The sequence below is a fragment of the Pseudomonas sp. NPDC078416 genome (assembly GCF_050268485.1).
GTDB lineage: Bacteria > Pseudomonadota > Gammaproteobacteria > Pseudomonadales > Pseudomonadaceae > Aquipseudomonas.
The window spans coordinates 1-115,343 of record NZ_JBNNGV010000007.1 but is presented as its reverse complement, the minus strand read 5'-3'; the positions used below and the strand labels follow the sequence as shown (position 1 = coordinate 115,343).

Sequence of the window (115,343 nt, the reverse complement as noted above, 5' to 3'; positions counted from 1 at the left end):
ACGCCGTTTGCGCAAGGGTCTGCGTGACCAGCACGCGCTCCTCGTCGGCGCCGGAAGCGGGTTGAACGATCCGCATCGAGTGCGTGGCCGGATCTACGTGCAGCGGCGGCGACAACCGGCGCAACTGCAGCGCCAGCGTGTCGGATAACACGTTGAACAGCGTTGGCGTCCGTCTGAGATGCGCTGTGAGCTGTCGAGTCGAGGCGGCCTGAAACTCAACGACAGCCCGCATCTGGGCCAGGAATGCATCACCTTCGACCTTTTCGTATTCAAAGCCCGTCGATGCATTGCCGCCCGCAAATCGTGCGAACAGCGCTGTCAGCAGCGATGGACGATCATCGAACACGGCGAGACCGTCAGCGAGCGTGAACAGATAAATCCTCGAGTCAGCCGTCTGGGAATGGCTGAATAACAATGCCGCCGACACCTCAAGGGAGGTGGGCAAACCATCATTCAGAACCAGACGATCAATCCGCACCGGGTCAGGGTCGGCCGCTGCACCATGGCCGGGCGGCGAGAGCGTCAGCTTTCTCAGCCACGCCACCTCTTCAGGCTTCAGTCGACCGGCGTCGGTCGCCCGATCAAGTTCATGAATGAAACGCTGCCTGAGGGACGCGCTGTGAAAATAAAGGGGGGTAACCGTGGACATTGCCGCTCCTTGAGCAAAACGCCCACGCCCGGCGGTCAGCCGGGCATGGGCAGGAATGCAAGAAGCGTAGGGAATAACCGCGGGGCATCTGCGTTACATAATGCTGTACACGGTGAGGGAAATTCAGGCTTAACTGGCGAAGACGCGGCGCATCGGCGGCGCCTGCCCTCCCCCTTAAACCTTCAGCGTGCGCGCCACATGGGCGGCGAAGGCATCAATGATGTTCTGCAGGAACGGCCGGGTTTTCTCGCTCAGCTTGCCGTGTTCGTCAAAGAAGGTGCCCGCGTTGCCCAGGTACGCTTCCGGTTGCTGCATGCACAGCACGTCAAGGAACACGAAGCACTGGCGCAAATGCTGGTTGGCGCCAAAACCGCCGATCGCCCCTGGCGACGCACTGACCACCGCCGCAGGTTTTGCACTGCCCCACGCGCTTTTGCCGTAGGGGCGCGAGCCAACGTCGATGGCGTTTTTCAGTGCCCCCGGCACCGAGCGGTTGTATTCCGGAGTAACGAATAGAAAGCCGTCTGCGCCCTGCAGGGCCTGACGGAAGGCGGTGTACGCGGCGGGCGGCGAATCGACGTCGATGTCTTCGTTATACAAGGGCAGATCGCCGATTTCGACGATGCTCAGCTTCAGGCTGGACGGCGCCAGCTCGGCCAGTGCGTGGGCCACTTTGCGGTTGATGGAATCTTTCCTCAAGCTGCCGACGATGACTGCGATCGAATGAACCTGGCTCATGAAACGGACCTTCTGCTGTGGGAGGAAACAACAGTTATAGATGAAACATGTGCGACATTCTGTGTTGTTTTTCCGTTGCTGATCATCGAAAGGTTCGATGCTGGAACCTCGGTGGCCAGCGCATCCCTCAGGAGGGCACTGTTACCGTCGGTCGCGACTATTTTTTTAACGCGGCGAAAACTAGCCCTGAAAACGGCGGTCTGACTCCCTTGGGCGAATAAGGTCTCCGTAGAAATTCGGGAATTACCTTACAAGCGGACACGGTTTATCCACTCGCAGTGTTAGGATGCGGGCGAAAACGAGCAGTTATTTCCAGAGGTTACAAAGCAAATGGCTTCAGTTCTAGTTGGGCAATTTCATGCGAGGGATGTAGAGGGTCGCGTCTACCCCGTGCAGGAATTCCGCGAATCACAGCCGGTTGAGGCTGATGGCAAGGAGCCCGTTTCCACCTATCGCCTGGCCATTGGCGATCGCGTCAAACACCTCGGTGGCGAAGAGTTCGAGCTGGTCCAGTCCGGTATCAAGATCACACGCGTGGAATAACGCTGCGTGACGGGCGCTGAACGCAGGTTCAGCGCCGTCCTTATTATCGACCGCTGCAATCTGTTTCAGCTGCCGACCGGCGCATCGAACAGCAGGTACCAGAAAATCGCCGCTTCCCGCGTCAACGGATCTATCGCGCGATAACGCAGATGATCCACCCCGCCGACCACAAATCCGTAGCGCTCATATAACCGGCACGCGTCCAGATTGTTGTTCTGGGTCTCCAGCGTGATGCCCGGCAGACCGCGCTTGCGGCTCCAGAACTGCGCCACGTCCAGCAGCTTTTGCGCCACGCCATTGCGCCGTGCCCCGGTGTCGACCGCCAATTCATCGATGTGAGCGAAACCGTTCCAGTGCTGACTGACCACCACGTGCCCGACCGGCTGCTCATCGAGCCAGGCCACCAGCACAGTGCTGTCGGCGGCGTCCCGATAACTGCAGAACTCTTCGGAATCGATGCCGTAGTTTTTCAGGTAAGGCTCGACCGCATCGAGGTGCCAGTGCGCGACCGGCTCGCCGATCTGCACCCGGGCATAACCGGTGACGGTGAACGTAAACTCGCTGTTGAGGATGTAATCTTCGAAGCACTCGTCAGCGACACGAATGCTGAAAGTCGGGCTGGACGTGTTCACCATGGACCTCCTGCACCATTACCGGGATCGACATCACCTTCTATGAAGGCCGCTGCCGCCTTCAGGCTTCAGCCCGGGCCTGGGCCTGCGCTTCGAGCAGCTGGGTCCACAGGGCCGGGGCACCGGCGGATTTGGCGATCACGGCCAGACGCGCTTCGTGCTCGGCCAGCTCGGACTCGCTGGCGACGATGATACGGCCCGGCGTGCGGTTGGCGATCCGGCGGATCTCGGAAGGACGGTCAGCGCCGCCCTCGCCATCGTTGTTGCCGGCCAGCGACAGGGTCGTCTGGCCACCGGTCATCGCCAGATAGACTTCCGCGAGAATCTCGGAGTCGAGCAAGGCGCCGTGCAGCTCGCGTCCGGAGTTGTCGACGTCGTAGCGTTTGCACAGCGCATCCAGGCTGTTGCGCTGGCCCGGATGCCGCTCGCGGGCCATGGCCAGGGTGTCGAGAATCGTGCAGTAGCTGCTGAGATCGGCGCGATCGTGCTGACCGATCAGGGCGAATTCGTTGTTCAGAAAGCCGACGTCGAACGCCGCGTTGTGGATGATCAGCTGAGCGCCTTTGACGAACTCGAAGAATTCGTCGGCGACTTCCGCAAAACGCGGTTTGCCGATCAGGAACTGGTCGGTGATGCCGTGAACGCCGATGGCGCCCTCGTCACTCTCACGGTCCGGTTGCAGGTAAACGTGGAAATGCCGCCCGGTCAGACGCCGGCCAATCAGCTCGACACAGCCGATTTCGATCACCCGGTGGCCGTCGGTGACGGGCATACCGGTGGTCTCGGTGTCGAGGACAACCCTTCGTTCAGTGATGATGTTTTGTACAGTCATTGCCTACCGCCTCAGCTTCAGGCGCGGATATTAGCATGGGGGTTTTGCGATGTGCGCGCGCGGCTATCGGCTTCTGGCGACGCGCGCACGCTGTTTCTGTAGGAGCCGGCTTGCTGGCGAACGCGTTGTGTCAGGGATGAAGATGTCGGCTCAACGCATGCATTCGCCAGCAAGCCGGCTCCTACAGTCGTCAACATCCAGCGTCACCAGGCCTGTGTACGGATCAGACGTGCTTGATACCGCGCACTTCATCCACGCCACGGTTCGCCAGTTGGTCAGCGCGTTCGTTTCCGGGGTGGCCAATGTGCCCGCGCACCCACTGCCAGCTCACCTTGTGGCGGCTGACCTGCTCGTCCAGCTGCTTCCACAGATCGGCGTTTTTCACCGGTTCCTTGGCCGCTGTCTTCCAGCCGCGCTTCTTCCAGTTGGTCATCCACTCGGTGATGCCTTTCATCACGTACTGCGAGTCGGTCACCAGGATCACTTCACAGGGCCGCTTCAGCTCTTCCAGGCCGCGAATGGCGCCGAGCAGCTCCATGCGGTTGTTGGTGGTATTGGCTTCACCGCCCCAGAGTTCTTTTTCGACGCCTTTGCACACCAGCAACGCGCCCCAGCCGCCGGGACCCGGGTTGCCCTTGCAGGCGCCATCGGTGAAGAGTTCTACGGTATCGCTCATTACGATGTTTCCAGAAATTGAGAAAGCGTGGCGCCAGCCGGTGAATCAAGGCTCGGGCGTGCGCCGATTGACCTTGGCCATCGGCAGCGGCAGCAGTTTGCCCATCGGCTCGCGACGCGGCATGCGCACAGGCCGCAGCCCTACACTCATCTTGCGCGCGATCAATAGATAGAAGCCGCCACCGGGGCTTTGCCAGCCGTCACCGAGACGTTCGAGTCCGGCCAGACGAGCCTGCCACTTGGGCGAAGCGAGCGGCGGACGATAGCACCCGAAGCGGCGTTTCTCCAGCGCAAAGCCCAGCAGGTTCAGCCAGTCGCCGACCCGCGAAGGCGAGATGCAACGCGCCCTGCGCAGGGCGTCGTTGGCAAAGAAATGGCGAATGCCCCAGGTGCTCCAGGGATTGATGCCGACGATCACCAGATGCCCGCCGGGACGCACGCTGCTGGCGGCTTCGCGCAACAGGCCGTGGGGCGACAGACAGAAATCCAGGCCGTGCTGCATGACCACCACATCGGCTGCGTGCTCGCTCAACGGCCAGGCCTGCTCTTCGCAAACAATCTCCACACCCGGTAACGGCGCGCCCAGTCGCACATTGCGCTGCACTTGCTTCGCCGCCGGCGGCGTTTGTGCCGACGGGCCGTAATGCACCAGATAGCCGCCGAAAAAACGCTCGAGCTCTTGTTCCAGCACACGGCTTTCTTCTTCCAGCAACAACTGCCCCAAGGGCCCGGACAGCCAGTCGCGGGCGGCGCTGATCAGCTCAAGCCATTCGGGATCGGCCTGGGCGAACGCTTCATCGGTCATTTCCGGTCTCCATGAGAGGGTCATTGCGATAGAGACTCGCCTCGAGTCTGTTCAGACCCTAAGATGCTTCTCTATGTTTCCAGACAAGCGAACCGCGCCATGATACAGGTCGATGCCCTGCCCGCTTTCAGCGATAACTACATCTGGTTGTTACAAGACAATGCCGTGAAACGCTGCGCCGTGGTTGACCCGGGTGATGCCGCCCCTGTCATTGCCTGGCTTGAACGCAACCCGGACTGGCGCCTCACCGACATTCTCATCACCCATCACCACGCCGACCACACCGGCGGCGTCGCGCAACTTAAAACGCTGACCGGCGCCAAGGTCTACGGCCCGGCCAACGAGAAGATTCCGGCGCGTGACGTCGCCCTGTCCGACAACCATCAGCTCACCGTACTCGGCCTGACATTCAACGTCCATGAAGTCCCCGGCCACACCCTGGGCCACATCGCCTTTTACCATGCCGACGCGCAACAGCCGCTGCTGTTCTGCGGCGACACCCTGTTCGCCGCTGGTTGCGGCCGGCTGTTTGAAGGCACCCCTCAGCAAATGCATCATTCTCTGAGCCGGCTGGCGGAGCTGCCTGACAGCACCCTCGTCTACTGCGCCCACGAATACACCCTGAGCAATCTGCGCTTTGCCGTCGCGGTCGAGCCGGACAACGCCGACGTATTGCAACGCTTCGAGCAAGTGACGCGATGGCGTGCGCAAAATCGCATCAGCGTGCCGTCGACACTGGCACTGGAGCGCAAGACCAATCCGTTTCTGCGAGCCGGTGTCATCTCCGTGAAACAAAAAGCAGACGAACGGAGCGGAACCCTTAATGCAACGCCCACAGAGGTCTTTGCGGTGTTGCGGGCATGGAAAGATAAGTTCTAAACAGGCTGCGAATCAGCACGGAAATTCTGAAAGGTTGACCGTTCAGCAGCCACTTTCTAGAATCGCCCGACATTTTCGCCTGGAACTATCCCCCAGCCAATGTCGTCATCTATACGTAAAACCTTCAATTCCGACACATTGACTCGGTTGGCCCAGGCAATCGCGGTGGTCGCGAGCGCGACACTGGCAGGCTGCCAGAGCACCGGCGGCCTGGAATCCGGGAACGGCGCCAGCGCCGCTCATCCCGTCGCCAGCACCAAACCAAAACCTGTTTATATCGCGCGCAAACCTGTGCCGCTGGCCCCGCCCCACGATGTGTGGGAGCGCATGCGCCAGGGTTTCCAGCTGCAAGACGGCAACGACCTCAACCCGCGCATCGATCAACAACGCCTCTGGTACGCCAACAACCCGTCGTTCCTCGAAACGGCCGGCAACCGCGGCAGCCTGTACATGCACTACATCGTCGAGCGACTGGAAGAGCGCAACATGCCGCTCGAACTGGCGTTGCTGCCGGTGATCGAGAGCGCGTACAACCCGATGGCCTTGTCGCGCAGCGATGCGGCGGGGATCTGGCAGTTCATTCCGTCCACCGGTCGCTACTTCAACCTGCGTCAGACCAATTTCTACGACGGCCGCCGCGACATTACGGCGTCCACCACGGCAGCGCTGGACTACCTGACCAAGCTGCACGACATGTTCAACGGCGACTGGCTGCTGGCCCTGGCGGCCTATAACGCAGGCGAAGGCACCGTCAGCCGCGCCATCGAACGCAACGAAAAGCTCAACCTGCCCACCGATTACTGGAACCTGCCGCTGCCGCAGGAAACCCGCGACTACGTGCCTAAATTGCTGGCGCTGTCCCAGGTGGTCATGTCCCCTGACGCTTACGGCGTGAACCTCAACCCGATCGACAACAAGCCGTACTTCCAGGTGGTCGAGCTGAATCAGCGCATGGACCTGTCGAAGGTCGCCGCCATGGCGAACATCGACGAAGACGAGCTGGTGCAGCTCAACCCGGCGTTCAAGAAGCGCCTGACCATCGACGGGCCGCAGCACCTGCTGGTGCCGACCTCGAAATCCCAGTTGCTGACAGCGAACCTGTCGAACATGAAGCCCGAAGAGCTGGTCGACTGGCAGCAATACCGCGTGCGTCCGGGCGACAGCCTGGCCAGCATCGCCAGCCGCTACAAGGTCTCGACCAGCACACTCAAGGACATCAACAAGCTGTCCGGCAACCAGGTGAAACGCGGCCAGGCGCTGACGATTCCGGTGCAACCGGGCATGCAGACCGCGATGCCGGTGTTCGAAGAAGTCGCCGAAGTGGACGAGAAGCCTGCGCGCACCCGCACTTATCGGGTGAAGAAGGGTGAGAACCTGGGGCAGATCGCGCGCATCAACAAGGTCGACGTCAAGGATTTGCAGCACTGGAACAAGCTGTCGGGCCAGAACCTCAAGGTCGGCCAGACACTGGTCATGCAGGACAACAGCAAACCGGCGAAAGCCAGCTCACGTGCCGTGGCCAAGGCTGACAGCAGCGCCAAGGGCGAGGACGCCGGCAAGAAGTCGATGCAGTACAAAATCCAGAAAGGCGATTCGATGTACCTCGTCGCCAAGCGCTTCAACGTGGAAATGCAGCACCTCAAGCGCTGGAACCCGCGCAGCGGCCAAGCCCTCAAGCCAGGGCAGACCTTGACGGTGTACCTGCCGCACTGATGAGTCGCGGGCAACGCCGTTGCTCCGTTGCTCCGTTGCTCCGTTGCTCCGTGTAGGAGCGTGGCTTGTCCCGCGATCGGCGACAAAGTCGTCGTAAAACCTCTGTTCACGATCTGCCAGGCATACCGCACTCTCAGGATTTACTGCCGGTCCCCGGCAGATCGCGGGACAAGCCACGCTCCTACAGATGTTGCGTCAGCCTGACACCTCCGCCCCGCCCTTTTTCCAGCCGATACAAGCTGTTACTGTGACCGACCGCTGCCTGGATCGACCGCCGACTTGATACGTCAACTGCTGCTGACTTTCAGCCTGGTCTTGAGCACGACAGCCGCCGCGACCATCAGCGAAAGCCATGGTTACGCACAATTCGGCGTCCTCAAGTACCCTGCCAGCTTCACGCATTTCGACTGGGTCAATCCTGAGGCGCCGAAGGCTGGCACCCTGCGAATCATGGCCAACGGCACGTTCGACACCCTCAACCCTTACACCTTCAAGGGCAGCAGCCCGATTTCGACGGCCAATTTCGGCCAGTACGGCGTCAGCGAGCTGAATGAACCGCTCATGGTCGGCACCGGCCAGTACGATCCCTCCGGCGATGAACCCACCTCCAGTTATGGCCTGATCGCCAAGACCGTCGAGTACAGCGACGACCGCAGCTGGGTGGTGTTCAACCTGCGCCCGGAAGCACGCTTTCACGACGGCAAGCCGATCACCGCCTACGACGTAGCGTTTTCCTACAGAACGCTGCTGAAGGACGGTCACCCGCAGTACCGCACCGCGCTACAGGAAGTGCAGCGGGTGGACATCCTCAACCGCCACCGCATTCGTTTCGTGTTCAAGCGCTCCGGCAACCCGTTATTGATTCTGCGCCTGGGCGAATTGCCGGTTCTGCCGCAGCATTACTGGAAAAACCGCGACTTCAAGGCCACCACGTTCGAAGCCCCGTTGGGCAGCGGGCCCTATCGCATCACACAGGTGCGGCCGGGCCGCAGTCTGGTGTTCGAGCGGGTGAAGGATTATTGGGGCAAGGACTTGCCGGTCAACCGCGGCAAGTACAACTTCAACCGTGTCGAGGTGGAGTTCTACCGCGACGCCGACGTGGCGTTCGAAGCGTTCAAGGCGGGCGAGTTCGACATCTACATCGAGCATCAGGCGAAGAACTGGCTCACCGGTTATGACTTCCCGGCGGTGACCGGGGGCAAAGTGATCAAGGCGCAGATCCCGCACCAGATCCCGACGCAGACCCAGGGGCTGTTCATGAACACCCGTCGCGGCACGTTCGCCGACATTCGCGTGCGCGAAGCCCTGGGGCTGATGTTCAACTTCGAGTGGACCAACCGCACGCTGTTCAACGACGCCTACATGCGTTCGACCAGCTACTACCCCAACAGCGAATTCACCTCCAGTGGGCTGCCTGCCGGCCGCGAGTTCCTGATGCTCGCGCCCTACCGCGAACAATTGCCGGCCAGGCTGTTCACCCAGCCTTTCGCGGTGTCGAAAACCGACGGCGGCGGCGTGCCCCGGGATTCCATTCGCAAGGCGCTGGGGCTGCTGGCCGACGCGGGCTGGACGTTCACCGAGCGCGGCCTGACCAACAGCGCCGGGCAGCCGTTGCGTTTCGAAATACTTCTGGTCAACCCCAACCTAGAACGAATCCTGCAGCCCTACATCGAAGACCTCACGCGGATCGGCATAGACGCGCACTTGCGCACCGTTGACCGCGCCCAGTACAAACAGCGGCTGGACCAGTTCGATTTCGACATGATTCTGATGACCCTCAACCAGACCCTCAGTCCGGGGCTGGAGCAATGGCAGTATTTCCATTCCAGCCAGGCCAGCATCAAAGGCAGCAAAAACTACGCCGGCGTCGCCAACCCGGTGGTCGACAACCTGCTCAACCAGCTGTTGGCCGCGAAGACCCGGGACGACCAGGTGGCAGCGACCCGCGCCCTGGATCGCGTGTTGCTGTGGCAGCACTACATGATCCCCAACTGGTACCTCAATAATCATCGTCTGGCGTACCGCAACCGGTTCGCCATGGTCACCACCCCGCCCTATACCCTGGGCCTGCGTGCGTGGTGGCTCAAGCCTTCGGAGAAAACCCAATGACTGCCCTGCGCTCCCTGACCCGCGCCGGCGGCCTGTTTCTGAGCCCGTTTATGCTGGCGCCGCTGCTGTTGGGCGTGAGTTGTGCAACCCAGGCGGCTCCGCAACACGCCATCACCCTGTACAACGAAGCGCCGAAATACCCCGCCGACTTCAAGCATTTCGACTACGTGAACCCGGACGCCCCCAAAGGCGGAATCCTGCGCAGCGCCGGGTTTGGTGGTTTCGACAGCCTCAATCCGTTCATCAGCAAGGGCGTGCCTGCCGATGACATCGGCCTGATCTACGACACCCTCGCCCGCCAAGGCCTGGATGAGCCGTTCACCGAATACGGCCTGATCGCCGGGAAGATCGAAAAGGCTCCGGACAACAGCTGGGTGCGCTTCTACCTGCGCCCCGAAGCAAAATTCAACGACGGCCATCCGGTCCGCGCCGAAGACGTGGTGTTCAGCTTCGAAACGCTGATCAAGGACGGCTCGCCGCTGTACCGCAGCTACTACGCAGACGTGGATCAGGCCGTCGCCGAAAACCCGACCACGGTGCTGTTCAAGTTCAAGCACAACGACAACCGCGAATTGCCGCTGATCCTCGGCCAGTTACCCGTGTTGCCAAAGCATTGGTGGGCCACCCGCGACTTCAGCAAGGGCAACCTGGAAATTCCGCTGGGCAGCGGGCCGTACAAGGTGGTCGAAGTCAAAGCCGGGCGCTCGGTGCGCTACGAGCGGGTCAAGGATTACTGGGGCAAGGACCTGCCAATCAACAAGGGCTTCTACAACTTCGACCGGCTGTCCACCGACTACTACCGCGATAACACGGTCGCCCTCGAAGCATTGAAAGCGGGTGCTTTCGACTTCTGGCAGGAAATGGCGGCGAAGAACTGGGCGACGGCCTATGACGTTCCGGCGGTCAGAGAAGGCCGCCTGATCAAGGAAGAAATCCCCAACGGCAATCCCCAGGGCATGCAGGGCTTTATCTTCAACCTGCGCAAGCCAATGTTCCAGGACGTGCGTGTGCGCCAGGCCCTCAGCCTGTTGCTCGACTTCGAGTGGACCAACAAGCAGCTGTTCTTCGGCACGTACACCCGCACCAAAAGCTACTTCGACAATTCCGACATGGGCGCCAAAGGCCTGCCGACGCCTGCCGAGCTGAAGATCCTCGAGCCCCTGCGCGGCAAGCTGCCGGAATCGGTGTTCTCAGAAGAGTTCAAGCTGCCAGTCACCGATGGCAGCGGCATCATCCGCGAGCAACAGCGCAAGGCATTCCAGCTGCTGAAGGACGCCGGCTGGAAGATCGTCGGCGACAAGATGGTCGACACCGAAGGCAAGCCCGTCACCATCGAATTTCTGCTGGCCCAGACCGAATTCGAGCGCGTGCTGCTGCCGTACAAACGCAATCTGGCCGACATCGGCATCGACTTGGAAATCCGCCGGGTCGACGTCTCCCAGTACATCACCCGCCGACGCTCACGGGACTACGACATGATCGTCGGCAGTTTCCCGCAATCGAGCTCGCCGGGTAACGAGCAGCGCGAATACTGGGATTCCTCGGCCGCCGACAAGCCGGGCAGCTACAACGTGATCGGCCTCAAGGACCCGGCGGTCGACACGCTGGTGAACGGCTTGATCAACGCCGACTCGCGCCAGAGCCTGATCGACCACACCCGCGCCCTCGACCGTGCGCTGCTGTGGGGCTACTACGTCATCCCGAACTGGCACATCAAGACCTGGCGCGTGGCGTACTGGGATCACCTGGGCCACCCGAACAAAACCCCGCTCTACGACATCGGCACCATGACCTGGTGGGTCAAACCCGACGCGACGCCGGCCATTCCCGTGCAGGTCGCGCCAGATCAGATGCCGGCCGACGCCGAGTCAGCCAAAGGCACGGAGCAATAACATGCTGGCCTACATTCTGCGGCGCTTGCTGCTGATCATCCCGACCCTGTTCGGCATCTTGCTGATCAACTTCGTCATCATCCAGGCCGCGCCGGGCGGTCCGGTGGAGCAGATGATCGCCAAGCTCGAAGGCTTCGAAGGCGCCACCAGCCGCATCGCGGGCGGCGGCGCGGAAGTCTCGGTGGCCGGCTCGACCTATCGCGGCGCTCAGGGCCTGGACCCCGGTCTGATCAAAGAAATCGAGCACATGTACGGCTTCGACAAATCGGCGCCGGAACGTTTGTGGATCATGGTCAAGAACTACGCCCATCTGGATTTCGGCGACAGCTTCTTTCGCGACGCCAAGGTCATCGACCTGATCGTCGAGAAGATGCCGGTGTCGATCTCCCTCGGGCTGTGGAGCACGCTGATCATGTACCTGGTGTCGATCCCCCTGGGGATCGCCAAAGCCACGCGACACGGCAGCCATTTCGACGTCTGGACCAGCTCGGCGATCATCGTCGGCTACGCCATCCCGGCGTTCCTGTTCGCCATCCTGCTGATCGTGGTGTTTGCCGGCGGCAGCTACTTCGACTGGTTCCCGTTGCGCGGATTAACGTCGAGCAACTTCGATGAGATGAGCTGGCTGGGCAAAGTGGGCGATTACTTCTGGCACCTGGTGCTGCCGATCACCGCACTGGTCATCGGCAACTTCGCCACCATGACCCTGCTGACGAAAAACAGCTTTCTCGATGAAATCGGCAAGCAATACGTGATTACCGCCAAGGCAAAGGGCCTGACTCAACGGCGAGTCCTTTACGGGCACGTGTTCCGTAACGCGATGCTGCTGGTGATCGCGGGTTTTCCTTCGGCGTTCATTGGCATCTTCTTCACCGGTTCCCTGCTGGTGGAAGTGATCTTCTCCCTCGACGGCCTTGGCCTGATGAGCTTTGAAGCCGCGATCAACCGCGATTACCCGGTGGTGTTCGGCACACTGTTCATCTTCACCCTGCTCGGGCTGGTGGTGAAACTGATCGGCGACCTGACCTACACGCTGGTTGACCCACGCATCGACTTCGACCGCAGGGATCATTGATATGACGTTGTCCCCTCTCAATCGACGCCGTTTCGAACGCTTCAAGGCCAACAAGCGTGGCTGGTGGTCGCTGTGGCTGTTTCTGATCCTGTTCGGCGCAAGCCTTGGCGCCGAACTTATCGCCAACGACAAACCCCTGGCCGTGCGCTACGACGGCGAGTGGTACTTCCCGGTGTTCAAGCGTTACCCGGAAACCACCTTCGGCGGCGAATTCCCGCTGGAGGCCAACTACAAGAGCCCGTACATCAAGGAGCTGCTGGCGGCCAAAGACGGCTGGACGCTGTGGGCGCCGATTCCGTTCAGCTACCAAAGCATCAACTACGACCTGAAAGTCCCGGCCCCTGCCCCGCCCTCGCGGGAAAACCTGCTGGGCACCGACGATCAGGGCCGCGACGTGCTGGCACGGGTGATCTATGGCTTCCGCGTGTCGGTGCTGTTCGCCCTGACGCTGACGATCCTCAGCTCGATCATCGGCGTGATTGCCGGGGCCCTGCAGGGTTTCTACGGCGGCTGGGTGGACCTGATCGGCCAGCGCTTTCTGGAAATCTGGTCCGGGCTGCCGGTGCTGTATTTGCTGATCATCCTTGCCAGCTTCGTGCAGCCCAACTTCTGGTGGCTGCTGGGCATCATGCTGCTGTTTTCGTGGATGAGCCTGGTGGACGTGGTGCGCGCCGAGTTCCTGCGCGGCCGCAACCTGGAGTACGTGCGCGCCGCCCGGGCGCTGGGCATGGAAAACGGCGCGATCATGTTCCGCCATATCCTGCCCAACGCGATGGTGTCGACCATGACTTTCATGCCGTTCATCCTCACCGGCGCGATCGGCACGCTGACTGCGCTGGACTTCCTCGGCTTCGGCCTCCCCGCCGGCTCGCCTTCCTTGGGCGAGCTGGTCGCGCAGGGCAAATCCAACCTGCAGGCGCCGTGGCTGGGCATCAGCGCCTTCGCCGTGCTGGCGATCATGCTGAGCCTGCTGGTGTTCATCGGCGAATCCGCCCGCGACGCATTCGACCCGAGGAAATAAGATGAATCAGGACAATCTGGTCGAGATCCGCGACCTCTCCGTCGAATTCGTGAACGGCACCAACGTGCAGCGGGTAGTCGAAGGCATCAGCTTTGACATCCGCAAGGGCGAAACCCTGGCGCTGGTCGGCGAAAGCGGATCGGGCAAGTCAGTCACCGCCCATTCTATCCTGCGACTGCTGCCCTACCCCCTCGCGCGCCATCCGACGGGGACGATTCGCTACGCCGGTGACGACCTGCTGAAGGTCAGCGAGAAGCGCCTGCGCGGGATTCGCGGCAATCGCATCGCGATGATCTTCCAGGAGCCGATGACCTCGCTGAACCCGCTGCAGTCCATCGAAAAGCAGATCAACGAAGTCCTCGGCCTGCACAAGGGCCTGACCGGCAAAGCCGCGACGCGGCGCACGCTGGAGCTGCTGGAACTGGTGGGCATTCCCGAACCGGTCAAGCGCTTGAAAGCCCTGCCCCATGAACTGTCCGGCGGCCAGCGCCAGCGGGTGATGATTGCCATGGCCCTGGCCAACGAGCCCGAGCTGTTGATCGCCGATGAGCCGACTACCGCGCTGGACGTGACGGTGCAGCTGAAAATTCTTGAGCTGCTCAAGGAGCTGCAGGCCCGTCTGGGCATGGCCTTGCTGCTGATCAGCCACGATTTGAACGTCGTCCGGCAAATTGCCAACCGAGTATGTGTCATGCAGCGCGGTTGCATCGTCGAACAGGCATCGTGCGAAGAGCTGTTCCGCGCGCCGCAGCATCCGTACACCCGTGAACTGCTCAGCGCCGAGCCCAAAGGCGGGCCGGCGAACAACCCGCCGGGCGCGCCGATGCTGGAAGTCGAGGACCTGCGGGTCTGGTTTCCGATCAAGAAAGGCGTGTTCAAGCGCACGGTCGATCACGTCAAGGCCGTCGACGGCATTCACTTCAGTCTGCCCAAGGGCCAGACGCTGGGGATTGTCGGCGAGAGCGGCTCGGGCAAATCGACGCTGGGCCTGGCGATCCTGCGGTTGATTCGCAGCGAAGGCGAGATACGCTTTCACGGGCAATCGCTGGCGGGGATGAATCAGCATCAGGTCAGACCGCTGCGGCGGCAGATGCAGGTGGTGTTTCAGGACCCGTTCGGCAGCCTCAGCCCGCGCATGTCGGTGTGTGACATCGTTGGCGAAGGCCTGCGGATCCACAAGATGGGCACGCCGGTGGAGCAGGAGGCGGCGGTGATCGAAGCGCTCAAGGAAGTGGGTCTGGACCCGGCGACCCGGCACCGCTACCCCCACGAGTTTTCAGGGGGACAGCGGCAAAGGATCGCCATTGCCCGGGCATTAGTGTTAAAACCGGCGCTGATTTTGCTGGACGAGCCGACGTCGGCCCTCGACCGCACCGTTCAGCGTCAAGTGGTGGAGCTGTTACGCTCCCTGCAAACCAAGTACAACCTGACGTATTTGTTCATCAGCCATGATCTGGCGGTGGTCAAGGCGTTAAGCCACCAACTGATGGTGGTCAAGCAAGGCCAAGTGGTCGAACAGGGTGTGGCAGAAGACATCTTCGCCGCACCGCAACATCCTTATACACAGCAGCTGCTGGAGGCCGCCTTCTTGGCGCCGGCAGCTGTCGATTAACCTGAAGAGGAACAAAACAATGGGTTTTCTCGCCGGTAAGCGCGTCCTGATCGTCGGTGTCGCCAGCAAATTGTCCATCGCATCCGGTATCGCTGCCGCCATGCACCGTGAAGGCGCTGAGCTTGCCTTCACGTATCAGAACGAAAAACTCAAGAAGCGCGTCGAGGAATTCGCCGAGGGCTGGGGTTCGAACGCTGAGCTGTGCTTCCCTTGCGACGTCGCCAGCGACGAAGAAATCGCCAAGGTCTTCGAAGAGCTGAGCAAGAAGTGGGACGGTCTGGATTGCATCGTGCACTCCGTGGGCTTCGCGCCGGGCGACCAGTTGGACGGTGACTTCACCCAAGCCACCACCCGTGAAGGTTTCCGTATCGCTCACGACATCAGCGCCTACAGCTTCGTGGCCCTGGCCAAGGCCGGCCGCGACCTGATGAAGGGCCGCAATGGCAGCCTGCTGACGCTGTCGTACCTGGGCGCCGAGCGCACCATGCCGAACTACAACGTGATGGGCATGGCCAAGGCCAGCCTTGAAGCCGGTGTTCGTTACCTGGCCCGCAGCCTTGGCCCGGAAGGTACGCGCGTCAACGCGGTATCGGCTGGCCCGATCCGTACCCTCGCCGCTTCGGGTATTTCGAACTTCCGCAAGATGCTGGCGGCGAACGAGGCGCAGACTCCACTGCGTCGCAACGTGACCATTGAAGAAGTGGGTAACGCTGGGGCGTTCTTGTGTTCTGACCTGGCGTCCGGTGTCAGTGGCGAGATCATGTACGTCGACGGTGGTTTCAACACCACGGCGATGGGTGATCTGGAAGGTTGATGGCTGCCTGCCCGCTTTCAGAGTGATGACGCTCTGAAAACGGGCGCAAGTCCTGCAAGCGCCGGCTAGCTGGCGAAAGCGGTGGATCAGACGGCCCTGAGGGCTGAATGATCTGCCGTTTTTTTTCGTCCTGGGTTCAGCCGATACTCAGGCAGCGTTCATTGGGTTCTGCCTAACGGCAGAACTGTTTCGCCTTCGGCGAGTTACTTTTAAAAAGCACTAAAAGTAACCAAAAGTGCCTGCTCCCGGTTTGGCCCAACTTCGTCGGGTTCCCTCACTCCGACGACGCTCCGTGGGCCCGCGCCGAACGGACATCCATGTCCTGACGGCGCTCTCGCGGCATCCATGCCGCTCGACCCACTCCGCGTCGTCTGCGTTCGGCCTGCACCCAAGTCGCGATAGGTGTCGTCCAGACTTCCTGCGTAGGAAGATCAAAAGCGAATCAAAAGCAGACGAAAGGCTTCCCGGCTGAAACCGGTCCCACTGAGGGCGCGCTGTTTCAACGATCTTTGATCGATCATCGTCATACCTGACAGAACGCATTTTCTGTAGGAGCCGGCTTGCTGGCGAACGCAGTGGGTCAGATATGAATGTATTGACTGACAGAATGCATTCGCCAGCAAGCCGGCTCCCACGGTGAATCGCGGTCACCCAGTGGAACCGGCTCCAGCCGAAAGCTCCTGTTGCTGTTGCTGTTGCTGTTGCTGATCTTGATCTTGATCTTGATCTTGATCTTCTACGCGGAAGCCCAGACACCGCAGAACGCGACTTGGGTGCAGGCTGAACGCAGGTCTCGCGCAGTGGGCCGAGCGGCATGGATGCCGCGAGAGCTGCCCCCCGCCATGGATGGCGGATGGCGGCGGGCCCACGGAGCGAGACCGGAGTGAAGGAACCCCGAGGAACGAGGGGCCAAACCAGGAGCAGGCACCCTTGGTTACTTGGGGTGCTTTTCCAAGTAACTCGCCGAAGGCGAAACAGTCTGCCCCTAGGCAGACGCTCTTGATCTTGCCCCACCCCAGCGAATACAAAAAAGCCCCGACTCTCGCGAGTCGGGGCTTTCTGTTAACAGCGTTCTGCGTCGATCAATACTTCTCGATCTTCGCCGCTGCCTCCAACTGCTTACGGTAGGCCGCGAAATCCTGCTGCCCCTCACGGGATGACAGGAAACGACGGTACTGGCTCTTCTCCTCATCCGACGCCGGCGCCGCCTGATTCACGCCATTCAGACGCACAATCACAAAGCTGCCATCCGCCGCCGTCAGGCTGCCATAGACCGGCTTGTCCTTGCCTTCCGGCTTCGGCATACGGAACGCCGCCTGCAGCACCTGAGGATCAACACCCTCCTGGCTGCGTGAGGCCGCTTCCACCACCTTCCAGCTCTGTCCTTCCTGCTTGGTCGCCGCATACGGCACCTTGCCGTCACGCAGGCCTGCCAGCAGCGCCTCACCCCTGGTCTTCACCGCATCGCTGGCATGTTCTTTCGCGAGCTGCGCACGAATCGGCGCAGACACCGCTTCCAGTGGCAACTGCTCAGGCTGGCGGTGCTCTTTGACATGCACCACCACCACGGTCTCAGGATCCAGCTCCAGCGCAGAACTGTTGGAACCCTCTTCCATCACTTCCGGACTGAAAGCCGCCTGAATCACCGCACGGTTGGCTGCAATGCCTTCGCCACCCTCGCGACCGAACGGCGCAGTCGTCTGCACTTTCAGACCCAGGTCCTGAGCCGGCTGGGACAGATCCGACGCTTCAAACGCGGCGTCTTCGAGCTTCTTGCTCGCATCGACGAACTTCTGCTCGACCTGCTGGGATTTCAGCTCGTGGGTCAGCTTCTCCTTCAGGCTGGCGAACGTCGGCACCGACGGCGCTTCAACGCCCAGCAGCTTGATCAAGTGCCAGCCGAACTGACTGCGAACAGGCGCGGAGACCTGATCCTTGTTCAGCGCGTACAGCGCGTCTTCAAAGGCCGGGTCATAAACGCCCTTGCCGGCGTAGCCAAGATCACCGCCTTTGGTTGACGAGCCAGGATCCTGAGAGAACTCCTTCGCCAGCGCAGCGAAATCTTCGCCTTTGGCCACACGCTGCTGGATTTCTTCAATCTTGGCTTTCGCCTGAGCGTCCGTGGTCTTGTCGTTGACTTCGATCAGGATGTGCGCCGCACGGCGCTGCTCGGCCAGGTTGGCGATTTCTTTCTGATACGCCGCTTGCAGGTCTTCATCCTTTACCGACACCTTGTCGAAGAAGGAGGACTTCTTCAGTTCGATGTAGTCGAGCACCACTTGCTCAGGACTCAGAAACTCTTTGGCGTGCTGATCGTAGTGCGCCTTGATCTCGTCGTCGGTGACTTTCACGCTCGACGGATCGGCCGGCAGGGTCAGCGTTGCGAAATCGCGGGTCTGTTTTTCCAGGCGGGCAAACGCGTCGACTTGCGCGTCAGTGACGAATGCACTGCCGCCGATGCCGGCACGAATCTGCCCGATCAGCATTTCCTGGCCCAGGATCTGGCGGAATTGCAAACGGGTGTAGCCGAGCTGGCGGATGACCTGATCGAAGCGATCGGCACTGAATTTACCGTCGACCTGGAATTCAGGGGTCAACAGCATTTGCTGATCCAGCGCGGCTTCGGAGAAACCGAACTTGGAATCGGCGGCGCCCTGCAACAATAGCTTGCGGTCGATCAAGCCCTTGAGGGCGGAGTCACGCAGCATCTTTTCGTTGAGCATCGCAGGATCGAAATCCTTGCCCAGCTGTTGCATCAGCTGGCGGCGTTGCATTTCAACCGCTTGACCCAGTTCAGCCTGGGTGACTTCCTCGCCATTGACCTTCGCAGCATCCTGCGAGTGGCTGGTGGCCCGGAAAATGGCATCGAACCCGGTCAGGGCCATCAGAGCGATGATGACCCCGATGATGGTTTTGGCAATCCAGCCCTGTGAATTGTCCCTGATATTCTGCAGCATGTATCCCCCAGAGGGTTGTACTCGACTCACCAGGCTGCTGCACACGGTAACGCGGAGCGTGGGTTGAATCCGGATAGAAGAAAGGCGCATCCGAGGATGCGCCTTCTCGTAACTTGCAAAGCGGACGGGGTTCGATGTGCGTTCCCCGAGTGACAGTCCAGCGCTTGACCAACCGCACTTGCCGCTTCACGCCCCGAACAGAAATAACGCTGTCCCGGGCGGGCAAAGTAAAAAGAAACTTAGTTGACGGCTTCTTTCAGAGCTTTACCGGCTTTGAAGCCAGGTTTCTTGGCCGCTGGAATTTCCAGGGTTTTACCGGTCTGAGGGTTACGGCCGGTACGGGCAGGACGATCAGTGACGGAGAAAGTGCCGAAGCCTACCAGTACAACAGAGTCGCCAGCCTTGAGAGCGCCAGTGACGGATTCGATTACAGCGTCCAGCGCACGGCCAGCAGCAGCTTTCGGGATGTCAGCGGATGCGGCGATGGCATCAATCAGTTCCGACTTGTTCACTCTAAGTCCCCTTATATATTTGAGTATTTCTAAGTTTTTTTTGGTGAAACCAAACGAACACGAGCGGCCTGAACAGGCTTGAAGAGCCGCTTTATAGCAAGGGCTCCAAAAACCTGTCAAGGAAGGCCTCCCAGACTAATGCGTGCTGATCCTTCCCTTGGCGTCAGACTCGCGCTTTTCATCCTTGGCAACCATCTCGGGAGCCACATCCGGCAAGGGCTCCGGCGCGTATTGCAGCGCAATTTGGAGGACCTCGTCAATCCATTTAACCGGTTTGATCTGCAGGTCCGCCTTGATGTTGTCCGGGATCTCCTTCAGATCGCGAACGTTCTCTTCGGGGATGATCACTGTCTTGATGCCACCACGGTGAGCAGCCAGCAATTTCTCCTTGAGACCGCCGATGGCCAGCACCTGTCCACGCAGGGTGATTTCACCCGTCATGGCCACGTCGGCGCGGACCGGAATCCCCGTCAGTGCCGACACCAGCGCCGTGCACATGCCCACGCCTGCGCTCGGGCCGTCTTTCGGCGTCGCACCTTCCGGCATATGGATGTGCGTGTCGCGCTTCTCGTGGAAGTCCAGAGGAATGCCCAGGCTCTTGGCTCGGCTGCGTACCACGGTCAGCGCGGCAGTGATCGATTCGACCATGACATCGCCCAGCGAACCGGTTTTGATCAATTGACCCTTGCCCGGAACAACCGCTGCTTCGATGGTCAGCAGCTCGCCGCCGACCTGAGTCCAGGCCAGGCCGGTCACCTGACCGACCTGATCCTGCTGCTCGGCCAGGCCATAACGGAATTTGCGCACGCCGAGGAAGTTCTCGAGCATATCGGCCGTAACGGTCACGGAAAAACGCTTCTCGTGGGCGTGCTCCTTGACCGCCTTGCGGCAGACCTTGGCAATCTGACGCTCAAGGCTACGCACGCCCGCTTCACGGGTGTAGTAGCGGATGATGTCGCGTATCGCCTCGACTTCGAACTCGATCTCGCCTTTCTTCAGGCCGTTGGCAGCGATCTGCTTGGGCGAGAGGTACTTGGTCGCGATGTTGATCTTCTCGTCTTCGGTGTAGCCAGGCAGACGAATCACTTCCATACGGTCAAGGAGCGCCGGCGGAATGTTCATCGAGTTGGCGGTACACAGGAACATCACGTCGGACAGGTCGTAGTCGACTTCCAGGTAATGGTCGTTAAAGTTGTGATTCTGCTCGGGGTCGAGCACTTCCAGCAACGCCGACGCCGGGTCACCGCGCATGTCGCTGCCCATCTTGTCAATTTCATCGAGCAGGAACAGCGGGTTGCGCACACCGACCTTGGTCATTTTCTGGATCAGGCGACCTGGCATCGAACCGATGTAGGTACGACGGTGCCCACGAATCTCAGCTTCATCACGTACACCGCCGAGGGCCATACGGACGAATTTGCGGTTGGTGGCGTGGGCGATCGACTCGGCCAGCGAGGTTTTACCCACACCAGGAGGACCGACCAGGCACAACACCGGGCCACGAATCTTCTTCACGCGCTTTTGAACGGCGAGGTATTCGAGGATCCGCTCTTTGACTTCGTCCAGACCGTAGTGGTCGGCGTCGAGGATGTCCTCGGCGCGGGCGAGGTCCAGACGGACCTTGCTCTGAGCCTTCCACGGCACCTGGACCAGCCAGTCGATGTAGGAGCGAACGACGGTGGCCTCGGCGGACATCGGCGACATCTGCTTGAGCTTGTTGAGCTCGGCGGTCGCTTTGGTCATCGCGTCTTTAGGCAGGCCGGCGGCATCGATGCGCTTTTTCAGCTCTTCGATTTCGTTGTGGCCCTCTTCGCTGTCGCCGAGCTCCTTCTGAATGGCCTTCATCTGCTCATTCAGGTAGTACTCGCGCTGACTGCGCTCCATCTGCTTTTTCACGCGACCGCGGATGCGCTTCTCGACCTGCAGCAGGTCAATTTCGGCATCCAGCAACGCCAGCACGTGTTCAACACGGGCCGACAGGTCAATGATCTCGAGGATTTCCTGCTTCTGCTCGATCTTCAGCGCCATGTGGGCAGCCATGGTGTCGACCAGACGACCCGGCTCATCGATGCTGTTGAGGGAGGACAGCACTTCCGCCGGGACTTTTTTGCCCAGCTGCACGTACTGCTCGAACTGAGCCAGCAGGCTACGAACGAAAACTTCGGATTCACGATCCGGCGCATCGACTTCATCGATCAACGCCACTTCAGCGCGGCAGTGGCCGTCGACCTCAATGAAGCGCTCGACCGAGCCGCGCTGCTCGCCCTCGACCAACACCTTTACGGTGCCGTCCGGCAGCTTCAGCAGCTGCAGCACGGTGGCTACGGTGCCGACGTTGTACAGCGCTTCTTCACCGGGATCATCGTCAGCCGGGTTTCGTTGCGCCAGCAGCAAGATCTGCTTGTCGCCGGTCATCGCCGCTTCAAGGGCCTCGATCGACTTCTCGCGCCCCACGAACAGCGGGATAACCATATGCGGGTAAACCACAACATCGCGCAGTGGCAAGAGAGGCAGTTCAATGGTCGTCTTCATGATTTCGCCTCTACGGCGGCCTTCAGGCCATGGACAGATATAAATAAGCTGAAAATCAAGATGGGGGTTGAACCTTAAAAAAACAAGCGTCGCTTTGAGTTAAAGCAAAAGCTGAAACGCAGCCCAGGCTTGAGGGAAACGCGAAAAGGGCCCGAGGGCCCTTTTCGTTTCCAGTCGCCCGGTGCGTTGCCAGCAGGCTACGCGTCGGGTGCCGCCTTGGCAGGTGGCTCGCTGTTTTCGTAAATCAACAGCGGCTTGGAGGTGCCCTCGATCACGCTCTCGTCGATCACCACCTTGCTCACGTCGGACTGCGACGGGATCTCGTACATGGTGTCGAGCAGAACGCCCTCGAGGATGGAGCGCAGACCGCGAGCACCGGTCTTGCGCTCAAGCGCACGACGGGCAACCGATTTCAGCGCATCCGGGCGGAACTCAAGGTCCACGCCTTCCATCTCGAACAGCTTGCCGTATTGCTTGGTCAGCGCGTTCTTCGGCTCGGTCAGAATCTGCATCAGCGCAGCTTCGTCCAGCTCGTCCAGCGTCGCCAGTACAGGCAGACGACCCACGAATTCCGGGATCAGACCGAACTTGACCAGATCGTCAGGCTCGACTTCACGCAGGGACTCGCCGACCTTCTTGCCCTCTTCCTTGCTGCGTACTTCGGCGTTAAAGCCGATGCCGCCTTTGGTGGAGCGATTCTGGATGACCTTTTCCAGGCCAGAGAACGCACCGCCACAGATGAAGAGGATATTGCGCGTGTCCACCTGCAGGAATTCCTGCTGTGGGTGCTTGCGACCACCTTGAGGCGGAACGGAAGCCACGGTGCCTTCAATCAGCTTCAGCAAGGCTTGCTGCACGCCTTCGCCCGACACATCTCGAGTGATGGAAGGGTTGTCGGACTTGCGCGAAATCTTGTCGATTTCGTCGATGTAGACGATACCCATCTGGGCCTTCTCGACATCGTAATCGCACTTCTGCAACAGCTTTTGAATAATGTTCTCGACGTCCTCACCCACATAACCGGCTTCGGTCAGGGTGGTGGCATCGGCAATGGTGAACGGAACGTTGAGCAAACGAGCGAGCGTCTCCGCCAGCAGGGTCTTGCCGGAGCCCGTCGGGCCGATCAGCAGGATGTTGCTCTTGCCCAGTTCAACGTCGTCGTTTTTCTTGTCGCGCTGGTTCAGCCGCTTGTAGTGGTTGTACACCGCTACTGCGAGAACCTTTTTGGCACGTTCCTGACCAATGACGTACTGGTCAAGGATGCCGCTGATTTCTTTAGGCGATGGCAGTTTATGCGCGCTGCTCTCGGCCTGTGCTTCCTGCACCTCCTCGCGGATGATGTCGTTGCACAGGTCGACGCACTCGTCACAAACAAATACCGAGGGGCCGGCAATCAACTTGCGCACTTCATGCTGGCTTTTGCCGCAGAAGGAGCAATAAAGCAGTTTGCCGTTGTCCTCGCCGTTGCGGGTGTCAGTCATTCGATCGATCCAATCCGGTAGGCTTGCAACACAAGATGAGGGCAATTGCTCGATTTTTCAAGTCCACAGGCGGCACGGATGTATCAGCCGCCCGGGATCATTGCCCGTCACGCAGTCATTTGGTCATTTGACGCCGATCGATGACCGAGTCCACCAGACCGTATTCAGCAGCGCGTTCTGCGCTCATGAAGTTATCGCGGTTGGTGTCGCGTTCGATCGCTTCCAGCGTCTGGCCAGTGTGGTGCGCCAGCAGTTCGTTCAGACGTTGACGGATGAACAGGATTTCTTTCGCGTGGATGTCAATGTCCGACGCCTGCCCCTGAAAACCGCCCAACGGCTGGTGAATCATGACGCGAGAGTTCGGCAGTGCGAAACGCTTGCCCTTGGCACCACCGGCCAACAGGAAGGCCCCCATGCTGCAGGCCTGGCCCATGACGGTCGTGGAAACGTCCGGCTTGATGAACTGCATGGTGTCGTAGATCGCCATGCCTGCAGTCACCGAACCGCCTGGGGAGTTGATGTAAAGATGGATGTCCTTGTCCGGGTTTTCCGCTTCAAGGAACAGCAGCTGCGCCGAGATGAGGTTGGCCATGTAGTCTTCAACCGGACCAACCAGGAAGATGACGCGTTCCTTAAGCAGGCGGGAGTAGATGTCATAGGCGCGCTCGCCACGGGCGGACTGCTCGATAACCATCGGGACCAGGCCGCCAGCGGCCTGGATGTCAGAGTTCTGCTGAATATAAGAATTGCGGGACATGTCTCGCATTCACTCCCAAATAGTCATGTCTTGAATACGCATAAGCCAGCGCGAAGGCTGGCTTATGGTGTTTTCGAACGAGAGAAGGAAATCAGTCGGCTTGTGGAGCTTCAACCGGCTTGACTGCCTCTTCGTACGAGACCGCTTTGTCGGTCACGCTCGCTTTCTGCAAAACAGTATCCACAACTTGTTCTTCCAGCACAACCGAACGAACTTCGTTCATTTGCTGTTCGTTCTTGTAGTACCAGGCCACAACCTGCTCTGGCTCCTGGTAAGCGGAAGCCATTTCCTGAATCAGCTCACGAACGCGGGTGTCTTCAGGCTTGAGGTCGAATTGCTTGACGACTTCAGCCACGATCAGACCCAGCTCGACGCGGCGCTTGGCCTGCTCTTCGAACAGCTCTGCCGGCAGTTGGTCTGGCTTGATGTTGCCGCCGAACTGCTGAACAGCCTGAACGCGCAGACGGTTCACTTCGTTTTCCAGCAGCGCTTTAGGCACTTCGATCGGGTTGGCGGCCAGCAGACCGTCCATTACCTGATTCTTGACCTTGGACTTGATCGCCTGACGCAGCTCGCGCTCCATGTTCTTGCGAACTTCGGTGCGGAAGCCTTCGATGTTGGTTTCCTTGATGCCGAACTGCTTGAAGAACGTTTCGTTCAGCTCAGGCAGGGTCGGTGCCGACACGGTGTTGACCGTGACGGTGAATTCGGCGGTTTTGCCAGCCAGTTCCAGATTCTGATAATCCTCTGGGAAGGTCAGGTTCAGAACGCGCTCTTCGCCGGCTTTGGCGCCAACCAGACCGTCTTCGAAACCCGGGATCATGCGGCCCGAACCCAGCACCAGCTGCGTACCGGTGGCTGAACCGCCAGCGAACGCTTCACCGTCGATCTTGCCGACGAAGTCGATGTTCAGCTGGTCTTCGTTTTGTGCAGCACGGTCGGCTACTTCAAAGCTGACGTTCTGCTTGCGCAGGATTTCCAGCATGTTGTCCAGATCGGAGTCAGCGACGTCAGCCGACAGACGCTCGACGGAAATGGACTCGAAACCGGCAACGGTGAATTCAGGGAATACTTCGAAAGTAGCGATGTACTCGAGGTCCTTGCCCTTTTCGAAGGTTTTAGGCTCGACGGAAGGTGCGCCAGCCGGGTTCAGCTTTTGCTCGACGACAGCTTCGTAGAAGGTCGCCTGGATCAGATCGCCCAGTGCTTCTTGACGAGCACCGTCTTCATAACGCTGGCGGATCACGCTCATAGGCACTTTGCCTGGGCGGAAGCCCGGGATCTTGGCTTTACGTGCGGTCTGCTGCAGACGCTTGTTGACTTCGGTCTCGATGCGCTCAGCGGGCACGCCAATGGTCATGCGGCGCTCGAGAGCGGAAGTGTTTTCAACAGAAACTTGCATTGATATTCCTCGTTGCACAGACGTTAGCCGGCCGTTTCCGACCCCAGAATCAAGGGCAAGCATTCTAGTGGGTCAAACTCAAGAAGTCACCCTACTGAACGAGGGTAAATAAAGTGGCATGCAGCCCGGGAATCACAGACGACTGTTTCAGCCTGCGGGAGGTGTCTGGAACGCACCTGATACGCCCCTATATAAAGGAAGCAAAAGGACGACCGAAACATGATCCAGTCCCTGGAAGCACACCGGACGAGCCCTGTGTCATGGACCCGTCAAGCTCGCACCGCATTAAAATGCAGCACGTTGAAACAAAAAAAGCCGCACAAGGCGGCTTTCTTTCACCCCTCAACACTCGAAGTGTTGCGAGATTTGTAACTGGTGCGGACGGAGAGACTCGAACTCTCACACCTTGCGGCGCTGGAACCTAAATCCAGTGTGTCTACCAATTCCACCACATCCGCGTTTTGAAGCGCTTAAAGCAAAGGCGCCAGATTATGAATCTGGCGCCTTTTCGAATATGGGGTGGACGAAGGGGATCGAACCCTCGACAACGGGAGTCACAATCCCGTGCTCTACCAACTGAGCTACGCCCACCATATTGCGTTGTAACCGACGCATTCAAACTGAATGCTACTTGTGCCAAAGCTGCCTAATGGCGCACCCGGCAGGACTCGAACCTGCGACCATCCGCTTAGAAGGCGGATGCTCTATCCAGCTGAGCTACGGGCACTTATTTCATTTGCCTTCGTGAGACTGCAAATTAAGAGCTTTCAATCACGCTGAGCAGATCTTAACTCTACCTGACCTATTCAACCTTTCGACTTGATTTGCCGCTTCCGGCTAATCCTGTGTGGGGTTGTGCCCGACAAGTGCGACGAATCTTATAGACGGCCTAAAAGGTCGTCAACACTTTTTTCAAAAAAATTCAGTTAATTAAAGGGGTTAGCTTATTAAGCGGACCAACCGTCTTTGCCCTTGCGTCAGGTCATGCGAGAATGCGCGCTCTTTTTCCCTCCCCTTCCGATGGTTAATCACGCGTAATGACTGCAAAACTAATAGACGGCAAAGCGATCGCAGCCAACCTGCGCCAGCAGATCGCTCAACGAGTCGCCCAGCGTCGCGAGCAAGGCCTGCGCACGCCCGGCCTCGCGGTGATTCTGGTCGGCAGCGACCCCGCCTCTCAGGTTTACGTCTCGCACAAACGCAAAGACTGCGAAGAGGTCGGCTTCATCTCCCAGGCCTATGACCTGCCCAGTGAAACCTCCCAGACCGAACTGACCGATCTGATCGATCGCCTCAACGACGACCCGGCGATCGACGGCATCCTGCTGCAACTGCCGCTGCCCGAGCATCTGGAATCCTCCAGCCTGCTGGAGCGCATCCGCCCGGATAAAGACGTCGACGGCTTCCACCCCTACAACGTCGGTCGGCTGGCCCAGCGCATCCCTCTGCTGCGGCCCTGCACCCCCAAGGGCATCATGACCCTGCTGGAAAGCACCGGTGTCGATCTGTACGGCAAGGACGCGGTCGTGGTGGGTGCTTCCAACATTGTCGGTCGCCCGATGGCGATGGAGCTGCTGCTGGCAGGCTGCACCGTGACCGTGACCCATCGTTTCACCCAGGATCTTGCCGGACACGTCGGTCGTGCCGATCTGGTGGTCGTGGCGGCCGGTAAGCCGGGCCTGGTCAAGGGCGAGTGGATCAAGGAGGGCGCCATCGTCATCGACGTCGGCATCAACCGTCAGGATGACGGCAAGCTGGTGGGCGACGTGGTGTACGAAACCGCCCTGCCCCGTGCCGGCTGGATCACGCCGGTGCCAGGCGGCGTCGGCCCGATGACGCGCGCCTGCCTGCTGGAAAACACGCTGTATGCGGCTGAAACGCTGCACGGCTGATTTCCCAAGCCCTGAGCACCAAAGCGCACACATGAAAAACGGCACCCGAGGGTGCCGTTTTTTTATGCGCCGAACGTAGAAGCGTGCAGGTTACTTCTTCGCGGCTTCCCAGCTCTTCAAGAGGTCCGAGTAAGCGATGGTTTCGCCCTTCGGTTTCTCGTTGGCCAGTTTGCGTTGCGGCGCCAGGAATGCACCGTTGCTCTTCTCGGCTTTGGTGTACCACTCTTCGGCCGACGTTTCCGGGTTCATCTTCGGTGCGCAACCACTCGCATCCTGCACCTTGGAGCGCTCGATGCGAGTCATGATAGCGTCCTGGTCCTTGGCCAGACCGTCGAGGGCCGCCTGGGCGGTTTTCTCGCCGGTGACGGCTTCAGCCACGTGACTCCACCACAGCTGTGCCAGCTTCGGATAATCCGGAACGTTGGTGCCGGTTGGCGACCATTGCACGCGGGCCGGGCTGCGATAGAACTCGACCAGACCACCGAGTTTCGGCGCCAGAGCGGTCATCTCTTTGGAGTTGATGTCCGATTCGCGAATCGGCGTCAGGCCCACGATGGTTTTCTTCAGCGAGACGGACTTCGACGTCACGAACTGCGCGTAGAGCCAGGCGGCCAGGCGTTTCTTCTCTTCAGTGGACTTGAGGAAGGTCCAGGAGCCCACGTCCTGATAACCCAGCTTCATGCCCTCTTTCCAGTAAGGACCTTTTGGCGACGGCGCCATCCGCCATTTCGGCGTGCCGTCGGCGTTCATCACAGGCAGGCCTGGCTTCGTCATGTCAGCGGTGAAAGCGGTGTACCAGAAGATCTGCTGAGCGACGTTACCCTGGGACGGCACCGGGCCGGACTCGGAGAACGTCATGCCCGCCGCTTCAGGCGGTGCGTAAGCCTTGAGCCAGTCGATGTATTTCTGAGTGGCGAACACGGCTGCCGGGCCGTTGGTGTCGCCGCCGCGGGTGATGCTCGAACCGACCGGGTGGCAGTCTTCTACACGGATCCCCCACTCGTCGACCGGCAAGCCGTTCGGCAAGCCTTTGTCGCCGCTGCCGGCCATGGAGAACCAGGCATCGGTGAAGCGCCAGCCCAGGGACGGGTCTTTCTTGCCGTAGTCCATGTGGCCGTAGACTTTCTTGCCGTCGAGTTCCTTGACGTCTTCGCTGAAGAACTTGGCGATGTCTTCATAGGCGGACCAGTTCACCGGAACGCCCAGCTCGTAACCGTATTTGGCCTTGAATTTCGCTTTCAGGTCAGGACGCTCGAACCAGTCGGCGCGGAACCAGTACAGGTTGGCGAACTGTTGGTCAGGCAGTTGATACAGCTTGGCCGGCGTGACGACTTTACCGGACGCGTCTTTGACTTCAGGCGACGTGGTGAACGAGGTGCCGATGAAGTCTTTGATGTCGAGCGTCGGAGAGGTGACTTTCGAACCTTCCGGGCTGGCCATCAGGTCGGTCAGAGACATCGCCTTGCCGTAGCGGAAGTGCGTACCGATCAGGTCAGAGTCGTTGACCCAGCCGTCATAGATACTCTGGTTGGACTGCATGGCAGTCTGCAGCTTTTCGATCACGTCGCCTTCCTGCAGCAGGTCGTGAGTGACCTTGATGCCGGTGATTTCGGTGAACGCCTTGGCCAGGGTTTTGGATTCGTATTCATGGGTGGTCAAGGTTTCGGAAACCACCTTGATGTCCATGCCGCGGAACGGCTCGGCCGCCTTGATGAACCACTCCAGCTCCTTGAGCTGATCGGCATCGGACAGCGTGGTCGGCTTGAACTCACTGGAGGCCCACTTCTTGGCGGCATCCTCGTATTGATCGGCCCAGGCCGAAACGCTCAAGCCACTGAGCATCACCATCGTCGCTACCGTCACACTATGTCGCAGCTTGTTTTTCTTATTGAACATAGACACCTCTTGTGTTGATTCTTATGTGATCCCGCGTTTCAACCTTCTTCATTCGTTTGCGGCGCAAGCAAGTCTGCGCTTGCGCCGTCAAAGCCTTCTCAACCCCAACGCATCACCACCAACAGCCAGACCAGAGACAACCCGGAGGCCACCCAGATATTCCAGCTCGTCGCGCCGATCACCATCAGGTGCAGGTAAGCGCTTCCGAGCAGGCCGATGAACAGACGATCGCCGCGCGTGGTGGCAATCGGTAGAAAACCGCGACGTTCAATGCTTGCCGAACGCAGTTCCCAGGCCGTCATCGCAACCAGAATCGCAGCGATGGACGCAAAGAAAATAGCAGTTGGCAGGGTCCAGGACATCCACTCCATTTTTCGACTCCTCAGACACGACCAAGAGCGAAGCCCTTGACCACGTGATTACGAACGAACCAGATAACCAGCATGCCCGGCAGAATGGTCAACACCCCCGCCGCTGCCAGCACCCCCCAATCGATCCCCGACGCCGAAACGGTGCGGGTCATGACCGCCGCGATCGGCTTGGCGTTGACCGAGGTCAGCGTGCGCGCCAGCAGCAATTCGACCCAGGAGAACATGAAGCAGAAGAACGCCGTCACACCGATGCCCGAGCCAATCAGCGGGATGAAAATCTTGCCGAAGAACTTGGGAAAGCTATAGCCGTCAATGTAGGCGGTTTCGTCAATCTCCTTGGGAACGCCGGACATGAAGCCTTCCAGAATCCACACCGCCAGCGGCACGTTGAACAGACAGTGCGCCAACGCTACCGCAATGTGCGTGTCGAACAGGCCGATGGACGAGTACAGCTGGAAGAACGGCAGCAGGAAAACCGCAGGTGGCGCCATCCGGTTGGTCAGGAGCCAGAAGAACAGGTGTTTGTCGCCGAGGAAACGATAGCGTGAAAACGCGTAGGCCGCAGGCAATGCGACGCTCAGCGATATCACCATATTCAGGCAGACGTAGTACAACGAGTTGATGTAGCCGCTGTACCAGCTTTCGTCGGTGAAGATCACCTTGTAGTTCGCCAGCGTGAAGTCCTGTGGGAACAGGGTCAGGCCGCCGAGGATTTCGGTGTTGGTCTTGAACGACATGTTGACCAGCCAGTAGATCGGCACCAGCAGAAACAGCAGGTAGATCCACAGCGGTATGAGCTTTTTGAACGACACTTTCTCGCGCTTGTTCATGGGCGCTCCTCAGTTCTTTTCGCTGTGGGTCATGGCGGTGTAGAACACCCACGACACCAACAGAATGATCAGGAAATACACCAGCGAGAACGCCGCCGCAGGGCCCAGGTCGAACTGGCCGAGGGCCATGGTCGTCAGGGTCTGGCTGAGGAAGGTCGTCGAGTTGCCCGGACCGCCACCGGTGAGCACGAACGGCTCGGTGTAGATCATGAAGCTGTCCATGAAGCGCAGCATCACCGCGATCAGCAACACGCTTTTCATCTTCGGCAGCTGGATGTGTCGGAACACGGCCCAGTTGGACGCCCGATCAATTCGCGCTGCCTGGTAGTACACGTCCGGAATGGCGCGCAGACCCGAGTAGCACAGCAATGCCACCAACGAGGTCCAGTGCCAGACGTCGATGACCAGCACGGTCACCCATGCGTCGGACGCGTTGGCCGCGTAGTTGTAGCTGATGCCCAGCACATCGTTGAGGATCCAGCCCAGCAGGCCGATGTCGCCACGGCCGAAGATCTGCCAGATGGTGCCGACCACGTTGAAGGGGATCAGCAGCGGAATGGTCATCACGATCAGGCACACCGATGACCAGCGCCCCTTGGTCGGCATGGTCAGGGCGATGCCGATGCCCAGCGGGATTTCGATCAGCAGTACACAGGCGGAGTAGATGAACTGGCGCAGCAGCGAGTCATGCAGCCGCGGGTCCTGCAGCACTTGCCGGAACCAGTCGGCGCCGACGAAGTAGCGGCTGGACTGGTCGAAGATGTCCTGCACCGAATAGTTGACCACGGTCATCATCGGAATGATGGCGCTGAACGCCACCAGCAGGAACACCGGCAGCACCAGCCACCAGGCCTTGTTGTTTTGCACTTTAGTCATGGGACACCTCGCTGGCCGGCAGTGTGTTCGCCGCGGCCTCCAGCAGAAATTCATCGGCGTAGAGCATCAGCCATTGCGCCGGGAAACTGATCCAGGCCTGACCCTGGGGCACCGGCTTGTCTTCCTGCACGCGTACTTTCAGCAACTGACCGGCCAGCTTGAGGGTGAGGATCTTGTAGGTCCCCAGGTCCTCGACGTAGGTCACTTCGGCTTGCATGGCGTCATCGTTGGGGCTGTCCCAGACGTGCACGAACTCCGGACGAATCCCGACCTTCAACGTGCTCCACTGAGTGGCGGCCAGACGCTGCTGCAAGGCCTCGGAAAGCGGTAGATGAATGCCGCCGAAACCCACGCCGCCCGCTTCAGGCTTGACCTCGATGAGGTTCATACCGGGGCTGCCGATGAAATAGCCGACGAAGGTGTGGTGCGGTTTTTCGAACAGTTCACGCGGGGTGCCGAACTGAACGATCTGGCCGCCGTACATCACCGCAATCTTGTCGGCGAAGGTCGATGCCTCCAGCTGATCGTGGGTGACGTAGACCATGGTGATGTTGAACTGCTCGTGAATCTGCTTGAGCTTGCGGCGCAGTTTCCACTTCAGGTGCGGGTCGATCACGGTCAGCGGTTCGTCGAACAGAATCGCCGACACGTCATCGCGAACCAGCCCGCGGCCCATGGAGACTTTCTGTTTCTCGTCAGCGGTGAGGCCTTTGGCTTTCTTCTTCAGCAACGGCTGCAAATCCAGCACGTCGGCGATTTCCTGCACCTTGATCTTCACTTTCGCTTCCGGCATGCCCTGATTGCGCAGCGGAAACGCGAGGTTGTCGTACACCGTCATGGTGTCGTAGACCACCGGAAACTGGAAAACCTGAGCGATGTTGCGCTCCTCCGGGGACATGTCGTTGACCACGGTGGTGTCAAACAGGACCTTGCCTTCAGACGGGCTGAGCAGGCCGGAGATGATATTGAGCAGGGTCGATTTGCCGCAGCCTGACGGGCCGAGCAAGGCATACGCGCCGCCCTGCTCCCAGATGTGGGTCATTTCGCGGATGGCATAGTCTTCAGGGCCGGTCGGATTGGCGCTGTAGCTGTGCGCGAGTTGTTGCAAGCGGATCTCGGCCATCAGGCAACCCTCGCCATGCGCAGGCCCGGCGCCTGAATCAGGCCGCCCTGCTGATCGAATACGAACAGTTTGTGAGTCGGGATGTACACGCGAATCGGCGTGTCCACGTCGTACTCGTGGACACCCGGCAGATGCAGCACCAGCGAGAAATGCTCGTTGCGCACGTGCAGGAAGGTTTCCGAACCGCTGATCTCGGCGAGCTCGACGGTCACCGCCAGTTCGAGGTCGTCGTCGTTGGACGGCACCAGGCTCAGGTGGCTCGGGCGCACGCCAAAGCGGTACTCGCCGTCACCGATGGTGCGCAGGTCGACGTTCAGCGGGAAGTGCACGAAGTTGGCGAAGCTGACCTCGTTGCCTTCGATACGACCGGGCATCAGGTTGATCGGCGGCTCGGAGAACAATTCGGCGGCCAGCACGGTTTTCGGCTGGTGATACACCTCGGGCGTGCGGCCGCTCTGGATCACGCGGCCTTCGTGCAAAATCGTGGTGGTCCCGCCCAGCGCCAGCGCTTCGTTCGGCTCGGTGGTGGCGTAGATAGCAATGGTGTTGCGCGTTTCGAACAACTGGCGCATTTCCTGACGCAGCTCTTCGCGCAGCTTGTAGTCGAGGTTGACCAGCGGCTCATCGAACAGAATCAGTTCGGCGTCCTTGACCAGCGCCCGCGCCATGGCCGTGCGCTGCTGCTGGCCGCCGGACAATTCGAGGGGGTGGCGGCTGAGGAACTTTTCGATGCGCAGCATCTTCGCGGTTTCGCGAACGCGGCGGTCGATTTCGTCCTTCGACATCTTGGCCTGGCGCAGTGGCGAGGCGATGTTGTCGTAGACGGTCATGCTCGGATAGTTGATGAACTGTTGATACACCATGGAGACATTGCGATGGCGCACCGCGACCTGGGTGACATCTTTGCCATTCATCAGTACCCGGCCGCTGTCTGGCTTGTCCAGACCGGCCATCAAGCGCATCAGGCTGGTTTTGCCTGATAAGGTGCGCCCCAGCAATACGTTGAATGAGCCGGGTTCAAAGCTCAGCGAAGCATCATCGATCCAGATCTGACCGTCGACGGCGCGGCTGACGTGCTCAAGCGTGAGAGACATGGCGTGCCCTTTTTATTTGTTTTGTTCGGGGTGTTGCGTGTTTGCCGTATGGCAGGTCGTGACATCCGTTGACCGATTGTGCTGACCGATTGTTGGATAGCGACAATCGTGCCAACCGGCCCGCCCAGGCGCTTTCTGGCTGGAATACCCGGACTAGAGCGGTTGCGACAATTTGCCGCACAGACCGGCATTCGTTGATGAACATAAATGAACAGGAAAGGCTGAACACCTGAACAAAATGAACATTGACTTTGAACAATCCTGAACAACAATGGGTGGACGTTTTCGAGCAGGGATGCTCTGCCTAGCGGCATCTCGACAACAATAAATAAAAGTACTCGGACGGAGCCATTTCATGGCCACAGCAGGCACATCCCCCAGCCACGACACCATCATTCAGGACTCGTGGGCCCGTTGCCGCGAGTTCGGCCTCGACCACCAGTCACGGCCGTCCTTCGGTCGCCTGCCCGATCAGCAGGTGTCGCAACTGCTCGAGCGCCACCACTCACTGGTGCAGACCACTCACCAGCAGGTGCTGCCCTTCTACGAGAACATCCTGAGCAACTCCAATTGCCTGATCCTGCTCGCCGATCAGCAGGGCCAGGTGCTGAATTCCTGGGGCAACAAGCGCTTCGTGGAGCCCGATCAACAGCCGGGTTTCGTCGCCGGGGCCAGCTGGCTGGAGCAAAGCGCCGGCACCAACGCCATCGGCACGGCGCTGGCCTGTGAACAGGCTGTACACATCGAACACGATGAACACTTTCTCAAGGCCAACCGTTTCATGACCGGGTCGGCGGCGCCTATTTTCGATGCGTCGCGGCGGATGATCGCGGTGCTCGATGTGTCCAGCGACAGCTTCCTGCCGCCCTCCCACACCCTTGGGATGGTCAAGATGATGAGCCAGACCATCGAAAACCGGCTGATCCTCGACCAGTTCCAGCACAGCCATTTCCAACTGGTGTTCAACACCGGCCTGAACAACCTCGACAGCCAGTGGGCCGGGTTGCTGGTGTTCGATGAAAGCGGCCGTGTGCTCTGCGCCAACCGTCGCGCCGACAACCTGCTGGGTCTCAGCCTGCTCAACGCCAACATCGAAAACCTGTTCAAGGCACCGATCGCCGATCTGCTTGATCAAATGGAAGGCCAGCCCTTCCCGCTTCAGGCCTCTGGCCACAACCGTTTTCATTGCGTGTTGAAGCGGCCGAAGGCGCCGGTGCTCAAGCTCAGGACGGTGCCTGCGCCTGTTCCGATTCAGTCCCGATCAACCACGGTAGGTGCCATTGAGCCCGGCATGGGTGACGAGCGGATCGAGAAAGCCGCGCGTCAGGGGCAGCGACTGCTGGAGAAGAACGTCCCGCTGTTGATCCTTGGCGAGACGGGTGTGGGCAAGGAAGTGTTCGTCAAGGCCTTGCACCGCGCCAGCTCCCGGGCTGATCAGCCGATGATTGCCGTGAACTGCGCGGCGATCCCGTCGGAGCTGGTCGAGGCCGAACTGTTTGGCTATGAAAAAGGCGCGTTCACCGGCGCTCACCATAAAGGCAGCATCGGGCTGATCCGCAAGGCTGACAAAGGTACGCTGTTTCTCGACGAGATCGGCGACATGCCGCTGCCGGTTCAAGCGCGTCTGCTGCGGGTGCTCCAGGAACGATGCGTACAGCCGGTAGGCAGCAGCGAGTTGTACCCGGTGGACATTCGGGTGATTTCCGCCACTCACTGCTCATTGCGCGAACACGTGCAGAACGGACGCTTTCGTCAGGATTTGTACTACCGCATCAGCGGGCTGAACCTGGAGTTGCCCCCGTTGCGGGATCGCAGCGATAAACCCGCGCTGGTGCGTGCCATCTGGGAACAGCACCGCGAACCCCAGCAGACAGCGGGCTTTGAGCCGCAGGTGATGGAGCTGTTCGAACGGCACCCGTGGCCGGGAAACCTGCGGCAGTTGAGCAACGTGATTCAGGTGGCGTTGGCGCTGGCCGATGATCAACCGATTTCCACCGAGCATCTGCCGGAAGACTTTTTTGCGGACCTGGCGATGGGCTGTGAGCGCGTCGAGCCCGAGACAGTGCTCAACCGCAAGGCTGCGCTGGACACGCCGGAAGAGCTGAGCGAATTGTTGCAGGCGGCCGGCGGGAACATCTCGCAGTTGGCGAAACGCCTGGGGGTGAGCCGGAATACGCTGTACAAGCGATTGCGAGAACAGGGGTTTTGATTGGGGATTTTCGCTAGCGCGCAGGGTACGGGAAAACGGACGCGGAGCGTCCGGCGCTGAATTCCCACGCGGAGCGTGGGAACGATCAACACAAATTGCGGCCGTAATTCAGCCCCCTTTGAATGCCGACTTACTGGCGAAACGCAGCGCCCTGTAGGAGCCGGCTTGCTGGCGAAAGCGGTGGGTCAGTAGATCACTCCATGGCTGATTCACCGCATTCGCCAGCAAGCCGGCTCCTACAGTCACGGGCATCTGATCGTTCCCACGCTCCGCGTGGTAATGCCGCCCAAGACGCTCCGCGTCAAAGAAGACGCGGAGCGTCAGAGGATGCATTCCCACGCAGAGCATGGGAACGATCACCGCAGATGCATCTGCCGACACACACTGTAGGAGCGCGCTTGCCCGCGAGAGCGATTGAACACGCGTTGCCGATCAGTCCGCCAAACGCCAGGTGGTGCTGCCTTTGCTGTCTTCCAGCACAACGCCCATGGCGGTGAGTTGATCGCGGATGCGGTCGCCTTCAGCCCAGTTCTTGTCAGCGCGCGCCTGCAAGCGGGCGGCGATCAAGGCTTCGACTTCTGCGGCATCCACACGACCTTCGGCGCCGGCGCGCAGGAAGTCGTCGGCTTCCAGCTGCAACACGCCCAACACGCTCGCCAGCTCCTTCAAGCGCGCCGCCAGACCTGCCGCTGCGTTGACATCGCTGTCGCGCAGGCGGTTGATCTCGCGGACCATCTCGAACAGCACGGCGCACGCTTCCGGCGTACCGAAGTCGTCGTTCATCGCAGCGGAGAAACGCTCGACGTACGCCTCGCCACCCGCAGGCTCCGCGACCGGCAGGCCTTTGAGCGCGTGATAGAACCGCTCCAGCGCGCCTTTGGATTCCTTCAGGCTGTCTTCGGAATAGTTGATCGCGCTGCGGTAGTGGCTCGACACCAGCAGGTAACGCACCACTTCCGGATGGTATTTATCCAGCACGTCGCGAATGGTGAAGAAGTTGTTCAAGGACTTGGACATCTTCTCGCCATTGATGCGGATCATGCCGCAGTGCAGCCAGGCGTTGGCGTAGGTCTTGCCGGTCGCGGCTTCGCTCTGGGCAATCTCGTTTTCGTGGTGCGGGAATTCCAGGTCGCTGCCGCCGCCATGAATGTCGAAGGTCTCACCCAGGCAGCAGGTGGACATCACCGAGCATTCGATGTGCCAGCCCGGACGCCCCGCACCCCACGGCGATTCCCAGCTCGGCTCGCCCGGCTTGACGCCTTTCCACAGCACGAAATCCAGCGGGTCGTCCTTGGCTTCGTCAACTTCGATGCGCGCGCCGATGCGAAGGTCTTCGATCTTCTTGCGCGACAGCTTGCCGTAGCCGAGGAATTTGCCGACGCGGTAGTACACGTCGCCATTGCCCGGGGCGTAGGCATAGCCCTTGTCGATCAGGCGCTGGATCATGTCGTGCATGCCGCCGATGTAATCGGTGGCGCGCGGCTCCATGTCCGGCTTGAGGATATTCAGCCGCGCTTCGTCCTCGTGCATCGCGTCGATCATGCGCGCGGTCAGGGCGTCGAACGCCTCGCCGTTTTCACGGGCGCGGTTAATGATCTTGTCGTCGATGTCGGTGATGTTGCGCACGTAGGTCAGGTCGTAGCCGCTGAAACGCAGCCAGCGGGTGACGACGTCGAACGCCACCATGCTGCGGCCGTGGCCCAGGTGGCAGTAGTCGTACACGGTCATCCCGCAGACGTACATGCGCACCTTGTTGCCATCCAGCGGCTGGAAGATTTCTTTGCTCTTGCTGAGCGTGTTGTAGATAGAAAGCACGTTGCCTACCTTAGCTCCACGAGTCGCGGAGCGTCACAGTCCGGTTAAAGACCGGATGACCGGGTTTCGAGTCCTTCAGATCCGCGCTGAAATAGCCTTCGCGTTCGAACTGGAAACGGTCTTCCGGCTGAGCGTCAGCCAACGACGGTTCAGCGCGACAACCGGTCAAAACCTGCAAGGAGCCCGGGTTGATGTTGTCCAGGAAGGTCTTGCCCTCTTCTGCTTTCTCAGGGTTTGCCGACAGGAACAGACGGTCGTACAGACGCACTTCGCATTCGATGCTTTCGGCTGCCGGCACCCAGTGCACAACGCCTTTGACCTTGCGGCCTTCAGGGTTCTTGCCCAGGGTTTCCGGGTCGTAGGAGCAACGCAGCTCGACGATGTTGCCGTCGGCGTCCTTGATCGCTTCATCGGCGCGAATCACGTAGCTGCCACGCAGGCGCACTTCGCCGTTCGGCTCAAGACGCTTGTAGCCCTTCGGCGGCTCTTCCATGAAGTCGTCGCGGTCGATGTAGATCTCGCGGGAGAACGGCAGCTTGCGCACGCCGAGTTCTTCCTTCTGCGGATGGCGCGGCAGTTCGAGGTGGTCGACCTGGCCTTCCGGGTAATTGGTGATCACGACTTTCAGCGGACGCAGCACGCACATGGCGCGCGGGGCGTTGTGGTCCAGGTCCTGACGGATGCTGAATTCCAGCATGCCGAAATCGACCACGCCGTCGGAACGGTTGGTGCCGATCATTTCGCAGAAATTGCGGATCGACGCCGGGGTGTAGCCGCGACGGCGGAAGCCCGACAGCGTCGACATGCGCGGGTCGTCCCAGCCCTGCACGTGCTTTTCATCGACCAGTTGCTTGAGCTTGCGCTTGCTGGTGATGGTGTAGTTCAGGTTCAGGCGCGAGAACTCGTACTGGCGCGGCTTGCAAGGCACCGGCAGGTTGTCGAGGAACCACTCGTAGAGCGGGCGATGGCTCTCGAATTCCAGGGTGCAGATCGAATGGGTAATGCCTTCGATGGCGTCCGACTGACCGTGGGTGAAATCGTAGATCGGGTAGATGCACCACTTGTCACCGGTCTGGTGGTGGTGGGCGTGACGAATGCGGTAGAGGATCGGATCGCGCAGGTTCATGTTCGGCGACGCCATGTCGATCTTGGCGCGCAGTACGCGGGCGCCGTCTTCGAACTCACCGGCTTTCATGCGGCTGAACAGGTCGAGGTTTTCTTCGACGCTGCGATCGCGGAACGGGCTGTTCTTGCCCGGCTCAGTCAGGGTGCCGCGGTATTCGCGAGCCTGCTCGGGGGTCAGGTCATCGACGTAGGCCTTGCCCGTTTCGATCAGATGCACCGCCCAGGCATACAGCTGGTCGAAGTACTGCGAGGCATAACGCACTTCGCCGGACCACTCGAAGCCCAGCCATTTGACGTCGGCTTCAATGGCGTCGATGTATTCCTGGTCTTCCTTCGCCGGGTTGGTGTCGTCGAAGCGCAGATGCGTGACGCCGCCGAATTCTTGAGCCAGACCAAAGTTGACGCAGATCGACTTGGCATGACCGATGTGCAGGTAGCCGTTGGGCTCCGGCGGGAAGCGGGTCACGATCTGGGTGTGCTTGCCCGAATCCAGGTCTGCCTGCACGATGGGGCGCAGGAAGTTGGTTGGAATGGCAGGGCCTGCCTTGGAATTCGCAGCGGCATCTTGAGTGGGCTTGCTCATAGGATCCTTGTACGGGTCGCGGCCAGGAAGGCCGGTTAAATCAAAGCGCCTATCATAGCCGAAGCTGTCAAGCCCCTGACAGCGCGCTGTGACAAAACTGCCGAGATGGGCGCGTTGTCAGCAGCAACCGCCGGCGCAATCGCAACTACCCGAGCAGCGGCTACCCTCTGTAAACTGCCCGCCTGGTGTGAATCAGCGGCACTGGCCTCGCATCCCGATGGCCGACTGCCGCGATCACTGCCTCTCACCACGACTTCAAAGAGCGAGCTGACCATGTCGAAAGTAAAGCTGACCACCAACCACGGTGAAATCGTTCTGCAATTGAACGCAGAGAAGGCGCCGCTCACCGTCGCCAACTTCATCGAATACGTCAAAGCCGGCCACTACGTAAACACTGTGTTTCACCGCGTGATCGGCAACTTCATGATCCAGGGCGGCGGCTTCGAACCGGGCATGAAAGAGAAGAAAGACAAGCGCCCGAGCATCCAGAACGAAGCCGACAACGGCCTGCCGAACAAGAAGTATTCTGTGTCCATGGCCCGCACCATGGAGCCCCATTCAGCCTCGGCGCAGTTCTTCATCAACGTCGCCGACAACGATTTCCTCAACCACAGCGCCAAGACCGTGCAGGGCTGGGGTTACGCCGTGTTCGCTGAAGTGGTGGAAGGCACTGACGTGGTCGACAAGATCAAAGGCGTCGCCACCACGTCCAAGGCCGGTCATCAAGACGTGCCAACTGACGACGTGATCATCGAGAAAGCCGAGATCGTTGAGTGATATTGCTGATCTCCGATCTGCACCTGGAAGAGGGACGCCCGGACATTACCCGGGCGTTTCTCGGTCTGCTGAATGGGCGCGCGCGCAATGCCGAGTCGCTGTACATCCTTGGGGATTTTTTCGAAGCCTGGATCGGCGATGACGCCATGTCGCCCTTTCAGCGCTCGATCTGCCAGGCGCTGCGCGCGTTGAGCGACAGCGGCACGCGGGTGTTCCTGATGCATGGCAATCGCGACTTCATGATCGGTCAGGCGTTTTGCAAAGCGGCGGGCTGCACGCTGCTCAAGGACCCGAGCGTCGTGAATTTCAACGGCGAACCGGTGCTGCTGATGCACGGCGACAGCCTGTGTACGCGGGACGAAGCCTACATGCGCATGCGCCGTTACCTGCGCCATCCGCTGACGCTGTGGGTGCTGCGGCATCTGCCGTTGAGCACGCGGCACAAGCTGGCGCGCAAGCTACGCAACGAAAGCCGTGCACAAACGCGGATGAAGGCCAACGACATTGTCGATGTCACGCCGGAAGAAGTCCCGCGGGTGATGAACGAGTCTGGCGTGAAGACGCTGATTCATGGCCACACCCACCGTCCTGCGGTTCATCAACTCGATCTGGGTAACACCACGGCGCAGCGCATCGTGCTCGGGGACTGGGATCGCGAGGGCTGGTTGCTGCAGATCGATGAACGCGGATTCCATCTGGAATCGTTTGCGTTCGAGCCTGAGCCGGGTTTGCCGAATGAGCAGGGCGACCGGCAGCCCTAAACGCAGCCTCGTTGCCGGGCACTAAACCTGTAGGAGCGTGGCTTGTCCCGCGATCTGGCGCGCAGCGGCAGTAAACCGGTAAAACGCGATGCTCCTGATACACCGCGCTTGCAGGTTTTACGACCGGTTCCCGGCCGATCGCGGGACACGCCACGCTCCTACCGTATGCGCCCGACAGCGGTGATCAATGCCCTCCCCCAGGCGCCGCCTTCGCGGTAAACGGCGGTTTGGCCAGCCAGATGATCAGGATCAGCGACAGGAACACCCAGCCCATCATGTAGAAGTAGTCCACTGTGGACATCATGTACGCCTGGCTGGTGACCATCGAATCGAGCTGTGCATACGCCTGATTGCTCGCCCCGCCCAGGGTTTCCAGCGCATGCCGCGTTGTCGGCTCGTAGGCGTTCACGCTTTCGCTCAGATAGGCGTGGTGCTGATCGGCGCGGCGTATCCAGATCCAGGTGGTCAAGGACGCTGCGAAGCTGCCGCCCAAGTTGCGCAAAAACGTCGCCAGCCCCGAGCCGTCGGCAATCTGCGATGGCGGCAGGTCGGAGAGCAGAATGCTCAAGGTCGGCATGAAGAACAGCGCAATCCCCGCCCCCATGAACAACTGCACCAGCGCAATATGCTCGAAATCCACCTGACTGGTGAAGCTTGCCCGCATGAAGCAACTCAGGCCAATCCCCAGAAACGCGAGACCGGCGAGCAGGCGCAAGTCGAATTTATGCGCGTAACGTCCCACGAAGGGCGACATCAACACCGGCAGCACGCCGAGTGGCGCCACCGCCAGCCCCGCATAGGTCGCCGTATAACCCATCTGCGTTTGCAGCCACTGGGGCAGAATCAGATTGATCCCGAAGAACCCCGCGTAGCCCGCCACCAGACAGATCGTCCCGTAGCGAAAGTTGCGAAACGCAAACAGCCGCAGGTTGACCACCGGGTGATCATCCGTCATTTCCCAGATGACAAATGCTGCCAGGCCAATCGCTGAAATCGCCGAACCGATAATGATGAAGTTCGACTCGAACCAGTCCAGGTCATTGCCTTTGTCGAGCACGATCTGCAGCGCACCCACGCCGATGATCAGCGTGATAAGCCCCACGTAATCCATGGGCTGGCGACTGGTGCTGACCGGCCGGGTCGCCATCTGCTGACGCACCACGAACGCTGCGAACAGACCGATCGGCACGTTGATGAAGAAGATCCACGGCCAGCTGTAACTGTCGGTGATCCAGCCGCCGAGAATCGGCCCGGCAATCGGCGCCACAACGGTGACCATGGCCAGCAATGCCAGTGCCATCCCCCGTTTCGCCGGGGGATACACAGCGATCAGCAGCGTTTGCGTCATCGGGTACAACGGCCCGGCAACCATGCCTTGCAAAACCCTGAAACCCACCAGCTCAGGCATCGAGGTGGAAATGCCGCAGAGAAAGGAGGCAGTCACGAACAGCAACGTCGCCCACAGAAACAGCTTCACTTCACCGAAGCGTCGGCTGAGCCAGCCGGTCAGCGGCAGCGCGATGGCGTTACTGACAGCGAACGAGGTGATGACCCAGGTGCCCTGCTCCGAACTCACGCCGAGGTTGCCGGAGATGGTCGGCAAGGCCACGTTGGCGATGGTCGTGTCGAGCACTTGCATGAAAGTCGCCAGCGACAGGCCGATGGTGGTCAGCAACAGGCTTGGCGGCGTAAAAGAAGCGGGAGCGTTAGTACTCATCGCGAATCCTTTGACACTCGAAGATCACCCCGGCCGGCAGAAGCGGGCCGGGGCAGATGGATTGGCGAATCAGCGCTGGGCCGTCTTGCCGCCGGTTGACGCGCTGTTCTCGTGGATAACGCGGGCAATCATGGTGTCGGCGTCGGCCAGTTGTTTGGCGTACACATCGGTGGTGAACAGCGGCTGCTTCGGCGGTTGCTGCGCCAGCACCGGACCGCTCTGGTCGTGCAGGTTCACGTCAACGGTGGTCGACAGGCCGATGCGCAGCGGATGCTTGGCCAGTTCGTCGGCGTTGATGTGAATCCGCACCGGTACACGCTGGACGATCTTGATCCAGTTACCCGTAGCGTTCTGCGCGGGCAGCAAGGCAAACGCACTCCCGGTACCGGCGCCGACGCTGTCCACGGTGCCGCTGTATTTGACGTCGCCGCCATAGAGGTCCGCTTCAATGTCCACCGGCTGGCCGATGCGCATCTGGCCGAGCTGGGTTTCCTTGAAGTTGGCGTCGATCCACAGCTGGTCGAGGGGAATCACGGCCATCAGCGCAGTGCCCGGCTGAACCCGCTGGCCCAGTTGCACGGTGCGCTTGGCGACGTAACCGGTCACCGGCGCGATCAGCGTGCTGCGCGCATTGCTCAGGTAGGCCTGACGCAGCTGCGCGGCGGCCGATTTGACGTCAGGATGCGAGGACACCTGGGTGTCGTCCACCAGCGCGGTGCTGGTCGCCAGTTGCTGCTGGATGTTGGCCAACGCATTCTGCGCGCTGGTCAGGTCATCCTTGGCGTGGGACAGCTCTTCCTGGGAAATCGCCCCGCCCGCCGCCAGACTGCGACGACGGTTGTAGTTGTCCTGGGCCTTCTGCACTTCGGCGCGCTGGGCCGCCAGTTGCGCTTTCATGCCGTCGACATTGCTGTACAGACCGCGCACCTGGCGCACGACTTTGGCCAGGTTGGCTTCGGCGCTTTGCAGCGCCACTTCGGCGTCGTTCGGGTCGAACTGGACGAGCACCTGACCTTCACGAACCAGATCGCCGTCATCGGCGCCGATGCTTACCACGGTGCCGGTGACTTGCGGGGTGATCTCCACGACGTTGCCATTGACGTAGGCATCGTCGGTGCTCTCGCTCCAGCGACCGTACATTTCGTACCAGGCCCAGACGCCAATAACGCCAAGCACCACGACCAGCAACAGGCCGAGCAACAGCAGCTTGCGCTTGCGCGGATTCTTGGCCGGTGTGGTCTGCTCGGCGCCTTTGTCAGCAGCCTTGTCAGCGCCCTTGTCAGGCGTCGAGGCGTTGACGTCCTGTTGTTCGTTTGCAGCGTTGTTGTCGGTAGTGGCAGTGGCCATGACAATTACCTTAATGAGTCAGCGAAGCAGTTGACGGGACGACCGGGGCGGCGTTTTCGCCGGGCTTGCTGTCTTCGAAGCCTCCCCCGAGGGCCTGCATCAACTGGATCGAAAGATCGATTTGTTCCGCGTTGAGATCAGCCTGTTGGCGTTGCGATTGCAGCAGTTGTTGCTCGACGCTCAGCACGTCCAGGTAATTACCGATCCCGGATGAGTAGCGCTGAACGACGGTGTCGTAGGATTTCTGAATCACGTCAGTCGCCTGCTGGCGCGCCTCGATCTGACGGCGGATGTCACGCAACTGACCGATGCCATCGCTGACATCGCCCAGCGCCCGGACCAGCGTCTTGTTGTACTGCGCCACGGCAAGGTCGTAGTCGGCGTCCCGCGCATCCAGGTCGGCACGGCGACGGCCACCGTCGAAAATCGGCAGCGACACCGTCGGCGCGACGTTGAAGAAGCGACTGGCCGAGCCGAACATCGCATCACCCAACAGCGACTCCACCCCTGCCGACGCACTCAGGTTGAGGTTCGGATAGAAGTTGGTCTTGCTGACGTCGATGTTTTTGCTCGCCGCTTCAACCCGCCAGCGCGCTGCGACCAGATCCGGACGACGGCCCAGCAATTCCGCTGGCACCACCGAAGGCAGGGCCACGACGGCGGGTTGCAGCAGCGCCGGCCGGCTTAACTGCTCGCCCCGGTCCGGGCCTTTGCCCATCAGCACGGCCAGCTGGATTTTCGCGCTGCGCAGGGTTTTTTCCGCATCCGCCAACGATTCGCGAGAGTTGGCTTCCAGGCTCTGGGTCTGCTCGTACTGGTACTCGCTGTCGATGCCCGACTTGAAGCGTCGCGCGCCCAGGTCCAGCAGTTGCCGCGTGCGCTTGAGGTCTTCGGCCGCCAGGTCGCGGACGTTATAGGCCTGGCCCAAGTCGCTGTAGGCGCGGGCAACGTCGGCGGCAAGGGTCAATTGCGCCGCTTGCTGGTCAACTTCACTGGCACGGGCCTGGCCCAATGCCGCTTCCCAGGCAGCACGCTGGCCGCCCCACAGATCGAAGTTGTAATTGAAGCCGGCGCTCAGGCTGCGCAAGGTGCTGTAGCGATCGCCCGCCCCGGTCGGGTCCTGGTCACGGGCCAGGCGCGAACGGCTGACGCTGGCGTCGGCCTCCACGGTCGGCATGCGTTCGGCGTCGGCGGCGTATGCCTGCGCTGTCGCCTGATGGGTGCGGGCAGCGGCAATCTGCATGTCCGGGCTGTCGCGCAGCGCTTCGGTGATCAGGCTATTGAGCTGCGGATCACCCAGGCTGGTCCACCAGTCACGCTTCGGCCACGCCGCCGGCGACAGGGTGATGCCGTTAAGGCTCTGGGCGGTCTGCAGACTGTTGGCATCGATGCCGACGGCTTCGGTTTTCAGGCCTTTGGAACTGGCGCAACCGGCCAGCACCAGTGCCACGAATATCAGACTCAGAGAAGTGCGCAGGGTCGAGCCCTGCTGAATGTGAGTGTTCATTGTTCGGCGATCCGGGCAATCGTGATGGGGTCGCCCGAGGCAACCAGAATTTTCGTCAGGATTTTTTCCAGCGCCAGCAGTTCGCTGTCTTCCAGTACGCCCACCATCTCGTTCATCGCATGGGCGCCGATTTCCGGCAGCAGGTCGGAGAGCGCTTTGCCTTCATCGGTCAGCACCAGCTGCACCTGACGCCGATCGGATTCCGAGCGCGCGCGGGACAACAGGTTTTTCTGTTCCAGACGGTCGAGCATGCGGGTCATCGAACCGCTGTCGAGGTTCAACATGCGGCAGATGTCGGCCGGGGTCTCGGCGCAGAAACGCGCGATCATCACCAGCACCTTGAACTGCTGTGCGGTGACGCCGTGGGGCTCGAGATGCCGGTCGAGGATGCGGTTTTTCAGCTGCTCAGTCCGGCCCAGCAACATGCCCAGCAGACTGTCGTGAAAGTTTTCAGGAGTGAAATGCGCCATTGATAGCCACCCATTATCTGCTTAGGCAGTGAATGGAGTGGATCTTACTGCCTAGGCAGTAAACACACAATGAAACAATATTTAAGGCGCGCGAATTCGGACGAACGTGGTTCGCCCGGTTAATGAGGTGATCCGGAGGTAGGGCAACTTAGTGAGTTCGCCACCGATCCGTAGGAGCCGGCTTGCTGGCGAACGCGTCGTGACGGCCGATGATTACGTCGAATGTGCGAACCGATTCGCGGGCAAGCGCGCTCCTACAAAACAGCGTTTGCCATTGATGGGCTTAAACCGCCGGCACACCACTGTGAAAGCGGAAGTCTTCGTCCGGGCTCAGGATCAGCTCGCGCTCGGCCAGGCGAATTTCTTCGATCTTGGCGTCGACGTCCGCCTCGGTGCCGTAGGTGTAGGCGAGCTTCAGGTAGTCCTGAAAATGCCGAGCCTCGGACTTGAGCAGGCTGGCGTAGAACTTCGACAGGTCTTCGTCCAGATGCGGCACCAGCGCAGCGAAGCGTTCGCAGGAGCGCGCTTCAACGATGGCGCCGACGACCAGCGCGTCGGTCAGGCGGTAGGGGTTGTGGGTGCGAACGAGTTTGCGCAGCGACCCGGCATAGCGCGCCGAACTGATGTTGGCCATCGGAATGTTGCGCTTCTTGATGATGCCGATCACCTGCTCGAAGTGACGCAGCTCTTCGCGCGCAAGCCGCGACATCTTGGCCAGCAGATCGAACTTGTCGTTGTACTGGAACATGAACTGAAACGCCGCACCGGCGGCCTTCTTTTCATTGTTGGCGTGATCGATCAGCAGGATATCCAGATTCTGCAAGGCGGCCTGAACCCAACTGTCGGGCGTGGGACAAAGCAGGAAGGCGTCGATTTCTGGATAAATCTGCATGGGTTCACGGATGGCTGGCTGGGCAAGGCGCAGCATTATACGGAGCCTGACGGGCAGAGCCAGCCTGCGCAGATGAAAAGCGCAGGATTTACTTCCAGCGCGTGAGGGTCACGCCACTGTCAGACCGTGCCCATCGCATCCTTGAGGAAGCCGGGCGCGATGTAGCGCTCGTAGTGCGCTTCGGAGAGCAGGAAGAACTCCCGATCAATGGCATCGCGCAACTCAGGCAGCGACCAGTCGCGAAATTCCGGCAGCAGCACCATGCCGTAGGCGTCCAGCTGGTTGATCACCCGCGCCCCCCGGGCAATCAACTGGTACGCCCAGCAATATTCGGACTGGTGCGGGACGAAACGGATTTTGCGTTGCTCCAGTTGCGCCCGCAGCTTTGCCGGATCGAAGACCTCGACCTTCCCCGCCATCACCTGCACCAGCAGCTGCTCCAGGCGCAGCCAGACGGCGCGCTTCGCGTCTTCGTCGTAGCCGTTCCAGTGAATCACTTCGTGGTGGAAGCGCTTGCATCCACGGCACACGAGGTCGCCGTAGACGGTGGAGCACAGGCCCACGCAGGGCGTCTTGATGATTTGATTGGGCATGGCAAGGCAACACGACGGCGAACGAAACAAGCCGGCATGTTAGCCCTTTGTCTAACGAGGTACACCCTTCAACCTGTAGGGGCTAACTTACCTTCAGCGGTTTTTTACCGTAGAATCACCGGGCCTTTTAAGGCGCCAATGTCCGTTGGAAGCTGTTTTCAAAGCGTCACGAGCACAGTCAGGGCCTTTTACGAAGGCCCGCCCCGCAGTCCGGTCCGACGTAAGTTCGCTTACGTCCCCTCCCCCGACCGATCATGCAGGCGTAAAACTTTGAAAACAGCTTCTGTTGGAGATCGTCAGCTTCCTGCCAAGAAACTTTAAAAAGTTCGAGCGCGCCGATGCGGACCTTCTCTGGATGAGCGTCCCGGACACCCATTTGGGACCACTGATGAGGGTAATACTGTGCTTGAAGCCTACCGTAAACACATCGAAGAGCGTGCCGCCCTGGGTATCGTGCCCCAGCCGCTTAACGCCGAACAAACCGCAGGCCTGGTCGAGCTGCTGAAAAACCCACCGGCTGGCGAAGAAGCTTTCCTGCTTGATCTGATCACCAATCGCGTTCCACCTGGCGTTGACGAAGCTGCCTACGTCAAAGCCGGTTTCCTGTCCGCTCTGGCCAAGGGCGAAGTCACCTCCCCTCTGCTGGACCGTAAACACGCTGTAGAGCTGCTCGGCACCATGCAGGGCGGTTACAACATCGTGACCATGGTCGAGCTGCTGGACGACGCTGCATTGGGTCAGGTCGCTGCCGACCAGCTCAAGCACACCCTGCTGATGTTCGACGCTTTCCACGACGTCGCTGAAAAAGCCAAAAACGGTAATGCAATCGCCCAAGGCGTTCTGCAGTCCTGGGCTGACGGCGAGTGGTTCCGCAAGCGTCCGACCCTGGCCGAGAAGATCAGCCTGCGTGTCTTCAAGGTCACTGGCGAAACCAACACCGACGATCTGTCGCCTGCACCTGATGCCTGGTCGCGTCCAGACATCCCGCTGCACGCCCTCGCCATGTTGAAGATGGCCCGGGAAGGCATCGTGCCTGACGTTCAGGGTTCCATCGGCCCGATGAAACAGATCGAAGAAATGCGCGGCCAGGGTTTCCCTATCGCCTACGTCGGCGACGTGGTCGGCACCGGTTCTTCGCGCAAGTCGGCAACCAACTCGGTGCTGTGGTTCTTCGGCGACGACGTCCCGAACGTACCGAACAAGCGCGCGGGCGGTTTCTGCTTCGGCACCAAGATTGCCCCGATCTTCTACAACACCATGGAAGACGCCGGCGCTCTGCCAATCGAATTCGATGTCTCGAACATCAACATGGGCGACGTGATCGACGTCTACCCGTACGCTGGCAAAGTCTGCAAGCACGACAGCGAAGAAGTCATCACCACCTTCGAACTGAAGACCCCTGTGCTGCTGGACGAAGTCCGTGCTGGCGGTCGTATCCCGCTGATCATTGGCCGTGGCCTGACCGACAAGGCGCGCGCCGAACTGGGTCTTGGCCCGACCGACCTGTTCAAGCTGCCTGAAGCCCCTGTCGACACCGGCAAAGGTTTCACCCTGGCGCAGAAGATGGTGGGCAAGGCCTGCGGTCTGCCGGAAGGCAAAGGTGTGCGTCCTGGCACCTACTGCGAACCGAAGATGACCACCGTCGGTTCCCAGGACACCACAGGTCCCATGACCCGTGATGAACTGAAAGACCTGGCGTGCCTGGGCTTCTCCACCGATCTGGTGATGCAGTCGTTCTGCCACACCGCGGCGTATCCAAAGCCGATCGACGTGACCACGCACCACACGCTGCCTGACTTCATCATGACCCGCGGCGGCGTTTCCCTGCGTCCGGGCGATGGCATCATCCACAGCTGGCTGAACCGCATGCTGCTGCCGGACACCGTCGGTACCGGTGGTGACTCCCACACCCGTTTCCCGATGGGGATTTCGTTCCCGGCCGGTTCCGGTCTGGTGGCGTTTGCCGCGGCCACTGGCGTGATGCCACTGGACATGCCGGAGTCGATCCTGGTCCGCTTCAAGGGCGAGATGCAACCGGGCATCACCCTGCGCGACCTGGTTCACGCGATTCCTTACTTCGCGATCCAGAAGGGTTTGCTGACCGTCGAGAAGAAAGGCAAGAAAAACGCCTTCTCGGGTCGCATCCTGGAAATTGAAGGCCTGGACAACCTGAGCATCGAGCAGGCATTCGAACTGTCCGACGCCTCGGCCGAGCGTTCTGCCGCAGGTTGCACGATCAAGCTGTCGAAAGAGTCGATCACCGAATACCTGAACTCGAACATCACCCTGCTGCGCTGGATGATCGAACAGGGTTACGGCGATCCGCGCACCCTGGAGCGTCGTGCTCAAGCGATGGAAGCCTGGGTCGCCAATCCGGAGCTCATGGTTGCGGACGCTGACGCTGAATACGAAGAAATCATCGAGATCGATCTGGCCGACATCAAAGAGCCTGTGCTCTGCGCGCCAAACGATCCGGACGACGCGCGTCTGCTGTCCAGCGTTGCTGGCGAGAAGATTGACGAAGTGTTCATCGGTTCGTGCATGACCAACATCGGCCACTTCCGCGCTGCGGGCAAGTTGCTGGATCAGGTCAAGGGTCAGCTTCCAACCCGTCTGTGGCTGTCGCCGCCGACCAAGATGGATGCTCATCAACTGACCGAGGAAGGCTACTACGGCATTTACGGCAAGGCTGGCGCGCGCATGGAAATGCCGGGCTGTTCGCTGTGCATGGGTAACCAGGCACGTGTGGAGCCGAATTCGACCGTAGTCTCGACGTCGACCCGTAACTTCCCGAACCGTTTGGGTGATGGGGCGAACGTGTATCTGGCGTCGGCTGAGTTGGCGTCTGTGGCGTCGATTCTGGGTCGTCTGCCAACGGTTGAGGAGTATATGGAGTATGCGGGCAAGATCGACAGCATGGCTGCCGATGTTTACCGGTACTTGAGCTTCGATCAGATCGCGGAATTCCGTGAGGCTGCAGCGAACGCTAATATCCCGGTTGTTCAGGCTTAATAGCTGAGACCGTGTTGAGAGAACCCCGCTTCGGCGGGGTTTTTTTATGGGCTTTTTGCTGGCGCGGGTATTTGGGTTTATGCGGATTTTTGTGGTGGCGCTGGAGTTGGCCTAACGGCCAACGGTTTCGCCTTCGGCGACTTACTTTTGAAAAGCACCAAAAGTAAGCAAAAGTGCTTGCTCTCGGTTGGGCCCCTCGTTCCTCGGGGTTCCTTCACTCCGGTCCCGCTCCGTGGGCCCGCCGCCATCCGCCATCCATGGCGGGGGGCGGCTCTCGCGGCATCCATGCCGCTCGGCCCACTGCGCGAGACCTCCGTTCAGCCTGCACCCAAGTCGCGTTTGGCGGTGACTGGACTTTTTGTGTAGGAAGATCAAAAGCAGATCAACGGCTTCCCGGCTGAAGCCGGTCCTACGGGCGTACGCGCTGATGTTGGTGGGACCGGCTTTAGCCGGGAAAGCGGTCCCGTTGACTGCATGCGTTGCTTTTAGTGGGACCGGCTTTAGCCGGGAAGGGGCCGGTGTGGGCGACGGTAATTTCACGGCATGACGCTTGATCGTTCCCACGCTCCGCGTGGGCATGCCTCCCGTGACGCTCCGCGTCACAACGCCGGATGTCCATGCTTTTGGGCGCTGACGCCGTAGCCATGTCCGCAATCAGCCGCTTAGACTGTCCCCTCTTTCTGTTTTCAAAGGATGAATCCAGTGAATGTTGCTGTTGATCAGGTGGTGATCCATCGTTTTACCGAGGCCCATATCGAGGGCGTGACTGCGTTGTATAACGACCCCACAGTGTGCCGTCAGGTGCTTCAGATGCCATATCAGTCGGCCGATGTCTGGCGCAAACGGCTGGCGGGGGCGGATGAGCGGTCGGTGAAGCTTGTCGCTTTGCATCAGGGTCAGGTGATCGGCAACATTGGTCTGGAACAATACGCGCGCATTCGCCAGCGCCATGTCGGCGCCATCGGTATGGGCGTGGCGGCGGCGTGGCAGGGCAAAGGGGTGGGGTCGCGACTGATGGCCGCTGTGCTGGAAGTCGCAGACAACTGGATGAACCTGCACCGGGTGGAACTCACCGTGTTTGCCGACAACGAAGCCGCTTTGGCGCTGTACCGCAAATTCGGCTTCGAAACCGAAGGCCGCCTGCGGGACTACGCCATCCGCGACGGCGTCCTCGTCGACGCCATCAGCATGGCGCGATTGAAATAGCCGCTCAGCAAAATAAGCGCGCGATGCCGACCTCGTAGGAGCCGGCTTGCTGGCGAAAACAGTAAGTCTGTCGACATCTTCACAACAGACCCACCGCGTTCGCCAGCAAGCTGGCTCCTACAGAGGAATGCATACAGCCAGTGAAACGGTGCGCTGATCGTTAATGCCCCCCCCGGATGCTCCGCGTCACGCTGCAAAAGCACTTTTCAGGTCGTGCACGAATTGACGCAGAGCGTCTCGGGATGCATGCCCACGCAGACCGTGGGCACGATCAAGCGTTGAACCGCAAAATTGATGGAGCCCAAACTGGCGCTTCCCGGCTAAAGCCGGTCCCACTAAAAGCAACGCATGCAGTCAGTGGAGCTGACTTCTTTCCCAACCAAAACCGGCCCCACAAAATCGCAGCGTCCCCTCCGTGGGACCGGCTTCAGCCGGTAAGCTGTTGATCTGCTTCTGATCTGCTTCTGATCTGCTTCTGATCTGCTTCTGATCTTGATCTTCATACGCAAAAAGCCCAGACACCGCCAAACGCGACTTGGGTGCAGGCTGAACGCAGGTCTCGCGCAGTGGGCCGAGCGGCATGGATGCCGCGAGAGCCGCCCCCCGCCATGGATGGCGGATGGCGGCGGGCCCACGGAGCGGGACCGGAGTGAAGGAACCCTGAGAAACGAAGGGCCAAACCGAGAGCAAGCACCCTTGGTTACTTGGGGTGCTTTTCCAAGTAACTCGCCGAAGGCGAAATGTCTGCCGTTAGGCAGACGCTCTTGACCTTCAGAACGCCGACAGTCTCCAAGAGACCATAAAAAAAGCCCCGCGTCTCTCAACGCGGGGCTTTCTGTTACAGCCGACTAAACCATCAAACCACAGCCGTCTGCCCACTCATCGCCAGATCCAGCAACTCACGGTTAGCGACCGCATACATCGCATAATCGTTACCACTCGCCGCACGCAACTCCACCAACATCGCGCGCCAGCGCTCGACCATCGACACATGCTGCTCCAGCCACAGATTCAAACGCTCCTCAACATCCGCAGGACCATTCGCCATCTGCAACACCGACACCGTAATCGCCCGCTGCTGCCAATCGATATCATCGCGGAACGCCTCACGGGCCAGGGCCTGCCAGTTGTTCTCCACCGGCAGGGCACTGATCTGCTGCAGGTACCAGGTCACGTCCAGCGAGCTGCCCACGGCGAAGTACACCTTCGCCACATCGGCCGCATTCTGGCCAGTGACATCCGATGCCTCGATGATCGGCAACAGCGTGTAGAGGTGACTCGTACCCGCCACCATCCGCGCCAGCAACTCCGGAACGCCGGCCGCAACGTACTCCTGATAACGCGCCTGCCATACCTCACGGGTCGGGCCTTCCAGCAACTCGTCCAGCTTCAGACCCAGCGCCGCAATGTGCGGACCGAAGTGCGCCACATCACGGGCCGCGTCCAGTTCATTGCGACGGCTGCGCAAGAACCAGCGCGTCGCGCGACGGCCCAGACGCATCAACTCATCCATCAACGCCAGCTGAATCTCGGCCGGGACTTTGTAGTCCAGCGCCTCGATCTGACGGAACCAGTGCGGGAGGTGGAAAATGTCACGCACGATCACGTAAGCACCGGCCACGTTGGCCGCGGTCATGCCGGTCGACTCTTTGAGTCGCTGCACGAAGGTGATGCCCATGTGGTTGACCAGATCGTTGGCGATCTGCGTGCTGACGATCTCACGCTTCAGACGGTGACGACGCATCGACTCGGAGAACTTCGCGCCCAGCGATGGCGGGAACGCCGTTTCCATGTCGCGCGCCAGGTAGTCGTCGTCCGGTACGCGGGATTCCAGCAGCGCTTCCTTGAGGTCGATCTTGCTGTAGGAAATCAGCACCGACAGCTCGGCCCGGGTCAGACCCTTCTTCTCGGCGATGCGCTCGGCCAGTTGATCTTCCGCGGGCAGGAACTCGATGGCGCGGTCCAGCTTGCCGCGCGCTTCCAGGTCGCTCATCAGGCGCTTGTACTCGGCGATGCGCTCGTAGGCACGGCGCTCCGCCAGGGACAGGGCCTGGGTCTGCTTGTAGTTGTTGCCGAGCACGAGGTTGCCCACTTCGTCGGTCATGCTTTCGAGCAGCAGGTTGCGCTGCTTCTCGGTCATGTCGCCGGCCTGGACCACTTCGTTCAGCAGGATCTTGATGTTCACTTCGTGGTCGGAGCAGTCCACACCACCGGCGTTGTCGATGAAGTCGGTGTTGGTCGCGCCGCCCATCAGGCCGAATTCGACACGGCCCAGCTGGGTCATGCCCAGGTTGCCGCCCTCGCCCACCACTTTGCAGCGCAGCTGATTGCCGTTGACGCGCAGCGCGTCGTTGGCCTTGTCGCCCACGTCGGCGTGGGTTTCGGTGCTGGCCTTGACGTAGGTGCCGATGCCGCCGTTCCACAGCAGATCCACTGGCGCCTTGAGCAGCGCGTGCATCAGCTCGGTCGGGGTCAGTTTGTCAGCGGTGATGTCGAAACGCGCTTTCATCTGCGGGGTGATGGCGATGCTTTTCGCGCTGCGCGGGAAGATCCCGCCGCCTTCGGACATCAGGCTGGTGTCGTAATCGGTCCACGCCGAACGCGGCAGGTCGAACAGACGCTGACGCTCGACAAAGCTGCTGGCCGGGTCCGGATTCGGGTCGATGAAGATGTGCAGGTGGTTGAAGGCCGCGACCAGTTGCAGCTTGTCAGACATCAACAGGCCGTTACCGAACACGTCGCCGGCCATGTCGCCGACGCCGATCACGCTGATGCTGTCCTGCTGCACGTTGATGCCGCGCTCACGGAAATGGCGCTGCACGCCGACCCACGCACCCTTGGCGGTGATGCCCATTTTCTTGTGGTCGTAACCCGCCGAGCCGCCGGAAGCGAAGGCGTCGCCGAGCCAGAAGCCGTAGTCGATGGCGATACCGTTGGCGATGTCGGAGAAGGTCGCGGTGCCCTTGTCGGCGGCGACGACCAGGTACGGGTCATCGTCGTCGTGGCGCACGACATTGGCCGGCGGCACCAGGGCGCCTTCTTTCAGGTTGTCGGTGATGTCCAGCAGGCCGGAAATGAAGATGCGGTAGCAGGCGATCGCTTCGGCCTGAATCTCGTCGCGGGTGCCGGTGGTCGGCAGACGACGGGGCAGGAAGCCGCCCTTGGCGCCGACCGGCACGATGACCGAGTTCTTCACTTGCTGGGCTTTGACCAGACCCAGCACTTCGGTGCGGAAGTCTTCTTCGCGGTCGGACCAGCGCAGGCCGCCACGGGCCACGTTGCCGAAGCGCAGGTGAACGCCTTCGACGCGCGGCGAGTAGACGAAGATTTCAAACTTCGGCACCGGCTTCGGCAGCTCGGGGATCAGGCGCGGGTTGAACTTGAAGCTGAAGTAGCTCTTGCTCTGGCCGTTGGCGTCGGTCTGGTAGAAGTTGGTGCGCATGGTCGCCTTGATCAGGTCAAGGTAGCGACGCAGGATGCGGTCTTCGTTGAGCACTTGCACGCCGTCCAGCGCAGTCAGAATCGCCTGCTCCAGGCGCTGCTGCATGTCGTCGAGGTCGCCGCCGCTCAGCTTGCGCGCCAGATAGAAGCGGGTCTTGAACAGACGCGTCAGCTCGCGAGCGATGTCGGCGTGGTTGTTCAGCGTGCTGGCGATGTAGCCCAGGTCGAAGCCCAGACGGATCTGCTTCAGGTAACGCGCGTACGCACGCAGCAACGCCACGTCGCGCCACGGCAAACCGGCCGTCAGCACCAGACGGTTGAAGGCATCGTTCTCGGCTTCGCCACGCACGATGTGGACAAAGGCGTCCTGCAGCGTGTCGTTGAGCTGTTGCAGGTCCAGGTTCAGGCCTTCGCCGTACGTGAACGCAAAATCGTGAATCCAGAACTCGCGGCCATTAGTGTGGCGCAGGCGGTACGGGAATTCACCGAGTACGCGCAGGCCGAGGTTTTCCAGAATCGGCAGAACGTCGGACAGCGCCAGCGGCGTATCAGCGTGGTACAGCTTGCAGTGCAGCTGCGCCTTGTCGCCCGACAGCGGCTGATAAAAGCTCATCACCAGCGGATTGGCTTCGGACAGGCTCAGCACGTGTTGCATGTCGACCACGGCGGAGTGCGCGGCGAAACGCTCGCGGTAGCCTGCCGGGAAACCTTTCGGGAAGTCGGCCAGGACATTGGTGCCCTGGGCTTCGCCGAAGCTTTCGATGACCAGACTGGCGTAGTCGTCTTTCCACGAACGGCAGGCCTGGATGACTTCGTTTTCCAGCTGCTGCGGGTCGATGTCGAGGGTGACTTTCGGGTCCACACGCAGGATCAACTGCACCCGCGCCAGCACCGATTCCGAGAAGAAGGTCCAGAATTCACAGTCGGTGGCTTTCAGGCGATCCATCAGCACTTGCTGAATTTTCTGACGGACTTCGGTGGAATAGACGTCGCGCGGCACGTAGGCCAGGCAGTAGCAGAAGCGGCCGTACGGGTCTTTGCGCAGGAACACGCGGATCTTGTTGCGCTCCTGGATCTGCACGATCGACATGACGGTGGTGAACAGCTCGTCGACCGGGGTCTGGAACAGGTCGTCGCGCGGCAGCACTTCGACCACTTGCGCCAGTTCCTTGCCCAGGTGCGCCTTGGCGTCGAACCCGGAACGGCGCTCGACTTCCGCCACCTTGCGACGGATGTAGGGGATGGCGCGCACGCTTTCGCCATACACCGACGAGGTGTACAGGCCCATGAAGCGCGATTCCTTGATGACCTTGCCGTCGGCGTCGATCTGGCGGATCGACACGTAGTCCGGGTACGCCGGGCGATGCACGCGGCTCGGGTGCGCGGCTTTGGCGAACGACAGCAGGGTGGGCTCCTGCAGGTACTTCACTGCATAGCCTTCGATGTGCAGGTCTTCGGCGGTGAGGCCTGCGCGCAGCAGTTTGGTCAGACCGAGGAAGGACGACGGGTCGTAATGGAGCTGACCGCCTTCGTCTTCGTTGCTGACGGTGAATTCTTCATAGCCTAGGAACGTGAAGTGGTTGTTGACCAACCATTCGAGGAACACCTTGACCTCGGATTTCTCCTCGGGGTCAATGTTGTATTCGGTGGCGTCGATGCCGGCCAGCAGCTCGTGGAGCTTGACTTTCATCGGCTCGAAATCTTCAACCGCGACGCGGACTTCACCCAGCACCTGCTCCAGTTCGCGGGCGAGCACGTTCAGCTCCGCGGCATTGGCGCAACGGTCGATCTCCAGGTACATCAACGATTCTTGCAGGACGTCGCCGCCGCTGGTGCCTTTTGGCAGCAGTTCGAGCAACTGGCCTTTCGCATCACGGCGTACGCTCAGCACGGTGGTCTGCAGCGTATGGATGCTGTAGCCGCGGCGGTTCAGTTCAGTACGCACCGAGTCGACCAGGAACGGCAGGTCGTGGTGCAGCACTTCGACGGCGGTGTGGGTGGACTGCCAGCCGTGACGTTCGTAATCGGGGTTGTAGACCCGCACTTCAGGTGTGCCGTGCTCGAAGCGTTCGAGCAGGCGCCAGGCCGAGAGGGTGCAACCGGCCAGGTCAGAGAGTCTGCGCTGGGTGAGTTCGTCGAGGGAGATGATGCCGAAGAATTGGTCGGCGAACAGCGCCACTTGTGGCAGTGCCTGTTCGCTGATGTGCTGAGCCAGTGCCGCTCGCAGTTGGTGCTGGAAGTCGGACTTGCTGGCTGCGGTGAAGAACGCCATCTGTGGTACTCCGATTGGCTTGAGCTTTTATATAGGAGAGATGCGTGTGTCGGGTGGAGCGTGTTCGTTTGTCACGTTTGCGTCTGGTCGATGATAGTCAGCATAACGTGACAGGGGGCGTCGCGTTTCGCGTTGCCTGTTTTACTAACGCTTTTGGTGTGTGTGCCGTCACATTTGTTCGGCTCGGGTGCAGCTTAACGAGTGGTGCCCTGAATCTGCTTGCGATGCTGCGACATATTCGGACATCGGGTTGCAAATGACGTGCTGGCTTAATTTGTAGGAGCGCGCTTGCCCGCGAATACGTCGGCACATCCGACATCGTATTCGGCTGACACCAAGCGTGTGATCTGCCTAACGGCAGACGTTTCGCCTTCGGCGAGTTACTTGGTAAAGCACCCCAAGTAACCAAGGGTGCTTGCTCTCGGTTGGGCCCGACTTCGTCGGGTTCCTTCACTCCGGTCTCGCTCCGTGGGCCCGCCGCCATCCGCCATCCATGGCGGGGGGCGGCTCTCGCCGCATCCATGCGGCTCGGCCCACTGCGCGAAACCTGCGTTCAGCCTGCACCAAAGTCGCGTTTGGCGGTGACTGGACTTTTTGTGTAGGAAGATCAAAAGCAGATCAAAAGCTTCCCGGCTGAAGCCGGTCCTACGGTCAGCGCCAATCCCACTGGAAGTACGCGGTGCTTTTTAGTGGGACCGGCTTTAGCCGGGAAGAAGCCAGTTTGTGCGCCATCACCCCTGTAGGAGCCGGCTTGCTGGCGAACACGGTGGGTCAGGTTTACCCAACCGCTACCTTGATCGCAAACCGCAATCTTCAGCAAATCTCACGCAGGACTGGCAAAATCCATCTCTGCCCTGCCCCCCAGCCACAGGAATCGCCGCCATGCAAATGACCACCGACAGCTTCATTTATAACCCATGCGACGAGGAGGAAGATGATATGGCGCTGGCCTGCTGCCATGGCAGCAGCACCGGCGATTTGTTTCTGCTCGCGCGTTTTCCTGATGAGGATGAGGTCGATATCACGTTCCGTGACGACACCATTCACGTCGAAGACAACATCACCGTCACCCTGAGCGCCACCCGGCTGCTGGTCGAAATTGACGCCAGCGACGCCAAACCCCTGGGCGGTGATAACGCGTATGAGATCATCCACAGCACCCCCGCCAGTGAGTTGGCCGAGCTGGACGCCACGTTGCGGATCATCCTCAAGGATGTCGGGACGTACGTCAGCCAGATCAACTGAAGCCCACGACGGCACCGGGCGTCAATTGATGCAAATGTAAGACAGTTCTTGTTTTTGCCCAGTCCTTTGCTGAAAAGCCGAAAAAACCCGCCGGCCGATTAGTCGGCGCCCCTGTGATGGATTAAAGTAACGCCCCCAGCTTCGGCGCCACCTGGCGCTGCTGCCTCTCCTGCCAGGAACTGTCATCGATGGAACATCGTGAAGCGTTGATCGCGCTGCGGACCTTTCTCTCCACCCAGATTCTCGGGCAGGAGAAACTGGTTGAGCGCTTGCTGATCGCGCTGCTGGCCGACGGCCACATGCTGGTCGAAGGCGCGCCGGGTCTGGCGAAGACCAAGGCGATCAAAGAGCTGGCCGAAGGCATCGAAGCGCAATTCCATCGCATTCAGTTCACCCCCGACCTGCTCCCGGCCGACATCACCGGCACCGAGATTTATCGTCCGGAAACCGGCAGTTTCGTGTTCCAGCAAGGCCCCATCTTCCACAATCTGGTGCTCGCCGACGAAATCAACCGCGCGCCGGCCAAGGTGCAATCGGCGCTGCTGGAGGCCATGGCCGAGCGTCAGGTCAGTGTCGGGCGCAGCACCTACGACCTGTCGCCGCTGTTTCTGGTGATGGCGACGCAGAACCCCATCGAGCAGGAAGGCACGTACCCGCTGCCCGAGGCGCAGCTCGATCGTTTTCTGATGCACGTCAAGATCGGCTTCCCGGACGCCACCGTCGAACGCAAGATTCTCCAGCAGGCCCGGGGCGAAGCGCTCAATGGCGAGACCAAGCCTGAGCGCCGGGTCAGCCAGCAGGCGATTTTCGCGGCGCGCAAGGAAATCCTCGGCCTGTACATGGCCGATGCCGTTGAGGAATACCTGGTGCAACTGGTGATGGCGACCCGCACGCCGGCCAAGTTCGATGCCGAGCTGGCCGAATGGATCGGTTATGGCGCAAGCCCCCGCGGCTCGATTTCCCTGGACCGCTGCGCCCGGGCCCACGCCTGGCTGGCCGGGCGCGATTTCGTCAGCCCGGAAGACATCCAGGCGATGGTCTTCGATGTGCTGCGTCACCGCATCATCCTGTCGTTTGAAGCAGAAGCGGCGGGGATCGATCAAGACCGTGTGATCCAGCGCATTCTCGACGTCGTGGCCGTCGCCTGACCCCATGCAACCCTATCTGATCTCCCAACCGGGCATTCGCATCAGCCTCGCCGAGCTGATTGAAATGCGACATCGCGTGCGGGAAGTGCAGCTGTTTTCCACGCCGAGCCAGCGCAGCCCGCTGATCGGTCTGCACCACTCCAAGCTGCGCGGGCGCGGCGTCGATTTCGATCAGGTCAGGGTCTATCAGGCCGGCGACGACGTCAGGACCATCGACTGGCGCGTCACCGCACGCACCCAAGAGCCCCACACCAAACTGTTTCACGAAGAACGCGAGCGACCGATTTTCATCATGGTCGAGCAAAGCCGCCGTCTGTTTTTCGGGTCCGGACTGATGTTCAAGTCAGTCCTCGCCGCCCAGGCTGCCGCGCTGGTGGGATGGGCTGCGCTGGGCCACAACGATCGGGTCGGCGGGCTGGTGTTCGGTGACAACGAGCATTACGAAATCAAGCCGCGACGCAGCAAACAGAGCCTGCTGCAGTTGCTGAACCGGCTGGTGCGGGTCAATCAGTCGCTGCACACCGAAGCCGCTGCCGACCGCGATACCTTCGGCGTGGCGCTGCGCCGCGCGCGGGAGGTGATGCGTCCGGGCAGTCTGGCGATCATTCTGTGCGACGAGCGCGCGTTGTCCGATTCGGCCGAACAGCAACTGGCCCTGCTGTCACGGCATTGCGATCTGTTGCTGCTGCCGCTCTCCGATCCGCTGGATCACGCCTTGCCCGCTGCCGGTCTGCTGCGCTTTGCCGATCGCGGCGCGCATCTGGAGCTCGACACCCTGAACGCCGACCTGCGCCAGAGCTACCGCGCTCAGGGCGAGGAGCGTCAGGCGCGTTGGGAGCTGCTGGCGCAGAAACTGCGCGTGCTGATGATGCCGCTGAGCACACAGCGTGAAATGGTCGAGCAACTGCGCGAGTACCTCAACGGCCAGCGCCCGGTAAAACAGCCATGAGTGCGCTGGACCAGTTGCAACCGCTGATCCTGCCGGAACCGGTCGGGTTCTGGCCGCCCGCGCCGGGCTGGTGGCTATTGCTGGTCCTGCTGCCGGCGCTGGGCTACGGCCTGTGGCGCGCGCGCACGCTGCTGCCCAAAAAAGCCGGCAGCGAAGCCGTCGAGCCACTGGACCCGCTGCGACAGGCCGCGCTGGTCGAACTCGCACAGATGCCGAAACCCTACGATGGCGCACCGGCCGGTGCCTGGCTGCAACAGATCAACGGCCTGCTCAAACGTCTGTGCCGCAACCACTATCCCTACAGCCAGAGCCACACCCTCAACGGCCGCAAATGGCTGGCGTTTCTCGACAACCGCTGCCCGGCCGCCGGCCTGACGCGCTGGATGATTCTCGTCGAGGGCGCCTACAAGCCGGAATGCAAACTCGACGACAAGGCAATCAACGGCCTGACCCAGTCGGTCGAGACCTGGATTCGCAAGCATGTTTGAGTTCGGCTGGCCGTGGCTCTTTGCCCTTCTCCCGCTGCCCTGGGTGATGCGCTTGGTGCTGCCCGCAGCAGACAGTGGCGAAGCGGCGCTGAAGGTCAGCTTTCTCCAGGAGCTGGAAGGTCTGGCCGGGCGCCGTGCACGCACCCATTTGCCGGGCTGGCGGCGTCAGTTGCCGTTCATTACCGTCTGGCTCCTGCTGCTGGTCGCCGCCGCTCGCCCGCAATGGCTGGGCGACCCGCTGCCGGTTGCCGCCAGCGGCCGCGATTTGCTCGTCGCGGTGGACGTGTCGGGGTCGATGGATTACCCGGACATGGTCTGGAAAAACGACGAAGTCAGCCGCCTGACCCTCGTGAAGACGCTGCTGGGCGACTTTCTCGAACACCGTCAGGGCGATCGTATCGGCCTGATTCTGTTCGGCAGTCAGGCGTACCTGCAGGCGCCGCTGACCTTCGACCGCAAGACCGTGCGGGTCTGGCTGGACGAAGCGCGGATCGGCATTGCCGGCAAGAACACCGCCATCGGCGACGCGATCGGCCTGGCGTTGAAGCGTCTGCGCCAGCGTCCGGCCCAGAGCCGCGTGCTGATCCTGGTCACCGACGGCGCCAACAACGCCGGCCAGATTGACCCGAGAACCGCCGCGCGTCTGGCCGCCAGCGAAGGCGTGAAAATCTACCCGATCGGCATCGGCGCCGACCCTGACAAGGGTGCCACCAGCATTCTCGGCCTCAACCCCAGTCTCGATCTGGACGAGCCCGCGCTGCGGGAAATCGCCGCAGTCAGCGGTGGGCAGTATTTCCGCGCGCGCAACGGCGCCGAGCTGGCCGGCATCGGCAAGGCGCTGGACCGCCTTGAGCCGGTTGCTCAGCAACCGACCCAGGCACGTCCGGCCCGGGCGCTTTATCACGTACCGCTGACGATGGCCCTGTTGCTGAGCCTTTTGCTGGTGGTCCAGGAACGCTGGCCGAACAACTCGCTTTATCGCTTTTTTGCGCGCCGACCCACGTTTGTGCAGGGCACGCAATGGCGTCAACGCTTGAAGCGCCTGACGAGGCGCCCATGATCGAATTCCTCTCCGGCCTCTGGCCCCATTGGTCACGCCCTGGCTGGCTGCTCCTGCTGCCGGCGCTCGGCTGGCTGTTGTGGCGGCTATGGAATCGGCAGAAGCGCGTCGGGCGCTGGCAGATGATTTTGCCCAGCGCCTTTCATTCCGCCCTGCTCAGCGGTGGCGGCGGTCGGGAAAGCAAGCTGCCGTGGATGGCGCTGGGTGTCGGCTGGTTGCTGGAGGTCCTGGCGTTGCTCGGCCCGAGCTGGCAGCGCGTCGAGCAGAACAGCCAGCGGCCGGTCGATCCGCTGGTGGTGATGCTTGAGCTGACGCCGGAAATGCTCGCCGCCGACAGCCCGCCCACCCGCCTCGAACAGGCGCGACGCAAGGTGCTCGACCTGTTGCAGGCGCGCAGCGATTCACAGACCGCGATCATCGTGTATGCCGGCAGCGCCCACACATTGGTGCCACTGTCGGACGATCTGGCGACCAGCAAAAACCTGCTGGATGCGATCAAGCCGTCGATCATGCCCGAAGCCGGCCAGCGTGCAGACCTCGCCGTGCGCAAGGCGCTGGATTTACTGGAACAGGGTGACCTCGGCCAGGGGCGGCTACTGTGGATAGGTTCGTCCCTCAGCGAGGCAGAGCGTCAGGGAATTCGCACCGCGATGACCGGCCGCGACGCCCCTCCTTTCTTGATGCTCGGCGTCGGCACCGCTGAAGGCGCGCCCGTCACCCAGGAAAAAGGCGGCTTTCTGAAGGACGCCCAGGGCGGCATTCTCGTGCCGCGTCTGGACGGGCCGGTGCTCAAGGATTTCGCCGACAGCATGGGCGGTCGCTACACTTCGCTGCGCCTGGACAACCAGGACCTCAATGACCTTGGCCTGCTCGACGGTCCCAAGAGTCTGATCAGCGAGGGTCAGAAAGTACGGCTCGACCGCTGGGCCGATCAGGGCTACTGGTTGCTGCTGCCGCTTCTGCTGCTGGCCGGTTGCGCCGGGCGACGCGGCTGGCTGCTGTGTTTGCCGTTGCTGTTGATCGCCGTGCCGCAGCCCGGCTATGCCTTCGGTTTCGACGACCTGTGGCGCCGCCCCGATCAACAGGGCGAGCACCTGCTCAAGCGTCATCACCCGGCCGAAGCCGCGCGGCACTTCGAGAACCCGCAGTGGCAAGGCATCGCGCTGTATCAGGCCGGCGACTATGCCGGCGCCGTCCAGCGCTTTGCCCAGGGCAGCAGCGCCGCCGATCACTACAATCGCGGCAATGCGCTGGCCCGAAGCGGTGAGCTGGAAGCTGCCATCGACGCCTATGAACAAGCGCTGGAGCGTCAACCGGACTTTCCGGCGGCGTTGGCCAACAAAGCGTTGGTGGAACAAGTCCTGGAGCAGAGCAAGGCGTCGAATCAGGCAAAGGCTGACGAGAAGGCGAAGACTGACGAGAATGCCGACAATGCCCGCGAAGGCAACGCCGGACAGTCGTCATCGAGCGCGCCATCGGCGCCGCAGGATGCCGATGCCGACCGCTCGGCCAGCGATCAGCAAAGCGCCGCCGACGAGCAGGCTTCCGGCGCAGGGTCCGACAGCGACGAGCCTGCGCGTGCCTCCGGCAAACCAGCCGACGGCCAAATCGATGGCGAGCAGAAACAGGCGCTCGAACAATGGCTGCGGCAGATCCCCGACGAACCCGGCGAACTGTTGCGGCGCAAATTCTGGTACGAACAACAGCAGCATCAGGAAAAGACCCGATGAGTCGTCTGCACAGGTTGCTGATCGCAGGAATGTGGTGCCTGTTCTCTCTAGTGGCGCAGCTGGCACAGGCCGACAGTGCCGGCTCCACGCTGCAATCCAGCGTCGACCGCACGCGTGTCAACACCGGCGAAACCGTTGAACTGACCCTTGAAACCGACGACGCGACTGTCTTCGGCAGGCCGGACATGAGCGCGCTGGACGCCGACTTCGAGGTGCGCGACACCCGCCAGCTCAACAGCCTGACCACCCTGGAAGGCAACGTTCACGCGACGACCCGCTGGCTGATCACGCTGATGCCGCGCCACAGCGGCTCGATTGAAATCCCGTCGCTGAAGCTGGGTGAAATGACCAGCCAGCCGATCGTGCTGCAGGTGGTCGATGTCGGCCCCGTCGCTCAGGGTCAGGAACAGAAGCTCGCCCCGGTGTTCATGGAGGCGAGCCTCGATCAGGACAGCGTGTATGTTCAGGCGCAGGTCTTGCTCACCGTGCGCATCTACCACTCGGTGTCGCTGTTCGATGACAGCAGCCTGACGCCGCTGCAAGTGCCGGACGCGCGCATCGAAAAGCTTGGCGACACGCGCACGTACGAGAAGCAGATCAACGGCATTCGCCACGGCGTGATCGAAATGCGCTACGCGCTGTATCCGCAGCACAGCGGTAAGCTGACCATCCCGGCCCAGGCCTTCAGCGCCACGCTGGTTCAGGACACCACCGACGCCGCTGCGGCCGCCGCCATGGCGCCGGGCGCAATCGCCAGCGGGCCGAAGCCGGGCCGATTGATGCACGTGACGTCGCTGCCCCTGACCCTCGACGTCAAGCCGCAACCGGCGCACTACCCAGCCGACACGCCATGGCTGCCGGCGCGCAGCGTCAGCCTCAGTGAAAACTGGAGCCCGGAACCTGTCCACAGCCAGGTCGGTGATTCCCTCACGCGCACCTTGCAGCTCAGGGCCGAAGGCTTGTCCAGCGCGCAGTTGCCGCCGCTGCCCGCCACCGACGTCAGTGCGTTGCGGCGTTACCCGGACCAGCCGCAATTGAGCAATCAGCCCGGCGAGCGCGGTTTGACCGGCGTGCGCGAGGAGCGCGAGGCGCTGGTGCCCAATCGTCCCGGCGCCATCGACATTCCCGCGGTTGATCTGGTCTGGTGGAACACTCAGGAAGACCACCTGGAGCACAGCGCCCTGCCCGCCCGCACCTTGCAGGTCAGCCTCAATCCGGCGTTCGCCGTGGACACGCCCGTGAGCGACAACAGCAATGTCACGGTGATCGGCCCGCCGGTGTGGCCGTGGCAGTTGAGCACGGTGCTGTTGAGTTTCACCACGCTGCTGGGCTTCGGCCTGTGGTGGCGCGGTCGCTGGCAACCGGCGCTGGCCCGGGTCGCGCAAACGGGGCCAAGTCCGCGTACAGTACTCGACGACCTGAAACGCGCGTGCCTGGCCAACGACCCCCACGCGACCCGCCAGGCGCTGGATGCCTGGGCCCGTCAGCAGCCGGAAACCCTGGCCGACATGGCCGCGCGCTTCGTGCCGCTGTCCCATGCGCTGGACGGCCTGAATGGCGCGCTGTACAGCGAGACTGAAAAACTGTGGCTGGGCGAAGACCTCTGGCGCGCCGTCAAAGCGCTGCCCGCCATCGAAAACCCCCAGGACCCGAGCGGAGGCGACAGCCTGCCGCCGCTGTATCCAAAATGATGCAATTGCTCTTTCTCCCTGTAGGAGCGTGGCTTGTCCCGCGATCTGGCGCGCAGCGGCAGCAGAACCTGCCCGCGCGGTGTGTCATGGTCATCTCGAAAAGCGACTTTTTTACGACCGGTCCCCGGTCGATCGCGGGACAAGCCACGCTCCTACAGAGGACGCCGCTGCCGGCGCCACGTATTTAAACCAAGGTACCCCCATGCGTCTGTTCCACACCTCCGACTGGCACCTCGGCCAGAACCTTCATGGTCAGGAGCGAGATTTCGAACACGCCAGCTTTCTGACCTGGCTGCTGGCCCGTCTGGCCGAGCGCAAACCGGATGTCCTGCTGATCGCTGGCGACATCTTTGACACGGTCAATCCGCCGGTCAAATCCCAGGAGCGCCTGTACGACTTCATCGTCAGCGCCCACGAACAGAATCCACAGCTGACCATCGTCATGATCGCCGGCAACCACGACTCGGGCTCGCGCATCGAGTTGCCCGCGCCACTGATGCGACGCCTGCGCACCCACGCCCTGGGCCGGGTGCTCTGGCTCGATGATGGCGTGCTGGACGTCGACCGCCTGCTGCTGCCGCTGAGCAACGCCAAAGGCAAAGTCCTCGGCTGGTGCCTGGCGCTGCCGTTCCTGCGGCCCGCCGAAGTCACAGGCGCCGCGTTGGGCGACAACTATTTGCGCGGCATCGGGCAGGTCCACGAAATGCTCATCGCCGCCGCCAATCAGCGGCGCAAGAAAGGCCAGGCGCTGATTGCCATCAGTCACGCGCACATGGCCGGCGGCTCGGTGTCGGAAGATTCCGAACGCAGCCTGATCATCGGCAACGCCGAAGCCCTGCCCGCCAGCCTGTTCGGCGAGAGCATCACCTACGTGGCACTGGGGCATCTGCACAAGCCCCAGCGGATCAACGGCGAAGACCGCATTCGCTACAGCGGATCGCCCATTCCCCTGTCGTTTTCGGAAATCGGCTATCAGCATCAGATCCTCGAAATCGAGTGCGACGGTGACAAGCTGGTGAGCGTCAAACCCCTGCTGATTCCCCGCGCCGTGAACCTGCAAAGGGTCGGCCCGGCGCCACTGGCCGAGCTGTTGCTGCAGCTGCGCGATCTTCCGGACATCGACCTGCTGGCCGACGTTGACCGTCAACCGTGGCTCGAAGTCCGTGTGCGTCTGGACGAACCGCAGCCCGACCTGCGCAATCAGATCGAGGCCGCGCTGGAAGGCAAGGCCGTGCGACTGGTGCGCATCGCCGCCGAATACGCCGGCAAGGGCGGCCGCGAAGACGCCAATCAAGACCTGATCGAGCTGGACCAACTGAGCCCGCAGGAGCTGTTCAGCCGCGCGTGGCAGGACAGTTACGGCAGCGAGGTCGACGAACAGACGCTGCAAGACTTCGCGACCCTGCTTCAGGACGTGCAGCTGGAGAGCGAACAGCCATGAAAATCCTCGCCATTCGCTTGAAAAACCTTGCCTCGCTGGCGGGCCCCTTCGAGCTGGACTTCACCGCCGAGCCCCTCGCCAGCGCCGGCCTGTTCGCCATCACCGGCCCCACCGGCGCGGGTAAAAGCACGCTGCTGGACGCCCTCTGCCTGGCGCTGTTCGGCGCGATTCCCCGGCTGAACAACATCGGTCAGTCCCGCGTGCCGGAGATCGACGGCGACATCAGCACCAACGACCCGCGCAACCTGCTGCGTCGCGGCACCGGCAGCGGTTACGCCGAGGTGGATTTCGTCGGCATCGACAAGCGCCGTTACCGCGCCCGCTGGGAAGCCAACCGCGCCCGTGACAACGCCACGAAAAAACTCCAGGCCAGCCGCCAGACGCTGATCGACCTGGACAGCGAGCAGATTCTCAGCACGCAGAACAAGACCGAGTACAAAACACTGCTGGAAGCGCGCCTGGGGCTGAACTTCGAGCAGTTCACCCGGGCGGTGATGCTGGCGCAAAGCGAGTTCAGCGCCTTCCTCAAGGCCGACGACAAGGAACGCAGCGAGCTGCTGGAAAAGCTCACCGACACCGCGATCTACAGCCAGCTGGGCCGCCGCGCCTACAGCAAAAGCAAGGAAGCCGAAGAAGCGCTGAAAACCCTTCAGGCCCAGGCCGGCACGCTGACCCCGATGGAGCCGGAGCAGCGCGCAGAGATTGAGCAACGCTTCAACGACGCTCAGCAGCAACTGAAACTGCAACAGGCGCACCTGCGCCAGCTGGAGCTCAAGCAGCAGTGGTTCAAGGAATTGAATCGCCTGCGCGACAGCCATCAGGCGGCCAACGAACAGCTCGCCAGCGCCCAGCAGACGTGGGACGCACACAGCGCCGATCGTCAGCAGCTCGCGTTGTTGGAGCGTCTGGCGCCGCAGCGGCATCTGTTCGGTCAGCGCGCCCGGCTTCAGGCTCAGCTCGGACCATTGACCGCTGCGATTCAGGCCCACCAGCTCAAGCAAACCGGGCTCGATTCGCGCATCGCCGAACTGGACAGCAAACGCATCAGCGCCGACGGCGCGTTGCAGCAGGCGCAGGAACAACTGGCCAACGCGCGACCGGCCCTGAGTGAAGCGTTTGAGCAGCAGGCCAAGCTCAATCATCTGAATCAGGAACTGCAACAGCTCGGCGAGCAGGCACGCGCCGCGCAGCAGGCCAGCACCGAGGGTCAGTCGACCCTCGATCAACTGGCCGAGCAGCAGCGCCAGGTCGAAGCGCGTTTGCAATCGATCGCCGAGCAACTGGAGCAGAGCGCGTCGCTGACCACCTTGAGTCAGTCGTGGAGCGCCTACCGGCCGCGTCTTCAGCAAACCGTGCAGCTCAGCGCGCGCCTGATTCAGGGCCGTGCCGAGCTGCCGCAGCTGGAGAAAAACGCCACCCTCGCCGAACAGACCCTGGGCGAACGCCGTAGCGCGTTGCAGGCGCTGTACGACGACGCCGAGGTCAAGGCCGACGCAGTCAGCCACGAGATCGAACGGCTGGGGCAATTGCTGCAGGACAACCGCCAGCAGCACAGCGCGAGCGACTCACTTGAGCGTCTGTGGCAGCGCCATCAGGACGTCGCCGGCCGTTTGCTGGATGTGCAAACCCGCCAGCAGCAGGCCACCGAGCGTCGTGCCCAAGGCATCGCCCAAGGCCTGAAACTCAAGGCCGAACACGAAACCGCCGAGCAGGCGCTGAAGGTCACCGTTGAACTGCTGCAACGCCAGCGCCTGGCCCGCAGCGCCAGTGTCGAGCAACTGCGCGAGCAACTGGTCGATCAGCAACCGTGTCCGGTGTGCGGCAGCGAAGAACATCCGTATCACCAGTCCGAGGCGCTGCTTGAAGCGCTGTCGGGCCACGACGACCGCGAAGAAGCGCGGGCACGGCAAACGGTCGGGCAACTCAGCGAAAAGCTCGCCGAGTTGCGCGCCGAAGTCGCCGAGCTCAACAACCAGCTCAAGCAATCCAAGCCGCAGCAGGACCAACTGGCCGAACAGCTGGAAAGACTGGCGCCTGAGCTGGAAGCTCACCCGCTGTATCCGCGCCTGCTGGAGCAACCCGAGCACCAGCGCGGCGACTGGCTGAGCGAACGCCTGCACCAACTGGCCCAGGACATCCTCAGCGCCGAGCAGCGCCAGACCCGTCTGCTGAAAGTGCAGCGGGACGCCGAGTCCCTGCAACAGCAGGTGCTCGATGCCCGCGAGGCCAGTCAGCAAGCGATGAAGCTGCTGGACGATCAGCAACGCCACATCGCTCTGGACAACAAGGATTTCGAAGCGGCGCTGCAGGAGTTCGAGCCCCTGCTCCCCGCCGAAAGCCTGACGCAATGGCGCGAGTCGGCGACCCAGAGCTTCATGCAACTGGACAACGACATTGCCGCCCGCCTCGAGCAGCTTGATCAGCAAAAGACCGAGCAGCAGGAGCACAGCGAGCGCGCGCAAAAACTGGAGCGCGAGCAGGTTGCCCAGCAAAGTCGCCAGACCGAACATCAAAAGGTGCAAGCGCAACTCGATGCCCGTCAGCAGCAGCAACAGACGGTGCAACAGCAACTGGCGCAGACCCTCGGCGAACACGCGTCGCCCGAGCGCTGGCAGCACGCCCTTGAACAGGCGGTCGAGCAGGCCCGTGAGGCCCAGGCCGCCATCGCCCACGAACTGCAAGCGGCGCGCAGCGAACTGATCAAGCTGACCGCAGAACTGGACGGCGAACAACAGCGCTTGCAGGCACTTGAACAGGAACTGGCAGAGCTCGAACGGCAGATCGCCGAGTGGCGCAGCAGCCACGGCGAACTCGACGATGCCGCGCTTGAGGCCTTGCTCGGGCTGAGCGATGACCGCGTTGGCGGGTTGCGTCAGCAATTGCAGTCCAGTGAAAAAGCCCTGGAGCAAGCCAAGGTTCTGCTGGCAGAGCGCGCGGCGCAGTTGCAGCAGCATCAGGCCCAGCACAGCGACAGTGGCGATGCCGAGCAGTTACTCGCCGCGTTGACCGACGCGCAGGCGCAATCGGTGGTTCAGGATCAGCTGTGCGCCGACCTGCGCGCCCAGGTCAGCGAAGACAACCGCCGTCGCGAGGCCAGCAGCGAGCTGCAAGCGCGCATCACCCACGCGCACGCTGAATATCTGCGCTGGGCCCGGCTCAACGCGCTGATCGGCTCGGCCACCGGCGACACGTTTCGCAAGATCGCCCAGGCCTACAACCTTGATCTGCTGGTGCACCACGCCAATGCGCAGCTCAAGCAACTGGTGCGTCGCTATCGCCTGAAACGCGGCGGCAGCATGCTCGGCTTGCTGGTCATGGACACCGAAATGGGCGACGAACTGCGCTCGGTTCACTCGCTCTCGGGCGGGGAAACGTTCTTGGTGTCCCTCGCCCTGGCGTTGGGTTTGGCGTCCATGGCTTCAAGCACGCTGAAGATTGAATCGCTGTTCATTGACGAAGGCTTCGGCAGCCTCGACCCCGAATCCCTGCAACTGGCCATGGACGCCCTCGACGGGCTTCAGGCCCAGGGCCGCAAGGTCGGGGTGATCTCCCACGTGCAGGAAATGCACGAGCGCATCCCAGTGCAGATTCAGGTGCGGCGCCAGGGCAATGGCCTGAGCACCGTCGAGGTCAGCAGCGGCTAATCCGTTTTTTCACGACGCACGGACACGCCTGATGGCGTTTCTGTGCAACCCTGTATCCCTTGCGCGGCAGCAGTCGCGCCAAACTCGAAAGAAGGTAAACCACGTGGCAAATTCCAAAGTATTTTTCGACATCACTGCCAACGACGAGCCAATGGGCCGCATCGTCATGGAACTGCACAACGACGTTGTTCCGAAAACCGCTGAAAACTTCCGCGCGCTGTGCACCGGCGAAAAAGGCGACGGCCTGAGCTACAAGGGTTCGTCGTTCCACCGCGTGATCCAGAACTTCATGCTGCAGGGCGGTGATTTCACTAACCACAACGGCACCGGCGGCAAGTCGATCTACGGCAACAAGTTCGAAGACGAAAACTTCACGCTCAAGCACACCGCCCCAGGTGACCTGTCGATGGCCAACGCTGGCCCGAACACCAACGGCAGCCAGTTCTTCATCACCACCATCGTCACCGAATGGCTGGACGGCAAACACGTTGTGTTTGGCAAAGTCGTCGAAGGCATGGACGTGGTCAAGGCCATCGAAGCGCTGGGCTCGCAATCCGGCCGCACCAGCAAGAAAGTCGTCATCGCCGACTGCGGCGAACTGACCGAGGCCTGAGCATGACGTCGGCGCCTCACGCTGAATCGACGGTGCCGACGCTCTACTCGTTCCGCCGCTGCCCCTACGCCATGCGTGCCCGCATGGCGCTGGGGTATTGCGGGGTACCGGTGCACACGGTGGAAGTCAGCCTCAAGGCCAAACCGGCGGAGATGCTCGAACGATCACCCAAAGGCACTGTGCCAGTCCTCGTGCTGCGAGACCGGGTAATGGAGCAAAGTCTGGACATCATGCATTGGGCCCTGGCGCAGCATGACCCGGACGATTGGTCCCTGGCCCAAGACCCTGACGGGCAGCGGCTCATCGCCGAGCTGATCGCGGAAAACGACGGCAGGTTCAAGCAGGATCTGGATCACTACAAATACGCCGTGCGTTATCCCGAATTCACTCAGGAAGACTACCGCCAGCGGGGTGAGAGATTTCTGCGCAGGCTGAACGAATTGCTGGCGTCACGGGACTTTCTGATCACCGATCGACTGACCTTGGCCGACATCGCCATAGCGCCGTTCATACGGCAGTTCTGCGCGGTGGATGCGGACTGGTTCTGGCAAAGCCCCTACCCTCACCTGCAAGGCTGGTTACAGCGTTTTCTGGCATCAGAGCTGTTCATCACGGCGATGGCCAAACGCTGATTGCAACCGCGTTTGTTAATTGCTAAACCACTTCGCCGCACCACTTCGCTACGCCACTTCTAACTGAAAGATCGGTGAAATCATCTCGCTGTGACGTGGCGGCGGATTGCCGGTGTTGAGTTTCTGCGAGCGCTGCATCTCGACCGCTTCAGCAACTTCCGTCTTGAACTCCATGCTGCGCGCCACACCGCCCACTGAACCTTCGCCATGGCCGAGCAATGAGCAGCCGTTGTTGATCACAGCAAAGAACACAATCACCCAGAAGTTCGCGCCTTTCACGACGCACGTCCCTGGGACTGAACAGCCGCGCGATTGAGTTCAACGGACGCTGTTTGCGCGGACATCTGCGACGGAGCATTGAGTGGTGGATTCGTACTGATGACGGTGACCACTGCGATGAAAACAACATACAACGCGATGGCGGTATAAGCGCCGTGTTTGATTGAGTTGAGGATGGCAGTGGCCATGATTGAAGCTCCGGGACGTGTCTGTTTCAGGCGCCCAGAATGCGTGAAGTTCTGCGGGTTAAAAAACGATGGCTGGCGATTCAAAACATCGATGGGGTTGATTATTCAGGGAGTTAATCAGGCTGATAGATATCGACGATATCCCTGTACATCCCCTTTCTGTAGGAGCGCCACCCCGGTCACTCCTACAGTTTCAGCATCGGCCATTAAACAGGGGCACAAAAAAATCCCCATCGCTTATCCAGCAGACGGGGATCAAAGGGGAGGAATTCAACGCTTTCGCGAACAAGCTCGCCGGCACTTGATGCAGGGCCTGACACGCAGTGGTCAGTGGGTCGCATCAACCTGTAGAAGACGAAGTTGCTCGCGAAAACGTTTTCCGGTGATCAAAAAGTTGCAGCTCACATCAGGTTCTTACAAATCCATTCCCCGGCAACGATACGTTCGTTAACGGGGAATGGATTCACTTCGAAATACTATTCATTGTTGAATCTTGTGATCCAGAGCGGCGTAGAAGTTGGCGCTTTGTTGCAGGTACTTCGGGGTGTAGCTCTGGGTCGAGCTGACTTTTTTGTCAGTGGCTTCGACACTGGCGCTGGCAGGCAGAGCAACAGTGGCGGAGATGGCGGACGCGGCGATGATGGAGAAGAGATTGAAGTTCATGGTGGGTACCTCGCTGTGGTGTGTCGTTTCAAGTCTTGACCGTCGTGGCCGTGGAATGAAAGTTACGCCCGAGGGAGGTTTGGAAAAAATCTTTTCTGGCACTAGCCCTTATCACTTGAATTGATACACCGGCTGAGCCCTTTAAAATCAAGGGCTCAGCCTGCGTCAAAGCGTCACGGATGTCAGTGCGCGGTGAGGAAATGGAAGTCAGACGGCGAATCGAAGTCGACTTTCTGCACGGTGTCGCCCAGCAGACCGGTTTTCGGGTCAACGCGGACGGTCACGATCTGGTTGCTTTTCTGGTTGGCGATCAGCACGAAGTGGCCGCTCGGGTCGAAGGCGAATTCGCGAGGTTCCTTACCTTCCACGGTGCGACGCTGAACTTCCTTGAGCTGGCCATTGGCAGCATTGATGCTGAATACCAGCAGCTCGTTCACCTCGCCACGGTTGGCAACGTAGAGGAATTTGCCATCCGGCGAAGTGTGCAGGCCACCGGCGGCACGGTTTTGTTGACCGTCCTTGTTGGCGAGGTCCACCAGTTGGGTCTGCTTGAACACACCGTCGTGATAGTCAAACACCGCCACTTGCGCGCTCATCTCCATGGTCAGCCAGGCGTGCTTGCCGTCTTTGCTGAAGGTCAGGTGGCGCGGACCGCTGCCCGGTGGCAGATCAACTGACGGCACTTTCGCCGGCTGCAGCGGCTGGGGCTGCTTGGCGTCGTAGTTGAAGATAAACATCTTGTCAGCGCCCAGGTCCATGGCGATCAGGTACTTGCCGTCGGGCGTGGGTACCGCTGCGTGGACGTGGGACGAAGCCTGACGCTCCGGGTTGACCTTGCTCGCTTCGTGGGTGGCGGTCTGCACCACCGGCGCCAGTTTGCCATCCTTGCCGACCGGCACCACCGCCAGCGCGCCGCCCGGTTGCGGATGCACGGCGTAGTTGGCGACGAACAGGAAACGCCCGTCCAGGCTCAGGCTGGAATGGGTCGGCTCGTCACTTTTGGTTTCAACCTGATTGAGAAACGACACCGCGTGGGTCTTGGGATCGATGGCGTAGCTGCTGACTTTGCCGACGACGTCGGTCTGGCCCGGGCCGTTTTCGTTGACCGCGAACATATGGCGCTGGTCTTTGGAAAGCGTCAGCCAGGACGGGTTTTCGCTTTTGATCACTTGACGCGGTTTGGCGTCGAGCTGGCCGGTCTGAGTGTTAAAGCCGAAGCGGTAAATGCCTTCGCTGGCACCGGCGGTATAGGAGCCGACCAGTACGTCGTAATCAGTCATGGGTTTGGCCTGAACGGAGAGCGCGGAGAGGCTGCTGGCGAGCGCTAACCACGGCAGAAGTCTGGGAGTCATTGGGCTGTTCTCTTTTTGGAGTTGTTGGCGCGCCGTGCACGCGGAAGGTCATCGGCTATGACAGCGTATTGCAGAAAGTAGTTGCCGGCTGGGCGTCGTGAAATGGCGGGACATGGCGCTCATCCGCGGCAAGTAACAAGTCTGTAGGAGCCAGATCGACCGCAGCATCTCTAAACGACACAAATCCTTTGTAGGAGCGCGCTTGCCCGCGAATGCGTTGTGTCAGCCACTGCATATCTCGCTGCCCCACCGCAATCGCGGGCAAGCGCGCTCCTACATTTGATCCCGATCCGGCCACAGATCCGCATTGAATTCAAAAATGTCGCCTTGATTGATGAGCGCGGGTTACTCCTGCTCGCCCTCTTCGTCCTCGTCACTCGCCGAGATGCCATTGAGCACGACGATGCGGTGGTCGGCATTGCCGTCGTTGATGACCCAGCTTTGCAAGGCGGCATCGAATTCGGCAGCGTCGATCTGCGCCAGCGAGAAGCGCCAGACCTTGCGTTCGCGGCCGTCCATGCTTTCGATCTGGAGCATTTCGTCGAGGGTGAATTCGAAGGCGTGCAGGCCGTCGATTTCCAGCATGCTGTGCGCGGTCAGCGCGGTCTGGAGTTCAGTGCGCAGGGATTGCGGTGTGGTGGTCATGGCAGTGGTTCGCATCAGTGAAAGCGCGAATGATAGGTGAAAAGACGCCGAGGCGCTGGCCTCGGCGTCTGATGACCGCAGGTTCAGTCCTGAACCGCTTCCTTCGCGTAGTAACGCGCCGGGATGCCCCAGACGATCAGCGCGATGGCCAGCACGCTGACGGCGAACAACGCGAACAACGCAGGCGTCGCCGTGCCGGTGAGGTCCTTGATGCGGCCAACCATGAACGGCGCGATGATCCCGCCCAATTGCCCGAGGGAGTTGATCAGCGCGATGCCCGCAGCCGCAGCGATGCCAGTCAGGAAGCGCGGCGGGATGGTCCAGAAGATCGGCATCCAGGCAATGATGCCGGTCATGATCATGGTCATGCCGATCATCAGCGGCACCAGTTGCCCGGGAAACGACGCACAGACCAGATAGCCCGCAGCGGTCAGCGTCGCGCAGCCCGCCATGTGCCAGCGGCGCTCGCCGTGGCGGTCGGAGCTGGCGCCGATCAGCAGGTTGCCGATCACCGCGCCCACATACGGAATCACCGTCAGCAGGCCGATGTTCAGGGTGTCGGTCACGCCGGCGGTTTTGATCAGCTGCGGCATCCAGAACAACAGGCCGGTCAGCGCCATGACCAGGCACAGGTAGATGCCGGACATCACGTAGGTGGCCGGGTGTTTCCAGATGTCTTTGACGGTCTGTTTGACGACGGGCTTGGCCTCTTTCGCCATGCGCGCCAGCACCACCTGTTTCTCCTGATCGCTGAGCCAGGTGGCGTCTTCGATACGGTCCTTGACCAGCCAGAACACCACGCCGCCCAGCAGGATGGACGGAATGCCTTCGATGAGGAACAGCCAGCGCCAGCCGGCCAGGCCCATGACGCCGTCGAAGTGACCGAGGATCAACCCGGCAATCGGACCGCCGACGATCCCGCACAGGCAGATAGAGCTTTTGAAGTAGGAGTTCACCCGCGCCCGACGTGAGCCCGGATACCACTGGGTGAAGAAATACAGCACGCCGGGGACGAAGCCCGCTTCCATCACGCCGATCAGAAAGCGCAGCGTGTAGAACCAGAACTCGGTCTGCACGAACATCATGCAGGCGGACGCGATGCCCCACGAGACCATGATCCGCGCGATCCAGATCCGCGCGCCGATCTTGTGCAACAGCACGTTGCTTGGGACTTCGAACAGGAAGTAGCCGACGAAGAACAGGCTCGCGCCCAGGCCGTAAACGGTTTCGCTGAAACCCAGATCGCTGGCCATCTGCAGCTTGGCGAAGCTGATGTTGACGCGGTCGAGATAAGCAAACAGGAAACAGGCGATGAACAACGGCACGATCCGCCAGCTCACCTTACGGTAGATGCTGTCCTCGAGGGCGTCGGCATCAAGGCGGTCCAGCGGGATGGCAGTGGCGGTCATGGGTCGCACCTCGTTTTGTTTTTATGTGGGTGTCGGGGTGTGTAGGACGCGGAGCCGAAAAACCCAGCAGGAGTGAGGACTAACGCGGTCAACTGTAGGAGCGCGCTTGCCCGCGAAGAGGCCGGTGCATCCGACGCATATCGGCAGTCTTTACCTACGCCTTCGCGGGCGCGCTCCTACAAAATCCGCGTCAGCGAACATTATTTCGCTCACGCCCTGCCCCATGTGCAGCCCAAAACCCACGCAATCAGTGGGACCGGCTAGCGCTGCTACAGGGTTTGAAGCATCAAAGCTGCTTGACAGCGCCCGGATGGAAAACAGCCTCGGCCGGAGCGATACCATTGATCAACGGCGCACCAAACTCATGCTGGCTGATTTCAAATTTGTCGCCCGGCTGGGTCTTGATGCCGTCGGCAAACGACAGCGTCGCGGTGCCGAAGAAATGCACATGCACATCGCCCGGCCTCAGGAACTGGGCGTATTTGAAGTGGTGGTATTCGAGGTTTTCCAGGCTGTGGCACATGTTGGCCTCGCCGCTCAGGAATTCCTTCTCCCACAGCACCTGGCCGTCACGGTGGATGCGACTGGTGCCCGCCAGATTCTGCGGCAGCTCGCCAACCCGCAGTTCCGGGCCGAAGGAGCAGGCGCGCAGTTTGGAATGGGCGAGGTACAGGTAGTTCTTGCGCTCCATGACGTGGTCAGAGAATTCATTGCCGATGGCAAAACCCAAACGGTAAGGCTTGCTGTCGTGACCGATGACGTACAGGCCGCTCAGCTCCGGTTCTTCGCCCGCATCTTCGGAGAAGGGAGGCTGCGGGAACGACTCGCCCGGACGAATGACGATGCTGCCGTCGCCCTTGTAGAACCACTCCGGCTGCACGCCTGGCTGACCTGCCGCCGGTTTGCCGCCCTCAACGCCCCACTTGAAGATGCGCATGGTGTCGGTCATGGCCGACTCGTCATTGCCCTGCTGGTGCATTTTGTCCCGCGCCGAGGCGCTGCCCAAGTGCGTCAGGCCGGTGCCGCTGACCAGCAAGTGGGCCGGATCCGGGTGATCCAGCGGCGGCAGAATCATCAGATCGGCGCGCAGCTGCGAATAATCGTGGTTGTCGCCCAGGCCCAGGCTGTCGACCTGCTCGGCGAGGGAGATCTTCTTGTCGATGGCCGCCAGGGCCAGCTCACGGGTGCTGGTGGCGCCCTGGATTTCGCGCACCAGCGGACCGTCCACCAGACCGACGCGACGCTGGCCATTGCCCAGCTCGAACTGTACTAAATGCATGGGATTCTCCTGTTTGGATGTGTACATGGCCTGTAGGAGCGTGGCTTGTCCCGCGATCTGCCGGGGACCGGCAGCAAATCCGGAAAACCCGGTGTGCCTGACACACGGAGCATTCCGATTCACGACGACTTCGTCGACGATCGCGGGACAAGCCACGCTCCTACATGCGGCCTGAGGTTAACGAGAGCCGCGCGCGCTGGCGGCGAATTTCGATTCGGGCAAGACGTGCTTGCGTTCCAGAACACGGTAGACCACGCCGGTCAGGATCAGCCCGCAGATCATGACGCCCGAGAGGAAGTACAAGCCGCTGGCCAGATTGCCGGTGAGTTCTTTCAGCCAGCCGATGACGAAGGGGCCGATGTAGCCGCCCAGGTTGCCCACCGAGTTGATCAGCGCAATGCCCGCCGCCGCGCTGGCGCCGGCGAAGAAGCGACCCGGCAACGTCCAGAACACCGCCGTGCAGGAAAACAGCGAGAACGCCACCAGCGACAGCGCCGCCAGTTGCAGCACCGGAACCGTCAGGTACGCGCTAAGAAACAAACCGATGGCACCGATCACATACAGCACGGCCAAGTGGCCATAGCGGTCATTGAGCCGGTCGGAGCTGCGCGGGACGATCAACAGGCCGACGATGCCGAATATGTACGGCACGGCTGAAATGAAGCCTGTGGTCAGGTCGCTGCCGCCAAACTGTTTGATCAGCGTCGGCAGCCACAGGCCTAGGCCATAAATGCTCAGGGTGACGGGGAGATAAAACAGCGCCAGCAACAGGACGCGTTTGTCCTTCAGCGCATGCAAGGGGTTGCCGTGGCGGGTCTGGCCGTATGCTTCCAGGTCTTTTTTCAGCTCGCCGGCGAGCCATTGCTTCTCGACCGGGTCCATCCACTTCACGTCTTTGGGGCCGTCAGGCAACCAGCGCAACACCGGCAGGGTCAGCAGAATCGCCGGCGCGCCGATGCACAGGAACAGCCACTGCCAGCCGTGCAGACCGGCCACCCCTTCCATGCCCAGCAGACCGCCGGAAATCGGGCCGGTGATCATCATTGCGATGGGTTGGGAAAGGATGAACAGGCCGAGGATCTTGCCGCGATGGCGGACCGGAAACCATTGGGTGATGTAGTACAGAACGCCCGGGAAGAACCCTGCTTCGGCGGCGCCGAGCAAGAAACGCATCACATAGAAGCTGGTCGGGCCCTGGATAAAGGCCATGCCCATGGTGATGACGCCCCAGGTGACCATGATCCGCGCGAACCATCGCCGCGCGCCGAAGCGTTCGAGCATCAGGTTGCTGGGGATTTCCAGCAGGAAGTAGCCAATGAAGAACAGACCGGCGCCCATGCCATAGGCCGCGTCGCCGATGCCGACGTCCGCGCCCATGTGCAGCTTGGCGAAGCCGACAGCGGAGCGGTCTACGTAGGCGATCAGATAAAGCAGAATCAGAAAAGGAATGAGTTTCAAGGTGATGCGACGAATAAGCCTGAGTTCCTGGCTCATGGATGCGGTCCTCATTGTTTTTGTTATGGAAGCCTGCGGGGATCGCCTCTGCCTTCGTGTGCGCATTGCTGCGGATGAAGCCGGCAGGGTCGTCCCTCGGTTGAGATCGACTATATAGTATTACTATTTAAGGTTACAACTCTTCCACTCGCGACATTTTCGGCCTATTTTAGTCAGCACCTGCAGCCTTTAGTCTTACAAATAAAGCCTAACAATAAGAGTGCTGATTTATGTCCGATTCCGATAAGAAACCCGTGCTGCGCTCCGCCCAGTGGTTCGGTACCGCCGACAAGAACGGCTTCATGTACCGCAGCTGGATGAAGAACCAGGGCATCGCCGACCATCAGTTCCAGGGCAAGCCGATCATCGGCATCTGCAACACCTGGTCCGAACTCACCCCCTGCAACGCCCACTTCCGCACCATCGCCGAACACGTCAAACGCGGCGTGATCGAAGCCGGTGGTTTCCCGGTTGAATTCCCGGTCTTCTCCAACGGCGAATCGAACCTGCGCCCGACCGCCATGCTGACCCGCAACCTGGCGAGCATGGACGTCGAAGAAGCTATCCGCGGCAACCCCATCGACGGCGTCGTGCTGCTGACCGGTTGCGACAAGACCACCCCTGCCCTGTTGATGGGCGCCGCCAGCTGTGACATTCCGGCCATCGTCGTCACCGGCGGGCCGATGCTCAACGGCAAACACAAGGGCAAGGACATCGGCGCCGGCACCATCGTCTGGCAGATGCACGAATCCTATAAAGCCGGGCAGATCAGCCTCGACGAATTCCTGTCTGCCGAATCGGGCATGTCGCGCTCGGCCGGTACTTGCAACACCATGGGCACCGCCTCGACGATGGCGTGCATGGCCGAAGCGCTGGGCACCTCGCTGCCGCACAACGCTGCGATTCCTGCGGTCGATTCACGCCGTTACGTACTGGCGCACATGTCCGGCATGCGCGCGGTGCAGATGGTCAACGAAGACCTGCGCCTGTCGAAGATCCTGACCCGCGAAGCCTTTGAAAACGCCATTCGCGTCAACGCGGCCATCGGCGGTTCGACCAATGCCGTGATCCACCTCAAGGCCATCGCCGGTCGTATCGGCGTGGACCTGGAACTGGACGACTGGACCCGCATCGGGCGCGGCACGCCAACGCTGGTGGACCTGCAGCCTTCAGGGCGCTTCCTGATGGAAGAGTTCTACTACGCCGGTGGCCTGCCTGCGGTGTTGCGTCGTCTGGGCGAGAACAACCTGATTCCCCACCCCGACGCTTTGACCGCCAACGGCAAGACGCTCTGGGAAAACGTGCAGAACTCGCCGATCTATGGCGACGACGAAGTGATCCGCGCCATCGACAATCCGCTGGTGGCCGACGGCGGCATCTGCGTCCTGCGCGGCAACCTTGCGCCGCTGGGCGCGGTGCTCAAGCCTTCCGCTGCCACGCCTGCGTTGATGAAGCATCGGGGCCGCGCGGTGGTGTTCGAAAACTTCGACATGTACAAGGCGCGCATCAACGATCCGGACCTGGACGTCGACGCCAACAGCATTCTGGTGATGAAGAACTGCGGGCCGAAGGGTTATCCGGGCATGGCCGAAGTCGGCAACATGGGTCTGCCCGCCAAGCTGCTGGCCCAGGGCGTGACCGACATGGTGCGGATTTCCGATGCGCGCATGAGCGGCACAGCGTACGGCACGGTCGTTTTGCACGTGGCACCCGAGGCCGCTGCCGGGGGTCCGCTGGCGGTGGTGCAGGAAGGTGACTTCATCGAACTGGATTGCGCGACCGGCCGCCTGCACCTGGACATTCCGGAAGCGGAGCTGGCCGCGCGCCTGGCCGACTGGCAAGCGCCGCCTCAGCTGTTGATCGGCGGCTATCGTCAGCTGTACATCGACCATGTGATGCAGGCGGATCAGGGTTGCGATTTCGACTTCCTGGTCGGCATGCGCGGCTCGGAAGTGCCACGGCACTCTCATTGATTAAGAGCCATTGATAAAGAGCCATTAATTGAAAGCCAGTGATTGAAAGCCATTGATTGGATGCGCTACGCCCTTGTAGGAGCGTGGCTTGTCCCGCGATCTGCCGGGCACCGGCAGCCACCCGGCGCTCGCGATTCCATTGATGCGCCGGGCGCATGATTTTGCTGCCGCTTCGCGCCAGATCGCGGGACAAGCCACGCTCCTACAGGTGGAGGCAGAGTCCACCCTTGCGCTCTGTCGACAATGCTATGATGCGCCGCATTCACCGCTCAGGATTGCCCCGCGCCCCATGGATTACCGTAAGCCCTCCGACCGTAAAAGCATGCACTCGCGCATTGTCCAGGACATCGGCATGCAGATTGTCTCGGGCCGCTTCAAGCCTGATGACAAACTCCCCGCCGAAGCCCTGCTCTGTGAAGAATATGCCGTCAGTCGTCCGGTGCTGCGCGAAGCCACGCGGGTGCTGGTCGCCAAAGGTCTGGTGTATTCCCGGCCGCGTGTGGGCACGGTGGTCAAGCCGCGCCGCGAGTGGCACATCCTTGATCCGGACGTGCTGCACTGGCTGATGCAAAGCTCGCCGCAGAACGAGTTTTTCGCCCTGCTCACCAGCGTGCGCAGCATCATCGAACCGGCCGCCGCCGCCCTCGCCGCGCAACACGCAACCCCCGAAGACATTACCGCCATCGGCGAAGCCTACGAGCGCATGGCCGCAGCGCCGACCGTTGAAGACGTGCTGCAACCGGACCTGGATTTCCACAGCCGCATCGCCGACGCCACCCACAACGATTTGCTCGCGCACTTGTGCAACATGCTGTCGCTGGCACTGCGCGAAGCGTTGAAGCACTCCAACAAGCGCCCCAACCTGCACGAGCTGGCATTGCCCCGCCATCGCGCGATCCTCACCGCCATCGAAAACCGCGATGCGCTGGGCGCCCACCACGCCACGCTGGTGCAACTGGACGATGCCCGCAACGCGCTGAATGTGGTGCTGGGAAAAGGCGTGAAGCTGTAGCGCCACGAAAGCGACACGCGCAATCCGTAGGACCGGCTTTAGCCGGGAAGCCTTTGATCTGCTGTTGACCTCATCAAACCGCCCTTGATCTCAGGGCAGATAAATGCTGAACAGCCCGCCGCCCAACTCGCCGCCGTTGGTGATTTCGATGTGGCCGGGGACGCCTTTGCGCTGATGCTGTCTGGCGATGTTTGCCGCGAAATACAAACCCAATCCAGTGCTGCCGCTGTTCTGGTTGATGCCCAGCACGTAGTCGGTCTGCTCCTCGATCATCCGCGCGGGAAACCCCGGGCCGTCGTCGTTGATGCTGATCACCAGTTGCTCGCCGACCTGCCCTGCCGTAATCAATACTTCACTGCGCGCAAAGCGAATGGCGTTGATGACCACGTTGGACACCACTGAACCGACCAGCTCGCGATCAAAGAAGCCCGGCAGACCGAAGTCGTTCACCGCGTAGCGCGCCGTAATGCCCCGACTGACGAGCACTTCCTGATGGAAGGCCAGTTGCGCCTCGATGAAGTCATCCAGCTCGTGATAATCGGGGCGCAACGGCAGCTGGTTCACTCCCAGCTTGTAAAGCCCCAGCAGCTGCACCAGCATGCCATTGAGGTGGGCGAACTCGTAATCGATAACGCCTTGATCCGGCGTTCCACGACAGGCGTCGGGAAGCTGTTTGACCCACTGGCCGTGGGCCTGGATCAACGACCCCAGCGCGTTCTTCATATCGTGAACGGTGGACGCAATCACCATCGAGAAGTCGAGCCCGAGATCCTGATCTTTCATTCGCCGAAAGCCCTGAGTCGCAATTTCTGGAAACGCTCGAAGCGCGGGTCGGTTTCCGGCATCTTGCCCACCATCTTGAGACTGTTCTGGCATTCCGCCAGGCTCGCCGCGTCGAGGTTGTGAACGCCCATGTGCAGCAGCGACTGCGCCATGTTCAGGGCGATACTGATGTTTTTCGGTTGCAGGGCCAGGCCCTGGCGAAACAGGTCCTGCGCTTCGCCGAGCTTGCCGGCGCGGTAGCAGCGAATGCCCTGAACGTTGAAATCGATCGCCGCTTTGCCGGCGCCGAGAATCTCGGGATCATCGGTCTGCCTGGCGATGTTCTGCATGACCAGCGGATCGTCGCCGTAGATTTCGGCACAGCTTTTCAGAATGCCCGCGCCAGCGTTTTCCTGACCGAGCAATTTGAGCTGCGAGGCCACCGCCAGTGCCGCATCGGCACTGAGAAACTGTTCCATGCCTTCAAGCCGTTCCATCGCCTGCTCGGTCAGCTTGGCGGCCATTTCAGGGTCCGATGACGCCACGCTGGTGGCTTTCATCAGACGCGCCCGCACTTGCAGGCCGGCGTCGTTACCGTTTTCCTTGGCCACTTCGGTGAGGGTCTGGTTGATCTCGATCCGGGTGCGTGCATCCAGCCCGCGCTCGCCGCCACGGCTGATCAGCGCCTGAGCAAAACCCAGGTTGGTTTCCGGGTCTTTGAAGCGTGAAAACTGGCCTTGGGAAACGGCCTGACGATAGGCCTTTGAAGCGCCATCGAAATCCTCGTTTTCCAGCGCCAGCTTGCCCAGCAGACGCTGACGGCGCACCGCGTACGGCGATAACCGCACCGCCTCTTCCAGCATCTTCTGGGCGCGCTTGTTGTCGCCGCTGGCCACCAAAACATCGGCCAGCCCGTCGTACAGCACCGGCATGGCATTGAAGGCGCGAATGGCTTCTTCGTACACGGCCTGCGCTTCGGCATTGCGCCCGCGCTTGAACAGCAATTTGCCCAACGCCACATACGCCCAGGGTTGCGGGCGATCAGCGAGAATCGACTTGAGAAAGGCTTCCAGCGGCTCGTGCTGGTTCAGGTCGCGCAGCGCATCGGCTTTATAGCGCAGGCACAGCGGCGCAAAGCGAGGGTCCTGTTTGGTCAGCGTGACGCAGGCAGCCAGCACTTCGGTCGGGTTGCTCCGGTCGAGCGCCTGCAGGATCGGCTTGAGCACGGTCTTGCGCTGGACGATCTTTTCCAGACGCTGGGCCAGGCTCGCGCGGTTGAACGGCTTGGTCAGGTAGGCATCCGGCTCCCACTCCAGCGCGCTCATTACCATCGCCTGGCTGTTCTCGGCGGTGACCATGACGAACACGCTTTCATGGCTGATCAGCCGATCAGTCATCAGGTCTTCGAGCACCTGCTGGCCGTTCTTCTTGCCGTCGCCCAGATTGAAGTCGTGGAGGATGAAGTCGTAGCGCTTCTGCGCGCACATCTTCAGCGCCTCCTCGCCGTTGTCGGCCGTGTCCACCGCCTTGACGCCCAACTCACGCAGCATCGAGCGAACCGAACTGCGGAAGTCGGAAAAATCGTCGACGATCAGAAAGGTTTTTTGGTTCCACGCCAGCATCGAGATTCCTGTCACCGGATAAATAGTCGGCCCTGAGGCACTTGCAAGGGGCGGCGGTCTCGTTCCCGGGGTCCGGGCTGAGAGGGCCAATAGAGTTGCGGCATGACGCCGCTTGTCCGAGTTATCGGCGGCAGCAGGGCAAAGCTTAGGCACGCCACGCGGGAAAAGTGATGCCCTCGCGCCGTATTGACGGGGCATCGATACCTAAGGCGGCGCAGCAGAACCGGTAAAGTCCTTGGGCCCTCCGCCGATATCCAGTCATGCAATGCGTAGCCAACAGCAACAACCCATTCCCTTCGAGTGCACCCCATGTCCTGGCTGACCGACCTGAAATTGAAGACCAAGCTGCTTTCGGCTTTCTGCTTGTGCGCGCTGATCACTGTGGTGGTGGGTGTGCTGGGGCAGAGCGGAATCTCGCGCCTGTACGAGCTGTTCGAAAACACGGTGAGCGACAATCTGGTGTCGATCGCCAAAGTCGATTCGGTGAAGGCTAACGTCATCGCCACCAACCGCGACTTTTTCAAGGCCATCGGACTGAGCGCGCTCAAGGCCAACCCGGACGACATCAACGCAGCGATCCAGTCACTGAAGGAAAACCAGGCCCAGGCCGAGACGGACTTCAAGATCTACCGCTCCACGCCACTTGACCCCGATGAAAAAGCCGCTGGCGATGACTTTGACCGCGACTGGGCCGCTTACATCAGCGCCGCCCTCAACGCGCTGTCTGTGGCGCAGAGCGGCGACCTCGAGCAAGCCAGCAAGCTGGCGGCCACCAGCGTGACGCCCAGCTACCGCAAGACCATGGGCGAACTTAAAATCATGATCGAATCCAACCTGCGCCAGGCCAACGAACAGGCGCAGGCCGGGGTTGAAACCGACACCCAGGTGACGTGGATTCTGATCATCGGTTCGTTGATCGCGGTGGTGTGCGCCATTGCATTGGGGCTGATCGTCACACGCATGATCACCCGGCCCATCTATCAATCGGTGGCAAGCGCCACCCGGGTGGCGGGCGGTGATTTGAGTCAGCCCATCCAGGTCGGGGGCCAGGATGAAACCGGGCAGCTGCTCAAGGCGCTGTCCAACATGCAGGGCAGCCTCAAGGGCACGGTTCAGCAGATCGCCACCGCGTCGGACCAACTGGCGTCCGCCGCTGAAGAGCTGACCATGGTGACCGACGACAGCACCCGCGGGCTGATGCGTCAGAACGATGAAATCCAGCAAGCCGCGACGGCCGTCAACGAGATGACCGCTGCGGTGGAAGAAGTGGCGCGCAACGCCGCCAGCGCGTCGCAGGTGTCTGCGCAGACGTCCGAAGATGCCATCAAGGGTCAGCAACAGGTGCAGCAGGCTGTCACCGCGATGAACACCATGACCGTGGAAATCACCGAATCGACCCAGCGCGTCGAAGCGCTGGCCGGGCAGATCCGCGACATCACCAAGGTCCTCGACGTGATCCGCGGGATCGCCGAACAGACCAACCTGCTGGCGCTCAACGCGGCCATCGAAGCGGCACGCGCCGGCGAGCAGGGCCGGGGTTTTGCTGTGGTGGCGGACGAAGTACGTGCCCTCGCCCACCGCACTCAAACCTCCACCGGCGAAATCGAATCGATGATCACCAAGGTGCGCAATGGCGCCGACGAAGCCGTGCAGGCCATGGGCAAGAGTCAGGCGATCGCCGTGCATACCCAATCATTGGCCACCGAAGCCGGCCACGCACTGGAACGCATCAGCGAAGGCGTCAGCCAGATGAACGAACGCAACCTGGTGATCGCCAGCGCGGCGGAAGAACAGGCACAGGTGGCCCGCGAGGTGGACCGCAATCTGGTGAACATTCAGGACCTGTCGACCCAAACCGCAGCCGGCGCCAATCAGACCAGCGCGTCGAGTCAGGCGCTGTCGCGACTGGCCGTTTCCTTCCACTCCATGGTGGGCAAATTCACCCTGTAAACGGCTTGGCATTTCGGCGCCCGGCCAGCCAATCGCCACCCTGAGACAAAATGGCGTATTGACTAATTTGACACCCGATTTGTCGAAAATGACATTTCGGGTACAATCCCCGCCCGCCGCAGGGGATGGACCTGATGACCAGGTCCTGCGGTGGATGATGTTTACTCAAGCTGCTGATTCCAATGATCGAATAAAAAGCACAGCACCGAGGGACATAGAACACGAGGTCGACCTTTTCACTGGCCTCTTGACCCTTCCTCCTCGTTTTCCGAGAGCGAAGCCTGTCTGACGTTCGCGCCGCAACCGGCGCCGGCACTGCAGGACGTTGCGCGACGAATGCTGCAGGCGGATAACTTTCTATCTATTGGATGATTCGATGTTCAAGAAAACGAGCACCGCTCTACTGGGCCTCGCGATTTCGGCCACCTTCCTGCAAGCCCACGCCGCAGAAAGCAAGAAAGTCGATGTACTGCTGATCGGCGGCGGCATCATGAGTTCGACCCTGGGCGTCTGGCTCAATGAACTCGAGCCGAGCTGGTCGATGGAAATGGTCGAGCGTCTTGATGCGGTCGCCGAAGAAAGCTCCAACGGCTGGAACAACGCCGGCACCGGTCACTCCGGCCTGGCCGAGCTGAACTACACGCCTGAAGACAAAGACGGCAACGTCAACATCTCCAAAGCCATCGAGATCAACGAAGCCTTCCAGGTCACCCGTCAGTTCCTGTCGTGGCAAGTCCGCCAGAGCGTTCTGAAGAACCCGCCTTCGTTCATCAACACCACACCGCACATGAGCTTTGTGTGGGGCGATGACAACATCAAATTCCTGAAAAAGCGTTATGACGCGCTGCAGGCCAGCCCGCTGTTCCGCCCGATGCAGTACTCCGAAGACCCGGCACAGATCGCCAAGTGGGTCCCGCTGATGATGGAAGGCCGTGATCCTTCGCAGAAGCTGGCGACCACCTGGACGCCCATCGGCACCGACGTCAACTGGGGCGAAGTCACCCGTCAGTACGTGTCGTACCTGCAGACCCGCCCGAACTTCGATTTGAAGTTGTCCAGCGAAGTCAACGACATCACCCGCAACGAAGACGGCTCGTGGCACGTTGAATACAAGAACCTGAAAGACGGCACCACCACCGGTACCGACGCCAAGTTCCTGTTCATCGGTGCAGGCGGCGGCGCGTTGAAGCTGTTGCAGAAATCCGGCATCCCTGAAGCCCAGGACTACGCAGGCTTCCCGGTTGGCGGTTCGTTCCTCGTCACTGAGAACCCGACCGTTGCCATGCAACATATGGCCAAGGCTTACGGCATCGCGTCCACCGGCGCACCGCCCATGTCGGTTCCGCACCTGGACACCCGCGTGCTGGACGGCAAGCGCGTGATTCTGTTTGGCCCGTTCGCCACGTTCTCCACCAAGTTCCTGAAAGAAGGTTCGTACCTGGACCTGTTCAGCAGCATGACCACCCACAACTTCTGGCCAATGACCAAGGTCGGCATCGAGCAGTACCCGCTGGTCGAGTACCTCGCCGGTCAGCTGATGCTGTCTGACGACGACCGCTTTAAGGCGCTGCAGGAATACTTCCCGCACGCCAAGAAAGAAGACTGGCGCCTGTGGCAAGCCGGTCAGCGCGTGCAGATCATCAAGCGTGACGCGGACAAGGGCGGCGTGCTGAAACTGGGCACCGAAGTCGTTTCCTCCCAGGACGGCACCATCGCTGCCCTGCTGGGCGCATCACCAGGCGCGTCGACCGCTGCACCGATCATGCTCAACGTCCTGGAAAAACTGTTCAAGACTCAGGTCGCGACGCCAGAGTGGCAAGCGAAGATCCATCAGATCGTGCCGAGCTATGGCACCAAGCTGAATGAATCGCCAGCCGCTGTTCAGCAAGAGTGGAACTACACCGCCGAAGTGCTGCAACTGGGCAAACCGCCTGTGCTCGATCAGAGCGTCGGCACCAGCACTGCTGCGCCGGGCAAGCCTGCTGAAAGCAAGCCCGCCAGCGACATGGCGCTGTAACAACGCCTGACCGGTTTCATCGATTGCGGTGCTGCTGTTCACGAAAGCCACGAGACTTCGCGTCTCGTGGCTTTTTTATTGAGCCGTGAATCATCCTGTACCCCGCCCTGCACCTTCGCTTTCGCCCGGTAATGCTCGGCACCCCAGGCCATTTCAGAATGAACGGCTGGCTCATGCGCTGTGTCCACCCTGTAGAGCCACCAGGGAGAAGGCAATGGACGCTCGTAACACAGAAGTGCTGAGGGACGTTGTTGTCATCGGGGGCTCGCAAGGGGCGATGGAGGCTCTGCGTATCCTCCTCACTCGACTGCCGGCAGATTTTCCCGCTGCCGTATTGATCGTGATTCACACAAACCCGTCAGCTCCGGACTACATGGCATCGGTCCTCAGTCGTTACTCGACGCTCCCTGTCGCCTACGGTCAGGAAAAAGAGCCGGTGCTGCCCGGCCGTGTGTATCTGGCCTCTGCAAACCGGCACATGGAAATCGTCTCGCCCGGGATCATTCATCTCGACGACGGCCCCAAGGTCAATCTCGCACGTCCTGCCGCCGATCGCCTGTTCGCCACAGCTGCCGACGTGTTTCGCGAGCGGGTGATCAGCCTGGTGTTGTCAGGCGGCGACTCGGATGGTTCGGATGGCGCGGTAGCGGTCAAAAATGCCGGCGGGTTGAGTTTCGTCCAGCGTCCCGAGGAAGCACCGGTGCCCAGCATGCCGATTGAGACGATGCGCAAAACCATATTGAGCCCTCAGCTGAGTGCTGAAGAGATGGCGGGCGCGCTGATCAAAGCGGTCGGCAGCGTTCACAGCTGATATTTAACAGGAGGCCAGAGGCGGCGCAGCACGCCGAGGACGGCGACGACTGTCTTTGGAAGACACACGCCTGCCGACATAATCAAAGCGGCGTATGCCTACCTCCACTACGCGAGAAATAATGGCCGCAATCGGTGGTACGCGGATCAGCACACTCAGGCGAGCGCGCAGGCGTGAAAGGGATTGGAATGACTGGCCGGACGGCCGGGAAGTGTTACAGAGAAGGCGTGGTGTTCTGGCGATTAGAGGTGAATCAGATATGTCCCCTGCAGGAATCGAACCTGCATCTAGCCCTTAGGAGGGGCTCGTTCTATCCGTTGAACTAAGAGGACACCAAAACAGACGGCGTGCATCTTAACGACAAGGCGCTGGCTTGTCATGTCGTCATTATCAACGGGAGCTGTAAGATCCTGCCTGCCGGTCACATCAGAGGGCTATCGTGCAGAATGCAACGATGGCCATGGGCCTTATTGCAAAACGCAACCCTACAATCCTTATGATCCTATCTATCCTGTTGATTTATATAGATTTATTTTGAGTAAAAGATTGGCATGCAGACTGCACTACTCTTCTTCGCGAATCACCCCTCTGAACGCCGTCCCAGCGAAGGTACCCGAGATGAACATGACACTGTCTTTGCTCAACGCTGCCGCGCTTGTCGCATTGGTCGCCTTCCACTTTCAGGATGATGGCAGCACGGCAGAGGCCGTGAAATCCGAGAGCGTCGCCATTCAGGCGCAGCCTCATCACCTCATGAAACAGACGCCGCGGTTCGCAGCCATGCAAAGTCAGAGTACAGAAGCCATCCTGGCTCATGACGATGAAGAAGCCATGCCGGTTAATCGCTCGGAGCGCTGGGTGTTCTAATCGGAATTTTCTGGTCAGTTCCTGCAACCGCTTCGACGCGCGCTCCGTCAGAGAGCACCCCATTAGAGAGCAGCCATGTCCAAAGCAGCAATTTCGTTCCTGATCCTGGCCGTTATGGCCCTCGCCGCAGACCAACTGCTGGCTCCGTCAATGGAAAGTCTAAGTACCCTGGTGAAAGCAGCTGCCGGGATCTTCGCCAGCCTGTTCGTTGCAGCGCTGTTCGTAGGACGCCGTATCAAGTTCGACCCAGTCTTGCGCCAGGCCAAGCCCTGAACCATTGTCAGCCCCCTGCTGGCGCCCCACACAGGTAATCATCACGTCCCTGTCGGCTTTGGCTTACACCATACCGGCCATGCCGCAGACAGACCCTTCGTCTCTTTCTTGACTCGCCCCTCGTATTATCCTCACTCTCCCACTACGCTGAAGACAGATAGCCATCACGGCATCTGCCCGGTGCCATAAGGGCGAACCGCTTTCCAGTTTGCAAACCAGAACGCATTTCGGATAATTGGTGCTGGCTAAAAGCCTTTATCTAGTTCAATATTTGTCACACATTTGACGCCAAGGATTCGACGCATTGGTGCAGGATGGCGATCCTTTATGCGGGTTGGTTGAACATTTCGTCCAAAAGACAGTCAGAGCATGACATCTGCGGCCTAATGCAAGAACCGCCTCTCTCTTTGAACTAATTCGGTTAAATATATGAGCCCTATGAAACAGGCCAATTATTCCAGTCGCACAGCTGACAAGTTCGTAGTTCGCCTACCTGAAGGCATGCGCGAGCGTATTGCGGACGTCGCCAAACAGCATCACCGCAGCATGAACTCGGAAATCATTGCGCGTATTGAGCAGAGTCTGATTCAAGAAGGCGCGCTGGGTGATGAGCCAAGTCTGCGTCTGGACAGCCCGGAGCTTTCGCTTCACGAACGCGAGCTGCTGCAGCGCTTCCGTCAGTTGGCTCACCGCCAGCAGAACGCACTGGTTTCCCTGATTGCACATGACACTAGCCTGGCAAACGACGACGAATAAGTCGTTCAAACCAGAGACTTGAAAGCCAGCGCACTGCTGGCTTTTTTGTGCCTGAAATTTAAAGACTTGATTGTTTCCCACGCAATAAGTGATTTCGCGCACATTAAAAAACCGCCCTAAAGGCGGTTTTGAGTGAAGCGTGCGGTCAGAGCAAAAACACCGTCGCCAGCCCGAGAAAGATAAAGAAGCCGCCACTGTCGGTCATGGCCGTGATCATCACACTGGCACCCATTGCTGGATCACGACCAAGCCGAGAAAGGGTCATGGGGATCAGCACGCCCATCAACGCTGCCAACAGCAAATTCAATGTCATGGCGACGGTCATCACGACCCCAAGCGACCAACTGTTATAGAGAAGATAAGCAACGATCCCTATCACCCCACCCCACACCAGACCGTTGATGAGCGCAACAGCCAGTTCTTTGCGCATCAGGCGTGAGGTATTGCCGGTGTTGACCTGATCGAGAGCCATGGCCCGAACGATCATGGTGATGGTCTGGTTGCCGGAGTTACCCCCGATCCCCGCCACGATCGGCATCAGTGCCGCCAGCGCCACCAGTTTCTCGATGGAGCCTTCGAAGAGACCGATCACCCGAGACGCCAGAAAGGCAGTGATGAGATTGACCGCCAGCCAGGACCAGCGGTTGCGCAGCGAACGCCATACGGAGGCGAAGATGTCTTCCTCTTCGCGCAAGCCCGCCATGTTGAGGACTTCGGTCTCGCTCTCCTCACGGATAAGGTCGACCATTTCATCGATCGTCAGACGGCCGATCAGCTTGCCGTTCTTGTCGACCACCGGAGAAGAAATCAAGTCGTAACGTTCGAACGCCTGGGCGGCTTCATACGCATCGCCGTCAGGGTGGAAGCTCACCGGGTCACTGGCCATGACCTCTGACACCTGCTTCTCGGGGTCGTTGACCAGCAGACGCTTGATGGGCAGCACGCCTTTGAGCACGCCATCGGAGTCGACCACGAACAGTTTGTCAGTATGACCGGGCAGCTCTTTGAGACGGCGCAGATAACGCAGAACGACTTCCAGGCTGACATCCTCACGGATGGTCACCATCTCGAAGTCCATCAGAGCGCCGACCTGCTCCTCGTCATAGGACAGGGCGGAACGCACGCGCTCGCGCTGCTGGCTGTCCAGCGCTTCCATCAGCTCATGGACAACATCGCGCGGCAGCTCTGGCGCAAGGTCGGCGAGTTCGTCGGCGTCCATTTCCTTGGCGGCAGCGAGGAGCTCGTGATCATCCATGTCGGCGATCAGGGTTTCCCGAACGGAGTCCGACACTTCAAGAAGGATGTCGCCGTCACGCTCGGCCTTCACCAGCTGCCAGACCGTCAGACGGTCTTCGAGGGGAAGTGCTTCGAGAATGTAGGCAACGTCGGCAGAGTGCAGGTCGTCGAGCTTACGCTGCAGCTCGACGAGATTCTGCCGGTGAACGAGGTTCTCGACACGATCCTGGTGCTGGCCTTCCTGACGGTGTGTCAGGTCTTCGACGATGCGCTGACGTTGCAGCAAGTCGATGACTTGGGCGAGACGATCCTGAAGGCTTTCCTGCGTCTTTTTTACTTCGATTTGGGTCATAGGCGAACTCCACTCCCAGCAGTGGAACCCGCCAGAAGATCAATCAGTCGATTCTTGATTGGTGAAACTTAGTGTTGAGTTGCTACTGGGTAAGTCCATGGAGGTAGTCCACAAGCCCCGGCGGGGCTGACGGGCGCAATCATACACCGCTTGCCGCGGCGGGAGTCTAAAAATTCAACGTGAAACAATCGGTTGCAACACATCGCTGACGACTATCCGAGTCACGGCTATCGCCCCGTCACATCCGGTGAACAAAACACGCTCGCCGTGAGAAATCCTCATCGTTACCCTTTCCGGACACGGGTCAGGGAGGACATTAGGATGCTGCTGAACACTGAAAAACTCTTCATCACCGTGCTGCTGTTTTTGCCACTCGGCGCAGGCGCCACCACCGTCAATCGCTGCCAGGATCAAAGCGGCAGCGTGACCTTCACCACACTCAGTTGCCCCAGCGGGCACGCGATGACGCCCCAGGGCATCAACCCGGCATCGGGCATGACCTTCACGCCCCCTGCTCCGGCTTCAAAAGCGCACGCGACGAAAGATCATAAAAGCCGGGAGGTGGTGGTTGTGGGCCAGCGCGATGACGGGTGCGGCAACATCTTGAGTGCGGAGCAGCGCCGCAAGGCGATCATCAATCAGCAGACGCCAGCGGGGATGAGCAAACGTGAGGTGGAAAGCTTGCTCGGGCGGCCAGACAGGATCATCAGCCGTAACGCTGAAGTTCGTTATGTGTATGAGGAAAAGAAGGGACGCAGTAGACAGGTGTCATTCGATGAACACGGCTGCGTAAAAGGCAAACGCTAGAAAGCAAAAAGCCCGCATTTTCATGCGGGCTTTTCGTTTTATGGTGCACTCGACAGGATTCGAACCTGTGACCGCTCGGTTCGTAGCCGAGTACTCTATCCAGCTGAGCTACGAGTGCATATGGCGCTTTTTAAACCAGTTCACCTCTGGTCATTGCATTTTACTTCTGGAAGTGAGTGGTGCTTCCGAAGACCTGTTGAAGCCAGGCTCTTTCTAACTTAAGACTGTTGTTCGTATCGCTACAAACAACGCTTAAATGGTGCACTCGACAGGATTCGAACCTGTGACCGCTCGGTTCGTAGCCGAGTACTCTATCCAGCTGAGCTACGAGTGCATTTGTTGCCGCGCATTATAGGCCGTCGAATCTCTTGGTCAAGCACTTTCTCTAGTAAATTCAACAACTTACCGATCAAGCCAGATTGCAACGTACTACGCAAATAATGGCGGAGAACGGGGGATTCGAACCCCCGACACCCTTTTGAGGTGTACTCCCTTAGCAGGGGAGCGCCTTCGGCCACTCGGCCAGCTCTCCGCAACACGGGGCGTATAATAACCACCCTTTTCCCCGTTTGCAAACCAAAAATTCAATAAAAATTAATGGCTTGGTTCTTCGTCCTTCTCTTTCTTTATACGCAGGTAAATCTCTTCGCGGTGAACGGCCACTTCCTTGGGCGCGTTGACCCCAATGCGTACTTGATTACCTTTGACGCCAAGCACGGTCACGGTGATTTCACCATCACCAATGATCAGACTTTCCGCGCACCGACGAGTCAGAATCAGCATACCTATCTCCTTACGGCTTACATTCAAGGGACTACAGTCTGCACAGACAAACGGCATGATCCCGAGCCAGAGGCCGCAGGTCCATGCCTCAGTATCGACCAGCGCCGGAAAAAGAATAGCGACTCACGCACATCCACTCGCAGAAGGCGCGGTTGAAACCGCACCTCCTGCCCAAGGCTTACTCGCCCTGACGCGGTGCGTCGAGTTCGAAGGCGGTGTGCAGCGCGCGGACGGCCAGTTCCAGGTACTTCTCTTCGATCACCACCGAGACCTTGATCTCCGACGTCGAAATCATCTGGATGTTGATGCTCTCCTTGGCCAGCGCTTCGAACATGCGACTGGCGACACCGGCATGGGACCGCATGCCGACACCGACGATGGAAACCTTGGCGATCTTGGTGTCGCCAATGACTTCACGGGCGCCGATTTCATTGGCCGTGTTCTGAAGAACCTGCAGCGCGGCCTGGTAATCGTTGCGGTGCACGGTGAAGGTGAAATCGGTGGTGTTATCGTGCGAAACGTTCTGCACGATCATGTCGACTTCGATGTTCGCGCCGCTAATGGGGCCGAGAATCTTGAACGCAACGCCCGGGGTGTCTGGCACGCCACGGATGGTCAGCTTGGCTTCGTCGCGGTTGAAGGCGATGCCCGAAATGATCGGCTGTTCCATGGATTCCTCTTCATCAATGGTAATGAGGGTGCCTGGACCCTCCTTGAAGCTGTGCAGTACGCGCAGCGGGACGTTGTACTTGCCGGCGAACTCGACCGCGCGGATCTGCAGGACCTTGGAGCCCAGGCTCGCCATCTCCAGCATTTCTTCGAAAGTGATCTTGTCCAGACGCTGGGCCTGCGAAACAACGCGCGGGTCAGTGGTGTAGACGCCATCGACGTCGGTGTAGATCTGGCATTCATCCGCTTTCAGCGCCGCAGCCAGGGCCACGCCGGTGGTGTCGGACCCGCCACGACCCAGGGTCGTGATGTTGCCGTCTTCGTCGACACCCTGGAAACCGGCGACCACCACCACACGACCCGCCTTCAGGTCAGCGCGAATTTTCTGATCGTCGATCTGCAGGATACGCGCCTTGTTATGGGCGCTGTCGGTGAGGATGCGAACCTGATTACCGGTGTACGACACAGCCGGCACGCCGCGCTTGATCAGCGCCATGGCCAGCAGAGCGATGGTGACCTGCTCGCCGGTGGAAACAATGACGTCCAGCTCGCGTGGCACCGGCTGATCACTGATCTGCCGGGCCAGTTCGATCAGGCGATTGGTTTCGCCGCTCATGGCCGACAGCACGACCACCAGATCATCGCCCGCATCACGGAATTTCTTGACCTTGTCGGCCACCTGTTCGATGCGCTCTACCGAGCCCACCGAGGTGCCGCCAAACTTTTGTACGATTAAAGCCATCTCAAAGCCGCCTCAGCCCATGAAGGGCGCCCGTTATCATTCAAACCGCGAAGCGCCGGAACCCGAACGACGGGCTCCGGGTGGGTCGACTTAAATACCTTGTTCGGCGAACGGAACAGCCAGTGCCAGCGCTGCTTCGAGTCCGGCAGCATCAACACCACCGCCTTGCGCCATGTCAGGACGACCGCCGCCTTTACCGCCTACAGCGGCAGCCGCTTGCTTCATCAAATCACCGGCTTTGAGTTGGCCAGTCAGGTCTTTGGTGACACCTGCCACCAGCACGACCTTTTCTTCATGCACCCCGCCAAGCAGGATCACTGCGCGGCCGAGCTTGTTCTTCAATTGATCAACCAGGGCCAGCAGCGCCTTGCCATCCTGACCGTCGAGACGGGCAGCGAGGACCTTGACGCCTTTGACGTCCACTGCCGAGCCCGACAGGTCGTCGCCCGCAGCACTGGCCGCCTTGGCCTGCAGTTGTTCCAGTTGTTTTTCCAGCAGACGGTTGCGTTCCAGCACCGCCGACAGCTTGTCCAGAACGTTGTCGCGATTGCCTTTGACCAGATTCGCGGCTTCCTTAAGTTGTTCTTCAGCCGCGTTCAGGTATTCCAGTGCCACGGCGCCGGTCACCGCTTCGATACGGCGCACGCCGGCGGCCACACCGCTTTCGCTGATGATCTTGAACAGCGCGATGTCGCCGGTACGGTTGGCGTGAATGCCGCCGCACAGCTCGACCGAGAAACCGCCGCCCATGCTCAGCACGCGGACGTTGTCGCCGTACTTCTCGCCGAACAACGCCATGGCGCCTTTCTTCTTGGCGGTTTCGATGTCGGTTTCTTCAGTTTCGACGGCCGTGTTCTTGCGCACTTCGGCGTTGACGATGTCTTCAAGCGCCTTGATCTGCTCGGGCTTGATGGCTTCGAAATGGCTGAAGTCGAAACGCAGGCGCTGACTGTCGACCAGCGAGCCTTTCTGCTGGACGTGATCGCCCAACACCTGGCGCAACGCGGCGTGCAGCAAGTGCGTCGCCGAGTGGTTCAAAGAGGTGGCCTGGCGCACTTCGGCGGCGACTTCGGTGCTGACAGTGGTCCCGACTTTCAGGCTGCCCGACACTTGAACACCGTGGTGCAGGAACGCGCCGCCGGTCTTGGTGGTGTCGCTCACGTCGAAGCGCACTTCGCCATCAGCGGTCAGGTAGCCGCTGTCGCCAATCTGGCCGCCGGACTCTGCGTAGAACGGGGTCTGGTCGAGGATGACCACCCCGTCCTCGCCTTCGCTCAATTGCTCGACCGCGAGGCCGTCTTTGTACAGCGCGACGACCTTGGCCTCGCCTGCGGTAGCTTTGTAGCCGGTGAACTGGGTGGCCACATCAACCTTGACCAGGCTGTTGTAGTCCATGCCGAAGGAACTGGCGGAACGCGCACGTTCACGCTGGGCGTCCATCTCACGCTCGAAACCGGCCTCGTCGAGGGTCAGGTTGCGTTCGCGAGCGATGTCGCCGGTCAGGTCCATCGGGAAACCGTAGGTGTCGTACAGTTTGAACACCACGTCGCCGGGGACGACGGTGCCCTTGAGTTCGGCGAGATCCTGCTCGAGGATTTTCAAGCCCTGCTCCAGGGTCTTGGCGAACTGCTCTTCTTCAGCCTTCAGCACGCGCTCGATGTGCGCCTGCTGGTTTTTCAGCTCGGGGAAGGCTTCGCCCATTTCGGCGACCAGTGCGGCGACGATCTGATAGAAGAAGCTGCCCTTGGCACCGAGTTTGTTGCCGTGACGGCAGGCGCGACGAATGATGCGACGCAGCACGTAGCCGCGGCCTTCGTTGGACGGCAGCACGCCGTCGGCAATCAGGAAGCCGCACGAGCGGATGTGGTCAGCGACGACTTTCAGGGATGCCTGATTGTCGTTGCTGCAACCGATGGCTTTTGCAGCGGCGGCCAGCAGGCTCTGGAACAGGTCGATTTCATAGTTGGAATTGACATGTTGCAGCACGGCGCTGACGCGCTCGAGGCCCATGCCGGTGTCGACCGAGGGCGCTGGCAGCGGGTGCAGAACGCCGTCGGCCGTGCGGTTGAACTGCATGAAGACGTTGTTCCAGATTTCGATGTAACGGTCGCCGTCTTCTTCCGGTGAACCCGGCGGGCCACCCCAGATGTCGGCGCCGTGGTCGTAGAAGATCTCGGTGCACGGGCCGCACGGCCCGGTGTCGCCCATGGTCCAGAAGTTGTCGGAAGCGTAGGGAGCGCCCTTGTTGTCACCGATGCGCACCATGCGCTCGGCCGGCACGCCGATTTCCTTGGTCCAGATGTCGTAGGCTTCGTCGTCCGATGCGTAAACCGTGACCCAGAGTTTTTCCTTGGGCAGGTTCAGCACGCCGGTGAGGAAGGTCCACGCGTAGGTGATCGCGTCGCGCTTGAAATAGTCGCCGAAGCTGAAGTTGCCCAGCATCTCGAAGAAGGTGTGGTGACGCGCGGTGTAACCGACGTTTTCCAGGTCGTTGTGCTTGCCGCCGGCACGCACGCACTTCTGGCTGCTGACGGCGCGGGTGTAGGCCCGTTTTTCCTGGCCGAGGAAGCAATCCTTGAACTGGTTCATGCCTGCGTTGGTGAACAGCAGGGTCGGGTCGTTGCCCGGGATCAGGGAGCTGGAGGCGACTCGGGTGTGGCCTTGCTCTTCGAAGAAGCGAAGGAAGGCTTCACGGATTTCTGCGCTTTTCATAGGTTCTTCCACGGAAACTGCGGCCTGGCACATGCATAGCGTCATTCGACGCAGCGACGGCAAAGGGCCGCATTATATAGGCGTTGTACGCTCGGTACAGCGTGTTATTCGATAGAAACCGGCAATCGGGCTGATCACCCGATCAGCGAGCGCCAAATTCGGCAAAGGCCGCAACCACCTTGTCCAGATGCGCAGCCGTCACATCAAGATGGGTGACCATGCGCAACCGCGGCGCGGCGCTCAGCACGATACCGCGCTCGGCGCACAGGGCGTTAAGTGCCTGAGCGCGATCGCCGATCCGTACGTAAACCATGTTGGTCTGCACCGGCTCGACGTCAAAACCGAGGTCCGCGAGTGCCTTGCCCAAGGCGGTGGCATTGGCATGATCGTCGGCCAGACGCTCGACCTGATGCTCCAGCGCGTACAAACCCGCTGCTGCCAGGAGACCGGCCTGACGCATGCCGCCGCCGACCATCTTGCGCAGGCGCCGCGCCTTGGCGATGAACTCGCTCGAACCGCAGAGCACCGAGCCGACCGGCGCGCCGAGCCCTTTGGACAGGCACACCGACACCGAATCGAAGTGTCGGGTGATCTCCCGCGCGTCCACCCCCAGTTTGACGGCGGCGTTGTACAGACGAGCGCCGTCGAGGTGCAGGCTCAGGCCTTTTTCGCGGGTGAATGCCCGGGCCGCCGCCAAGTACTCCATTGGCAGGACCTTGCCCTGCATGGTGTTTTCCAGGGCGAGCAACCGGGTGCGGGCGAAATGAAAGTCGTCGGCCTTGATGGCGGCGGCGACCTGGTCAAGGTCCAGCGATCCGTCCGCCTGGTTGTCCAGGGGCTGAGGCTGGATCGAGCCGAGTACCGCCGCGCCACCGCCTTCGTATTTGTAGGTGTGTGCCTGCTGGCCGACGATGTATTCGTCGCCGCGTTCGCAGTGGGCCATCAGGCCGAGCAGGTTGCTCATGGTGCCGGTTGGCACGAACAGCGCGGCGGCAAAACCGAGACGCTCCGCCAGCCACGACTCCAGCCGATTGACCGTTGGGTCTTCGCCATACACATCATCGCCAAGGGGCGCGCTGGCCATGGCGTCGCGCATGCCGGCCGAGGGTTGAGTCACGGTGTCACTGCGCAGATCGATTACCGCCACGATGAAGCTCCCGTTCATTAGGGTCGGGCCTCAGTTCTGAGGCCCGGGGCATCGATAATCAAGGCTTGGGACTGGAATGCCAAGACGCCTTATAAGAAAAGCTGATGAAAACCATCAAAAAGGCTCCAAGCGAATCCCGGAAATCTATGTTACAAACTGCACGCCGACGGAAAACGCCGTTGGCAACGTTCTCAGGGCGGGGTGCGATTCCCCACCGGCGGTAATGGCGCGCAATGCGTCTAGCCCGCGAGCGCTTGCAGCGAGCTTACCCTCGACGCAAGGTCAGCAGACCCGGTGTGATCCCGGGGCCGACGGTATAGTCCGGATGAAGAGAGAACGGGACTGGCACAGCAGGATCGTTTCGAGACGGGTCCAGGCGCTTGGCGTCAGGCACGTTGTCGCACGTACCCTGGCATCCCATTCGATCCAAAACGCCCTGTTTTTTTCATTAAACAGGAGTCAGAACACATGCAACCTACCGCCATTCACGCTCACGAGCGCATCGCTTTCATTCAAGCCTGCTGGCACAAGGAAATCGTTGATCAGGCGCGCAAGGGCTTTGTCACCGAAATGGCCCAACACGGTTACGCCGAGACCGACATCGATTTCTTTGAGGTCGGCGGCGCGTTCGAAATCCCCCTTCACGCCAAGCTGCTGGCCAAGTCAGGCCGCTACGGAGGCGTCGTGGCTGCAGGTCTTGTGGTCGACGGCGGCATCTATCGCCACGAGTTCGTCGCGCAATCGGTGATCAGCGCGCTGATGCAGGTCCAGCTGGAAACCGAAGTGCCGGTGTTCTCGGTCGTGCTGACCCCGCACCACTTCCACGCCGGCGAAGAGCACCAGAAGTTCTTCTTCGATCACTTCGTGCACAAGGGCCAGGAAGCGGCCAAGACCTGCGCGGACACGCTGACCAAGCTGCGCGCAGTGCGTCGGGTGGGTGAGGTGCAGAAAGCGGCGGGTTGATCCGACGAGCCAGCAAGCCGGCTCCTATGGATTCGGGCCTGGCGCAGACGTGAGCCTGACGCATGGTCCCCTGTAGGAGACGGCTTGCTGGCGAAGGCGCCGTGTCAGTCACGTTGATGGCGGCAGTTGGATGTGGTTCGCCAGCAAGCCGGCTCTACAAAGGTCGGCGCTGGTCTGATTTGCGTAGGGTGACCGACGCACCGCATTCGCGGGCAAGCGCGCTCCTGCAAGGGAGGCGCGCTTGGGTTTATCAGGCCAGCGTCTCGTCCGTCGCCGGCACGACCAGAATCCCCGCCCGCAGCCCGTTTTTGACGTTCGGGTTGGGGAAGATGATCCGGGCGCCCTCTTCTTCTATCACCCAGCGTGAATCGGCCAGGTCTTCGGCCAGCACGTAACCTTTTTCCAGTTCCGTGAAGTTCTCGATGTCCGCCGGCAAGTGCAGCTGGAAGGCGTCGCTGTGCTTGATGATCTCCCGGGCCACGCTGAACAATTGCAACCCGTTCAGGTCCGCAGGCTCGTCGGCTTCGGTCCCGGCAATCAAGTGTTCGAGGCAGGCTTGAAGCTTGTCGAGATTGACTTGCTGGTTCTGCCCGAACGGGCGCGCCTTGCCCAATTCCAGGGTGAAGGCTTCGGCGTCGAGCTTGTCGTAGGTGTAGGCGCTGAACACGATCGACGACTTGTTCTGCAGCAGCACCGCTTCCATGCCGGCAGTGCGCAGCCGGGCGAGTTCGCGGCGGGAATGGGCGCGACCTTCCTTCCACGGGTATAGCGCGAACTGCTCGATCTTCGAACCGCGGATCGCGGTGTGCAGGTCGTAGTGCAGGCGGTAGCGGCCCGGAATGTTGAAAAAGCTGGCGGCCAGACGCTCGAGTTCGCAGGCGCGCAAGGCTTCGCTGCCCCCGCTGTGCTCGTGACGGCCGTTGAACAGACGGTTGACGTCCTGCTCGACGTAGCGCCCGCCGCTGCGCATCGCTTCGGGGTTGCCGAACAGGAACAGAATACGCGCGCGAGGCTTGAGTTCGCCCCGGGCGATGGCATGAATCAGCACGTCGAGGAGCTCGATCGGCGCGGTTTCATTGCCGTGGATGCCGGCGGACAACAACAAGTCGGTGCCATTGTCCCGCGCTTCGGGAGGCCGGACTTCCAGCGCCCCTTCAGCGAGCCAGCGCATGCGAACGCCGTCGACGGTCAGCTGAGTCTTTTCCGCGGGTTCGCGACCCGCGAGGGTCAGTTCAAGCAGTTTGCCGAGGGCGAGCATGGGGAGCTTCCTGCGCAGGCTTAGTCGTGGGTGCAGTCTGGGCCGTGCACGTGGCCGTCTTCGTCATCGCCGCTCATGTCAGCCGGTTCCATTTCCAGTTGCAGGCTGACCAGGTTGGTGGCCAATGGACGCAACAGCAGGTTGGCGTATTCGGCATCGCCTTCTTCGACGTCAACGCCGATCAGCAACTGGCCACGGCCGTCCTGTTGAATCCAGACCTCTTTGCCCTGCCAGATAACGGCAAGACGGGTGCAGGACGTTTCCAGCTGAGTGCCGTCGGTGTCTTCAAGGATCAAACGCAGGGCGTCGGTCATGGCAAAACTCTCTCTATAAAAGCTAAAACTTCGTCACCTGACGCCGCTCGGGCGCAGGCGTAACGGATGGGGTGCATCAGTTGATCTGGAAAGGATAGACCGCGCCCAGTTTCAGGTGCTGCGTCAGCTCGTCCAGCGCCGTACGGCATTCAATCAGCAGCTGTGGATCGGCCAGATCGCTGTCGCTCATGCGGTCGCGATAGTGTTTGTCGACCCACTGCGTCAGCGTGTCGTACAGCGGCGCGGTCATGATAACGCCTGGATTGACCGCCGCCAGTTCGGTTTCATTCAGCGCCACGCGAAGACGCAGGCACGCCGGGCCGCCGCCGTTCTGCATGCTCTGCTTGAGGTCGAACACCTTGACCTCGCGGATCGGGCTGTCGTCCGCCAGCAGGCGCTGCAGGTAATGCCACACGCGCTCGTTGCTGCGGCACTCTTCCGGCACGATCAGCAGCATCGAACCGTCCGCACGGGACAGCAACTGGCTGTTGAACAGGTACGAACGCACCGCGTCCTCCACGGCCACTTCACTGCGCGGCACGCAGATGGCCTGGAAGCGACCGCCGCGTTGACCGAGTTTGTTGTGCAGCTCGGCGAGCATGGGTTCGGTGTTGAGGAAGGCGTCCTCGTGATAGAACAGGACCTCGCCGTTGCCGACGGAGATCACGTCATTGTGGAACACACCCTGGTCGATCACGGCCGGGTTCTGCTGGGCGAAGACCACGCCCTCGGCGCTCAGGCCATGCAGACGTGCAACGGCCTGGGAGGCTTCGAGGGTCTGGCGGGCCGGGTATTTCTGCGGCGCGGGAAAACGGCTGTCGAACGCGGCGCGGCCAAAGACGAAAAACTCGACACCGGGCTCCCCGTAGCTGCGGCAGAAACGCGTGTGGTTGGCCGCGCCCTCGTCGCCGAACTGGGCGACGGCAGGCAACGCCGCATGGTGGGCGAAATGCTGTTGATCAGCGAACATCGCGCCGAGGACGCGGCTGGTGGTCGGGTGCTCAATGCTGCGGTGGTACTTGCAGTTGAGGTTGGCGGCGGTGAAATGCACGCGGCCGTCGGCGGTGTCGGCGCTCGGGCTGACCGTGGCGGCATTCGCCACCCACATGCTCGACGCCGAGCAGCTGGCAGCCAGCAGCGGCATCGACTCTTTGGCGGCGCGCTCGATGACCTGTGCGTCGCTGCCGCTGAAGCCAAGCTTGCGCAGACCGGCCACGTCGGGACGCTCCTGCGGGGCCAATACGCCTTGGGTGAAACCCATTTCCATCAGCGCTTTCATCTTGGCCAGCCCCTGCAAAGCGGCCTCGCGCGGATTGGAGGATTGCTGGCAGTTGTTCTGGGACGCGACGTTGCCGTAGGACAGCCCACCGTAGTTGTGGGTCGGGCCCACTAGACCGTCAAAGTTGACTTCACAGGATTTCATCGGTGAGGCTCCGTGGATCTGTATTTTTTATAAACATCAAAAGTCGTGTGGCAAGGCTGCAATGACCGCTTGGCCTCTTCACCTGTAGGAGCCAGCTTGCTGGCGAAGGGGTCAGCCCTGACATCCCATCGCCGACTGACCCACCGTGTTCGCCAGCAAGCCGGCTCCTACAGTCCGTGTTCGCCACTGCGCCAGATAATCGACTGCGCTCTTACAGGGCTCAGTTCAAGGTGATGCCGGGCGTCAGGCTGGCAGGCAGTGCCAGGGTTTCGGTTTCCAGCGAGGCCACCGGGTACGCGCAATAATCCGCCGCATAATACGCACTGGCACGATGGTTACCCGAGGCGCCGACACCGCCGAACGGTGCGGTACTCGCCGCGCCGGTGAGCTGCTTGTTCCAGTTGACGATACCCGCGCGGCTCTGCAGCCAGAACTGCTGATAGCGCGCTTGGGAATCCGACAACAGCCCCGCCGCCAGCCCGTACTGAGTGGCATTGGCCTCTTCGATCGCTGCGTCGAAGTCGGCGTAGCGAATCACCTGCAACAGCGGGCCGAACAATTCCTCATCCTCGCGATCAGCCACGTCACTGACGTCGATGATGCCTGGGGTCAGAAGCGCCGATTGCGCAGTTGGCTGGGTCATTTCGAGCAAGGCCACTGCGCCGTTGGCCAGCATGACTTCCTGGGCATCGATCAGGGCTTGCGCAGCGGCAAGGGAAATCACCGAGCCCATGAACGGCGCGGGCTGTTGATCAAAGGCGCCGACCTGAATAGTGGAAGTCACCTCAACCAGCCGTGCGAGGAAGGCATCGCCCCATGCCCCTTCCGGCACCAGCAGGCGGCGGGCGCAGGTGCAGCGCTGGCCGGCAGAAATAAAGGCTGACTGAATCACGGTGTAGACCGCGGCATCGACGTCCGCGACCTGATCGACCACCAGCGGGTTATTGCCGCCCATTTCCAGGGCAAGAATCTTGTCCGGGCGACCGGCGAACTGTTGATGCAGGGAATTGCCGGTGCGGCTGGAACCGGTGAAGAACAACCCATCGATGCCTGAATGGCCGGCCAGCGCGATGCCGGTGTCACGCGCGCCTTGCAGCAGATTAAGCACGCCCGCCGGCAGACCGGCTTCGATCCAGCATTGCACGGTCAGTTCGGCGACTTTGGGCGTCAGTTCGCTGGGTTTGAACACCACGGTGTTGCCCGCCAGCAGCGCCGGGACGATGTGGCCGTTAGGCAAGTGACCCGGGAAGTTGTAAGGACCGAACACCGCCACCACGCCGTGGGGCTTGTGTCGCAACACAGCGGTGGCGTCGCCCAGGGGGCCGCTCTTCTCGCCGGTCCGCTCGCGGTAGCTCTGAATCGAGATCGCGGCCTTGTTGGCCATGCTGGTGACTTCAGTTGCTGATTCCCACAGCGGCTTGCCGGTTTCCTCACCGATGCAACGGGCGATCTCATCGGCGCGGCTCTTCAGCGCAGCAGCGAAGGCTTCGAGCACAGCAATGCGCTCGTCCAGGGTGCGCGTCGCCCACGCCGGAAACGCCTGACGGGCCGATTTGACCGCCGCGTCGACCTGTTCAGCCGTTGCGCTTTTGCCGGACCAGATCACCTGCTGGCTCACCGGGTTCAGGGACTCGAATGCGTCGCCCTGCCCGTCCTGCCAGGCACCGGCAATGTACAAAGTGTTCATCAAATACTCTCCCGGGCAGGCGACAGTTGCACAGCGCGAACTTGATCACCGGCGCTGAGGCGCAAGCGCTTTGCCGTCTGCGGGTCGACCACCAATGTGCCGGCGGCAAGACGCGCAGGCGCAGCGGTCACGCGGCAGTCTTCGCGCTTGCGGTTGTGAATAAGGAATGGCGTCGCATCGTCACCCGGCGTCCCGACCGCCAGCACCAGCGCCTGGCTGTCGCGGACCGCGCGGATCTTGCTGGTTTCGCACTCGATGGCCGGGCCGGCGTCGAAAATGTCGACGTAGCCCTGATAGCTGAAGCCTTCGGCCTTGAGCATCGCCAGCGCCGGTTCGGTGCTGACGTGTACGCGGCCAATGACGTCGCGCGCGGCCTCCGAGAGGAAGCAGCTGTACAGCGGAAACTTGGGCATCAGTTCAGCGATAAAGGCGCGGTTGCCGACCCCGGTGAGGTAATCGGCCTGGCTGAATTCCATCTTGAAGAAGTGCCGGCCCAGGCTTTCCCAGAACGGCGAATGACCCTGCTCGTCGGAGATGCCGCGCATTTCAGCGATGGTCTTGGTGCCGAACAGTTCCGGGAATTCGGCGATGAACAGCATCCGCGCCTTGGACAGCAAGCGGCCGTTGAGGCCGTTGCGGTAGTCGGCGTGGAGGAACAGCGAACACAGCTCGGAGTTGCCGGTGAGGTCGTTGGCCAGGAACAGCGTCGGGATCTCCCGGTAGATGTTCAGCTCCTGGGAGGCGCTGACCGTCAGGCCGACTCGGTAGTTGTACCAAGGCTCGCGCAGCCCCACCGCGCCCGCGACGGCGGAAATGCCCACGACTTTCTCGTCGTCATCTTCGAGCACGAACAGGTAATCAGCATCGCCCCGCCCGGCCTCGCCACGGAAGGTTTTCTCGGCCCAGCCGACCCGGTGCGCCAGACGCTCTTCATTGGCCGGCAATGTGGTCAGGCCTGCGCCGGTGCTGCGCGCCAGCTCGATCAGCGACGGAAGGTCACTGTTGCGTACGGGACGAACGATCATGCTTTCTCCTCAAACCGGGGGTTCTGCAACGCCCGGCGAACTCGCTAACCTGCTTTACGGCGTCGGCCTGCCACTGCAGCGCCGGTCGCCGTCAACTCATCTCAACCCAGCTTGAACCGGCTGTCAGACCGCGACGATGCGCACGCTGGCGCCTTCGCCGACGCCCAGCGCTTCGGCCGCGGTCAGGCTCAGGGCGACCGGCTTGCCGGGCACCCAGTCCAGCTCCAGCATCACGGCGCGGTAATCCTGCAACTGGCCATTGGAAACCAGATAAGGCCGCCCGCCCTTGACCGCATCACCGGTGCTGACCGTGTCGACCTTGACTGGCACAACGCGGCTCTGGGCAATCGAGCGAATGCCCGACACCCGGGCGTGCAGCGTCGGCCCGCCGTCGAAGATGTCGATGTAATGATCGGTCTCGAAGCCTTCGCGCATCAGAATGTCAAAGGTGATCTGCGCACGCGGATGGACCTGACCCATGGCTTCCTGTGCTTCGTCCGGCAGCAACGGCACGTAGATCGGGTAATGGGGCATCAGCTCGGCGAGGAAGGTCCGGCTTTTCAGCCCGCACAGACGCTCGGCTTCGGCGTAGTTGATGTCGAAGAAGTTGCGCCCGATGGCGTCCCAGAACGGCGAGTCGCCGTGGTCGTCGCTGTAACCGACGATCTCGGTGACCACTGAATCAGCGAAGCGCTCCGGGTGGCTGGCGACGAACAACAGACGGCCGCGGGAATTGAGTTCCGACCACAGCGTGCCGACCAGTTCAGGCAGCACGTAGAAGCTGGTCAGCAGGCTGTTGCCGGTGAGGTCGTGGCACTGCGAAAGCACGTGAATCTTGTTGTGGATCTTCAGTTCGCGGGAGGCGTGGACGAAGGTTTCGTTGCGAAAGCTGTAGAACGGCTCGGAATAGCCCGCCGAAGCGACGATCCCGGAACAGCCCACCAGACGCCCGGCTTCCGTGTCTTCGAGGACAAAGAAGTAGGTCTCTTCGCCATTGAAACTGACTTCCGCCGAGAACGAGGCTTCGGACGCGGCAATCTTGTCACCCAGACGTCCAGCGTCATCCGGCAGGGACGTGACACCAATCGGGCTGTCTGCCGCGAGTCGTTGAACCTCGCTCAGATCCGCCATTTGCGCGGGGCGCATCACCAGCATGGTGTCACTCCTTGAGAAAAAAATCGGGCCGGTTTAGCGGCGAAAAATAAAAAATATCAGGCAGGACAGCGATCCGTAGGAGCCGGCTTGCTGGCGAATGCGCCGGGTCAATCGACATAAATGTCGCTGATGCAACGGGTTCGCCAGCAAGCCGGCTCCTACAAATTCAGCGCAGTTTCAAGCCCCGGTCAGCTTGGCAACCGCCCGTTCGAAGCGGTTCAGGCCTTCTTCGATGTCGGCGTCTTCAACCACCAGACTCGGCGCGAAACGCACGACGTCGGGACCGGCCTGCAGCACCATGACGCCTTCCTGCTCGGCGGCATTGAAGAAGTCTTTGGCCTTGCCTTTCCAGGCCTCGGTCAACACGCAGCCCATCAGCAGACCCATGCCGCGCACCTGGCTGAACACGCCATATTGCTGACCGATCTTCTCCAGACGGGCCTTGAACCGTTCATGCTTGGCCTTCACGCCGGCCAGCACTTGCGGGGTGTTGACCACGTCGATGACCGCCTCGCCCACCGCGCACGCCAGCGGGTTGCCGCCGTAGGTGGTGCCGTGAACGCCAACGGCCAGGTGCTTGGCGAGTTTTTCAGTGGTCAGCATGGCGGCCATCGGGAAACCGCCGCCGATGCTTTTCGCACTGGAGAGGATGTCCGGCGTCACGCCGTAATGCATATAGGCGAACAGATGACCGCTACGGCCCATGCCGCTCTGCACTTCGTCGAAGACCAGCAGCGCATTGTGCTCGTCGCACAATTTGCGCGCGCCTTGCAGGTATTCGAGTTCAGCAGGCAGTACACCGCCCTCGCCCTGGATCGGCTCCAGCACCACCGCGCAGGTCTTGTCCGAGACGGCGGCTTTCAGCGCGTCGAGGTCATTGAACGGGACGTGGGTGATGCCGGTGATTTTAGGGCCGAAGCCATCGGAGTATTTCGGCTGACCGCCGACACTCACGGTGAACAGGGTGCGACCGTGGAAGCTGTTCAGGGCGGCGACGATTTCGTACTTGTCAGGGCCATACAGATCGTGGGCCACGCGGCGGGCCAGTTTGAACGCGGCTTCGTTGGCTTCGGCGCCGGAGTTACAGAAGAACACGCGGTCGGCGAAGGTGGCATCGACCAGTTTCTTGGCGAGGCGCAGCGCTGGTTCGTTGGTGAAGACGTTGGAGACATGCCACAGCTTGTTGGCCTGTTCGGTCAGCGCGCCGACCAGCGCAGGGTGCGCGTGGCCCAGCACGTTGACTGCGATGCCGCCGGAGAAATCAACCAGTTCGCGACCCGACTGATCCCAGACGCGAGAACCCTGACCGCGCACGGGGATAAACGCTGCCGGGGCATAGTTGGGAACCATCACCTGGTCGAAATCGGCACGTTGCACCGGTACTTGCTCAACGGACATCGGAGTCTCCTGAAGACGGAACGCCTGCCTGGGACAGGCGAGCGATGAAAGGATTGTAAGGACTGATTCGGGCCGGGCCTTGCCGCCAAGCGACAACTTCTTATAGCGCCAAACCGGCTTTTTACGGGGTTTTCGGCAATGCGACAAATTGCGTCACAAAGGCGCAGTTTAAACACTGCAGACCTGTAGGAGCGCGCTTGCCCGCGAAAGATTGATCAGGCGATAAAGATGCAGTGGGTGAACTAACGCCTTCGTGGGCAAGCGTGCCTCTACAGATGAAGGTCGCAAAGCGGATTCACCCGCGCTCGGCGGGCACCGATGACAATTCGAACGGGCTGCTGCTACGGCGCTGGTTGCGGTCTTCACGGGGGGTGGCACCGAAGAAGTTGCGGTAGGCGCTGGAGAAATGCGGCCCGGAGGAGAACCCGCAGGACAGGCCGATCTGAATGATCGACTTGCTGGTCTGCATGAGCATCTGTCGGGCCTTGTTCAGGCGCAGCTCGAGGTAATACTGGCTCGGCACGCGATTGAGGTACTGCTTGAAGATGCGCTCCAGCTGACGTCGCGACACGCACACGTGCTGGGCGATTTCGTCGGTGGTCAGCGGCTCTTCGATGTTGGCTTCCATCAACAGCACCGCCTGGGTCAGCTTCGGGTGGCTGGAGCCGAGACGGTTTTGCAGCGGAATCCGCTGGCGCTCGCCGCCTTCACGAATGCGCTCCACCACCAGCTCTTCGGACACCGCGCCGGCCAGCTCGGCGCCGTGATCACGGGCCAGCACGGCCAGCAACAGATCCAGCACCGACATCCCGCCGCAGGCCGTCAGGCGATCGCGATCCCAATCGAACAGATGACTGGTGGCGATGACCTTGGGAAAGCGCTCGGCAAAATCGTCCTGCCAGCGCCAGTGCACTGCGGCACGGTAACCGTCGAGCAAGCCCAATTGCGCCAGCGGATAGACGCCCGCCGACAATCCACCGATCACGCAACCGGCGCGGACCAGTTGCTTGAGCGCACCACCGAGGGCCGAGGACATCGGCGCCGGCGGCTCGTCGGCCAGCAGAAACAGCTTCTGAAACCCTTCCAGACGACCGACCCACGGCTCGCCCGGCAATTGCCAACCGGTGCCGTCAACGGGCGGTTCGGCCTGCAGAAACGACAGTTCGTAAACCACTTCGGGGTGAACGCGCTGAGCAACACGCAGGGCTTCCTCCGCCAGCGCCAGGGTCAAGGCTTTGGTGCCGGGCCAGATGAGAAATCCGATTCGATGGGCAGTCATGGCGTGCAATCCGAAACGTGTCGCTAAAAGGGGTCGCACGCCTGGCGCGCGATGGGAATCTGTAACCTTCAGTCAATGGCTGCGGTCTGAGTGACGCGCAGCATGAACCGTTCTGAAGCAAAACGCACCGCCCTCACGTGGCGGGCTGGCTACTTCAAACTGCCGGACAGGAACTGCTGCAAACGCTCGGATTTCGGATTGACCAGCACTTCACGGGGGTTACCGGATTCCTCGACCAGGCCCTTGTGCAGGAAGATCAGCTGATTCGACACTTCACGGGCGAAGCCCATTTCGTGGGTGACCACCACCATGGTCCGGCCTTCCTGGGCCAGCGCCTGCATGACTTTCAGCACGTCGCCGACCAGCTCGGGGTCCAGGGCGGACGTCGGTTCGTCGAACAGCATGACTTCCGGCTCCACCGCCAGCGCCCGGGCAATCGCCACGCGCTGCTGTTCGCCGCCGGACATGTGCCCCGGGTAAGCGTCCTTGCGGTGATAGACGCCGACCTTGTTCAGATAATGTTCGGCCTTTTCCAGCGCTTCTTTCTTCGGCACGCCGAGGACGTGCACGGGCGCTTCGATGATGTTTTCCATCGCGGTCATGTGCGACCACAGGTTGAAGTGCTGAAACACCATCGACAGGCGCGAACGCATGCGCTGCAGCTGTTTCGGGTCAGCCGCCTTCAGGCCGCCGTCCTTGTTGGAGACCAGCTTCAGCTCTTCATTGTTGAGCAGAATGCGGCCGGATTTCGGCTGCTCCAGCAAATTGATGCAGCGCAGAAAGGTACTTTTACCCGAGCCGCTTGAGCCGATGATGCTGATGACATCGCCGGCCCTGGCGGTCAGCGAAACGCCCTTGAGCACTTCGTGACTGCCATAGCACTTGTGCAGGTCCTGGACTTCCAGTTTGTTCATGATGTCGGTTCTCACAAGTAATCAGTCACTGAGCAGGCGGCCGCTGCGCAACGGCGTGCGGCCGGCCACTTTGGCCATCCAGAAACCCGGCTGGGCGTAACGCAGTTTTTCGATGGCAAACAACACACCCGCGGTGCCGGCACAGACGGTGGCGGCGCGATCGGTCAGCGGGTCGATGACCTCGAACAGCGGTTCGCCGGGTTCGACCCAAGCCCCCGCCGGACGCAAAAACGTCAGCACACCGGGATGGGGCGCATAAATCATTTCAGTGCCTTCGAACGGCATGCCTTCGCAGGCTTCATGGATCGGCTGCGGCCACTCGCCGCTGATCAGGCCCTGCTCGGCGAGAAACGCCAGAATGCCTTCAGCATAAGCCTCGGCTTCAGCCTTGCCGGTGTTGGTCTGGCCGCCCAGTTCCAGAGTGGTCGCCAGGCACGCCAGCGGGATCTGCGCGTCCGGGAACTGCTTGGACAAACGCAACCACGGCAGCGAACAGGCTTCGTCGAACGAGCTGCCGCCGGAATCTTCGGCCAGCAGCGCAACGGTCACCCCCAGATGCGCCGACAACGAACGCCATTGCGGCCAGTGCTGGGGCAAGGCGTACATGTGCAGCGAAGCGTCAGTGTCGCAATGCAGGTCCAGGACGACATCAGCGTTGCAGGCATGACTGAGCAAGACGCGCTGCATCCCGGCCAGCTCGCTGCCGGCAGGTGGTAATTGCTCAAGCACATCCGCCATGGCCTGGCGAATCAGTTTGACGTTGGCGTGGGGGTCGTCGCCGAGCTTGCCTCCCAGCGCCTGAGCCACCGGCTCGCTCAGTTCGGTGAAATCGCGATTGAAATTCTTGCCGCTGCCGTACTCGAAACGGCCCTGGTGGTTGCCCTGCAGCAACTGGCCCAGCCCGATCGGATTGGCGACCGGCACCAGCTCGATGACGCCCTTGAGCAGGCCCTGTTCTTCCAGCTGCGTCAGACGTTTCTTCAATTCCCAGGCGGTGCGCATGCCCGGCAGCTCATCGGCATGCAGGCTGGCCTGAATGTAGGCCTTGCGCTCGCCGTGGCCGAAACGGAACACACTCAAGGTGCGCTGGGTGCCGAGGTTGCCCCACGGCAGAGGGTGATCGATGCGCTGCATATCAGTGCTTCCTCGGGGCGAGGTAACTGAGCCAGCGGCGCTCGGCCAGCTTGAACAGTTTCACCAGAATGAACGTCAGGCACAGGTAGAAAACACCTGCGGTGATGTAGGCCTCGAACGGCAGGTAGAACTGCGCATTGACCGCGCGCGCCGCACCGGTGATGTCCATCAGCGTGACGATGGACGCCAGACTGGTGGTCTGCAGCATCATGATCACTTCGTTGCTGTACTGCGGCAGCGCACGGCGCAGGGCCGAAGGCAGCAAAATCCGGCGGTACATCTTGGCTTTCGACATGCCGATCGCCCGCGCCGCTTCGATCTCGCCCGGCGGCGTGGATTTCAGGCTGCCGGCGATGATTTCAGCGGTGTAGGCGCTGGTGTTGATGGCAAAGGCCAGGCACGCGCAGAAGGTCGCACTCGACAGCCACGGCCACAGGATGCTTTCACGCACTGCTTCGAATTGCGCCAGCCCGTAATAGATGAGGAACAGCTGCACCAGCATCGGCGTGCCGCGTATGACGTAGGTGTAGCTCCATGCCAGCAGATTGACCCAGGCGATCTTCGAGACGCGCATCAGGCCCAGCGGCAGTGCGGCGAGCAGGCCGAAAAACAGCGACAGCGCGAGCAGTTTGAGGGTAATCAGCAAGCCGCCGAAGTACAGCGGCAGGCTTTCCCAGACGACGTTGTAATCGAAAATCATAGGTCTGCCACCCTTACGCCGGCCGAGTAACGTTTTTCGATGTAGCGCAGTACCAGCAGCGAGACACTGGTGATGACCAGGTACATGGCCGCGACTGCGAGGAAGAAAGTGAAGGGTTCGCGGGTGGCATCGGCCGCCTGCTTGGCCTTGAACATCATGTCCTGCAGACCGACCACGGAAATCAGCGCGGTGGCCTTGGTCAGTACCAGCCAGTTATTGGTGAACCCGGGGATCGCCAGACGAATCATCTGCGGCACCAGAATGCGGAAGAACACCCGGCCACTGCTCATGCCGTAGGCCATGCCCGCTTCGGCCTGCCCTTTGGGGATGGCCATGAACGCGCCGCGGAAAGTCTCCGACAGGTACGCACCAAAGATGAAACCCAGGGTGCCGATACCGGCTACCAGCGGGTTCAGGTCGATGTAGTCGTCGTGACCGAGCAGCGGCGCGATGCGGTTGAGCAGGTCCTGACCGCCGTAGAAAATCAGCAGAATCAGCACCAGATCAGGAATGCCGCGGATCACGGTGGAATACAGATCGCCCAGCCATGCCAGCCAGCGCACCGGCGACAGTCGCAATGCCACGCCGATCAGGCCGAGCATGATCGCCAGCGCCATGGAGCACAGAGCGAGCTGCAAGGTCAGCCATGCACCGTCGAGGATGACGGCTCCGTAACCTTTCAACATGTTGTTTGGCCCTCAAGCGCGGGATAGAAAAATGGCGCAATCAGTCGGTACGGTGACCGGCTGCTTGCGCCATTGACGGCTTCAAGCCACGTTACTTGCCGTAGATGTCGAAGTCGAAGTACTTGTCCTGAATGGCTTTGTATTTGCCGTTGGCACGGATGGCCGCGATGGCTGCGTTGAGCTTGTCCAGGTCAGCCTTGTCGCCTTTGCGCACGGCAATGCCAACGCCGTCGCCGAAGTAGTTGACGTCGGTGAAGGCCGGGCCGACGAACGCGTAGCCTTTGCCGGATTCGGTGTTCAGGAAGCCGTCCTGCAGCAGGGTGGCGTCAGCCACGGTGCCATCGAGACGTCCGGCGCCGATGTCCAGGTAGATTTCGTTCTGCGAGCTGTACGGCTTGATTTCAGCACCCAGCGGGGCCAGGACTTCGCGGGCGAAACGCTCGTGGATCGAGCCGCGCTGCACGCCGATGTTCTTGCCCTTGAGCTCTGTCAGGGCGTCGCTGACGACGGTGCCCTGCTTCATGACCAGACGGGCCGGGGTGTTGTAGTACTTGTTGGTGAAGTCGACGGACTTCTTGCGGTCTTCGGTGATGGACATCGAGGACAGGATGGCGTCGATCTTGCGCACTTTCAGCGCCGGGATCAGGCCGTCGAATTCCTGTTCGACCCATACGCACTTGACCTTCATCTCTTCGCACAGGGCGTTGCCGATGTCGTAGTCGAAGCCGACGATGCTGCCGTCCGGGGCCTTGGAGGCAAACGGAGGGTATGCCGCTTCGATGCCGATCTTCATGGGCTTTTCATCGGCGAATACGGGCTGTGCCAATACGGACAGTGCCAGCGCACCCAGCAGCATGAGCTTTTTCATTTCTTGGAACTCCATCGGTATAACGCGACAAATGGCAGTGAGCGAGACGCTCAATGAACAGGAGGAATCAGAAATTGCGACGCGAGGTGCCGGCGGGTCTCTGGACCCGACAAGCCTTCGGCGAGTGGTCGGCATTTTAGCGGCAGGCTGAAAGTCGATATTTCTTCAATGCGACAACTAGTTACAGAAGCGCATGAAATCGCGATCAGGCCAATTGACATCCAAAAAGCTTTATGCAAGTGCCAGAGTTGGCAAACCTATCAACGAAGCAAATAACGCGCCCATTATTGGCAAAGCCTTATGATCCGGCAAGTCCAGCGTGGAAGCGGGTTAATTCGGGGCGATGAAATGCGTTGGATTCGGGTGGAAACGCCCCACAACGGGGCGCGAGGTTACCGGGGCGGATGTGCGGTAACAAATCGATATTTCCCGAATCCTGAGTCCGGGAAATGTGAAGATCAAGAGCGTCCGCCTGGGGGCGGACTGTTTCGCCTTCGGCGAGTTACTTGGAAAAGCACCCCAAGTAACCAAGGGTGCTTGCTCTCGGTTTGGCCCGACTTCGTCGGGTTCCTTCACTCCGGTCTCGCTCCGTGGGCCCGCCGCCATCCGCCATCCATGGCGGGGGGCGGCTCTCGCGGCATCCATGCCGCTCGGCCCAC

General features: G+C 60.8%; 91 protein-coding genes, 7 tRNA genes, 1 pseudogene and 1 riboswitch (1 of these 100 running past the window's edge). Of the genes and pseudogenes, 37 read left to right on the top strand and 62 right to left on the bottom strand.

The features are described 5' to 3' along the window. Together ACQKEN_RS09980 and ACQKEN_RS09975 are read right to left on the bottom strand one after the other, a co-directional pair. Positions 1-649, bottom strand: partial view of a dermonecrotic toxin domain-containing protein gene (locus tag ACQKEN_RS09980; RefSeq protein WP_427685311.1) — the start only. It extends 4,631 nt beyond the left edge of the window; only the first 649 of its 5,280 coding nucleotides appear in the window; the start codon lies at positions 647-649; its stop codon lies beyond the left edge, outside the window. A 174-nt stretch (positions 650-823) separates the two neighbouring features. Then, a complete protein-coding gene (locus tag ACQKEN_RS09975) occupies positions 824-1,387 on the bottom strand; it encodes an NADPH-dependent FMN reductase (RefSeq protein WP_427685310.1) in 564 nt (187 codons plus the stop codon). Positions 1,388-1,717: 330 nt separating this feature from the next. On the opposite strand from ACQKEN_RS09975, the gene ACQKEN_RS09970 reads away from it, so the two are divergent. Then, on the top strand, positions 1,718-1,930 hold the full coding sequence (locus ACQKEN_RS09970; protein ID WP_427685309.1) for a hypothetical protein: 213 nt from the start codon (positions 1,718-1,720) through the stop codon (positions 1,928-1,930). A 65-nt stretch (positions 1,931-1,995) separates the two neighbouring features. Here ACQKEN_RS09970 and ACQKEN_RS09965 read toward each other — a convergent pair whose 3' ends face one another. From ACQKEN_RS09965 to ACQKEN_RS09950, 4 genes are all read right to left on the bottom strand, one after another. Next, the gene (locus tag ACQKEN_RS09965) at positions 1,996-2,562 is read right to left on the bottom strand and encodes a GNAT family N-acetyltransferase (protein ID WP_427685308.1); all 567 of its coding nucleotides are present in this window, start codon (positions 2,560-2,562) and stop codon (positions 1,996-1,998) included. Between the two features lie 61 nt (positions 2,563-2,623). Continuing rightward, the gene (gene dnaQ, locus ACQKEN_RS09960) at positions 2,624-3,376 is read right to left on the bottom strand and encodes a DNA polymerase III subunit epsilon (RefSeq protein WP_427685356.1); all 753 of its coding nucleotides are present in this window, start codon (positions 3,374-3,376) and stop codon (positions 2,624-2,626) included. Positions 3,377-3,617: 241 nt separating this feature from the next. Continuing rightward, positions 3,618-4,070, bottom strand: coding sequence for a ribonuclease HI (rnhA, locus tag ACQKEN_RS09955; protein ID WP_427685307.1), 453 nt, complete (start codon positions 4,068-4,070; stop codon positions 3,618-3,620). A 45-nt stretch (positions 4,071-4,115) separates the two neighbouring features. Then, positions 4,116-4,874 (bottom strand): class I SAM-dependent methyltransferase, encoded by a 759-nt coding sequence (locus ACQKEN_RS09950; RefSeq protein WP_065986459.1) that lies wholly within the window; start codon positions 4,872-4,874, stop codon positions 4,116-4,118. Positions 4,875-4,973: 99 nt separating this feature from the next. Between ACQKEN_RS09950 and gloB the strand changes: the two genes are divergently transcribed. From gloB to fabI, 9 genes and pseudogenes are all read left to right on the top strand, one after another. Next, positions 4,974-5,753 carry a hydroxyacylglutathione hydrolase gene (gloB, locus tag ACQKEN_RS09945; RefSeq protein WP_427685306.1) on the top strand — a complete coding sequence of 260 codons (780 nt, stop codon included), beginning with the start codon at positions 4,974-4,976 and terminating at the stop codon, positions 5,751-5,753. Between the two features lie 99 nt (positions 5,754-5,852). After that, positions 5,853-5,906 (top strand): annotated as a pseudogene (locus ACQKEN_RS09940) (lytic transglycosylase domain-containing protein); the annotation flags it as partial. Positions 5,907-6,029: 123 nt separating this feature from the next. Further along, a complete protein-coding gene (locus tag ACQKEN_RS09935; protein ID WP_427685355.1) occupies positions 6,030-7,466 on the top strand; it encodes a LysM peptidoglycan-binding domain-containing protein in 1,437 nt (478 codons plus the stop codon). 279 nt (positions 7,467-7,745) lie between these two features. Continuing rightward, positions 7,746-9,575, top strand: coding sequence for an extracellular solute-binding protein (locus tag ACQKEN_RS09930; RefSeq protein ID WP_427685305.1), 1,830 nt, complete (start codon positions 7,746-7,748; stop codon positions 9,573-9,575). Then, entirely contained in the window at positions 9,572-11,467 is a 1,896-nt protein-coding gene (locus tag ACQKEN_RS09925) for an extracellular solute-binding protein (RefSeq protein WP_427685304.1), read from the top strand. The genes ACQKEN_RS09930 and ACQKEN_RS09925 overlap by 4 nt, the downstream gene beginning before the upstream one ends. A 1-nt stretch (position 11,468) precedes the next feature. Further along, positions 11,469-12,542 (top strand): microcin C ABC transporter permease YejB, encoded by a 1,074-nt coding sequence (locus ACQKEN_RS09920; RefSeq protein WP_074891212.1) that lies wholly within the window; start codon positions 11,469-11,471, stop codon positions 12,540-12,542. Between the two features lies 1 nt (position 12,543). Further along, positions 12,544-13,563, top strand: coding sequence for an ABC transporter permease (locus ACQKEN_RS09915; protein ID WP_074891214.1), 1,020 nt, complete (start codon positions 12,544-12,546; stop codon positions 13,561-13,563). A gap of 1 nt (position 13,564) precedes the next feature. Continuing rightward, complete coding sequence (locus tag ACQKEN_RS09910) at positions 13,565-15,175, top strand: ABC transporter ATP-binding protein (RefSeq protein ID WP_427685303.1); 1,611 nt, start codon at positions 13,565-13,567, stop codon at positions 15,173-15,175. Positions 15,176-15,194: 19 nt separating this feature from the next. Then, entirely contained in the window at positions 15,195-15,989 is a 795-nt protein-coding gene (fabI, locus tag ACQKEN_RS09905; RefSeq protein WP_427685302.1) for an enoyl-ACP reductase FabI, read from the top strand. Between the two features lie 1,082 nt (positions 15,990-17,071). On the opposite strand, the gene ACQKEN_RS09900 is transcribed toward fabI, so the two are convergent. From ACQKEN_RS09900 to ACQKEN_RS09860, 9 genes are all read right to left on the bottom strand, one after another. Further along, positions 17,072-18,946 carry a SurA N-terminal domain-containing protein gene (locus tag ACQKEN_RS09900; protein WP_427685301.1) on the bottom strand — a complete coding sequence of 625 codons (1,875 nt, stop codon included), beginning with the start codon at positions 18,944-18,946 and terminating at the stop codon, positions 17,072-17,074. Between the two features lie 239 nt (positions 18,947-19,185). Further along, complete coding sequence (locus ACQKEN_RS09895) at positions 19,186-19,458, bottom strand: HU family DNA-binding protein (protein ID WP_003183171.1); 273 nt, start codon at positions 19,456-19,458, stop codon at positions 19,186-19,188. Positions 19,459-19,593: 135 nt separating this feature from the next. Then, a complete protein-coding gene (gene lon / locus ACQKEN_RS09890; RefSeq protein WP_427685300.1) occupies positions 19,594-21,990 on the bottom strand; it encodes an endopeptidase La in 2,397 nt (798 codons plus the stop codon). Between the two features lie 197 nt (positions 21,991-22,187). Continuing rightward, a complete protein-coding gene (gene clpX, locus ACQKEN_RS09885; protein WP_037013640.1) occupies positions 22,188-23,471 on the bottom strand; it encodes an ATP-dependent Clp protease ATP-binding subunit ClpX in 1,284 nt (427 codons plus the stop codon). A gap of 115 nt (positions 23,472-23,586) precedes the next feature. Further along, a complete protein-coding gene (gene clpP, locus ACQKEN_RS09880) occupies positions 23,587-24,228 on the bottom strand; it encodes an ATP-dependent Clp endopeptidase proteolytic subunit ClpP (protein WP_122537614.1) in 642 nt (213 codons plus the stop codon). A 91-nt stretch (positions 24,229-24,319) separates the two neighbouring features. After that, positions 24,320-25,630 (bottom strand): trigger factor, encoded by a 1,311-nt coding sequence (gene tig / locus ACQKEN_RS09875; RefSeq protein WP_427685299.1) that lies wholly within the window; start codon positions 25,628-25,630, stop codon positions 24,320-24,322. 373 nt (positions 25,631-26,003) lie between these two features. Next, a tRNA-Leu gene (locus ACQKEN_RS09870) sits at positions 26,004-26,088 on the bottom strand. A gap of 57 nt (positions 26,089-26,145) precedes the next feature. Then, positions 26,146-26,221 (bottom strand) — tRNA-His (locus ACQKEN_RS09865). A gap of 59 nt (positions 26,222-26,280) precedes the next feature. After that, positions 26,281-26,357, bottom strand: a tRNA-Arg gene (locus tag ACQKEN_RS09860). A 310-nt stretch (positions 26,358-26,667) separates the two neighbouring features. Between ACQKEN_RS09860 and folD the strand changes: the two genes are divergently transcribed. Beyond that, positions 26,668-27,522: a bifunctional methylenetetrahydrofolate dehydrogenase/methenyltetrahydrofolate cyclohydrolase FolD gene (folD, locus tag ACQKEN_RS09855; protein ID WP_074892073.1), complete on the top strand. Its 855-nt coding sequence runs from the start codon at positions 26,668-26,670 to the stop codon at positions 27,520-27,522. A 90-nt stretch (positions 27,523-27,612) separates the two neighbouring features. Here the strand turns inward: folD and ACQKEN_RS09850 are convergent, their stop codons facing one another. The 6 genes from ACQKEN_RS09850 to ACQKEN_RS09825 form a co-directional block, all read right to left on the bottom strand. Then, on the bottom strand, positions 27,613-29,418 hold the full coding sequence (locus ACQKEN_RS09850) for an ABC transporter substrate-binding protein (protein ID WP_074892075.1): 1,806 nt from the start codon (positions 29,416-29,418) through the stop codon (positions 27,613-27,615). Positions 29,419-29,516: 98 nt separating this feature from the next. Continuing rightward, entirely contained in the window at positions 29,517-29,789 is a 273-nt protein-coding gene (locus ACQKEN_RS09845; protein ID WP_074892077.1) for a DUF2160 domain-containing protein, read from the bottom strand. Between the two features lie 11 nt (positions 29,790-29,800). Then, positions 29,801-30,601 (bottom strand): carbohydrate ABC transporter permease, encoded by an 801-nt coding sequence (locus ACQKEN_RS09840; protein ID WP_074892149.1) that lies wholly within the window; start codon positions 30,599-30,601, stop codon positions 29,801-29,803. A gap of 27 nt (positions 30,602-30,628) precedes the next feature. After that, positions 30,629-31,495, bottom strand: a complete 867-nt coding sequence (locus ACQKEN_RS09835) for a carbohydrate ABC transporter permease (RefSeq protein ID WP_122537610.1) — start codon at positions 31,493-31,495, stop codon at positions 30,629-30,631. Beyond that, the gene (locus tag ACQKEN_RS09830) at positions 31,488-32,618 is read right to left on the bottom strand and encodes an ABC transporter ATP-binding protein (protein WP_427685298.1); all 1,131 of its coding nucleotides are present in this window, start codon (positions 32,616-32,618) and stop codon (positions 31,488-31,490) included. Before ACQKEN_RS09830 ends, ACQKEN_RS09835 begins: the two co-directional genes overlap by 8 nt. Beyond that, positions 32,618-33,712: an ABC transporter ATP-binding protein gene (locus tag ACQKEN_RS09825; RefSeq protein WP_074892082.1), complete on the bottom strand. Its 1,095-nt coding sequence runs from the start codon at positions 33,710-33,712 to the stop codon at positions 32,618-32,620. The genes ACQKEN_RS09830 and ACQKEN_RS09825 overlap by 1 nt, the downstream gene beginning before the upstream one ends. Positions 33,713-34,067: 355 nt before the next feature. Between ACQKEN_RS09825 and ACQKEN_RS09820 the strand changes: the two genes are divergently transcribed. After that, positions 34,068-35,921, top strand: coding sequence for a sigma-54-dependent Fis family transcriptional regulator (locus ACQKEN_RS09820; protein ID WP_427685297.1), 1,854 nt, complete (start codon positions 34,068-34,070; stop codon positions 35,919-35,921). 432 nt (positions 35,922-36,353) lie between these two features. On the opposite strand, the gene cysS is transcribed toward ACQKEN_RS09820, so the two are convergent. Then, positions 36,354-37,736, bottom strand: coding sequence for a cysteine--tRNA ligase (cysS, locus tag ACQKEN_RS09815; protein ID WP_427685296.1), 1,383 nt, complete (start codon positions 37,734-37,736; stop codon positions 36,354-36,356). Positions 37,737-37,746: 10 nt separating this feature from the next. Then, positions 37,747-39,444, bottom strand: a complete 1,698-nt coding sequence (locus tag ACQKEN_RS09810) for a glutamine--tRNA ligase/YqeY domain fusion protein (RefSeq protein ID WP_133773445.1) — start codon at positions 39,442-39,444, stop codon at positions 37,747-37,749. Between the two features lie 273 nt (positions 39,445-39,717). On the opposite strand from ACQKEN_RS09810, the gene ACQKEN_RS09805 reads away from it, so the two are divergent. Continuing rightward, the gene (locus tag ACQKEN_RS09805; RefSeq protein WP_427685295.1) at positions 39,718-40,221 is read left to right on the top strand and encodes a peptidylprolyl isomerase; all 504 of its coding nucleotides are present in this window, start codon (positions 39,718-39,720) and stop codon (positions 40,219-40,221) included. Continuing rightward, a complete protein-coding gene (locus ACQKEN_RS09800; protein ID WP_427685294.1) occupies positions 40,218-40,982 on the top strand; it encodes a UDP-2,3-diacylglucosamine diphosphatase in 765 nt (254 codons plus the stop codon). Before ACQKEN_RS09805 ends, ACQKEN_RS09800 begins: the two co-directional genes overlap by 4 nt. 184 nt (positions 40,983-41,166) lie before the next feature. Here ACQKEN_RS09800 and ACQKEN_RS09795 read toward each other — a convergent pair whose 3' ends face one another. The 6 genes from ACQKEN_RS09795 to ACQKEN_RS09770 form a co-directional block, all read right to left on the bottom strand. Then, a complete protein-coding gene (locus tag ACQKEN_RS09795; protein ID WP_427685293.1) occupies positions 41,167-42,699 on the bottom strand; it encodes a DHA2 family efflux MFS transporter permease subunit in 1,533 nt (510 codons plus the stop codon). Positions 42,700-42,768: 69 nt separating this feature from the next. Beyond that, on the bottom strand, positions 42,769-44,046 hold the full coding sequence (locus ACQKEN_RS09790; RefSeq protein ID WP_427685292.1) for an efflux RND transporter periplasmic adaptor subunit: 1,278 nt from the start codon (positions 44,044-44,046) through the stop codon (positions 42,769-42,771). Between the two features lie 10 nt (positions 44,047-44,056). Beyond that, positions 44,057-45,553 (bottom strand): efflux transporter outer membrane subunit, encoded by a 1,497-nt coding sequence (locus ACQKEN_RS09785; RefSeq protein ID WP_427685291.1) that lies wholly within the window; start codon positions 45,551-45,553, stop codon positions 44,057-44,059. Further along, positions 45,550-46,023, bottom strand: coding sequence for a MarR family winged helix-turn-helix transcriptional regulator (locus ACQKEN_RS09780; RefSeq protein ID WP_172611304.1), 474 nt, complete (start codon positions 46,021-46,023; stop codon positions 45,550-45,552). Before ACQKEN_RS09780 ends, ACQKEN_RS09785 begins: the two co-directional genes overlap by 4 nt. Positions 46,024-46,306: 283 nt before the next feature. Beyond that, positions 46,307-46,915 (bottom strand): tRNA-(ms[2]io[6]A)-hydroxylase, encoded by a 609-nt coding sequence (locus ACQKEN_RS09775; protein WP_133773488.1) that lies wholly within the window; start codon positions 46,913-46,915, stop codon positions 46,307-46,309. Between the two features lie 119 nt (positions 46,916-47,034). Next, a complete protein-coding gene (locus ACQKEN_RS09770) occupies positions 47,035-47,508 on the bottom strand; it encodes a DUF1289 domain-containing protein (RefSeq protein ID WP_427685290.1) in 474 nt (157 codons plus the stop codon). Positions 47,509-47,910: 402 nt separating this feature from the next. Here ACQKEN_RS09770 and acnB point away from each other — a divergent pair, with 402 nt between their 5' ends. Beyond that, the gene (acnB, locus tag ACQKEN_RS09765) at positions 47,911-50,520 is read left to right on the top strand and encodes a bifunctional aconitate hydratase 2/2-methylisocitrate dehydratase (RefSeq protein WP_133773430.1); all 2,610 of its coding nucleotides are present in this window, start codon (positions 47,911-47,913) and stop codon (positions 50,518-50,520) included. A gap of 702 nt (positions 50,521-51,222) precedes the next feature. Next, on the top strand, positions 51,223-51,726 hold the full coding sequence (locus ACQKEN_RS09760; protein WP_427685289.1) for a GNAT family N-acetyltransferase: 504 nt from the start codon (positions 51,223-51,225) through the stop codon (positions 51,724-51,726). A gap of 856 nt (positions 51,727-52,582) precedes the next feature. On the opposite strand, the gene ACQKEN_RS09755 is transcribed toward ACQKEN_RS09760, so the two are convergent. Continuing rightward, the gene (locus ACQKEN_RS09755; RefSeq protein ID WP_427685288.1) at positions 52,583-57,439 is read right to left on the bottom strand and encodes an NAD-glutamate dehydrogenase; all 4,857 of its coding nucleotides are present in this window, start codon (positions 57,437-57,439) and stop codon (positions 52,583-52,585) included. Between the two features lie 882 nt (positions 57,440-58,321). On the opposite strand from ACQKEN_RS09755, the gene ACQKEN_RS09750 reads away from it, so the two are divergent. The 11 genes from ACQKEN_RS09750 (at position 58,322) to ACQKEN_RS09700 (ending at position 72,080) form a co-directional block, all read left to right on the top strand. Next, positions 58,322-58,684 (top strand): hypothetical protein, encoded by a 363-nt coding sequence (locus tag ACQKEN_RS09750; RefSeq protein WP_427685287.1) that lies wholly within the window; start codon positions 58,322-58,324, stop codon positions 58,682-58,684. Between the two features lie 188 nt (positions 58,685-58,872). Continuing rightward, entirely contained in the window at positions 58,873-59,832 is a 960-nt protein-coding gene (locus ACQKEN_RS09745) for an AAA family ATPase (protein WP_037013687.1), read from the top strand. A gap of 4 nt (positions 59,833-59,836) precedes the next feature. Continuing rightward, positions 59,837-60,781, top strand: coding sequence for a DUF58 domain-containing protein (locus tag ACQKEN_RS09740; RefSeq protein ID WP_427685286.1), 945 nt, complete (start codon positions 59,837-59,839; stop codon positions 60,779-60,781). Next, a complete protein-coding gene (locus ACQKEN_RS09735; RefSeq protein ID WP_427685285.1) occupies positions 60,778-61,269 on the top strand; it encodes a DUF4381 domain-containing protein in 492 nt (163 codons plus the stop codon). The genes ACQKEN_RS09740 and ACQKEN_RS09735 overlap by 4 nt, the downstream gene beginning before the upstream one ends. Then, on the top strand, positions 61,262-62,329 hold the full coding sequence (locus ACQKEN_RS09730) for a vWA domain-containing protein (RefSeq protein WP_427685284.1): 1,068 nt from the start codon (positions 61,262-61,264) through the stop codon (positions 62,327-62,329). Before ACQKEN_RS09735 ends, ACQKEN_RS09730 begins: the two co-directional genes overlap by 8 nt. Next, positions 62,326-64,059, top strand: coding sequence for a VWA domain-containing protein (locus ACQKEN_RS09725; RefSeq protein WP_427685283.1), 1,734 nt, complete (start codon positions 62,326-62,328; stop codon positions 64,057-64,059). Before ACQKEN_RS09730 ends, ACQKEN_RS09725 begins: the two co-directional genes overlap by 4 nt. Further along, positions 64,056-65,750, top strand: a complete 1,695-nt coding sequence (locus ACQKEN_RS09720) for a BatD family protein (RefSeq protein ID WP_427685282.1) — start codon at positions 64,056-64,058, stop codon at positions 65,748-65,750. Before ACQKEN_RS09725 ends, ACQKEN_RS09720 begins: the two co-directional genes overlap by 4 nt. Before the next feature lie 202 nt (positions 65,751-65,952). Beyond that, the gene (locus ACQKEN_RS09715) at positions 65,953-67,191 is read left to right on the top strand and encodes an exonuclease SbcCD subunit D C-terminal domain-containing protein (RefSeq protein WP_427685281.1); all 1,239 of its coding nucleotides are present in this window, start codon (positions 65,953-65,955) and stop codon (positions 67,189-67,191) included. Then, positions 67,188-70,835, top strand: a complete 3,648-nt coding sequence (locus tag ACQKEN_RS09710) for an AAA family ATPase (protein ID WP_427685280.1) — start codon at positions 67,188-67,190, stop codon at positions 70,833-70,835. The genes ACQKEN_RS09715 and ACQKEN_RS09710 overlap by 4 nt, the downstream gene beginning before the upstream one ends. A gap of 103 nt (positions 70,836-70,938) precedes the next feature. After that, positions 70,939-71,448, top strand: a complete 510-nt coding sequence (locus tag ACQKEN_RS09705; RefSeq protein WP_074892129.1) for a peptidylprolyl isomerase — start codon at positions 70,939-70,941, stop codon at positions 71,446-71,448. A 2-nt stretch (positions 71,449-71,450) separates the two neighbouring features. Next, on the top strand, positions 71,451-72,080 hold the full coding sequence (locus ACQKEN_RS09700) for a glutathione S-transferase (protein ID WP_427685279.1): 630 nt from the start codon (positions 71,451-71,453) through the stop codon (positions 72,078-72,080). A gap of 48 nt (positions 72,081-72,128) precedes the next feature. Here ACQKEN_RS09700 and ACQKEN_RS09695 read toward each other — a convergent pair whose 3' ends face one another. The 8 genes from ACQKEN_RS09695 to ACQKEN_RS09660 all read right to left on the bottom strand — a co-directional run bounded on the left by ACQKEN_RS09695 (position 72,129) and on the right by ACQKEN_RS09660 (position 79,389). Continuing rightward, on the bottom strand, positions 72,129-72,359 hold the full coding sequence (locus ACQKEN_RS09695; protein ID WP_427685278.1) for a hypothetical protein: 231 nt from the start codon (positions 72,357-72,359) through the stop codon (positions 72,129-72,131). Beyond that, a complete protein-coding gene (locus ACQKEN_RS09690) occupies positions 72,356-72,547 on the bottom strand; it encodes a hypothetical protein (RefSeq protein ID WP_427685277.1) in 192 nt (63 codons plus the stop codon). Before ACQKEN_RS09690 ends, ACQKEN_RS09695 begins: the two co-directional genes overlap by 4 nt. Positions 72,548-73,027: 480 nt before the next feature. Beyond that, complete coding sequence (locus tag ACQKEN_RS09685; RefSeq protein WP_065986171.1) at positions 73,028-73,210, bottom strand: hypothetical protein; 183 nt, start codon at positions 73,208-73,210, stop codon at positions 73,028-73,030. Positions 73,211-73,392: 182 nt separating this feature from the next. Continuing rightward, a complete protein-coding gene (locus ACQKEN_RS09680; protein WP_427685276.1) occupies positions 73,393-74,562 on the bottom strand; it encodes a lactonase family protein in 1,170 nt (389 codons plus the stop codon). A gap of 345 nt (positions 74,563-74,907) precedes the next feature. Further along, positions 74,908-75,207, bottom strand: coding sequence for a DUF5629 family protein (locus ACQKEN_RS09675; RefSeq protein ID WP_427685275.1), 300 nt, complete (start codon positions 75,205-75,207; stop codon positions 74,908-74,910). Between the two features lie 83 nt (positions 75,208-75,290). Further along, the gene (locus tag ACQKEN_RS09670; protein WP_427685274.1) at positions 75,291-76,616 is read right to left on the bottom strand and encodes an MFS transporter; all 1,326 of its coding nucleotides are present in this window, start codon (positions 76,614-76,616) and stop codon (positions 75,291-75,293) included. Between the two features lie 286 nt (positions 76,617-76,902). Then, a complete protein-coding gene (gene araD1, locus ACQKEN_RS09665; protein ID WP_427685273.1) occupies positions 76,903-77,895 on the bottom strand; it encodes an AraD1 family protein in 993 nt (330 codons plus the stop codon). Positions 77,896-78,072: 177 nt separating this feature from the next. Then, a complete protein-coding gene (locus ACQKEN_RS09660; RefSeq protein ID WP_427685272.1) occupies positions 78,073-79,389 on the bottom strand; it encodes an MFS transporter in 1,317 nt (438 codons plus the stop codon). A gap of 230 nt (positions 79,390-79,619) precedes the next feature. Here ACQKEN_RS09660 and ACQKEN_RS09655 point away from each other — a divergent pair, with 230 nt between their 5' ends. Together ACQKEN_RS09655 and ACQKEN_RS09650 are read left to right on the top strand one after the other, a co-directional pair. Beyond that, positions 79,620-81,362: an IlvD/Edd family dehydratase gene (locus ACQKEN_RS09655; protein ID WP_427685271.1), complete on the top strand. Its 1,743-nt coding sequence runs from the start codon at positions 79,620-79,622 to the stop codon at positions 81,360-81,362. Positions 81,363-81,651: 289 nt separating this feature from the next. Further along, entirely contained in the window at positions 81,652-82,374 is a 723-nt protein-coding gene (locus ACQKEN_RS09650; RefSeq protein ID WP_427685270.1) for a FadR/GntR family transcriptional regulator, read from the top strand. A 90-nt stretch (positions 82,375-82,464) separates the two neighbouring features. Here the strand turns inward: ACQKEN_RS09650 and ACQKEN_RS09645 are convergent, their stop codons facing one another. Beyond that, positions 82,465-83,157, bottom strand: coding sequence for a sensor histidine kinase (locus tag ACQKEN_RS09645; protein WP_133773387.1), 693 nt, complete (start codon positions 83,155-83,157; stop codon positions 82,465-82,467). Continuing rightward, the gene (locus ACQKEN_RS09640; RefSeq protein WP_427685269.1) at positions 83,154-84,758 is read right to left on the bottom strand and encodes a response regulator; all 1,605 of its coding nucleotides are present in this window, start codon (positions 84,756-84,758) and stop codon (positions 83,154-83,156) included. The genes ACQKEN_RS09645 and ACQKEN_RS09640 overlap by 4 nt, the downstream gene beginning before the upstream one ends. Positions 84,759-85,067: 309 nt before the next feature. Here ACQKEN_RS09640 and ACQKEN_RS09635 point away from each other — a divergent pair, with 309 nt between their 5' ends. From ACQKEN_RS09635 to ACQKEN_RS09625, 3 genes are all read left to right on the top strand, one after another. Then, positions 85,068-86,708 carry a methyl-accepting chemotaxis protein gene (locus ACQKEN_RS09635; RefSeq protein ID WP_427685268.1) on the top strand — a complete coding sequence of 547 codons (1,641 nt, stop codon included), beginning with the start codon at positions 85,068-85,070 and terminating at the stop codon, positions 86,706-86,708. Positions 86,709-87,084: 376 nt separating this feature from the next. Next, positions 87,085-88,725 carry a malate dehydrogenase (quinone) gene (gene mqo / locus ACQKEN_RS09630; protein WP_427685267.1) on the top strand — a complete coding sequence of 547 codons (1,641 nt, stop codon included), beginning with the start codon at positions 87,085-87,087 and terminating at the stop codon, positions 88,723-88,725. Between the two features lie 214 nt (positions 88,726-88,939). Continuing rightward, positions 88,940-89,536: a chemotaxis protein CheB gene (locus ACQKEN_RS09625; protein WP_427685266.1), complete on the top strand. Its 597-nt coding sequence runs from the start codon at positions 88,940-88,942 to the stop codon at positions 89,534-89,536. Between the two features lie 260 nt (positions 89,537-89,796). On the opposite strand, the gene ACQKEN_RS09620 is transcribed toward ACQKEN_RS09625, so the two are convergent. Beyond that, positions 89,797-89,868 (bottom strand) — tRNA-Arg (locus ACQKEN_RS09620). Between the two features lie 286 nt (positions 89,869-90,154). On the opposite strand from ACQKEN_RS09620, the gene ACQKEN_RS09615 reads away from it, so the two are divergent. From ACQKEN_RS09615 to ACQKEN_RS09605, 3 genes are all read left to right on the top strand, one after another. Continuing rightward, on the top strand, positions 90,155-90,403 hold the full coding sequence (locus tag ACQKEN_RS09615) for a hypothetical protein (protein ID WP_427685265.1): 249 nt from the start codon (positions 90,155-90,157) through the stop codon (positions 90,401-90,403). Between the two features lie 75 nt (positions 90,404-90,478). After that, entirely contained in the window at positions 90,479-90,676 is a 198-nt protein-coding gene (locus ACQKEN_RS09610) for a PA3371 family protein (RefSeq protein ID WP_427685264.1), read from the top strand. A 429-nt stretch (positions 90,677-91,105) separates the two neighbouring features. Further along, a complete protein-coding gene (locus tag ACQKEN_RS09605; RefSeq protein WP_065986187.1) occupies positions 91,106-91,432 on the top strand; it encodes an Arc family DNA-binding protein in 327 nt (108 codons plus the stop codon). Positions 91,433-91,577: 145 nt separating this feature from the next. Here ACQKEN_RS09605 and mgtE read toward each other — a convergent pair whose 3' ends face one another. Then, positions 91,578-93,020 carry a magnesium transporter gene (gene mgtE / locus ACQKEN_RS09600; RefSeq protein ID WP_427685263.1) on the bottom strand — a complete coding sequence of 481 codons (1,443 nt, stop codon included), beginning with the start codon at positions 93,018-93,020 and terminating at the stop codon, positions 91,578-91,580. A gap of 321 nt (positions 93,021-93,341) precedes the next feature. On the opposite strand from mgtE, the gene ACQKEN_RS09595 reads away from it, so the two are divergent. Beyond that, on the top strand, positions 93,342-93,827 hold the full coding sequence (locus ACQKEN_RS09595; RefSeq protein ID WP_427685354.1) for a cell envelope protein SmpA: 486 nt from the start codon (positions 93,342-93,344) through the stop codon (positions 93,825-93,827). Between the two features lie 41 nt (positions 93,828-93,868). Here the strand turns inward: ACQKEN_RS09595 and ACQKEN_RS09590 are convergent. The 7 genes from ACQKEN_RS09590 to ltaE all read right to left on the bottom strand — a co-directional run bounded on the left by ACQKEN_RS09590 (position 93,869) and on the right by ltaE (position 99,880). Beyond that, positions 93,869-93,945, bottom strand: a tRNA-Arg gene (locus tag ACQKEN_RS09590). 139 nt (positions 93,946-94,084) lie between these two features. Then, positions 94,085-94,161 (bottom strand) — tRNA-Arg (locus ACQKEN_RS09585). A gap of 107 nt (positions 94,162-94,268) precedes the next feature. Beyond that, positions 94,269-94,359: transfer RNA gene (locus ACQKEN_RS09580), tRNA-Ser, on the bottom strand. Between the two features lie 62 nt (positions 94,360-94,421). Next, the gene (csrA, locus tag ACQKEN_RS09575; RefSeq protein WP_002554426.1) at positions 94,422-94,610 is read right to left on the bottom strand and encodes a carbon storage regulator CsrA; all 189 of its coding nucleotides are present in this window, start codon (positions 94,608-94,610) and stop codon (positions 94,422-94,424) included. Positions 94,611-94,788: 178 nt separating this feature from the next. Next, on the bottom strand, positions 94,789-96,021 hold the full coding sequence (locus tag ACQKEN_RS09570) for an aspartate kinase (protein WP_065986190.1): 1,233 nt from the start codon (positions 96,019-96,021) through the stop codon (positions 94,789-94,791). A gap of 90 nt (positions 96,022-96,111) precedes the next feature. Next, positions 96,112-98,733 (bottom strand): alanine--tRNA ligase, encoded by a 2,622-nt coding sequence (gene alaS / locus ACQKEN_RS09565; protein ID WP_427685262.1) that lies wholly within the window; start codon positions 98,731-98,733, stop codon positions 96,112-96,114. A 142-nt stretch (positions 98,734-98,875) separates the two neighbouring features. Beyond that, a complete protein-coding gene (ltaE, locus tag ACQKEN_RS09560; protein ID WP_427685261.1) occupies positions 98,876-99,880 on the bottom strand; it encodes a low-specificity L-threonine aldolase in 1,005 nt (334 codons plus the stop codon). Positions 99,881-100,063: 183 nt separating this feature from the next. Further along, positions 100,064-100,222: riboswitch (FMN riboswitch) on the top strand. A 126-nt stretch (positions 100,223-100,348) separates the two neighbouring features. Here ltaE and ACQKEN_RS09555 point away from each other — a divergent pair. Next, entirely contained in the window at positions 100,349-100,843 is a 495-nt protein-coding gene (locus tag ACQKEN_RS09555; RefSeq protein ID WP_427685260.1) for a 6,7-dimethyl-8-ribityllumazine synthase, read from the top strand. A 250-nt stretch (positions 100,844-101,093) separates the two neighbouring features. On the opposite strand, the gene astE is transcribed toward ACQKEN_RS09555, so the two are convergent. The 13 genes from astE to ACQKEN_RS09490 all read right to left on the bottom strand — a co-directional run bounded on the left by astE (position 101,094) and on the right by ACQKEN_RS09490 (position 114,684). Beyond that, positions 101,094-102,101: a succinylglutamate desuccinylase gene (astE, locus tag ACQKEN_RS09550; protein WP_427685259.1), complete on the bottom strand. Its 1,008-nt coding sequence runs from the start codon at positions 102,099-102,101 to the stop codon at positions 101,094-101,096. 20 nt (positions 102,102-102,121) lie between these two features. After that, positions 102,122-102,415: a topoisomerase II gene (locus ACQKEN_RS09545; protein ID WP_237250524.1), complete on the bottom strand. Its 294-nt coding sequence runs from the start codon at positions 102,413-102,415 to the stop codon at positions 102,122-102,124. 76 nt (positions 102,416-102,491) lie between these two features. Next, a complete protein-coding gene (astB, locus tag ACQKEN_RS09540) occupies positions 102,492-103,838 on the bottom strand; it encodes an N-succinylarginine dihydrolase (RefSeq protein ID WP_427685258.1) in 1,347 nt (448 codons plus the stop codon). A gap of 220 nt (positions 103,839-104,058) precedes the next feature. Next, positions 104,059-105,528, bottom strand: coding sequence for a succinylglutamate-semialdehyde dehydrogenase (gene astD, locus ACQKEN_RS09535; protein ID WP_427685257.1), 1,470 nt, complete (start codon positions 105,526-105,528; stop codon positions 104,059-104,061). Then, positions 105,525-106,550: an arginine N-succinyltransferase gene (gene astA / locus ACQKEN_RS09530; protein WP_427685256.1), complete on the bottom strand. Its 1,026-nt coding sequence runs from the start codon at positions 106,548-106,550 to the stop codon at positions 105,525-105,527. Before astA ends, astD begins: the two co-directional genes overlap by 4 nt. Before the next feature lie 123 nt (positions 106,551-106,673). Further along, a complete protein-coding gene (aruF, locus tag ACQKEN_RS09525) occupies positions 106,674-107,705 on the bottom strand; it encodes an arginine/ornithine succinyltransferase subunit alpha (RefSeq protein WP_074890339.1) in 1,032 nt (343 codons plus the stop codon). 177 nt (positions 107,706-107,882) lie between these two features. Then, complete coding sequence (locus ACQKEN_RS09520) at positions 107,883-109,103, bottom strand: aspartate aminotransferase family protein (protein WP_427685255.1); 1,221 nt, start codon at positions 109,101-109,103, stop codon at positions 107,883-107,885. A 295-nt stretch (positions 109,104-109,398) separates the two neighbouring features. Continuing rightward, positions 109,399-110,382, bottom strand: coding sequence for a transcriptional regulator ArgR (argR, locus tag ACQKEN_RS09515; RefSeq protein ID WP_369304627.1), 984 nt, complete (start codon positions 110,380-110,382; stop codon positions 109,399-109,401). Between the two features lie 149 nt (positions 110,383-110,531). After that, a complete protein-coding gene (locus ACQKEN_RS09510; protein WP_427685254.1) occupies positions 110,532-111,296 on the bottom strand; it encodes an ABC transporter ATP-binding protein in 765 nt (254 codons plus the stop codon). Positions 111,297-111,317: 21 nt separating this feature from the next. Further along, the gene (locus ACQKEN_RS09505; RefSeq protein WP_427685253.1) at positions 111,318-112,430 is read right to left on the bottom strand and encodes a succinylglutamate desuccinylase/aspartoacylase family protein; all 1,113 of its coding nucleotides are present in this window, start codon (positions 112,428-112,430) and stop codon (positions 111,318-111,320) included. 1 nt (position 112,431) lies between these two features. Then, entirely contained in the window at positions 112,432-113,130 is a 699-nt protein-coding gene (locus ACQKEN_RS09500; protein ID WP_133773343.1) for an ABC transporter permease, read from the bottom strand. Then, positions 113,127-113,816 (bottom strand): ABC transporter permease, encoded by a 690-nt coding sequence (locus tag ACQKEN_RS09495; protein ID WP_427685252.1) that lies wholly within the window; start codon positions 113,814-113,816, stop codon positions 113,127-113,129. Before ACQKEN_RS09495 ends, ACQKEN_RS09500 begins: the two co-directional genes overlap by 4 nt. Positions 113,817-113,907: 91 nt before the next feature. Continuing rightward, a complete protein-coding gene (locus ACQKEN_RS09490) occupies positions 113,908-114,684 on the bottom strand; it encodes an ABC transporter substrate-binding protein (RefSeq protein WP_427685251.1) in 777 nt (258 codons plus the stop codon). Positions 114,685-115,343 lie beyond the last annotated feature (659 nt).

Coding starts and splice junctions, on each gene's coding strand:
- ACQKEN_RS09975 (WP_427685310.1), bottom strand. CDS start 1,387: ATGAGCCAGGTTCATTCGATCGCAGTCATCGTCGGCAGCTTGAGGAAA.
- ACQKEN_RS09970 (WP_427685309.1), top strand. CDS start 1,718: ATGGCTTCAGTTCTAGTTGGGCAATTTCATGCGAGGGATGTAGAGGGT.
- rnhA (WP_427685307.1), bottom strand. CDS start 4,070: ATGAGCGATACCGTAGAACTCTTCACCGATGGCGCCTGCAAGGGCAAC.
- ACQKEN_RS09950 (WP_065986459.1), bottom strand. CDS start 4,874: ATGACCGATGAAGCGTTCGCCCAGGCCGATCCCGAATGGCTTGAGCTG.
- gloB (WP_427685306.1), top strand. CDS start 4,974: ATGATACAGGTCGATGCCCTGCCCGCTTTCAGCGATAACTACATCTGG.
- ACQKEN_RS09925 (WP_427685304.1), top strand. CDS start 9,572: ATGACTGCCCTGCGCTCCCTGACCCGCGCCGGCGGCCTGTTTCTGAGC.
- ACQKEN_RS09920 (WP_074891212.1), top strand. CDS start 11,469: ATGCTGGCCTACATTCTGCGGCGCTTGCTGCTGATCATCCCGACCCTG.
- ACQKEN_RS09915 (WP_074891214.1), top strand. CDS start 12,544: ATGACGTTGTCCCCTCTCAATCGACGCCGTTTCGAACGCTTCAAGGCC.
- ACQKEN_RS09910 (WP_427685303.1), top strand. CDS start 13,565: ATGAATCAGGACAATCTGGTCGAGATCCGCGACCTCTCCGTCGAATTC.
- fabI (WP_427685302.1), top strand. CDS start 15,195: ATGGGTTTTCTCGCCGGTAAGCGCGTCCTGATCGTCGGTGTCGCCAGC.
- ACQKEN_RS09900 (WP_427685301.1), bottom strand. CDS start 18,946: ATGCTGCAGAATATCAGGGACAATTCACAGGGCTGGATTGCCAAAACC.
- lon (WP_427685300.1), bottom strand. CDS start 21,990: ATGAAGACGACCATTGAACTGCCTCTCTTGCCACTGCGCGATGTTGTG.
- clpX (WP_037013640.1), bottom strand. CDS start 23,471: ATGACTGACACCCGCAACGGCGAGGACAACGGCAAACTGCTTTATTGC.
- clpP (WP_122537614.1), bottom strand. CDS start 24,228: ATGTCCCGCAATTCTTATATTCAGCAGAACTCTGACATCCAGGCCGCT.
- tig (WP_427685299.1), bottom strand. CDS start 25,630: ATGCAAGTTTCTGTTGAAAACACTTCCGCTCTCGAGCGCCGCATGACC.
- folD (WP_074892073.1), top strand. CDS start 26,668: ATGACTGCAAAACTAATAGACGGCAAAGCGATCGCAGCCAACCTGCGC.
- ACQKEN_RS09850 (WP_074892075.1), bottom strand. CDS start 29,418: ATGTTCAATAAGAAAAACAAGCTGCGACATAGTGTGACGGTAGCGACG.
- ACQKEN_RS09845 (WP_074892077.1), bottom strand. CDS start 29,789: ATGGAGTGGATGTCCTGGACCCTGCCAACTGCTATTTTCTTTGCGTCC.
- ACQKEN_RS09835 (WP_122537610.1), bottom strand. CDS start 31,495: ATGACTAAAGTGCAAAACAACAAGGCCTGGTGGCTGGTGCTGCCGGTG.
- ACQKEN_RS09830 (WP_427685298.1), bottom strand. CDS start 32,618: ATGGCCGAGATCCGCTTGCAACAACTCGCGCACAGCTACAGCGCCAAT.
- ACQKEN_RS09825 (WP_074892082.1), bottom strand. CDS start 33,712: ATGTCTCTCACGCTTGAGCACGTCAGCCGCGCCGTCGACGGTCAGATC.
- ACQKEN_RS09820 (WP_427685297.1), top strand. CDS start 34,068: ATGGCCACAGCAGGCACATCCCCCAGCCACGACACCATCATTCAGGAC.
- ACQKEN_RS09810 (WP_133773445.1), bottom strand. CDS start 39,444: ATGAGCAAGCCCACTCAAGATGCCGCTGCGAATTCCAAGGCAGGCCCT.
- ACQKEN_RS09805 (WP_427685295.1), top strand. CDS start 39,718: ATGTCGAAAGTAAAGCTGACCACCAACCACGGTGAAATCGTTCTGCAA.
- ACQKEN_RS09795 (WP_427685293.1), bottom strand. CDS start 42,699: ATGAGTACTAACGCTCCCGCTTCTTTTACGCCGCCAAGCCTGTTGCTG.
- ACQKEN_RS09790 (WP_427685292.1), bottom strand. CDS start 44,046: ATGGCCACTGCCACTACCGACAACAACGCTGCAAACGAACAACAGGAC.
- ACQKEN_RS09785 (WP_427685291.1), bottom strand. CDS start 45,553: ATGAACACTCACATTCAGCAGGGCTCGACCCTGCGCACTTCTCTGAGT.
- ACQKEN_RS09780 (WP_172611304.1), bottom strand. CDS start 46,023: ATGGCGCATTTCACTCCTGAAAACTTTCACGACAGTCTGCTGGGCATG.
- ACQKEN_RS09775 (WP_133773488.1), bottom strand. CDS start 46,915: ATGCAGATTTATCCAGAAATCGACGCCTTCCTGCTTTGTCCCACGCCC.
- ACQKEN_RS09770 (WP_427685290.1), bottom strand. CDS start 47,508: ATGCCCAATCAAATCATCAAGACGCCCTGCGTGGGCCTGTGCTCCACC.
- ACQKEN_RS09755 (WP_427685288.1), bottom strand. CDS start 57,439: ATGGCGTTCTTCACCGCAGCCAGCAAGTCCGACTTCCAGCACCAACTG.
- ACQKEN_RS09750 (WP_427685287.1), top strand. CDS start 58,322: ATGCAAATGACCACCGACAGCTTCATTTATAACCCATGCGACGAGGAG.
- ACQKEN_RS09745 (WP_037013687.1), top strand. CDS start 58,873: ATGGAACATCGTGAAGCGTTGATCGCGCTGCGGACCTTTCTCTCCACC.
- ACQKEN_RS09740 (WP_427685286.1), top strand. CDS start 59,837: ATGCAACCCTATCTGATCTCCCAACCGGGCATTCGCATCAGCCTCGCC.
- ACQKEN_RS09735 (WP_427685285.1), top strand. CDS start 60,778: ATGAGTGCGCTGGACCAGTTGCAACCGCTGATCCTGCCGGAACCGGTC.
- ACQKEN_RS09730 (WP_427685284.1), top strand. CDS start 61,262: ATGTTTGAGTTCGGCTGGCCGTGGCTCTTTGCCCTTCTCCCGCTGCCC.
- ACQKEN_RS09725 (WP_427685283.1), top strand. CDS start 62,326: ATGATCGAATTCCTCTCCGGCCTCTGGCCCCATTGGTCACGCCCTGGC.
- ACQKEN_RS09720 (WP_427685282.1), top strand. CDS start 64,056: ATGAGTCGTCTGCACAGGTTGCTGATCGCAGGAATGTGGTGCCTGTTC.
- ACQKEN_RS09715 (WP_427685281.1), top strand. CDS start 65,953: ATGCGTCTGTTCCACACCTCCGACTGGCACCTCGGCCAGAACCTTCAT.
- ACQKEN_RS09710 (WP_427685280.1), top strand. CDS start 67,188: ATGAAAATCCTCGCCATTCGCTTGAAAAACCTTGCCTCGCTGGCGGGC.
- ACQKEN_RS09700 (WP_427685279.1), top strand. CDS start 71,451: ATGACGTCGGCGCCTCACGCTGAATCGACGGTGCCGACGCTCTACTCG.
- ACQKEN_RS09690 (WP_427685277.1), bottom strand. CDS start 72,547: ATGGCCACTGCCATCCTCAACTCAATCAAACACGGCGCTTATACCGCC.
- ACQKEN_RS09685 (WP_065986171.1), bottom strand. CDS start 73,210: ATGAACTTCAATCTCTTCTCCATCATCGCCGCGTCCGCCATCTCCGCC.
- ACQKEN_RS09680 (WP_427685276.1), bottom strand. CDS start 74,562: ATGACTCCCAGACTTCTGCCGTGGTTAGCGCTCGCCAGCAGCCTCTCC.
- ACQKEN_RS09675 (WP_427685275.1), bottom strand. CDS start 75,207: ATGACCACCACACCGCAATCCCTGCGCACTGAACTCCAGACCGCGCTG.
- ACQKEN_RS09670 (WP_427685274.1), bottom strand. CDS start 76,616: ATGACCGCCACTGCCATCCCGCTGGACCGCCTTGATGCCGACGCCCTC.
- araD1 (WP_427685273.1), bottom strand. CDS start 77,895: ATGCATTTAGTACAGTTCGAGCTGGGCAATGGCCAGCGTCGCGTCGGT.
- ACQKEN_RS09660 (WP_427685272.1), bottom strand. CDS start 79,389: ATGAGCCAGGAACTCAGGCTTATTCGTCGCATCACCTTGAAACTCATT.
- ACQKEN_RS09655 (WP_427685271.1), top strand. CDS start 79,620: ATGTCCGATTCCGATAAGAAACCCGTGCTGCGCTCCGCCCAGTGGTTC.
- ACQKEN_RS09650 (WP_427685270.1), top strand. CDS start 81,652: ATGGATTACCGTAAGCCCTCCGACCGTAAAAGCATGCACTCGCGCATT.
- ACQKEN_RS09645 (WP_133773387.1), bottom strand. CDS start 83,157: ATGAAAGATCAGGATCTCGGGCTCGACTTCTCGATGGTGATTGCGTCC.
- ACQKEN_RS09640 (WP_427685269.1), bottom strand. CDS start 84,758: ATGCTGGCGTGGAACCAAAAAACCTTTCTGATCGTCGACGATTTTTCC.
- ACQKEN_RS09635 (WP_427685268.1), top strand. CDS start 85,068: ATGTCCTGGCTGACCGACCTGAAATTGAAGACCAAGCTGCTTTCGGCT.
- mqo (WP_427685267.1), top strand. CDS start 87,085: ATGTTCAAGAAAACGAGCACCGCTCTACTGGGCCTCGCGATTTCGGCC.
- ACQKEN_RS09625 (WP_427685266.1), top strand. CDS start 88,940: ATGGACGCTCGTAACACAGAAGTGCTGAGGGACGTTGTTGTCATCGGG.
- ACQKEN_RS09615 (WP_427685265.1), top strand. CDS start 90,155: ATGAACATGACACTGTCTTTGCTCAACGCTGCCGCGCTTGTCGCATTG.
- ACQKEN_RS09610 (WP_427685264.1), top strand. CDS start 90,479: ATGTCCAAAGCAGCAATTTCGTTCCTGATCCTGGCCGTTATGGCCCTC.
- ACQKEN_RS09605 (WP_065986187.1), top strand. CDS start 91,106: ATGAGCCCTATGAAACAGGCCAATTATTCCAGTCGCACAGCTGACAAG.
- mgtE (WP_427685263.1), bottom strand. CDS start 93,020: ATGACCCAAATCGAAGTAAAAAAGACGCAGGAAAGCCTTCAGGATCGT.
- ACQKEN_RS09595 (WP_427685354.1), top strand. CDS start 93,342: ATGCTGCTGAACACTGAAAAACTCTTCATCACCGTGCTGCTGTTTTTG.
- csrA (WP_002554426.1), bottom strand. CDS start 94,610: ATGCTGATTCTGACTCGTCGGTGCGCGGAAAGTCTGATCATTGGTGAT.
- ACQKEN_RS09570 (WP_065986190.1), bottom strand. CDS start 96,021: ATGGCTTTAATCGTACAAAAGTTTGGCGGCACCTCGGTGGGCTCGGTA.
- alaS (WP_427685262.1), bottom strand. CDS start 98,733: ATGAAAAGCGCAGAAATCCGTGAAGCCTTCCTTCGCTTCTTCGAAGAG.
- ACQKEN_RS09555 (WP_427685260.1), top strand. CDS start 100,349: ATGCAACCTACCGCCATTCACGCTCACGAGCGCATCGCTTTCATTCAA.
- astE (WP_427685259.1), bottom strand. CDS start 102,101: ATGCTCGCCCTCGGCAAACTGCTTGAACTGACCCTCGCGGGTCGCGAA.
- ACQKEN_RS09545 (WP_237250524.1), bottom strand. CDS start 102,415: ATGACCGACGCCCTGCGTTTGATCCTTGAAGACACCGACGGCACTCAG.
- astB (WP_427685258.1), bottom strand. CDS start 103,838: ATGAAATCCTGTGAAGTCAACTTTGACGGTCTAGTGGGCCCGACCCAC.
- astA (WP_427685256.1), bottom strand. CDS start 106,550: ATGATCGTTCGTCCCGTACGCAACAGTGACCTTCCGTCGCTGATCGAG.
- aruF (WP_074890339.1), bottom strand. CDS start 107,705: ATGCTGGTGATGCGCCCCGCGCAAATGGCGGATCTGAGCGAGGTTCAA.
- ACQKEN_RS09520 (WP_427685255.1), bottom strand. CDS start 109,103: ATGTCCGTTGAGCAAGTACCGGTGCAACGTGCCGATTTCGACCAGGTG.
- argR (WP_369304627.1), bottom strand. CDS start 110,382: ATGACTGCCCATCGAATCGGATTTCTCATCTGGCCCGGCACCAAAGCC.
- ACQKEN_RS09510 (WP_427685254.1), bottom strand. CDS start 111,296: ATGAACAAACTGGAAGTCCAGGACCTGCACAAGTGCTATGGCAGTCAC.
- ACQKEN_RS09505 (WP_427685253.1), bottom strand. CDS start 112,430: ATGCAGCGCATCGATCACCCTCTGCCGTGGGGCAACCTCGGCACCCAG.
- ACQKEN_RS09500 (WP_133773343.1), bottom strand. CDS start 113,130: ATGATTTTCGATTACAACGTCGTCTGGGAAAGCCTGCCGCTGTACTTC.
- ACQKEN_RS09495 (WP_427685252.1), bottom strand. CDS start 113,816: ATGTTGAAAGGTTACGGAGCCGTCATCCTCGACGGTGCATGGCTGACC.
- ACQKEN_RS09490 (WP_427685251.1), bottom strand. CDS start 114,684: ATGAAAAAGCTCATGCTGCTGGGTGCGCTGGCACTGTCCGTATTGGCA.